This is a genomic window from Streptomyces sp. CB02980 (genome assembly GCF_014451325.2).
Classification (GTDB): domain Bacteria; phylum Actinomycetota; class Actinomycetes; order Streptomycetales; family Streptomycetaceae; genus Streptomyces.
This window is the reverse complement of sequence record NZ_JACSCH020000014.1, coordinates 59,072-170,839: the sequence shown is the minus strand read 5'-3', so window position 1 is coordinate 170,839 and position 111,768 is coordinate 59,072. Positions and strand designations below refer to the sequence as shown.

The window sequence follows — 111,768 nt, the reverse complement described above, 5'->3', positions numbered from 1 at the left end:
CGGCGAGCATCCGCCGGCAGACCGCCGCGAGCTCGGCGGTCCCGGCCTTCAGGTCGACGACCACCTCGGTACGGGCCGGGGCTGTGGTGCCCCCGTCGAGGAGCCGCCCGGCACGCAGCAGCGCCTGGTCCTTGCCCCCGGTGGGACCGAGGCTTATCCAGCGGCGCACATGCTCGCCCCGGATGACCACACCGCCGCCCCGCTCCCGGTAGACGGTGTGCTCCCGCCACAGGACTCCGGCCAACTCGTCGGCCGTCTCCCTGAGTTGCGTGTACATCTGACTCCCCTGTTCCCGTTCCCCCAGTTCGAACAGCGGCAGACTCTAGCCCCCGGGACCGACATTCCCCACGACGCCCCCACCCCACCGCCCGTTACGCGCCGAAGTCGTACACGGTGACCGGTATCCCCCGCTCCACCAGCCGCCGGACCACGAGGGGCTCGACCTGCTCCCAGGAGCCTCCGGCGAGCCCGCAGCCGATCCGCGGCATGTGCACGGAGGCCCCCAGGGCGGTCGCCTTGCCGGCGAGCAGCCCCAGGGCGGCGTCGATCGCCCCGTACCGCACGGGCACGCCGGTGCTGCGCCCGGTGCGCATCCCTCGCTGGCCCACCAGGTTGGCCACCCAGACGTACGGCTCGACCTGGACGAACTGCGCGGCGCCGAGGCCGAAGTCGTTGCGCGCGCGCTCGCGGTGCCACCGGCGGTAGGCCGCCTCCGGCTCGCCCCAGCGGCGCGAGATCGCCAGGACGAAGCCCTTGCCCCAGCCCCCGAGATCGTTGCAGACGTGCGCGATGATCTTGACGCCCTTGCCGTGCGGCGCGGTCGCGTCCCCCCGGACGTACGTGATCCCGTTCATGACGATCACGCTACGGCGCCGCACTGACAACGCCCCTAGGCGGGAACCGGGCCTCCCGGGCGGAAGCGTTCCACGCCGACGATGTGGCGGACCTTGAGCGGGCGGACGACGACCGCCACGCGCTGTTCGCCCGGCATCGTCCACTCGAAGCGGTCCACGCCCAGGTACTTGCGGGCCAGGTGGTCCATGCGGGCGTGGGCCTCCTCGCCCTCGATGAAGCGGGACACCTCGCCGCTGATCTGCACGCGGTCGAAGGGATCGGCCGAGTCCGCGTGGGAGAGGTAGACGCGGGGGTCGCGGCGCAGGTTCTCCTCCTTCACCCGGCCCACCGAGGTGTTGAACATCAGCTCCCCCTCCCCCTCCAGGTCCACCCACATGGGGCTGACCTGGGGAGCTCCGTCGGGGAACACCGTGCCGACATACCAGATGAGGGGCGCTCGCAGTCGGGCGCGGACGGCTTCGTCGAAGGTCGCGGTCATCTCGCGAGGCTACAACCGGGCCCGTGGGACGGGCCGGGAAACCTGCGATGGTCTTTTACAGCTCTGGTGAGACAGCAATACTGTCCCGGTCGGCCTCAGCGGCCGGATTCGGCTGTGGATCGGAAGCGAGGCACCTCGGATGGGCGTCGGGAGCGACGAGGAGGGCGGGCCCAGCTACACCGTCGACGAGCTGGCCGCACGGGCCGGCGTCACGGTGCGGACCGTGCGGTTCTACGGGACCCGCGGGCTCCTTCCGCCGCCCGTCATCGGGGCGCGCCGGGTCGGGCACTACGGACAGGGCCATCTGTCGCGGCTCGGGCTCATCGAGGAGCTCCAGCGGCAGGGGATGACGCTGGCCGCGATCGAGCGGTACCTGGAGCAGCTGCCGCCCGACCTCAGCGCGCAGGACCTGGCGATCCACCGGGCCCTGGTGGCCTCCTGGGCGCCGGAGTCCGCCGAGTCCATCACCCGGCGGGAGCTGGAGCGGCGGGCCGGACGGGAGCTGACCGAGCGGGACGTGGACCGGCTGGCCGCGATGGGCGTGCTCGACCGGACCGCCGCCGACGACACCTTCCGGCTCGACGGGGCCCTGCTGCGGCTCGGTGTCGAGCTGCTCGACGTGCCCATCGAGCACGAGACGATCCTCGCCTCCCGCACCGTTCTCCTGGAGCACGCGCGCGCCGCCGCGCAGGAGCTCTCCCGGCTCTTCCGGGACGAGGTGTGGAGCCCGTACCGGGAGAACGGGGAGGACCCGGACCACCTGAGCGCGATGATGTCGCTCTCGGCGCACATGCAGCCGATGGTGGTCCAGGCCCTTCTCACGGCCTTCCAGCGTTCGCTGAGCGAGGAGCTGAGGACGGCGTTCAGGCGTCGTTGACGGGGCCGGCCCGACGCCGGCCCCCGGTGGCCGTCACGCGTCGGTGAAGACCTCGCCGCGCTCGGCCTTCTCCACCAGGAGGGCGGGCGGGGTGAACCGCTCGCCGTACGTCTCCGTCAGCTCGCGCGCGCGGGCGACGAAGCCGGGCAGACCGCCCTCGTAGCCGTTGATGTACTGGAGGATGCCGCCCGTCCAGGCCGGGAAGCCGATGCCCATGATGGAGCCGATGTTGGCGTCGGCGACCGAGGTGAGGACGCCCTCCTCCAGGAGCCGGACGGTGTCCAGCGCCTCGGAGAACAGCATCCGCTCCTGCATGTCGCGGAACGGGATCTCGTACCCGGGCTTGGCGAAGTGCTCGCGCAGGCCGGGCCAGAGCTTCCCCCGCCTGCCGTCCTCGGCGTACTCGTAGAAGCCCGCACCGCCGCTGCGTCCGGGCCGCCCGAACTCGTCGACCATGCGGTCGATCACGGCCTCGCCCGGGTGGCTGGTCCAGGTGCCGCCGGCCTCCTCGATCGCCCGCTTCGTCTCGTTGCGGATCTTCCTCGGGAGGGTCAGGGTCAGCTCGTCCATCAGGGAGAGGACCTTGGCCGGGTAGCCGGCCTGCGCGGCGGCCTGCTCGACGGAGGCGGGCTCGATGCCCTCGCCGACCATGGCGACGCCCTCGTTGATGAAGTGGCCGATCACCCGGGAGGTGAAGAAGCCGCGCGAGTCGTTGACGACGATCGGCGTCTTGTTGATCTGCCGGACCAGGTCGAAGGCGCGGGCGATCGTCTCGTCGCCGGTCCGCTCGCCCTTGATGATCTCGACGAGCGGCATCTTGTCGACGGGCGAGAAGAAGTGCAGCCCGATGAAGTCGCTCTGCCGCTCCACGCCCTCGGCGAGGACGGAGATCGGCAGGGTCGAGGTGTTGGAGCAGAGCAGCGCGTCGGGCTCGACGACGGCCTGGATCTCCTGGAACACCTTGTGCTTGAGCGCCGTGTCCTCGAAGACCGCCTCGATGACCGCGTCGCAGCCCGCCAGGTCCCGGACCTCGGCGGTCGGGGTGATCCGGGCGAGGAGGGCGTCGGCCTTCTGCTGGGTCGTGCGGCCGCGCTTGACCGCCTTGGCGCAGAGCGCCTCGGAGTAGGCCTTGCCCTTCGCCGCGGACTCGGCGGAGACGTCCTTGAGGACGACCTCGATGCCGGCGCGGGCGCAGGAGTACGCGATGCCGGCGCCCATCATGCCCGCGCCGAGGACGGCGACCTTGCGGACCGGACGGGGCTCGACGCCCTTGGGGCGGCTGGCGCCGGAGTTGACGGCCTGGAGGTCGAAGAAGAACGCCTGGATCATGTTCTTCGCCGTCTGCCCGATGACGAGCTCGGTGAAGTAGCGGCTCTCGATGGTGGCCGCGGTCTCGAAGTCGACCTGGGAGCCCTCGACGGCGGCGGCCATGATGGCGCGCGGCGCCGGGTAGGGCGCGCCGGCCAGTTGCTTGCGCAGGTTCGCCGGGAAGGCGGGGAGGTTGGCGGCGAACTTCGGGTTCGACGGGGTGCCGCCGGGGATCCGGTAGCCGGGGACGTCCCAGGGCTGCCGGGACTCGGGGTGGGCGTCGATGAAGGCGATGGCCTTGGCCATCATGTCCTCGGGGGTGGCGGCCACCTCGTGGACGAGGCCGCTCTCGAGGGCGCGCTTCGGGGCGTACTGGGTGCCCTGGAGCAGCACCTTGAGCAGGGCGTCGGTGATGCCCATGAGACGCACGGTACGGGTGACGCCACCGCCGCCCGGCAGCAGGCCGAGGGTGACCTCGGGCAGGCCGATCTTGGAGCCGGGGGCGTCGAGGGCGACGCGGTGGTGGGAGGCGAGGGCGATCTCGTAGCCGCCGCCGAGCGCGGCGCCGTTGATCGCGGCGACGACGGGCTTGCCGAGGGTCTCGATGCGGCGCAGCGCGTTCTTCATCCCGAGGGCGCCGTCGAAGATGTCCTGGGCGTGCTCGGGGCCCGCCTTGACCATGTCCTTGAGGTCGCCGCCCGCGAAGAAGGTCTTCTTCGCGGAGGTGTAGATGATGCCGCGGATGGAGTCCTTCTCGGCCTCGATGCGGTCGGCGATCGCGACGATCGAGGCCCGGAAGGCCTGGTTCATGGTGTTGGCGGACTGGTTCGGGTCGTCGAGGACGAGGGTGACGATCCCGGTCGCGTCCTGCTCCCAGCGGATGGTGGTGCTCTCGCTCATGTCTCTGCTTCTCCGTGGATCCGTGAAGAGGGGTTCGGACGGGACGGTCAGACGCGCTCGACGACGGTGGCGATGCCCATGCCGCCGCCGACGCAGAGGGTCGCCAGGCCGTAGCGCTTGTCCTGCCGCTCCAGCTCGTCGACGAGGGTGCCGAGGATCATCGCGCCGGTGGCGCCGAGCGGGTGGCCCAGCGCGATGGCGCCGCCGTTGACGTTGACCTTGTCCAGGCTGATGCCCATGTCCTTGACGAAGCGCAGGACGACGGCGGCGAAGGCCTCGTTGATCTCGACCAGGTCGATGTCGTCGATGGTGAGGCCGGCCTTGGCGAGGGCCTTGCGGGCGGCCGGCGCGGGGCCGGTCAGCATGATGGTCGGCTCGGAGCCGGAGACGGCGGCCGAGACGATCCGCGCGCGCGGCGCCAGGCCGTTGCGCTCGCCGGCCTCCTTCGAGCCGATGGCGACGAGGGAGGCGCCGTCGACGATGCCGGAGGAGTTGCCGGCGTGGTGGACGTGGTCGATCTCCTCGATCCAGTGGTACTTCTGCAGGGCGACGGCGTCGAAGCCGCCGAGCTCGCCGATGTCGGCGAAGGAGGGCTTGAGCCGGGCGAGGGAGTCGGCGGTGGTGCCGGGGCGCAGGAACTCGTCGTGGTCGAGGACGGTCAGTCCCGCGCGGTCCTTGACGGGGACGATCGACCGGTCGAAGCGGCCGTCCTTGACGGCGGCCGCGGCGCGCTCCTGGGAGAGGGCGGCGTACTCGTCGACGTCCCGGCGGGTGAAGCCCTCGATGGTGGCGATGAGGTCGGCGCCGATGCCCTGCGGGACGAAGTTGGTCTCCAGGTTGGTCATCGGGTCGGCGAACCAGGCGCCGCCGTCGGAGGCCATCGGCACCCGGGACATGGACTCGACGCCGCCGGCGAGGACGAGGTCCTCCCAGCCGGAGCGGATCTTCATCGCGGCCATGTTGACCGCTTCGAGGCCGGAGGCACAGAAGCGGTTCTCCTGGACGCCGGCGACGGTGTCGGGGAGTCCGGCGGCGATGGCGGCGATCCGGGCGATGTCGGAGCCCTGGTCGCCGACGGGGCCGACGACGCCGAGGACGATGTCGTCGATGGAGGCCGGGTCGAGGCCGGGGTTCCGGGTCTGGATCTCCCGGATGAGGCCGACGACGAGGTCGATCGGCTTGGTGCCGTGCAGGGAGCCGTTGGCCTTGCCGCGTCCGCGCGGGGTGCGGATCGCGTCGTACACGTACGCTTCGGTGCTCACGGGAAGCCTTTCGCGATGAGGGCGATGAGGGTGGGTGGAACGGGGAAGGGAACGGGGAAGGGGGCGTCAGCCGAGGAGGGAACGGCCGATGATCTCCTTCATGATCTCGGTCGTGCCGCCGTAGATGGTCTGGATCCGGCCGTCGGTGTAGGCGCGCGCGACCGGGAATTCGCTCATGTAGCCGTACCCGCCGTGCAGTTGCAGACAGCGGTCGGCGACCCGCTTCTGGAGTTCGGTCGCCCACCACTTGGCCATGGAGGCGTGGACGGCGTCGAGCCCGGCCCCGTCCGGATCGCTGTGCTCCTCGATGCAGCGGTCGACGAACGTGCGGGTGACGGCGCACTCGGTGGCCATCTCGGCGATCTCGAAGCGGATGTGCTGGAGCCGGGAGAGCGGGCGTCCGAAGGCCTCGCGCTCCTTGACGTACGTGGTGGTGATCTCCAGGAGGTGTTCGGCGGCGGCGATGCCGGCGACGGCGATCGCCATCCGCTCCTGGGCGAGGTTGGTCATCAGGTGGACGAAGGCGCCGTTGAGCTCGCCGAGCAGGTTCTCCTTGGGGACGCGCACGTCGTTGAAGAACAGTTCGGCGGTGTCCTGGGACTTCTGGCCGATCTTGTCGAGGTTCCGGCCGCGCTCGAAGCCCTCCGCGCCGCGCTCGACGACGAGGAGGGAGAGGCCGTGGGCGCCGCCCTCGGGGGTGGTCCGGGCGACGACGACCACGAGGTCGGCGAGGATGCCGTTGGAGATGAAGGTCTTGGAGCCGTTGAGGATCCAGTGGTCGCCGTGGTCCTCGGCGGTCGTACGGATGCCCTGGAGGTCGGAGCCCGCGCCGGGTTCCGTCATGGCGATGGCGGTGATGGTCTCGCCGGAGCAGAAGCCGGGCAGCCAGCGCCGCTTCTGCTCCTCGGTGCCGAGCGAGGTGAGGTACGGGCCGATGATGTCGTTGTGCAGGCCGATGGCGAGCCCGGGGGTGCCGGCCCGGGTGAACTCCTCGGCGAGGACGGACGCGTAGCGGAAGTCGGGGTTGCCTCCGCCCCCGTACTCCTCGTCGACGGCGATGCCGAGGAGGCCCTGCCGTCCGGCGGCGAGCCAGACCTCGCGGGAGACGATGCCGTCCTTCTCCCACTGCTCGTAGTGGGGCAGCACCTCCTTCTCCAGGAAGGTGCGGACGGTGGCCCGGAAGGCCTCGTGGTCGGCGGTGTAGAGCTGGCGCTTCATACGGCGGTCTCCTGGGTCTGTGTCGGTCGGTTCACGCGTCGGACTCCTGGGTCCTGGCCGGGCGGTTCACGCCTCGGACTCCTGGGTCCTGGCCGGGCTCTCCAGGGCGGGTACGGCCCAGTCGCGGGCGACCTCGGCGGTGTCGGCGCCGGGCAGGGCGGGTCCCCTGCGGAGGGTGCCGGGGGTGGCGGAGAAGCGGGGCGCGGGGGCGGGCTGGGCGATGCCGCCCTGCTCGGTGAAGGTGCCGCGGGCGGCGAGGTGGGGGTGGGCCGGGGCCTCGCGCATCGAGAGGACGGGGGCGACGCAGGCGTCGCTGCCCTCGAAGACGGCGGTCCACTCCTCGCGGGTACGGCTCAGGAAACGGTCGGCGACGGCCTTGCGCAGTTCGGGCCAGCGGCCGAAGTCGCGGCGGGCGGGGGCGACCTCCTCGATGCCGAGGAGGCGGACGAACTCCGCGTAGAACTGCTCCTCCAGGGCGCCGACCGCCATGTGGCCGCCGTCGGAGGTCTCGTAGACACCGTAGAAGGGGCAGCCGCCGTCCAGGAGGTTGACGCCCCGCCTGTCCTGCCAGCCGCCGGCGGCGAGCATGCCGTGGATCATGGTGGTGAGGTGGGCGGTGCCGTCGACGATCGCCGCGTCGACGACCTGGCCCTCGCCGTGCGCGCGGGCGTGCTGGAGGGCGGCGAGGACGCCGACGACGAGGTAGAGGGAGCCGCCCGCGTAGTCGCCGACGAGGTTGGCGGGGATGGTGGGCGGTCCTTCGGGGTCGGGGCCGATCATGCCGAGGGCGCCGGTGATCGCGATGTAGCCGATGTCGTGTCCGGCGGTCGCGGCGAGCGGTCCCTCCTGGCCCCAGCCGGTCATCCGGCCGTAGACGAGGCGCGGGTTGCGGGCGAGGCAGGCGTCGGGGCCGACGCCGAGGCGTTCGGCGACCCCGGGCCGGTAGCCCTCGATGAGGATGTCGGCGCGTTCGACGAGGTCGAGGACGGTGGCGGGGCCGTCCGCTGCCTTGAGGTCGACGACGGCCGAGCGCTTGTTGCGGTTGGTGAGGTCGCGGGCCGGGTCGATGCCCAGGCCGGGAGGGCCGGGGCGGTCGACGCGGACGACGTCGGCGCCGAGGTCGGCGAGGAGCATCGCGGCGAAGGGGCCGGGGCCGATGCCGGCGAGTTCGACCACGCGTACCCCGGTGAGCGGGCCGTTCCCGGCGGTGTGCGTCGTACTCATCGAGCCCCCAGGCATGTGTGACACCAATGATGTAACACCGGAGATGCTAGGAACGTGTTCCACTCGGCACAAGCCCCCCGGCCGAGCAAGCGCTTGGAAAATACCGGAGGCGGGAGGTGGGCGTACTCGCGGTTACCCGGGACAGGTACTCGGGAGTAGGGCGGCGGCGGGGTGCGGTGCGGGACCCGCTATCCTCCGCCGACGACGAGAACCGCGCACGGCGGCGCGGCACGGCCGAAATGAGGGGCTGTATGGACACAGGGGCGGACGCGGGACGGGAAGCCGGGGCGGGGCACGAGCTCGGAGCGGAGCCGGCGGCCGGAGCCGAAGCGGCGACCGGAGCCGAAGCGGCCAGGGCCTACGACGTGGTCCTCTTCGGGGCGACCGGATTCGTCGGCGAACTCACCGCCGAGTATCTGGCCGCGCACGCGCCCGTGGAGTGCCGCTGGGCGCTCGCGGGGCGCAACCGGTCCGGACTCACGGCGCTGCGCGAGCGGCTCGCCGCCCGGTGGCCGCACTGCGCCGAGCTTCCGCTGGTGGTCGCGGACGCCGCCGACCCCGGCTCGCTGCGTGAACTCGCCGAGTCCGCCCGGGTGGTGGCCACGACGGTCGGCCCCTACGTCTGGTACGGGGACGGGCTCGTCGGCGCGTGCGCCGAGGCGGGAACGGACTATGTGGACCTGACCGGCGAGGCCGAGTTCGTCGACCTGACGTACGTACGGCACGACGCGCGCGCCCGGGAGACCGGCGCCCGCATCGTGCACGCCTGCGGCTTCGACTCCGTCCCGCACGACCTGGGCGTGTACTTCACCGTCCAGCAGCTCCCGGAGGACGTACCGCTCCGGGTGGACGGCTTCGTCAGGGCCGGGGCGCAGTTCTCCGGCGGCACCTTCGCGTCCGCGCTGACCGCGTTCGGCCGGGGCCGGGAGATTCTGCGGGCGGCGCACGAACGGCGGCTGCACGAACCGCGGTTGGTCGGGCGCCGGGCCCGCGCACCGCTGGGCGGGCCGCGGTTCAGCCGGGAGACCGGGACCTGGGCGCTGCCGCTGCCGACGCTCGACCCGCAGGTCGTGGCCCGATCGGCGGCGGCCATCGGCCGGTACGGGCCGGACTTCCGCTACCGGCACTACGCCTCCGTGAAGACGCTCCCGATGGCCCTCGGGGGCACCGCGGCCATCGGCGCGGGCGTGGCGGCGGCCCAACTGCCGCCGGTCCGCGCCTGGCTGATGGAGCGTTACCAGGCGGGACAGGGCCCGTCCGCCGAGCGACGGGCCCGCAGCTGGTTCTCGGTGCGCTTCGTCGGCGAGGGCGGCGGACGCCGGGTGTTCACCGAGGTCTCGGGCGGTGACCCGGGATACGACGAGACGGCGAAGATGCTCGCCGAGTCGGCACTCAGCCTCGCCTTCGACCCGCTGCCGAAGACGTCGGGCCAGGTGACGACGGCGGTGGCGATGGGCGACGCGCTCATCGCCCGGCTGCGGGCGGCGGGCATCCGCTTCCGGGTGGCGCACCGGGGCTGAGCGGCGAGGGCCGACTACGGGAGGGGTCAGGGCCGTACGAGGCGGAAGGGGTGGCCTGCGGGGTCGGCGTAGACCCGCCAGGCCGCGTCGCCACCGCCGTCGTCGAGCGGCTCGGCCCCGAGCGCGAGCACGGCCTCGTGTGCGGCGTCGAGGTCGTCGACCCGCACGTCCAGATGGAACTGCTGCTCGGGCGCACCCCAGACGGGCGGCCGATGGTCGGCCACGCCCTGGAAGGCGAGGACGGGACCGCCGTCACCACGCAACACGGCGGACCCCTCACCGACGGCCCACCTCGGCTCGGGGCTGTCCACCTCGCCGCCGATCAACTGCCGGTAGAACTCGGCGAGTTCCCAGGCATCGGGGCAGTCGAGAACGAGGCACCGCAGGCGCCCGATCACACCGAGGCCCCGTCGGCGAGTACGTACGGCATGGCGCGGACCCGGGCGGGGACGACCGGAACGGCCCCGCCGAGGATCTGGTTCGGGCCGCGCCCAGCGGAACGCGACGAAACGGAAAGGGGTGTTGTCATGGCCCCCACTCTGCCGGTCCCCCACGCGACCCGGTATCCGTACAGGTACTCAGCTTGCCGTTCGACGTACCCGGGGAGGGTGCAGTCGGCCCCGGGCCTGCGCGGTCGCGCGTCCGGGGAGGCCGACGGGATAATCGGGTGGTATGGGCCTTACGTTCTTCGACGACAGGCGTCTTGCGTGTGACCTCTTTGCCGCGGCAAGCCGGCCCACCGGCCCCGAACAGCTCGGAGCAGGGATCTCCCGCGTGCTCGCCCCCATCGTGGCCCACGACGGGCTGAGCCTGGTGGGAACCGACCCGGCAACCGGTCCTGGGCTGGGCAGTTTCAGTTTCTGGCACGAGTACGACCCCGCTCTGGTCAGGGAGCTCGTCCTGCACCGGCATCTGGGGGGTGACCCGCAGCAGCCGGCGATCCCGACTCTCCTGCGGAGCCCGGCCGTCGTCGTCGGCGCGGGCACGGACACGTCACCCGTGCCTGACCCGCGCATGCGAGACATTCTCACCGCCCACGGGGCGAGTTCCGAGCTGCGTCTGCTGCTCCAGGACAGGCGCGGCGTGTGGGGGGCTCTCGGACTGCTGCGCTGCGAAGGTGCCGCGCCGTTCGGCCAGGACGACGCCCAGCGGGCGGCCCGGCTGGTACCGGCGCTGCTGGCCGCCCTGCGCCGGTACGCGACGGCCGGTCCTCTCTGCCCAGAGGTGCCCCCGCTGTCGGCGGGAGTGATCACCGTCGGTTCCGACCACCGGATCAAGGCTGTCAGCCCCCAGGCCCGGCTCTGGCTGGACCAGTGGTCGACGCACGCCATCCCCCCATGGGTCCCGGAAGCCTTCCTGGTCTCGCTCTCCCTCGTCGCCCGGGCGGAAGCCCGCCGTCAGGACGGGTCGATTCCCCTGGTGTGCGCTCCCCCGGCCGCCTGCGGCCGCTGGACCACCTGTCAGGGCCAGGTGCTCGACGCGGACGCCACGGGCGATGTCGCCCTCGTCATCCAGGGGGCCACGTGGGACTCGGTCCTGCCGTCGTTGTGCGAGTGGTACCGCATCACCCCCAGAGAACGCGACGTCGTCACGCAGCTCCGCACGGGGGCGTCCGTCAAGCAGATCGCCCGCCGCCTCGACCTGTCCGCGTACACGGTCAACGACCATCTCAAGGCGGTCTTCCGCAAGACCGGAGCAGACGGGCGCGACGAACTCAGCGCCGCGCTGACCCGCTGACCTGCGGACCTGCGGACCTGCGGACCCGCTGACCCGCGGACCCGCGGACCCGCGGACCTGCGGACCCGCTGACCCGCGGACCCGCGGACCCGCGGACCTGCGGACCTGCGGACCTGCTGATCCGTCCGCATCCTCATCCGCGGTTGTCCATCCCCATTTTCAGGGGGCCTCAGCGGCACGGATCCAGCCCACCATCAGAAAGGAGACCGGAACGTACACGGTCCGGTCACCTCCTCACTGAAGGGATAGGGCCATGACCCACAGCAATCAGACGATCCCGTCCACGGGTGGAAGCGACAGCAGGGCACTCCTGAATCCGGAGATGGCCGCCCAGCCCTTCGACCTGTGGGGCCACGGTGTCTTCGAAGCGGTTCTGGACGTCCCCGGCTTCAGGGGACCGGGCGCCATGGTGCTCGGCGCCGTCACGGAGTTCAGCCCCGTCACCGACAAGCCCATCATGGGAAGCGCGGTCATCACCCTGCACAGCGTGGTGCCCCTGGACGGGCCGCACGTACAGGTCCGCGTGGAAGTGCGCTGGCCTGAGGACCTCTCCATCAGGGTCCAGCTCATGTGGTTCCTCTGAACCCGCTCACCGACCCGGCACGACCGGAGGGGGCGCGGGCAACCGCGCCCCCTGCCTCAGTCGTCGCCGAGGGCCTCCCTCAGGGCACTGCGGCACAGGGAGTCCGCGTGACGAGTCGTTTCGGGGATGCGGTAGCGGGGGGTGAGGTGGAGGGTGTGGGCGCAGGCGTGGGGCAGGGAGACCCGGTGTCCGACGGAGACGAAGACCGGTTTCACCCGGGCCCGGGTGCGCAGGGCACGACCGACCTCCTCGCCGGCGGCCAGGAGCGGGGCGGAGTCACCGCGTTCCGGGCCGGGTTGCTCGTACGTGAAGGTGAACGGGTTCTTCGCGACGCCGATCGACGGCCGGCCCGTGAGCACCCCGAGGTGGCTGGCGAGGCCGAAGCGGCGGGGGTGGGCGAGGCCGTAGCCGTCGCAGACGAGCAGGCCGGGGTCGGCGGTCAGGCGGTCGAGCGCGGCGAGGACCGTCGGGATCTCCCGGAAGGCGAGCAGCCCGGGGACGTACGGGAACGAGACCCGGCCGACCGCCGTGGCCTCCTCCACCACCTCCAGGGTCCGCGCGTCCAGGACGACGGCCGCGGCGGCGACGAGGTCGCGCTCGTCGTCGTAGGCCACGTCGAGCCCCGTGACATGCCCTTCGCCGACCGCCGGCCCCTCCTCGTCGCGGACGAGGCGTCCGCGCAGCTCCTGCTGGACGGCCCGGGCGGCGGGCTCGTCGGCGGGCCAGCCCGCCGGAATCTCGATGATCGTCATGATGCGGGCCACCCTATGGTCGCCCGCCGACCGGCTCCCAGCCCCGTGCCACGGAAGGCACGGGGCCGCGGAGGGTGCGGGGCGGCGCGCAGAGCGCCGAACGGCGTGAGCCGGACGGCGTCCGGGGGTCGGGACGGCCCGGCGAGGTCCGGGCCTCGCCCGGTAGCCTGGCGATCATGTTCGTTCTGGAATTGACCTACACCGCGCCGGTCGAGCGCGTGGACGCGCTGCTCGACGCGCACATCGCGTGGCTCGACGCGCAGTACGCCGCCGGCGTCATCGTCGCCTCGGGGCGCAAGAACCCGCGCGACGGCGGCGTGATCCTGGCCGCCGGGGTCGACCGCGCGGAGATCGAGAAGATCGTGGCGGCCGACCCGTTCAGCGTCGAGGGCGTCTGCGCGTACCGGATCACGGAGTTCTACGCGACCAGGACCGCCGAGGGGCTCGCCGCGTTCCGGGAGCAGCTTCCCTCCTGACGGCCCTCCTGAAGGCCCCTCGTGAAGGCCTCCTTCTGACGGCCCCTACCCGGCGGTCTTCCCGTCAGTGGCGGCCCAGTCGGGCGATCCTGCCCTTCTCGCCCGCCGCCCAGCAGGAGCCGTCCGGCGTGCAGTCCACCGTGTCGTACGAGCCGGTGTCGACCGTGCGCCAGGTGCGGCCCCCGTCGGTGGTGAGGTCCGTGCCGGTCGGGCCGACGGCGAGCGCCGCGTTCCTGCTGTGCGGGAGCCAGGCGACGCCGGAGCGGTACGCGGGCGGCGGCGTCGCCGAGGCGCGCCAGCCGCGGCCCCCGTTCCCGGTGACCGCGCCGGCCTGCGGGGACGGCTGGTCCTTGCGGTAGTCGCCGCCGACGGCGATGCCGTGCGCTCGGTCGCGGAAGGCGAGGCCGAAGACGCCACGGGCCGGGTCGCCCGCCGGGATCGGCGTGACGGAGGCGGTCCAGGTCAGCCCCCGGTCGGCGGAGTGGAGCACGCGCGCGGTGGCGCCGCCGCCCGTCGCCAGCCACACGTCCCGCGGCCCGGCCGACACCAGGCACTGGCCGCTCGCGGCGAAGCCCGCCTCACCGGGGAGCGCGTCCGGCATCCCGGCGTTCGGCAGCACCTGCCAGGAACGGCCGCCGTCGCGGGTGGCGAGGATGCGGTACTTGCCGTCGACCGGGTCGCTCATGGCGAGTCCGTGCCGGCGGTCGAAGAAGGTCATGCAGTCGTAGAAGGCCCGCGGATCGGTGTTGCGGAAGGACTCGGTCCAGGTGGCGCCGCCGTCCTCGGTGCGCAGCACCCGCGAGGCCTCGCCCTCCCCGATGGCGAGGACGACGGCCCGGCGGGCGTCGAACGCCTCCACGTCACGGAACTCCAGCTCGGCCGCGCCCGGCGGCGAGACGTTTCGCCAGCTCCGGCCGCCGTCGGTGGTCCGCAGCACCGTGCCCTTGGAGCCCGCGGCCCAGGCGGTCCTGCGGTCGACGGGCGCGAGCCCGCGGAATCGGGCGTCGGTACCGGTCGGCGTCAGCTCCCAGCTCGCCGCGTTCCTGTCGGTCGCTGCCGTGGGGGTCTCCCCGGCTCGCGCGGGCGCGGCCAGGGTCAGCGCGAGCGCCGCCCCGATCAGTCCCACCGACATCATTCGTCTCGTGTTCCCCATGGACGTCATGGCGCCGGAAGCTAGTGCCCCCGGCCCCTCCGCGTCCAGGGTGCGTCCCCCGCCGGGCGTTCCTAGGCTGGGTGCCATGACCGACCGTACGAGCGAGCGAGCGCCCGACGAGAAGCCGAAGCTCAAGGAGTACGAGGGCGAGGGCATCACCGTCACGTTCGAGCCGCGCCGGTGTCTGCACGCGGCCGAGTGCGTGCACGGGCTGCCCGAGGTCTTCGATCTCTCCCGGCGTCCGTGGGTGCTGCCCGACGCCGCCGAGGCCGGTCTGGTGGCGGAGGTCGTCCGTCGTTGCCCCTCCGGGGCGCTGCAGTACCACCCGGCGGACGGCTCCGTCGAGCACCCCGACTCCCCCACCTCCGTCCGCCGGACGCCGTCCGGTCAGCTCGTGATGCGCGGGGACCTGCTCGTGAGCGGCGCGTACGGCGACCGGCACGAGACACGGGTGATGCTCTGTGGCTGCGGAGCCTCCGGAAACCAGCCGTACTGCGACCACTCCGGTCCCTGCGCCGAGCCGGACGACGACGTACCCGCGGCGCGCTGACCCGTTCCGACCTGCGGCGATCCGTTCGGCGCGGCGCCTTGACCGGCCCTTGACGCCTCCGTGACGCAGCTCACGCACATCCGGAGTGCACGTTCCGGCCGCTCCGCTCGTCTTGTCAGGTGTCAGGTGCCCTGGTGTCGGGGAGACGCACAGGATCCGAAGTCCGCGTGAAAGGAGCCGGTCGTGTCCGCCGTCATCGAGCAGGCCGTCCAGGCCCGTCTGGTCGCATCCGCTCCGCGGATGGAGACCGTCCCCGCCACCCTGCGGTACGACCGCGAGGACCCGTACGCCGTGAGCATGGCGTTCCCTCCTCCGGCGACCCTGGAGGGCGTCGAGGTCTCCTGGGCCTTCGCGCGCGAGCTGCTCGTCCAGGGCGTCGAACGCCCGGCCGGCGTCGGGGACGTACGCCTCCGTCCGTACGGGTACGACCGCACGGTGGTCGAGTTCCACGCGCCGGAAGGCGTGGCCATGGTCCATGTCCGGACGTCGGAACTGCGCCTCTTCCTGGAGCGCTCGCAGCACCTGGTGCCGGCCGGGCGCGAGCACCAGTACCTGGACTGGGACCAGGATCTGGCGGAGCTGCTGCGCGAGCATCCGTAGGCGATCGCCCCGGGTCACCGGGCATGACGCCCCGGCACCCGTTTCCGGTCACCCGGCACGACACCCCGGCACCCGTTCCCCGGTCATGCTCGGCTCGGCCCCCTAATTCGTTTGCTCCCCTCCCGCTCCCCGGCCTACCGTTCATCACGTCCACGTCGTCGTCTGATCGGAGAAGGACGTTGCTCGTCTGAGGTTGCGAGACACCGTGCCGCGCGTGCCCCCTGTGCCGCGTGTGCCGTTCTCGACCTCGGCGTACGAGCCGTTCTGACGACAGACAGCCCGCGCCCCGGTGTCTCCACGCGTCGCATCACGTCACGTCTGCGCTCACGCATCCGGGAGGCCTCCATGGCGCATCACCCCACCTTCATCACCTGCACCTCGCTCTCCTTCTCCTGGCCCGACGGCACCGAGGTCGTGGACGACTTCCGGCTCACGGTCGGCCCCGGCCGCACCGGGCTCGTCGGGCTCAACGGCTCCGGCAAGTCCACGCTCCTGAAGCTGATCGCCGGCGAGCTGACCCCGGCCTCCGGCACGGTCCGGGTCACCGGCGAGCTCGGCTACCTCCCCCAGAACCTGGTTCTGGACACCTCCCGGCGCGTGGACGAGATCCTCGGCATCGACGCGAAGCGGGCGGCCCTGCACGCCATCGAGGCGGGCGACGCGGCCGAGGAGCACTTCACCGCCCTCGCCGACGACTGGGACGTCGAGGAGCGGGCCCGCGCCACCCTCGACCAGCTCGGGCTCGGCGCCGTCGGTCTCGACCGGACCGTCGGCGAGGTCTCGGGCGGCGAGTCCGTCCTGCTGCGCCTCGCCGCGCTGCTGCTCGCCCGGCCCGATGTGCTGCTCCTCGACGAGCCGACCAACAATCTGGATCTGCACGCCCGCGCTCGGCTGTACGAGGCGGTGGAGAACTGGTCCGGAGTCCTGGTCGTGGTCAGCCACGACCGTGAACTCCTGGAGCGCGTCGACCAGATCGCCGATCTGCGGGACGGCGCCGTCGCCTGGTACGGCGGCGCCTATTCCGACTACGAGGCCGCACTCGCCGCCGAACAGGACGCGGCGGAGCGGATGGTCCGCGTCGCCGAGGCGGACGTTCAGCGACAGAAGCGGGAACTCGCCGATTCCCAGATGAAGTTGGCCCGCCGGAAGCGGTACGGGCAGAAGAGCTTCGAGAACAAGGTCGTTCCGAAGATCGTGGCGAACAACCGCAGGAGCGAGGCCCAGGTCTCGGCCGGCAAGCACAAGGCGCTGCACACCGAGCGCCTCTCGGAGGCCCGGGAACGGCTCGACGCCGCCGTGGAGGCGGTGCGGGACGACGACGAGATCCGCGTCGAACTGCCGCGCACCTCGGTGCCGCCGGGCCGCGAGGTGCTGTTCCTGCGGAGTCTGGAGCTGCGGTACGGGGCTCGGGTGGCCGGCGAGTTCGAGCTGCGCGGTCCGGAGCGGATCGCGCTGGTCGGCAGGAACGGCGCCGGGAAGACGACGCTGCTGCGGACGATCGCCGGGGAGCTCGAGCCGGTTTCGGGCGAGACGGAGGCACGGGTGCCGCTCCGTTTCCTTCCGCAGCGACTCGATGTCCTCGACGACGGGTTGAGCGTGGTGGAGAACGTGGCCCGGTTCGCGCCCACGGCGACGGGGAACGCGATCAGGGCGCGGCTGGCACGGTTTCTGTTCCGGGGAGCGCGGGCGGATCAGCCCGTCGGCACCCTGTCGGGCGGGGAGCGGTTCCGGGCGACCCTCGCGGCGCTGCTCCTCGCGGAGCCGGCTCCCCAGCTGCTGATGCTGGACGAGCCGACGAACAACCTGGACATGGCATCGGTACGGAAGCTGACGGCGGCCCTCGACGCGTACGAAGGGGCGCTGATCGTGGCGAGCCACGACGTGACGTTCCTGGAATCGCTGGGGATCACCCGCTGGCTGCTGCTGGACGGTGAGCTGCGGCCGACGACGGCGGAGGAGGTACGGGGAGCGGCGTCGAGCCCCCGGTAGGACGGGCTCACTCCGGTCTAGCAGTGGAGTAACGCCCAGGACTTGGTGCCGCCGCCCGGAGTGAGGACGGGGGCGAGCCCCCAGTCGCCACCGTGCGCGTCGACCGCCGCGGCCAGCAGCCACATGCTGCGGCTGCGGCGGTCGCGGCATTCCTCGGCCGCGCCTGGTGAGTGGTGGGCGGGATGCTGGTCGTACAGCACGATCCGTAGCGCCTCGTACTGCCAGCGGACGCGCAGGATCATCTCCCGGTCGGGGGTGAACCGGTAGGCCGCGGCAACGAGTTCGGAGGCGGCGAGGGCAGCGGTCTCGCAGAGGTCGTCGAGGCCGTGCCGGTCGAGGAGCGACTCGATCGACCGGCGTGCGAGTCCGGCGCAATAGGCGCCTCCGGGGAGGAGCATGGAGTAGCTGAGGTTCTCCGTGGCGGGGGGTATGGGCCCGGCCGCGACGGCGGACGGGAGGCAACGCAGGGCGCCCTTCATCGGGTTGCTCACTTCTCCTGTGCATGGGGGTGCATGGGGGGTCCCTCCACACGGTCGGTAGCCCCGTGTGAGACTGGCGCTACCGACCGTAGCGCAAGACCGGAGCACAGTGCTACTACTTGCAGGTACTCGTGTCATTCCGGCCATAACGGCGTCACGCAACGAAGGGGAGAGCGAGCGTGCCACCCAGGAGCAGCCCGACCGCACGACAGCAGCGACTCGGGAGCGAACTGCGCAAACTGCGCGAACAGTCGGGGATGTCGGCCCAGCAGGCCGCCGCCCTCCTGGGCGTCGACCGCACCCGCATCCCGAACGTCGAGTCGGGCCGCTTCGGGATCAGCCCCGAGCGCGTCCGCACCCTCGCCTTCAACTACGGCTGCCCGGACACCGGGCTCGTCGACCTCCTCGCCGCCATGGCCCACGCGCGGGACCGCGGCTGGTGGGAGGAGCACCGCGGACTGCTGCCGCCCGCCCTCATCGACATCGCGGAACTTGAACACCACGCCTGGGAGTTGCACACCGCCGTCACCACCCACGTCCCGGGCATCCTGCAGACCGAGGAGCACGCGCGAGCCGTCTTCGACACCGCCGTCCCGCCGCTGCCGGGACCCGACCTGGAGGCCCGGCTCGCCCTGCGGCTCCGCCGCCAGGAGGTCCTCGACCGGGACCGGCCCGTCCAGTACGAGGCGGTGATCCACGAGGCGGCGCTGCGCATGCAGTTCGGCGGACCGAAGGTCGCCAGGCAGCAGCTGGAGCACATCCTGGCGCACTCCGAGCGGGACAACGTCGCCGTGCGCGTCATCCCCTTCAGCGCGGGGGGTTTCCCCGGGGCGGGCCAGTCGTTCACCTATGTGGCCGCGCCCGTGGCACAGCTCGACACCGTGCAGCTCGACTCGTCCCACGGCTCCCTCCTCCTCGACGCCGACATGCAACTGCGTCGATACCGGGGCTTGCTGGACCGACTGCGCGCGCTCACCCTGTCCACGGAAGACTCACGCGCGTTCGTCCGCACCGTCGCCCGGGAACTGTGAAGGACCCCCACACCATGAACCTCACCACCGCCTCCACCGCCACTTCCCCCGCACCGGCCGGCGCCGCCGTCGCCCCCCGGTCCGCCCACCCCGCCGTCGAGATCGACTGGGAGGAGGCCTTCTGCAGCGAGGGCGCCAACTGCTTCCGGTTCGGCCTCGACGACGCGGGCCGGGCGTACATCGGCTCGACGCTCACCCCCGGCGCGTACGTCGGCGACTCGGTGGAGGCGCTGCGGGCGCTGATCCGCGCAGTGAAGGCCGGCGCGGCGGACCATCTGCTCTGACCGGCGGCGGCCGGTCGCCGCCCGCGCCCCCGGAAAGCCATCCGCTTCGGGCCGCGAACCGCTGCCCGCGCCCCGGAAAGCCATCCGCTTCGGGCCGCGAACCGCTGCCCGCGCCCCGGAAAGCCATCCGCTTCGGGCCGCCGGCCGACTGCGCCGAGCCGCCGGGCATCTGCTCTGCGTAGTTTTTCGAAGGACCGACGCAGGGCACCGAGGACGTGACCTGCGCCTCCGGCGCCCCACCGGAGCAGCGCACATAACGGAACGTAACCGGACATCGCCGGGACGGGCTTGGCCGACGCCTTACGGAGCCTTAACCTACGGTTTCGTAACCTACGGATTCGTAGGTATGCCCGTATCTCCTCTCTCCGTCCCCAGGAGTCCCCGTGACGCTCACCTCTCCCCACCTCGGCAGCTCGACAGGGTGGACCGACGCGCGGCTGCTCTACGCGCTGGAAGAGGTCGTGGAGAAGGAGCTCAACCGGCACCTGAAGGTCACCAAGGACTGGATGCCGCACGAGTACGTGCCGTGGTCCGACGCCCGTAACTTCCCCGGCTTCTTCGAGGACGGGGAGGCCTGGGACCCGGCGCAGTCCAAGGTGACCGACATCGGCAAGATCGCCCTCGTCGTCAACCTGCTCACCGAGGACAACCTCCCGAGCTACCACCACGAGATCGCCAGCCTCTTCGGCCGCGACGGCGCCTGGGGCACCTGGGTGCACCGCTGGACCGCCGAGGAGGGCCGGCACGGCATCGTGATGCGCGACTACCTGCTCGCCTCGCGCGCCGTCGACCCGGACAAGCTGGAGCAGTTCCGGATGGCGCACATGAGCGAGGGCTTCGAGTCCGACAACCGCCACTCGATGCTGCACTCCGTGGCGTACGTCGCCTTCCAGGAGCTCGCCACCCGCATCTCGCACCGGAACACCGGCCACCAGTCCGGCGACCCGGTCTGCGACCGGATGCTGTCCCGGATCGCCACCGACGAGAACCTGCACATGGTCTTCTACCGCAACCTGCTCGGCGCGGCCTTCGAGATCGCCCCCGACATGACCATGCAGGCCGTGCGGGACGTCGTGGTCAACTTCCGGATGCCCGGACACGGCATGCCCGGCTTCGAGCGGGCGGCGGCGCAGATGGCGATCGGCGAGATCTACAACATGCGCATCCACCACGACGACGTGCTCCAGCCCGTCCTCCGCTTCCTGAAGGTCCTCCAGATCGAGGGCCTCGGGCCGGAGGGGCTGCAGGCGCAGGAGGAGCTGGGGCTGTACATGAACGGCCTGGACTCCGAGGCCAGCAAGTTCGACGAGAAGCTCGCCGCCCGCAAGGCCCGCATGGCCGCCCGCGCGGCCGGCTGAGCGACGGACCGGGCGACCGACCGGGCGGCCCGCTGAGCGGCCCCTCCGGTCGCGAGCGACGACACGAGACGGGCGCGGCAGGCTGATCAGCCTGCCGCGCCCGTCTCGCTGCGCCTGTCTCGTGTGCCGTCTCGTCGTGCCGTCTCGTCGTGCCTGTCTCCTTGCACCGTCTCGCTGCGCCCGTCTCGCTGCGCGCCCCGGACACCCCTCGTACCCCCGCGCCGAGGCGTCCGCGACCCCGCTCAGCCCTCTCGGCGCTTGAGACGGAACCGCTCCTTCTCGGAGAGACCGCCCCACACCCCGAACCGCTCGTCGTTGCGCAGCGCGTACTCCAGGCACGCCACCCGGCCCTCGCAGGCGCCGCACAGCTGCTTGGCCTCGCGGGTGGACGAGCCGGGCGCCGGGAAGAAGAACTCCGGCCCGGCCTGAGCACACAGAGCGGTCTCCTGCCAGTTCATGTCGGGCTCCGGTGCGGTCAGTACGGTGGTGTAGGTCTGCATGCCGTACACGCTGCCGGAGGGCCGTAAACGAGCCATCAACGTTCGATCAATGCGACGTTCGCGGCTGTTTTCAACGCGGCGCGCCGAAACTCTTTGCCGCATCGCCGGGCATCGGCGAGGATCGCCGCATGACGACCAGAAAGGCCCATGCCGCGTAGGCGCCCCGCTCCGCTCTCCCTCGCTCGCGATCCACCGGGTGACTCCCGCCCCTGTGCCCGTCACCCGTACCCGCGCCACCGAGGAGAGCCCACCCGTGCAGACCTCCGCACTCGTGCCCTACGCCCGCCTGCCCCGCACGTACCACGACCGTCATGTCCTCACCAGCACCGTCGACGCCTTCGGTGCCGCCCACTGGCTGCTCGCCGAGCGCGCTCCTGAGCCCGATGGTGACAGGCACCCCTTCGACGCGCTGGTCGTCTCCGTGCGGGACGACGGCGGCGTCGAGGCCACGGAACTGAGCGCCCTGCGAGCCCGGTTCCCGTACCTGGACAGGCTGCCGGACGGCGGTTTCGTCGTCGCCTCGGCCCGCGCCCGTCGCGGCGACGCCCACGGCAGCCAGGTGCAGGTCTTCGACGCGCTGGGCCGCGAGACCCGGTCCTTCACCGTCGGGGACGCGATCGAGCACCTGCTCGCCGACCCGAGCGGTGCTCTCTGGGTCGGACACTTCGACGAGAATCCGGCGGGCATCCGCCGCTGGAGCGCGACGGGTGACCTCCAGTGGGACTCCGGCGACGTGCCGGGGGCCGGCTGGATCATGGACTGCTACGCCCTGAACGTGTCCGACTCCGTCGTCTGGGCCTGCCCGTACACCGACTTCCCGCTCCTGGAGATCCGCCCCGACCGGCCCGTGCGCGTGCGCGCCAACACCGTGCGGGGCGCCTCGGCGGTCGCCGTCCACGAAGGGCGGGTCGCCTTCTTCGGCGGCTACGGCGACGAGCGGGACCGGGTCGCGTACGGCGAGCTCACCGACGCCACCGTCGAGCCGGCCGGTGCCGCCGTCCTCACCCGGCCCGACGGTACGCCCCTCGGGCGCCGCCGGGTCGTGGCACGTGCGGCCAGGATCTACGTCCAGGACGAACCGTTCACGGAGTGGGCCGTGTGGGACCTCAGCGACTGACGCCCAGGGCGGGAAGAACGGTTTCGGCGACCCGGTAGGCCTCCTCCAGGAGCGGGTTTCCGGACAGGATGAAGGTGTCCACGCCCAGGTCCTGGTACTCCTTGAGCCGGTCCACGACCTGGGCCGCGGAGCCGACGACCGCCGTGCCCGGACCGGGCCGGAACAGGCTCATGCCGGGCCAGAGGTTCGGATGGGTCTCCAGTTCGCGCGCCCTGGCCGGCACCCTGCCGCCGTGCTGGCGGAACTGGCGCTGCCAGCCCACACCGTCCTCGCCCGCCCGCTCGCCGAGCTGCCGCGCGTACGTCGCCTCACTGGTGACGTCCAGGAGCCGGTCGGCCGCCGCCCAGGCCTCGTCCTCGGTGTCGCGGACGATGAGGTGGAGGCGCAGGCCGATGCGGAGGGTACGCCCGTGGGCGGCGGCCCGGGCCCGTACGTGGTCGAGCTTCTCCTTCAGCAGGTGCGGCGGCTCGCCCCAGGTGAGGTAGACGTCGACGTGCTCGGCGGCCATCTCGATCCCGGGCGCCGAGGATCCACCGAACCAGAGCGGGACGTGCGGCTCCTGGACGGGCCGCAGATCGCGGAAGGAGGCGCCGGCGTTCCTGAGGTCGTAGAAGCGGCCCTTGTGGTCGAAGACCTCGCCGGCCGTCAGGCGCTTGACGATCGACCAGTACTCGGCGCTCAGTTCGTACCGCTCGTCGTGCTCGACGTGGAGCCCGTACTCGCGCAGCGACGCGGTGGAACCGTTGACCACGTTGAAGCGCAGCCGCCCGCCGAACAGGTTGTCGAAGCTCAGCGCCATCTTGGCGAGCAGGGTCGGTGCGATCAGCCCCGGGTGGACGGCGAGCAGCGGCTTGAACCGGGTGCTCGTGGAGGCCGCGAGCGCCGAACCCAGCGGCCACACGTCGTAGAGGTCGGTGGCCAGCAACGCGCCGGTGTATCCGAGGCGTTCGACGGTTCCGGCGAGCTGCGTGAGGTAGCCGAGGTCGACGGGGCGGCGGCCCGCCGGCTCCCAGGGGTACGCGCCCTCGCGCGGGATGATGTACCAGAGGACTTCGGGTGCCGGTGAGGTCATCGGGAGCCGGCCTTCCGGGGCAGGGCGTCGGCGACGCTGATCGCGCGGTCGATGAACCCGGTGCGGTGGAAGATGTCGGCCGCCTGCTGCTGCTCGGCGACGAACTCCGCTCCGACCTCCTCGATCGTCCAGGGCAGGGCGCGCAGCGCGGTCTCCCAGTCGTCGACCGTGCCGCCCTGGTCCGCGGCGGCGATCTCGGCGGCCTCGCGCGGGTGCGCGGCGGCCCAGTCGTCGGCCCGCCGGAGCGCCCGGGTGAGCGCCTCCACCACCTCGGGGCGCTGCTCGGCGAGGTCGCGGCGGGTGAAGAAGACGGACCGGTCGGTGATGACCTCGCCGGTACGGATCAGGGTGCGCAGCCCGCCGGTGCGGCGGGCGGCCGCGAGCTCGGCACCCTGGGCCACCCAGGCGGTGATCGCGCCGGTACGGAGCTTCTCCTCGCTGCCCGGGTCGGCGCGTACGGCGGTGATGTCGGTGGCGTACGAGAGGCCCGCGTCGTCCAGGGCCTTGGCGACGAGGTGGGTCTGCCAGGAGCCGACGGCCAGGTGGACGGTGCCGCCCTTCAGATCGGCGACGGTACGGACCGGGCTGTCCTCGGGGACGAGGAGGGCGCCGTGGTCGGGGCGGGGCGCCGAGACGGCGGTGTAGACGATGTCGTGTCCGGCGGCCTGCGCGGTGACCGGCGGGGTGGAGCCGGTGCCGCCGAAGTCGATGGTGCCGTCGGCGAGATGGGCACCGGTGCGGACCCCGTCGGTGTACGGGTGCCAGGTCACGGTCTCGCCGAGCGCGGCGAGTTCCTCCTCCGCGTAGCCGAGCCGGGAGAGGTGGTAGAGGGAGGGGTTGCTGCGGTGGACACCGATGACGACGCTCATGCGGAGGCTCCTTCGGGAGGTGCGGGGGCGGGCTCGGGGGTGGAGGTGGGGGCCTCCCCGGGCGCGTGGACGCCCAGGTCGGCGAGGAGGCGGCGGCGCAGGGCCACGAAGGCCGGGTCGCCGGGGTCGCGGGGGCGGGGGACGGTGACGGGCTCGTCGGTGACCAGCCGGCCGTTTCGCAGGACGGCGACCCGGTCGGCGAGGCGCACGGCCTCGTCGACGTCGTGCGTCACGAGGAGCACGGCCGGGCGGTGGATCCGGCGCAGCTCGCCGACCAGGTCCTGCATCCGGAGCCGGGTCAGCGCGTCGAGGGCGGCGAACGGCTCGTCGAGGAGGAGGAGTTCGGGCTCCCGGACCAGGGCACGGGCGAGCGCGACGCGTTGGGCCTCGCCGCCTGAGAGGGTGGCGGGCCAGGCGTCCGCGTGACGTTCGAGACCGACCTCGGCGAGCGCCCGCAGTCCGGTGGTCCGGGTCGCGGCGCCGCGCGGGAGGCCGACGGTCACATTGGCGAGGACCTTCTTGGAGGGGATGAGCCGGGGTTCCTGGAAGACGATCGTGCGGGCCTCGGGGACGAGCGCCTCTCCCCCGTCGGCTCCGTCGAGGGCGCCGAGGATCCGGAGCAGGGTGGTCTTGCCGCTGCCGCTCGCACCGAGGAGGGCGAGGAACTCGCCTCGCTTCAGGTCGAGTTCGAGACCGTCGAGGACGGGTCGGGTACCGAAGACCCTGCGCAGGCCTCGTACCCGTACCGCCGTGGCGGCAGTCGATGTGGACGGCGTCATCGGGCTCCTCCCCCGGGGCCGGCCGTGCGCCAGGGCATGAGGACCCGCTCCAGGCCGCGGACGAGAACGTCGGCGGTGAGGCCGAGCAGACCGTAGACGAGGATGCAGACGGCGAGGATGTCGGTGCGGGCGTAACTCTGGGCCTGGGACATCAGATAGCCGATGCCTTCGGTGGCGTTGATCTCCTCGGCGGCGATGAGCGCGATGACGCTGAGCGTCATGGAGAGCCGCAGGCCGGCGAGGAGCGAGGGCAGGGCTCCGGGGAGGACGACCTGACGGACGATCGCGAGCCGGCCGAGCCCGAAGCTGCGCATGGCCTCGACGAGTTTGCGGTCGGTGTTGCGAACGCCCCCGCTGGTGGAGACGTACATCGGGAAGGTGGTGGCGACCGCGATGAGCAGGATCTTCGCGGTCTCGTTGATCCCGAACCAGACCATGAAGAGGGGGACGAGGGAGAGGAACGGGATCGTGCGGAGGGTCTGGAGCGAGGAGTCGAGCAGTTCGTCGCCGAGTCGGGTGAAGCCGGTGGTGATGCCGAGGGTGAGCCCGGCGGCGAGACCGATGACGAGGCCGATCCCCGAGCGGGTGAGGGAGGTGGCGAGCGCGTCGGGCAGCTGCCCGTTGCCCCACAACTCACCTACTGCGTCGATGACTTGGGAGGGGGATGCGAGCACGTCGGGGGTGAGGACGCCGGTGGCGGAGGAGGTCCACCAGAGGGCGAGGAGGGCGATCGGGCCGAGGGCGCGGACGATGAGGGAGTACGTACGGGAGCGGGGGCGGCGGACGTGGGGCCGGGGGGTGACGAGTCCGACGGTGCCGCCGCCGTCCGCGGGCGTCTCCTTGGTGGGCGCGGTCGCGGACCTGGGGGTGGGGGTGGTGGTCGCGGTGGTCGGGGCCGTCATGACAGCTTCTCGATGTCGAGGAGGTGGGCGGCGATGTCGACCCTGTTCGGGGTGACCTTCTGGTCGGCGTAGAACCGGGCGACCGTCTCGAAGCGCTTGATGTCCTCGGGCCGGATCGGGTCGACGGTGCCGCCCTTGCCGGTGAAGGAGATCTGGACCTCCTTGGCCTTGCCGTTGACGGCGGTGGGGCCGGCGTCGGTGAAGACGTTCAGATAGGCGGCCGGGTCCTTCTTCTCCTTCGCACTGTTGTCGTGGAGGTAGGCGTAGAGCGCCTTGACGACCTCGGGATGGTCCTTGGCGAAACCCGAACGAACGGCGTTGAGGCTGTAGTTGTCGGATCCGATGGCGGTGCCGTCGGCGACGAAGCGGGCCTTGTCCGAGCCGATCTCGGCGACGGCGTAGGTGGACCAGACGGCCCAGGCGTCGACCTGGCCGGCGTTGAAGACGGCGGCGGTCTGGTCCGGGCGCAGATAGACCCGCTCGACCTTGTCGGCGGGGACGCCGGCCTTGGCGAGGGCCTTGAGGAGCAGGTACTCGCCCGTGCCGCCCTTGTTGACGGCGACCTTGCGGCCGACGAGGTCCTCGACGGAGTCGATGTCCGAGCCCTCACGGACGAGGATGCCCTCGCCGACGGGGTCGGGTGCCGTGGCGGTGAAGAACGCGAAGCCGGGGCTCTGGGAGAGAGAGGTGATGCCGGAGGTGATCGAACCGGTCGCGATGTCGAGCTGGTCGGCGTTCATCGCCTGGGCGGCGGGGGCGAAGGGACCGGCGCTGCCGGTCCACGCCACCTTGGCGCCGACCGCGGCGAGAGCCTTGTCGAGGCTCCCGTCCTTCTTGCCGCGGGCGAGGACGCCGGCGTTCCCGGGGTCCGGGATGCGGATGGTGACCGTGCCCTTCGCCCCCTTCGGCCCGTCTCCGGCACCCTGACCGACGGCCGAGTCCGCCGCGGGGCTGCCGCCGCAGGCGGTGAGAACGGAGAGGGCGGCGAGGACCGCCAGAGCGACGCGAGTGGTGCGAGTGGCGGGCGGGGTGATGGGGGCGAGTGGGCGCATGGCGGTCGTCCTTCGGGATGCGGAGGGTGGGCGTGGGGCGTGGTGACGGGGCGGCCGGTTACGGAATCGGCTGCGGCGACGTCCGCACCGGGGCGACGGCCGCCTGCCGGCGGGCCTGTCGCAGCGGCTCCGGGTCGGCCCAGGCGCGTACGTCCACGGCCTCGGGCAGGAACCCGTGGACCCGCAGGGCCTCCTCCTGCCGGGCGAGCAGGTCGAGTCGGGTGTCGGACAGGTCCGCGTGGAGGGTGCGGTGGGTGCCGGGCCGGTAGGCCCCGGCCACCCCCTCGGCCCCCGCACCGGTCTCGGCGCCGAGGATCCGGGCGACCTCGTCCGGCTCGTCGGCGGCCCAGTCGGCGGCGCGGAGCAGGACGGCGAGGAAGCGGGCGACGAGCTCGGGGTGCTCGTCCAGGAGGTCCTGGTGCACGGTGAGGGGACGGGGGGTGCCGTTGTTGACGCGGTGCGCGGGGTCGGGGAGCTCGTCGAGCTCCAGGGCCACCTCGGCCCCGGCGCGGCGGGCCGCCTCGACGGCGAGGGCGCCCTTCACGTAGACGGCGTCCACCTCGCCCCGGCGCAGGGCGTCCAGCTCCGCGGCCCACTGGCCCCAATGCCCGTCGGCGGGTACGTCGACGAGACGAGCGTCGCCGAGCCCGTACCCGGCGGAGGCGAGTGCGCCCTCGAAACCGCGCAGGGCCATCGCCCGCCAGAAGTCGATGGGGACCGAGTGCCGGGGCAGGGCGAGCCGCAGCCCGCGCAGGGCGGCGGCTCCCCGCACCGGGGAACCGGGAGCGACGAGCACCACCTGACGCTCCTCGATCCAGGTGAGCCCGACGAGCCGGGTCCGCTCCCCGCGCGAACGGGCCCACAGCGCGGGCACGTTGCCGCCCTCACGGAAGAGGCCGGGCAGCGCGTGGGTGAAGTGGGTGGCGCGGTCGACGCCGGGCTCGGCGTCCTGGAGGGAGCGGACGGCGATGCCGTCGGGCGCGAACTCCCGCTCCAACCAGCCGCGATCGGCGGCGACACCGGTGGCGGTGGGCACGGGGCAGCGGGTGAACCAGAGCGTGTCGGGCACGCGGGCAGACGTCATGGAGGGACTTCCCGGGGTGAGGTGGGACGGCGGAGGGCGGGGGCGGCGACCGGGCGCGAGGGAACGTCGAGCGACGGCGGGGGCGGCCGGGGCAGGGATGAAGGGGGTACGGGGGTACGAGGGATGGGGGAAGGGGGAAGGCCGGTCGGGCCGATGGGCACGCGACGGGGAGGTGGGCCGGGCGGCGCTCCAGGCGGATGTGACTCCCGGTGAGGAAGAGAGCGCTGGCGAGGAATCGAGACCTGGCGAGCGAGGCTCACGTGGGATCGAACCCTGCCGTGGGACCGGACCCTGCCGTGGGACGGGTTCTCGCCCGGGGCGGGACACCCGCATGGGACCGAATCTCGCACCGAGCACGATGTCGGCGCGCCCGTCGTGTCCTCGTGGCACACCCGGCGCGAAGGCTCCCGGGGAAGGGTTCAGCCGACGACGTCAGCCCCGCGCCGCCTCAGCGACAGCCGGCCCCCGCGACGCGCGCCAGGTCGATGTGGCGGCGCCGGGTGAGGACGAGCGGCGCGGGAGAGGCCGTGCGCACACATCGCGCGGTGCGCCGTGCGGTACGTCGATCGGTACGTCGTGCGTTCATGACTGGCCCTGCTCCCTCCGGCTCGGTGCCGCTGTGGTGGCTTGGCCGGAACCCTGCCACGGAAGCTCTGTCGCCGACAACTCGCCTCCCACCATGTGGGATTGCATATGAACGGCGTGTTTCCGACCTCGCCGGGGCCCTGATTCGGCTCCCGCCATGTGGGAGCGTGGGAGCCCGATCACCCACGGGGAGCGAACCCTATGACGACCGAGGCCGGCATCGCCCGACCCCCGGCGGGCGCCCAGGCGGTCCGCCGCGCACTGGATGTACTGCACTGTTTCCACGACAACGGGCCCGACCTGAGCGCCTCCGACCTCGCGCGACGGCTCGGACTCTCCACGTCCACGGCGCACCGACTCGCCCGGACCCTGCTCGGCGCGGGATTCCTGGAGCAGGACGCCCGGACCGCCCGCTACCGGCTCGGCCCGGCGATGACGGAGCTGGGACGGCTCTCGTACCACCAGCGGGGGCTGCATCTGGCCGCGCCCGAGCTGTCCGATCTCGCCGAACGGACCGGCGCCACGGCTGACTTGGCCCTGCGCAGCGGCCCGCACGTGGTGATCGTCGCGGGCGGCTCGGTGACGCCGAAGGTGGGGCTGCGCCGACCGCTGCACTCGACGGCGCTCGGCAAGGTGCTCCTCGCGTGGCCCCGGGCGGGTGAGGCGGGCCCGCGCTCCCTGCCGCCGCTGTACGCGTTCACCGAGCGGACCATCGTCGAACCTCCCGCGCTGGCCGCCGAGTTGGCTCGCGTACGGGAGGCCGGGTACGCCCTCAACGACGGGGAGTCGGCCCACGGGGTGCGGACCGTGGCCGTGCCGGTCCTGGAGCGGACGGGGCACGCGCGCTTCGCGCTCGCGGTGCGGGCGACACCGGAGCTGATCACCGACGCCCGGCTCGACTGGTACCTCGCGCAGGCCCGGGCCTGCGCCCGCGCCCTGGAGGTGCTGCTGCTCGCCCCGGCGGAGCGAAGGGACCCCGGCGAGCGGACCGGCTAGTCCGGACGGACGGCGGACCACCGGCGGTAGGCCCCAGACCACCGGCTACGGACGGCGGACCACCGACGGCGGGCGGCGGGCGGCGGGCCGGGCAGCGGGCGGCAAAGTTTCCGCACGGTCGTGCGTTCAGTAGGATGAGGGCATGAGCGACACCGGGACCAAGACGGACGGGCGCGTCGAGCGCGGGAACCAGACCCGGCGGCTCGTCCTCGGCCGGACCATGGACATCGCCTCGGTCGAAGGGCTCGACGGCCTCTCCCTGGGCCGGATCGCCACCGAGCTCCAGCTGAGCAAGAGCGGCGTCTTCGCCCTCTTCGGCTCGAAGGAGGAGCTCCAGCTCTCCACGATCAGGGCCGCGGCCGCCGTCTTCGCCGAGAACGTCGTCACGCCCCTGAAGGACGTGCCGCCGGGCGCTCGGCGGGTGCGCGAGCTGTGCCGGAACTGGCTCGCGTACTCCTCGGACCGGGTCTTCGCCGGCGGCTGCTTCTTCTACGCGGTCTCGGCCGAGTTCGACGCCCGCACGGGCCCGGTCCACGACGCCGTCGCCCAGACCCGCCGCGACTGGAACGCTTACGTGGAGACGTCGTTGACGGAGGCTCAGGCCGTCGGCGACTTCGCCGCGGACCTGGATGTGGAGCAGCTCGCCTTCGAGGTGATCGCCCTCATGGAGGCGGCCAACGCCCAGTCCGTCCTGCTCGGCGACCCGCAGACGTACGACCGCGCCGAGCGGGGGATCACCGCCCGGCTGCGCGCCTCGGCCACGGACAGGGGCCGGGACGGCCTCGACGCCGAGTAGCCGGCCGAGACGCAGAGGGAAGGGGCGCGGTCGCACCGCCCCGCAACCCCTCTCAGCCCGCGGCCACCCGCTCCCCCTCCGAGGGTTCGCCCGCCGGAGCCGTCACGAACTCCACCGCCTCGTCGACGACCCCCGGGTCCCGCAGGATGCGCCGGTGCCCGAGCCCCTGGGTGACGACGAGCCGGGCCCGGTCGCCGTGGGCGCGCGCGAGCCGCCGGGAGTGGACGAGCGGCACCATGTCGTCGCCGTCGTCGTGGAACAGCAGGACGGGCGCGCCGAGTTCACCGGAGTCGCGATCCGCTCCGAAGCGGTCCCAGATGCCGGGTTCACCCGGCACGAGCCGGCGCTCCACGTGATCCCGCATGCACCGGAGGACCCGGTCGTCCACGCCCAGGCCGGCCTGGAACCCCTTGATCAGCAGGTCGAAGGAGCCGACACCGCCGATGCCGACGAATCGGGCCGTGCGGACGCCGTCCCGGAGGGCGAAGAGGGAGGCGAGGACGCCGAAGGAGTGGGCGACGACGGCGTCGAAGTCGCCGTGTCGCGCGTGCAACTGCCGGATGACCTCCCGGTATTCGACGATGTTGCTGTCTCGCCCCGGGGATTCGCCGTGGCCGGGCGCATCGAAGGCGACGGGGCTGTAGCCGCGTTCCAGCAGAGCTTCGGCGAAGGCGGTGAGCCGCGAGGCGCGCGAGGACCAGCCGTGCACGAGCAGGACGGGCCGGCGGCCGTCGCCCCAGGCGTACGTGACGACCTCCTTGCCGCGGACCTGGAGGCGCCCGGTGCGGGCGGCGGCGAAGAGCGTCTGTTCCTCGGGTTTCGGCCGCGCCCGGCCGAGCGGGCGGACGAAGAGGTGGAAGGCCCAGCGGCCGGCCGCTCCGGGGGCGACGCGGGCGGTGACGTTCAGGGCGGTGCGGATGAGCGGAGCCATCGGGTACATGCCGGGATCTCCTCGGTCGTCCTGCGGGTTCTCCAGCCGGCTGATGATCCTGCCGATGGGAAAATGCTAGCACGATCGTTCGTGTTGTTTTAGAGTGGAAAAGGAGGGCGGGCCGGTACCCACCCGGGGGCACCGGCCCGCCCTCCCCACCACCTCAGCCCGCCGGGCCCTCGGACTCCTTCGACTCCCCCGCCTCCTTCTTCGCCTCCTTCTTCGCCTTCTTCCTCGGCCCCTTCTCCGCCTCCGCCTCCGGCTCCTTCTTCGCCCGGCTCGGCTGCACGCGCTTCGGTTCGCCCGGCATCTTCGGGTACTCCGGCGGGTACGGCAGATCACCGAGGCCGTGCTCCGCCTCGTCCCGCCGGGCCAGTTCGAGCAGGGACTCCAGGCTGAACCGTTCGTCGTCCATGCCGGCGTGGACATCGCCCACTTCGGCGTACCGGACCGGCATCGTCCTGATGTCGAAGTCCTGCGGCACGGCGTCGTCGACCTCCTCCCACCGCAGCGGCGCCGACACAGGCGCGTGCGGTCGCGGGCGTACGGAGTAGGCGGAGGCGATCGTGCGGTCCCGGGCGGTCTGGTTGTAGTCGACGAAGATCCGCTCGCCGCGCTCCTCCTTCCACCACTTGATGGTGACCTCCTCCGGCATACGGCGCTCCAGCTCCCGCCCACAGGCGATGGCCGCCCGCCTGACCTGCGTGAACGTCCAGTTCGGCAGGATCGGGACGAAGACGTGGATGCCGCGTCCGCCGGAGGTCTTCGGCCAGCCGCGCAGTCCGTGCTCGTCGAGGACGGCGCGCAGTTCGTGGGCGGCGCGGACGGCGTCCGCGTAGTCCGTGCCGGGCTGCGGGTCGAGGTCGATGCGGAGTTCGTCGGGGTGGTCGGTGTCGTCCCGGCGTACCGGCCAGGGGTGGAAGGTGACGGCGCCGAGGTTGGCGGCCCAGAGCACGGCCGCCGGTTCGGTGGGGCACATCTCGTCGGCCGAGCGACCGCTGGGGAAGGTGATGTGGGCGGTCGGAATCCAGTCGGGGAGGTACTTCGGGGCGCGCTTCTGGAAGAACGACTCTCCGGTCACCCCGTCGGGGTAGCGCTCCAGGGTGGTGGGGCGGTTGCGCAGGGCGCGGGTGATGCCCTCGCCGACGGCCAGGTAGTAGCTGACCATGTCGAGCTTGGTGTAGCCGGGTTCGGGGAAGTACACCTTGTCCGGATTGGACACGCGTACGGTCCGGTCGCCGACTTCCAGTTCCACCGCTGCCGCCTTGCCTGCCATGCCGGTCAGCCTAGGGCTCGCCGACAAGTCGCGCATACCGGACAATCGCCCTCATGGATCTTCCGGTGATGCCGCCCGTGAAACCGATGCTCGCCAAGTCGGTGAAGCGGATCCCGCCCGGGATGCAGTACGAGGCGAAGTGGGACGGCTTCCGCGCGATCGTGCACCGCGACGGGCCGGAACTCGTCATCGGCAGCCGCACCGGCAAGCCGCTCACCCGCTACTTCCCCGAGCTGGTCGAGGCCCTCGCGGCCCGGCTGCCGGAGCGCTGCGTGGTCGACGGCGAGATCGTCATCGAGCACGGCGGCCACCTCGACTTCGACCGGCTCAGCGAGCGGATCCACCCGGCCGACTCCCGGGTCCGCATGCTGGCCGAGACGACCCCGGCGCTGTTCGTCGCCTTCGACCTGCTCGCACTCGGGGACGAGTCGCTGCTCGACACTCCGCTGAGCGAGCGCCGCGAGGCCCTGGAGGGGATGCTCGCCGGCGTGGACGCGCCGGTGCATCTGGCGCCGGCCACGCGGGACGCCGAACTCGCCGCCCAGTGGTTCGAGCAGTACGAGGGCGCGGGCCTCGACGGGGTGATCGCCAAGCCGCTCGACCTGCCGTACCGGCCGGACGCCCGCCTCATGTACAAGATCAAGCACGAACGGACGGCGGATGTCGTGGTGGCCGGCTACCGCTTCCACAAGAGCGGGCCGGTGGTCGGCTCGCTGTTGCTCGGTCTGTACGACGACAAGGGCGCCCTCCAGCACGTCGGCGTGTGCGCGGCGTTCACCGCGCAGCGGCGGGCCGAGCTGATCGATGAGCTCGAACCGCTTCGGATGGATCCGCCGGACGGACACCCCTGGGCCGCCTGGGCGGAGGAGGCGGCACACGCGGGGGCTCGGCTGCCGGGCGCGCCGAGCCGCTGGTCGGGGAAGAAGGACCTGTCATGGGTGGCGCTGCGGCCCGAGCGGGTCTGCGAGGTCGGCTACGACCACATGGAGGGCGACCGCTTCCGGCACACGGCGCAGTTCAAGCGGTGGCGCCCGGACCGGACGCCGGAGTCCTGCGGGTACGGACAGCTGGACGAGCCCGTCTCGTACGACCTGTCCGAGATCCTGACATAGCGTCCGGACACTGTCCGGAGGACGCCGATCCGCCGAGTGAGATGCTTCACATTCGGCGGGCGTCCCGTCGCCCCCAACATCCCCCCGTCGCGCATGCGTTCGTCGTACGTACGGACGATACGCAGAGACGGTGAACAATCCCGCGCCGGCCACCCGGCCCCGTACCTGCGAGAACGTCCCCGGCCGCGCCCGGCGGCCGTACCCGCTCGCCCGCCCGGGCCCCCGCGCGCCCCTCCGGAGCGCCGTCGCGTCGTTGCCCCACCGCGACATCGCCGTGCCGGAACCCGTACGGCGATCCGGTACGTATGGAGAGCAGACCCTTCCGCACGCTTCCCGGACCCACTAGGACTGACCCGTGATCACCTCACCCTCGCGCCTCGTACCCGTCCCGATCCCCGACCGCGTGGCCGCGCTGATCGGCTCCTGCCTGCCGCTGCACGTCCTCCAGGCCGAGATCGACGCGGACTGCGCGGCGCGCGAGGTGTACCGCTTCCGGGGACCGCTCTGCGCGGAGGACCGGGCGGACCGGGAGCACGCCCTCGCCGCGCTCGCCCGGGCCAACAAGATCCTCGCCAAGCACCACCCGAAGCTGCCGGTCACGCCCTGACGGGTCCGGCCGGACCGCTCCCCGCCGGTCCGCCCGTTCGGCCGTCCCCCGCATGCACCCGGTCGGGGCCGATGTGACGCTGCGAGAGTGACCACGACCAGCGACGCAGCGCCCGCGCCCTCGGCCGCCACCGAGCCACCCGTGCTCGACCGCCGCCGCCGCAACATCGTCTTCGGCACGATCATGCTGGGTGTCCTCCTCGCCGCGCTCGACCAGACGATCGTCGGCACCGCCCTGCCCACGATCGTCTCGGACCTCGGCGGCGCCGCCCACATGTCGTGGGTGGTCACCGCGTACCTTCTCGCCGAGACGGTCGCGACCGTCCTCGTCGGCAAGTTCGGCGATCTCTTCGGCCGCAAGGTGATCTTCCAGATCTCGGCGATCGTCTTCATCACGGGCTCGTTCCTCTGCGGACTCGCCACCAACATGACGCTGCTGATCGTCTGGCGCGGCCTCCAGGGCATCGGCGCGGGCGGCCTGATGGTCACCTCGATGGCGCTCATCGCCGATGTGATCCCGCTGCGCGAACGCGGCAAGTACCAGGGCGCGATCGGGGCCGTGTTCGGGGTCTCCACCGTCATCGGCCCGCTGCTCGGCGGTCTGTTCACCGACCACCTCACCTGGCGCTGGGCCTTCTACGTCAACGTGCCCATCGCGATCCTGGTCGTCATCGCCGCCGCCCGCACGATCCCCTCCGTACGCTCGGCGAGCAAGCCGATCATCGACTACGCCGGCATCGCGCTGGTCGCCGTCGGAGCCAGCGCCCTGATCCTGGCGACCAGTTGGGGCGGCAACGAGTACGCCTGGACGTCCCCCGTCATCATCGGGCTCTTCGTCGGCGGTGTCATCGCGCTCGGGCTGTTCTGCTGGGTGGAGACCCGCGCGGCGGAACCCATGCTGCCCATGCGGCTGTTCGGCAATCCCGTCTTCACCGTCTGCTCCGTGCTCAGCTTCGTCGTCGGCTTCGCCATGCTCGGCGCGATGACGTTCCTGCCGACATACCTCCAGTACGTCGACGGGGACTCGGCGACCGTCTCCGGCATCCGCACCCTCCCCATGGTGGTCGGCCTGCTCATCGCCTCCATCTTCAGCGGCAACGTGGTCAGCAAGACGGGCCACTACCGGATCTTCCCGATCGTCGGCTGTCTGGTGATGGGCATCGGGCTCTATCTCCTGTCGCTGATGGAACCGGGGACCAGCACCTGGCTCGCGTCGCTGTACATGTTCGTGCTCGGCGTCGGCATCGGCCTGTGCATGCAGGTCCTCACCATCGCCGTGCAGAACACCGTGGACTACGCCGACCTCGGCACCGCCACCTCAGGCGTCACCTTCTTCCGCACGCTCGGCAGCTCCTTCGGCACCGCCGTCTTCGGCACGATCTACGTCAACTCCCTCACCCCCAACCTCCGGGCCGGGGTCGCGGAGGCCGCGGCCGTCGCCGGGAGCCAGGGCCTCGACCCGTCGGGGGTCGCGCAGGCGGCACAGAGCCCGGACGGCGTGCACGGCCTGCCGGAACAGGTGGCGGAACCCATCGTCAACGCCTACGCCGACACCCTCCACACCGTCTTCCTCTGGACGGTGCCGGTCGCCGCCGTCGGCTTCGTCGTCGCGCTCTTCCTCAAGCAGGTGACGCTCCGCGACTCGGCGCGCGCCGCCGCACCCGACATGGGCGAGGGCTTCTCCGCGCCGACCTCGTCGGGCGACTCCGCGCAGCACCTGGAACTCGCCGTGGGGCGGATCATGCGCCGGATCGACCTCGCCACCGCACGGCGGATCCTCGACGCCTCCGACACACGGCTCGACACGGCAGGGGCATGGGCGGTGATGCAGGTCGAGCTCTACACGCGGACGGTCGGCCACGCGAGCCTGGGACTGATCTCGGCGGGGCGGCGGGTCCCGCCCGAGGTGCTGCTGCCGGTCTTCGACCGGATGGTCGACGAGGGATTCCTGACCCGCGACGGCCATCTGCTCTCCCACACGCCGGCCGGCAAGCGCGAGGCGGACGTCATCACGCACGCGTGGGGCGACTGGCTGTCCGACCGCGTCGAGCAGGAGAGCGGTCGGCCCAGCGGACCCGAACTGCGGGTGGCGACGGACGCCATCGCCAAGAAGGTCGTCGCCGAGGACCTCGCGAACGGCCTCCCCGACCGGTCGCTCGACAGCGACGGGGATCGCGCCCTGAGCCGGACCACCGCCGTCTGACCCGGGACCGGACGGGGCCGGGGCCGGGATCGGGCCGGGTCAGGGCCGGGACCGGCCCCCCGCCGCCTGCCGGCTCCCCGCTCCGCTCGGGAATCGTTACTCGTTACTCGCTACTCGCTACTCGCCGACGTCGCCGTCCACGTACACCCAGGCGCCCTCGTGGCGGGCGAAGCGGCTCCGCTCGTGCAGGGCGCCGGGCTCGCCGCCGTGGACGTAGCGCGCGGTGAAGGTGACGGTGCCGTGCTGGTGGAAGGCGGTGCCGTCGGTGGCCGACTCGATCTCCAGGCCGGTCCAGCGCATCCCCGGGTCGAAGTCGACCTCGGCGGGCCGGGTCTCCGGCGCCCAGCTGCGCAGCAGATAGGCCTCGTCGCGGACGACGAAGGCGCTGTAGCGGGAGCGCATGAGCAGTTCGGCGGTGGGCGCGCTGCCGCCCGTCCCCGTGTGGAACCGGCCGCAGCACACGCCGTACGAGGCGTCGAGCCCGCACGGGCACGGTGACTCCGGGGTCACGGCGGGCGCGGCCGGGCGGGCCGGGGACGTACGGGGGCGGGTCTTGCGTCGGGACATGCCGCCATTGTCCCCCACCGGGTGCGCGGTGCCGGAGCGCCCGCCCGGGAGGAGGCGGCGGGACGGACACCCGGGGAGGGAGCGGCGGGACGGGCACGAGAGCGAGCGGCGCGGCGGGCGCCCGGCATGTGGACGGCCGGGTGGACGCCGGGGCGGGATCCCGCTGCTCAGGGGGTGCGTCCGAGTAGCGTACGAGCATGAAACTGACGATTCTCGGAGGCGGCGGGTTCCGGGTGCCGCTGGTGTACGGCGCTCTCCTCGGCGACCACGCCGAGGGGCGGGTCACCCATGTCACCCTGTACGACCTCGACGAGGGGCGGCTCTCGGCCATCGCCAGGGTCCTGGCGGAGCAGGGCGAGGGGGTGCCGGACGCGCCCGGTGTCACGGCGACGACGGATCTGGACGAGGCGCTGCGCGGGGCCGACTTCGTGTTCTCCGCGATCCGGGTCGGCGGTCTCGAGGGCAGGGCCGCGGACGAACGGATCGCGCTCGCCGAGGGGGTGCTCGGCCAGGAGACGGTGGGCGCCGGCGGCATCGCCTACGGGCTGCGGACCGTGCCCGTCGCGGTGCACATCGCGCGCAGGATCGCCGAACTCGCCCCGGACGCCTGGGTCATCAACTTCACCAACCCGGCGGGCCTCGTCACGGAGGCGATGTCCCGGATCCTCGGCGACCGGGTCGTCGGCATCTGCGACTCCCCCGTCGGTCTTGGCCGCCGGGTCGCCCGCATCCTGGGCGCCGATCCGGACAAGGCCTGGATCGACTACGTGGGCCTCAACCACCTGGGCTGGCTGCGGGGGCTGCGGATCGACGGCCGGGACGAACTGCCGCGGCTGCTCGCCGACGAGGAGGCGCTCGGCTCCTTTGAGGAGGGCAGGCTCTTCGGCCCGGAGTGGCTGCGCTCCCTGGGCGCGATCCCCAACGAGTACCTGCACTACTACTACTTCAACCGGGAGGCCGTGCGGGCCTACCGGTCGGCCGAGCGGACGCGCGGCGCGTATCTGCGTGACCAACAGGGCGCCTTCTACCAGGAGATGGGGAAGACCGACACCCCGGCCCTCGCCGCCTGGCACCGTACGCTCGCCGACCGGGAGGCCACCTACATGGCGGCCAACCGGGAGGCGGCCGGGATCGGGGAGCGCGACGAGGAGGACCTGGAGTCGGGCGGCTACGAGAAGGTGGCGCTGGCTCTCATGCGGGCCATCGCACGGGGCGAGCGGGCCACGCTGATCCTCAACGTCCGCAACGGCACGACCCTCGCCGCGCTCGACGCGGACGCGGTGATCGAGGTCCCGTGCTTCGTGGACGCGAACGGCGCCCACCCGGTGGCGGTGTCCCCGCTGCCGTACCACGCGGTCGGCCTGGTGACGGCCGTGAAGGCGGTGGAGCGGGAGGTCCTCGCGGCGGCGGAGAGCGGTTCTCGGGCGGCCGCCGTCAAGGCCTTCGCCCTTCATCCGCTGGTCGACTCGGTGACGGTGGCCCGCCGCCTGGTGGAGGGCTACACGGCGGAGCACGCGGGGCTGGCGTACCTACGGCACTGAGGCGGCGGCCGGCACCGGTGAAACCGTCGGGAAGGCATACGGCCGACGAACAACTTTACGCGAGCGGGGGCGCGGCCTAGGCTCGCGCCCCATGACCTCACAGCGCACGGGAGTTCGACGAGAGGTGGCCCGCGTCGTCGCGGTCTGCCTGCTGGCCGCCGGTCTGGTGGGAACCATACCGGCGGCGGCCGAGACGCCGACGCCCGGTGACGGTCCGGCCGTCGTCCCCGTACAGACCACCGGGCCCGCGGACCGGCGCTTCAACCTGGTGTTCATGGGCGACGGCTACACCGCGGCGGAGATGCCGGCGTTCCGCGCGGACCTCGACCGGCATCTGAACACCTTGTGGAGCATCGAGCCCTTCGCCTCCTACCGCTCGTACATCAACGTCTGGGCGGTGGAGGCACCTTCGGCCGAGTCGGGTGTGGACTGCGACCCGGGCCTGGACGCCCCGGCCCGCGACACGGCGCTCGACATGGGGTTCTGGGGCGGCTGCAATCCGAACAGCGTGCAGCGGCTGCTGACCGTCGACAGCCGGAAGGCCGCCGCGCTCGCCGATCTCGTCCCGGGCACGAGCCGCGCCAACCGGCAGATCGTCGCCCTCGCCCACAGCTCCACCTACGGCGGCGCGGGCGGCAGTTACGCCACCGCGTCCGGCGGCAACGCGCTCTCGTCCCTCATCACCCCGCACGAGATAGGCCATTCGCTCGGCGGCCTCCAGGACGAGTACGACTACTACGGGCGCGGAGTGCCGGGCGAGACGTACTCCGGCCCGGAGCCCTCCTCCATCCACCACACACTCCTGACCGAACGTCAGATGCTGGGGCAGCGGGCCAAATGGTGGCGCTGGCTCGGCGAGGAGAGCGAGTCGGGTGGCGTCATCGGCCGCCACGAGGGCGGCATGTACAGCACGAAGGGCGTCTGGCGCCCGAGCCGTCACTCCCTGATGAAGACCCTCGGCTACGCCTTCGACCAGGTGGAGCGCGAGGTGATGGTCCGGGCGATCTCCGCCAAGGTGAACCTGATCCAGGACCACACGCCGAACACCGCCCCCGTCGGGGCCGACCGGACGGTGTGGGTCGACACCCTGCACCCGGTGGGCGGCGCGCTCGCCGTGACCTGGCGCCTGGACGGGCGGACGCTGCCCACCCGCGGCGCGCGCACCGTCGACCTGCGCACCCTGCGTCTCTCCCCCGGGACGCACACCCTCACGGCGACCGTCACCGACCCGACGCCCTTCGTCCGCGACCCGGCGGTCCGTGCCTCGGCGGCGCTCACCCGGACCGTCGAATGGACGGTGGACCCGGCCCTCACCACCGTGCGCGACGGGATCGCGGCCGCGTTCACCGGCCACACTCCCCTCGGAGCGCCCGTCGGCGCCCGGTCGGTCGTCCACGCCGACACCACCCACGCGGTGGACCGGACCCCGGCCGTGCGCTGGCGTCTTGACGGCCGCCCCGTCGCGACCGGCCCGAACGACCGGGACCTGGACCTTCGTTCGCTCCGGATGACCACGGGCACCCACACGCTGACGGCCCGCATCGCGGGTACGGAGGAGGAGTTGAGCTGGACCGTGGACGCCCGCCCGGCGAAGGCCTCGTACGAACTCTCGGAACCGCTGCGCACGGTGGGGCGGCACGGCCGGCCCGTCGAGTACGTGTACGACGGGCCGTTCACGATGCGGCTGACCGCACGGGACGACCAGGAGGGCGCGGTGGTGAGCCAGTTCCGGGTCGACGGCGACGGCTGGTACACGTACTACGGCTGGCCGACGGACGCGGCCGCGCCGTTCCGCTTCTCGCCGGGCGGCACGGTGATCGACGACCTCGTGTACGGGAAGCTGGGCCGGAGCCGTGCGGTGCCGTGGGACGACGCGACCCCCGACTACGGCACCCACAGGATCGAGTACCGCACGATCGACGCGGCCGGCAACATCGGCGGGACCGGCGAATTCCTGGTGACGCTGGTGGAGCCGTAGCGCACGCCGGAAGAGACCCGCAGAGAAGAGACCCGCAACGGGAGGAGGCCCCGCCGGCATGCCGGCGGGGCCTCCTCCCGTACGGACGGGGTCAGGGCTTGCGGGCCACCGCGGCCCACCCCGGGATGGGCTCGTCGCCCGGCACCGGGACCGGCTCGCCCAGCTCCGGGTGCCATTCGGCGGTGAGCGAGACCCCGGGCTCGACGAACTCGAGGCCGTCGAAGAACGCGGCGAGCTCGTCCCGCGACCGCGGCCGCAGGGTCAGCCCGCGCGCCTTGTACATCGCGACCGCCTCCGCCGCGCCCACGGGGTTGAAGTCCCCGGTGACATGGGAGAGGACCAGGTAGCTGCCCGGCGCGAGCTGGTCCACGAGCTTGCGGACCAGGTCGTACGCGTTGTCCTCGTCCCCCACGAAGTGCAGCAGGGCGAGCATCGACAGCGCGATGGGCTGATCGAAGTCAAGGACCTTTCCGGCCCTTTCGAGGATGATCTCGGGTTCGCGGGCGTCCGCCTGGATGTACTCGGTGGCCCCTTCCGGGGTCGAGCGCAGCAGGGCGGCCGCGTGCGCGAGCACGATCGGGTCGTTGTCGCAGTAGACGATCCGGGACTCCGGCGCGGCCTCCTGCGCGATCTGGTGCAGGTTGGGCTCGGTCGGGATGCCCGTACCGATGTCCAGGTACTGGCGGACGCCGTGGGCGCTGAGCCAGCGGATGGCGCGGTGCATGAAGGCCCGGTTGACGCGGGCCATGTCCCGGCCGCGGGCGTCGACGGTGAGCAGCTGGCGTGCCATCGCCTCGTCGACCGGGTAGTTGTCCTTGCCGCCCAGGAACCAGTCGTACATACGCGCCGGATGCGGCGTGCTCGTGTCGATCCGTATCTCACTCCGCGGGGATGCGGGGTCCTGGGTCATCGGCGCTCCTGGTCGGGATGAACGAGTGGCACTACAACAAGAGTTACGTGACGGTGGGGGTGGGACGGAAGGGGTCAGGTGAGCAGAAAGTCAGCCTGACCGGATTTGGCCCCCTGGATGAAAGCCGCGATCTCTCCGTGGGTGTAGATGAGCGCCGGTCCTTCAGGGTCTGCGGACTGTCGCACGGCGACTCTGCCGTCGGCCAGCTTCATGGCCTCCACGCAGTTGCCCCCGTTCCCGCCGCTCCACGGCTTGTGCCAACCCTCGGCACCGAGCTCAGCGGCGGGCATGCCGTTGTATATGCGATCCATTCACAGCTCCTTGCGGAGATCCCGGAGAATCTCCTTCGTGCGTTGTGCAGTCGCGGCCTGAGCCGCCATGCGGTCCATGACCTCCAGGTGGGATGCCACCTCGGGGCGCGCGTCGAGATAGACGGCGCCGGTCAGGTACTCGCTGTAGACCATGTCCGGCAGTTCGGGCATGGCGAAGCGGAAGAGGACGAACGGTCCGTAGGTGCCGGGGTGGTGGCCGGACGCGAACTCCGCGATCTGCAGGGTGACGTTCGGCAGCTCCGACGCTTCGAGCAGCCGGTCGAGCTGGTCGCGCATCACTTCGGGCCCGGCGCCGACCGGTCGGCGGAACACCGTCTCGTCCATGATCACCCAGAACTTCGGGGCGTCCTCCCTGGTCAGCAGGGACTGCCGCTCCATCCGTAGGGCTACATGCCGCTCGGCGTCCTCGTCCTTGCCGGCATCGCTGCCGCCACCGACCGCCCCGCTGCGCAGAATGGCGCGGGCGTAGTCCTCGGTCTGGAGCAGACCGGGGACGAACTGGGGCTCGTAGGCCCGGATGAGGCTGGCCGCCCCCTCCAGGCTGACGTACATGGAGAACCAGCCGGGCAGCACGTCGTGGAACCGCTGCCACCAGCCGGGGAGGTTGGCCTCCTCCGCGAGGGCGATGAACCCCTCGGCCTCGGAGTCCGTGATCCCGTACTCCCTCAGGAGGAGCTGCACGTACGGAATCTTCAGTGCGACTTCGGCGGTCTCCATCCGCCGGACGGTGGCCGGGGCCACCCGGAGGATCTTCGCGGCCTCTTCCCTCTTCAGGCCGGCCCGCTCCCGCAGATCCTGCAGGCGCCTGCCGAGAACGACCTGTCCCACCGTGGGGGCGGACCGCGGCTCGCTCACTCTCAGACCTCCCCGACGCACTGTTTCGACGAGTGTGCCACGAAGCCGGGCCAGAGAGAACACAGCACTCTGGAATTTTCAGAGTGCCACTTGCCAAGTGTCCGACTCAGGAGGACAGTGTTCCGGTGTGAACCAGTACACGCTGCCGCCGTGCGCCACCGCGCCACGGCGACAGCGCCGTACGGCACTCCTGCCCCTTGTTGTGAGGAACCGGTCGTGGCTTCTGGTAACGCGCAGCCTTCAGGTCTCATGAGTCCCCGAGTCATGGCCCAGCGCCCGCAGCCCCAGACCGATACCGATGGCGTCCGCCGCTTCGCCTACGAGCTCCCCGCCCTCACGTCGTCGGTCGCACGCGCCCGCCGGCTCGCGGAGGAACGCCTCATCCTCTGGGGCTGCGGCCCCGACATCCGCGACACGGTGGCCCTGGTCGTCTCCGAACTCGTCACCAACGCCGTGGTGCACACCGCCAGCGACCGGTTCATATGCGAGCTGCGCGAGGGCGAGGACACGCTACGGATAGCCGTGCGCGACGAGGGCGGCCCGGCGGACCCTCGGATACGCGACTGCGGCGAGGACGAACGCGGCCGCGGACTCCTCATCGTCGACGCGCTGTGCACCGCCTGGGGCGCCGACCGCACCGGACACGGAACGGCCCAGGTCGTCTGGGCGGAACTGGCCCACGGCATGGGGGAAACGTGCTGAGGTCGATGGCCACCCGCATGATCCCGCTGCTCCCCGGGACCCGCAGGTCCCCCTCCGGCGAACGCGTACCGGAACCCCGCCGCTCCGCCGAACTCCGCCCCGGCACCCCGGGCGCCACCGGCTCCGCCCACCCCCGCGAACTGGGCGCCATCCGCCTCGCCGTCCCCGTCGGGCTGCACACCGGACTCGGCTGCGACGCCGTCGGCGTCCCCGCCCGCTTCGGCTTCAAGATCCTCTCCCGCCTCCCCGCCAAGGGCTGCGTCTACGCCGATTCCGACTGGTGGTGGTGGCTGGTCCCGGCCGGCTCCGACCAGGACGTCACCTGGCCCCTGCCCGCCTGCTACGCGCGTGGCGCCGAGATCCCGGACCGCCGGCCTCGCCTCATCCACCACCCCGACGGCACCTCCCCCTACACGCCGCCGATCCCCCTCTACCTGCTCGTCTGCCAGCTGACGGGCATCGCGCCGTCCTGGACGGGACCGCCGGTGAGCAGCGCACGCTGACCCGCAGGGCCGTACCCGGCCACACCCGGGCGCACACGTTCGGTGACGGCACGAGGTCGGACGATCCCCGCCCCGCGTGGCCCCTGAACACATAGGGTCGGGAACATGTTCACCCCGCAGGGTCCCAGCCTCCGCGAGCTGACCGTCCAGGCCCTCTCCTCCGTCGAGCACGGCTACGACCTGCTCGCGAACAAGTTCGACGCGACGCCCTTCCGCACCTCCGAACGCCTCCTGACCGCCGTCACCCACACCCTGGAGACCCTCGGCCCCTTCGACTCGGGCCTCGACGTCTGCTGCGGCACCGGCGCCGGCCTTGGCGTCCTCCGCTCGGTGTGCGCGGGCCCGATCACCGGCGTCGACTTCAGTACGGGCATGCTGACCCGGGCCCGCGAGGCCCACCCCACGGCCGGCCTGGTCCGCGCCGACGCCCAGGCCCTGCCCTTCGCACCGGTCTTCGACCTGGCGGTCAGCTTCGGCGCCTTCGGCCACTTCCTGCCGGACGAGCAGCGCACCCTGTTCGCCCAGGTCCACGCCTCCCTGCGCCCCGGCGGCACGTTCGCCTTCCCCATCGGAGCCCCGCCCCCGGTCGGCTCCCGCCTCTACTGGATCCTGTGGGGCTTCGACGCCACGATGCGCGTCCGGAACGCGGTCTGGCGCCCACCGTTCGTCATGTACTACCGCACCTTCCGGCTCGGCGACGTCCGCGCCCGCCTGGAGGAAGCGGGCTTCGAGGTCGCCTTCATGTCCGTCGACGCCCTGGGCACCCGCGAGGACGGAAGCCCACGCTGCCGCCTGGTGGTGGCGCGCAAGAAGGAGGAACCGCTGCCCGGCTTCGCCTCTCCGGGAACCGCCGCGCGGCTCAGGCCTTCTTGACCACGCTGGACTTGAGCTGCATGGCGCCGAAGCCGTCGATCCTGCAGTCGATGTCGTGTCCGTCGACGCCGTCGACCAGGCGGATGTTGCGCACCTTGGTGCCCGCCTTGATCCCGGAGGGGTTGCCCTTGACCTTGAGGGCCTTGACGACGGTCACCGTGTCGCCGTCGTTCAGCACATTGCCGACGGCGTCCTTGATCACGCGCTCCCCGCCCGCCTCCGCACCTGTGGCGGCGCCGGCACCGTCGGCGGCGGGCACCCACTCGTGACCGCACTCGGGGCACACCACCAGATTGTTCATCTCGTAGGTGTACTCGCTGGAGCACTGGGGGCAGGGAGGAATGTTCTCGATCACTCCCCCAGGATAGGCGGCCCATCCTCATGCCACCCCGGGCCGCCGGGGCACCGCACACAACGCGAAATGCCGGTCGATACGAGATCGACCGGCATTTTCACTGGTGTCCGAGGGGGGACTTGAACCCCCACGCCCGATAAAGGGCACTAGCACCTCAAGCTAGCGCGTCTGCCATTCCGCCACCCGGACAAGGTGTCTGCCGCTGCGGGGTTTCCCTCGCGGCGACAGATGTAACTCTACCAGGGGTTCCAGGTGGCTTTCACCAGCGTTTTCCGTGGTCAGTGGGGTGAAGCCGCCTCATGATCCTTGATCAAGTACGGATTCCCGCGCCCCTGCGCACGGGGTGCCGCCCCTCGCTCACACAGAGTGCGGCGGGACGGGCGTTCGGCGGCCTCGAACCCCCTGGTCGGCGGAGATGCGAGGCCGTCGGACGGGTCAGTGGCCCTTCTCCCGCAGCGAGTGGAGGTGGGCGCTGGACCTGCGGGCGAAGGTCAGCGAGTCGACGGGGTTGTCGTGCTCGGCCTGCCAGTGATGGGCGCTCCGGCCGTGGCGGGTGCGGTTGACCGCCGAGATGAAGCGCCGGTAGTCGATGTCGCCGTCACCGACGTCCGTCATCCGGTAGCCGTAGGGGACGGCGGAGTCGTCCCGGTCGCCGTCCTTCACATGGAAGAGCGGATAGCGGTCGGGCTGGTCGAGGACGTAGTCGAGCGGGTCGAACGGGGCGGGGGTGCCGTCCGGACGGACCGAGTAGCGGTACTGGCCGACGTACGCCCAGAAGATGTCCATCTCCAGGTGCACCAGGTCGGGGTCGGTCTCGGCGAGGAGGACGTCGTAGAGGCGTACGTCGGGGCGGTCACTGGCGAAGGAGAACTCCTCCGAGTGGTTGTGCTGGTAGAACTTCATGCCGCGCTTCCTCGCCGCGGCGCCGAACCGGTTGAACTCCTCGGCGCACCGCTTCCAGCCGTCGACGGTGGAGCCGTAGCGCCAGGGCCCGGAGGCGGTGCCGATGTGGGGCAGGCCCAGGGCGGCCGCGTCGTCGAGGACGCGGTCGAGGTTCTGGGCGAAGGTGTACGCGGCGGGGTCGCTCGCGTAGTAGCCGACATGGCTGCCGATCGGGCGCAGACCGTGGTCGCGGGTGAGGCGCTTGAGCTGGGCGAGGCTGATGGGGCCGGCGGAGCCCTGGCTGTATCCGGCGTACTCGACCTCGTCGTAGCCGTACTTCCGCAGTTCGGCGAAGACGGCGGCGAAGCCGAGGGTGGCGACCTTGTCGCGCAGCGAGTAGAGCTGGATGCCGAGGCGGCCGGGCGGCAGGACGGGGCGGCCGTGCCCGTGTCCGTGACCGTGGCCCGGCGATGCGGTGGTCTCGGCCGCCGCGGCGGCGGGGGCCGCGGCCCCGAGCAGCGCGGCGGCGGTCGCGCCGGCGGCGACGCCCAGCATGTTCCGCCGGCTGAGCCTGTGGACGAGCTCGGGGTCGTTGGCGGCTTCGGTACGGCGAGTGCGACTCATCTGTGGATAACTCCTTGGTTGTCGGAAAGGCCTGCTTCACTGGATTCAGCTGGAGGGAGCGGAGGGGGTTCCGGAGCGATCCGGAGGCTTCGGAGTGACCGGAGGGATTCGGAGCGATCGGAGGGATTGGGAGCGATCGGAGGGATTCGGTCGGCTGCGCGGGTTCAGGTCGAGGTCTCCGTGACCCCGGCGAGCCTGAGCAGCAGGTTCTTCACATCGGTGGCCGCGACACGGCCGTCAAGGGCGCGGGGGGTGGAGCACAGGATGAGCGGACCTTCGTCGTCGCTCGCGGGGAGGCGGCCATGGCTGCCGCGAAGAGGTGAGGGGTCGAGAGGGACGACCGCGAGCCGGTACCGCATACCGAGCTTCTTGCGGGCGATCTCCCTGGCGGCCTTGATCCGCACGTAGGGGTCGAGCGGGTCCATGAGGAGTTCGGCGGGGTCGTAACCGGGCTTGCGGTGGATCTCGACGAGCTGCGCGAAGTCGGGGGCGCGGGCGTCGTCGAGCCAGTAGTAGTACGTGAACCAGGCGTCGAGCTCGGCGAGGGCGACCAGTTCCCCCGAGCGCGGATGGTCCAGGCCGTGTTCCTTCTTGCCGTCGTCGTCGAGGAGCCGTTCCAGACCGGGGAGGCCGGCGAGGGCTTCCCGGACGGCCGGCAGGTCGGTGGGCCGCTTGACGTAGACGTGGGCGATCTGGTGGTCGGCGACGGCGAACGCCCGGGAGGTCATGGGGTCCAGGTACTCCATGCCGTCCTGGGTGTGGACCTCCAGGAGGCCGGCGCGTCGCAGGGCGCGGTTGATGTCGACGGGACGCTCGACCCGGGTGATGCCGTACTCGGAGAGGACCACGACCGTACGGCCCTCGGCCCGCGCCTCCGCGAGGAGCGGCGCGAGGACGGTGTCGAGCGCGGCCGCGGCCCGGAAGGAGCGCGGGTCGTCGGGGCCGAAGCGCTGGAGGTCGTAGTCCAGGTGCGGGACGTAGCAGAGGGCGAGGTCGGGACGGCGGGTGCGAAGGATGTGACGGGTGGCGTCGACGATCCAGCGGCTGGAGACGAGGTCGGCGCCGGGGCCCCAGAAGTGGAAGAGGGGGAAGGTGCCGAACTTCTCGGTGAGTTCGTCGTGCAGGGCCGGGGGCCGGGTGTAGCAGTCGGGTTCCTTGCGTCCGTCGGCGTAGTAGACGGGGCGGGGGGTGACGGTGATGTCGGTGTCGGCACCCATCGCGTACCACCAGCAGATGTTGGCGACGGTGTAGTCGGGGTGGGTGCGGCGGGCGGCGTCCCAAAGGCGGTCGCCGGAGACGAGACCGTTGTGCTGGCGCCACAGCAGGACGTCACCGAGGTCGCGGAAGTACCAGCCGTTGCCGACGATGCCGTGCTCGGCGGGGAGGGTGCCGGTGAGGAAGGTGGTCTGGGCGGCGCAGGTGACGGCGGGCAGCACGGTGGACAGCGGGGCTTGGGAGCCGCTGCGGGCGAGGGCGGCCAGGTGAGGCATGTGCGGCAGGAGTCGTGGGGTGAGACCGACGACGTCGAGAACCAGGAGGGGGGTGGGTGCGGGTGTGGCAGCGGATGCGTGGGGGGCTGCGGGCGCGGGGTCGCTCATGGCAGTTCCTTGAGGCCGAGGTCGGTCAGCAGGTCGCGGGCCAGGGTCAGTTCGGCGGCGATGCCGTCGGCGAGCCGGGCCCTGGTGCGGGGGCGGCTCTCGGGCGGAAGGGCCTGCCAGGTGTACGTCTCGACCTCCAGGTGGTGGGTGCGCGGGTGCGGGCCTCCGACGAGGAGGGCGAGGGCGTCCTGGAGGACGGGGAGCGTGGAGCTCAGCGGAGGGGCGGGGGGAGCGTGCAGGGGGACGTGGAAGTGGGCGCGCCAGGGGGTCGCGTCGGGAAGACCGTGGGCGGTCGTGACGTGGTGGTCGGAGGTGGCGAGCGCCTCGGGGAGGTCGTCGGTGCCTCGGAGGCCGGCGGCGGTTCTGGTGCGGGTCTGGTGGAGGAAGCGGGGCTCGGCGAACGCGGCGAGCGCCGCCCTGACCTCGGGGAGGTGCGGGTGTTCCGCGTGGAGCGCGGCGGAGAGCTGCGCCTTGGGCACGGCGATGCCGGCGGCGGCGAGCGAGTCCAGGGCGGTGCGCGGGTCCTCGAAGGAGGTCGCGAGATGACAGGTGTCGACGCAGACGCCGATGCGGGGGTTCGGTACGGCGCTCGACGCGGAGCTCGGGTCCGGTGCGGAGCTCGGCTCGGGGCTCGTGCCTGGCGCGGGGCTCGGGTTCGGTGCGGCGGTGAGCGCGGCGACGGCGTCGGCGACGGTCTCGACGATGCAGCCGGGCTCCGGTTCGAGCCCGATGCGGATGCTCCGCCCGGTGAGTTCCTCCAGGGCGTCGAGCCGTCCGGCGAGCGTCGCCAGGGCCGTGCGGGCGGTGGTGGCGGCCTCGGCGTCGAAGGGGGTGCGCCAGGCGAGGGGCAGGGTGGAGACGGACCCTTCGGTGACGTCCTCGGGGAGCAGCGCGGCGAGGAGCCGGGCGAGGTCGGTGGTGTGGGCGAGACGATCGGGGTGGGTCCAGTCGGGCTGGTAGACGCGGTACTTGACCTCGTCGGCGCCGAACCCCTCGTACGGGAAGCCGTTCAGGGTGACCACTTCGAGGCCGCGGCGGTCGAGTTCGGCGCGCAGGGCGCGGAGCGAGGCCGGGTCGGTGGTCAGCGAGCGGGCGGCGTCCCGGGCGAGCCAGAGGCCGATGCCGAGGCGGTCACGGCCGAGGCGGCGGCGGACCGGCTCGCAGTGGTCGCGGAGCTGGGCGAGGACGCCGTCGAGGGTCTCGGCCGGGTGCACGTTGGTGCAGTAGGCGAGGTGGACGGTGGAGCCGTCGGGGTGCCGGAAGCGCATGGGGACGCCTCATTCCCCGCCACGGAGAACGGAGTTGCCCTCGTGCAGGTCCGGCGGGGTGGGGAGGTCCAGGTGGAGACGTCCGCTGAGCCCGTAGAAGGCGACGGGGTTGCGCCAGAGGACCTGGTCGACGTCGTCGTCGGTGAAACCGGCGCCGAGCATCGCCCGGGCGACGGCGCGGGTCTTGAGGGGGTCGCTACGGCCCCAGTCGGCGGCCGAGTTCACCAGAACGCGGTCGGTTCCGTACTCCTTGAGGATCGCGACCGTCCGGTCCTCGTCCATCTTGGTGTCGGGATAGACGGAGAAGCCGAGCCAGGCGCCACTGTCGGCGGCCTCCTTGACGGTCGTCTCGTTGAGGTGGTCGAGGAGGACGCGGTCCAGGGGGAGCGCGGACTCGCGCACGACGTCGACGGTACGGCGCAGGCCGGTGAGCTTGTCGCGGTGCGGGGTGTGGACGAGCGCCGGCAGGCCGTGGTCGGCGGCGAGCTGGAGCTGGGCGGCGAGCGCGGTGTCCTCGGCGGGTGTCAGGGAGTCGTAGCCGATCTCGCCGACGGCGACGACACCGTCCTTGGCGAGATACCGGGGCAGGTCGTCGAGGACGGGGACGCAGCGGGGGTCGTTGGCCTCCTTCGGGTTGAGGGCGAGGGCGCAGTGGTGGGCGATGCCGTACTGGGCGGCACGGAAGGGCTCCCAGCCCAGGAGGGAGTCGAAGTAGTCGAGGAAGGAAGCGGGCGAGGTGCGCGGCTGGCCGAGCCAGAAGGACGGTTCGACGAGGGCGCGGACACCGGCGTCGTACATCGCCCGGTAGTCGTCCGTGGTGCGCGAGGTCATGTGGATGTGCGGGTCGAAGATGCGCATCAGGACTCCTCGGTGGGGGCGGTGAGGGCGAGGACGCGGGTCAGATCGGCGGGGACGTCGCGGCCGGCGGCGGTGCGTTCGGCGGCGTGGTCGACGAGCATCCGGGCGAGTTCGCCGTCACCGGCGGCGCGTTCGGCGAGTCCGGCGACGGCGGTGACGGGGACGTCGGTGAAGAGACATTTGAGGAGGGCGTGCCGCCAGGCGTGGGGGGTGAGGTGGGTGGTGGCGTAGGGGCCGACGGCGGCGGCGATCAGGGTGGTGTCGTGGGTGCGGAGGGCGTCCTCGACGAGAGGAACGGCCTCGGGGCCGGTGACGAGGGCGGGGAGGGCCAGGAGGACCGCGCGGCGCTCGGCTGCGGCGCCGTGCCGGTAGAGACGGGTGAGGGTGTCGGGGTCGGCGCCGGCGGCCCGGAGGAGAAGGGTGCGGGCCTCGTCCGCGTGCTCGCGCCCGCAGTGCCGGCCCGCGGCGACGAAGCGCTCCTCCCACCCGGGAGCTCGGGCCTCGGCCTCGGCGAGGGCGGAGTCCAGCCAGGTACGGGCGGCGGCGGTGACAGTCAGCATGTCGGGGCCTCCCGGCGCAGGAAGGAGAGGGAGGTGCGGGCGAGTTCGGGGCCGGCGTGGGAGTGGCGGGGCAGCTCGACGACGGTCAGCCCGGGGTAGCCGGTGGCGGTGAGTTCGGCGAGGGCGGTGAGGACCGGCGGGAAGTCGATCTCACCGTCGCCGAACGGCAGGTGCTCGTGCACACCGCGGCGCATGTCCTCGATCTGGATGTGGTGCACCCAGGGCGCGGCCGCGCGCAGGCAGTCGGCGGGAGGGAGGGGTTCGAGGCACTGGCAGTGGCCGATGTCGAGGGTGAGGCCGAGGACGGCGGGCGGGGGGTCGCCGAGGAGTCCGCGCAGGTGGTGGAAGTCGTCCAGGGTGGCGAGGAGGTGGCCGGGTTCGGGTTCGACGGCCAGGGGGACACGGGCGGCTTCCGCGGCCTCCAGGACAGGGGTGAGCGAGGAGGCGAGCCGCTTCCATGCCACGTCCGGCGGGGTGTCGACCGCTGGGACGCCGCTGAAGCAGTGCACGGCGTGCGCGCCGAGGTCGGAGGCGACCCGAACGGCCCGCAGCAGGAGCCGGACCCGGGCGGCACGGTCCTCGGGGTCCGGGTCGAGCAGGGACGGTCCGTGCTTGCGGCGCGGGTCGAGGACGTAACGGGCACCGGTCTCGACGGTCACACCGAGCCCCAGCTGGCCGAGACGCCGGGCGACCTGGGCGGTGCGGGCGGCCAGGTCGGGGGCGAGGGGGTCGAGGTGCATGTGGTCGAGGGTCAGCCCGACCCCGTCGTAGCCGAGATCGGCGAGGAGCCCGAGGGCGTCGTCGAGCCGCAGATCGGTGAGGCCGTTGGTGCCGTAGCCGAGCCGAGGGCGGCCCGAGGAGCGCGGAGAGGAGTGCGGAGCCGAGTGGGAGGAGGCGGGAGCGGTGACCTGAGTGGCGGATCCGGCACGGGAAGGAGCCGGCCGGCGGGAGGCGGGACGGGCGGTACTCATGTGGGGCTCACCTTCCGGGCGAGGGCGCGCGCGGCCGGGACCAGGCCGAGCAGTGCGAGCGCGGTCCCCGGCGCCCCGGCGCGGGCGGCCAGCGCGGCCTGCAGCGGGATGGTGGCCCGGATCCCCCCGCCGACGGCCCGCTCGGTGAGCGCCGCGGACGGGTTGAGCGCGGCGTGGAGGAGGAGGGTGGCCGGGGTACGGGCGTAGGCCAGGGCGAGGAGGGGGGCGAGACCACGGGAGGGGAGGGGCCGGCGGGAGGGAGACGGCCAGGAGGACGGGAGGGGCCGGCGGGAGGGGAGGGTGGGGTGGGGGGCGGGGGCGGGGGGCACGGAGGGGGAGGAGACGGTGGTGTCGGGCCGCGCGCCGAGCACCTCGCCCGATGCCGCCCCGGCCACCGCCAGGGTGACGGCGAGTGCGGCGAGCGGGGTGCGGGTGGAGCCGCCCTGGGTCTCGTGGCGGGAGACGGCGGTGACGGCGTAGGTGTGCGCCCCGAGCAGGGCGGCGGACGGCAGGGCGTGGACGGCGCGGCGGCGGTGGGGTCCGCCCTTCTCGCCCGTCGAGGCCGTCGCGCCCAGGAGGAGGTCGAGGGCTCGGGCCGTGGCCATGGTGGCGGGGCCCGCCGGGGTGTGTTTCAGGCCGAGGTCGTAGGCCCAGACCGTGGCGGCGAGGGCGGTGGCGACCGCGAGGGGCGGGCGCCCCGCGCGGGAGGCCAGTGCAAGTCCGGCCGCCGTCAGGGCCGCCGAGGCCGCGAGGGCGGCGCTCGGGGCGATACGGCCGGAGGGCAGCGGGCGGTGGGGGCGTTCGGCGGCGTCCTCGGCCCGGTCGGCCCAGTCGTTGAGGGCCATTCCCGCCTCGTACAGGCAGAGGGAGGCGCCGATCGCGCAGAGCGTGCCCCGGCCGGGGCGGGCCCCGGCCGCCGCCGCGCCCGCGAGGGCGTCCCCGGGCACCGAGAACAGTGCCGATACGCGGAGGAGTTCCGCCCAGGCCTGTGCCCGACCGGTATGCCGCCGGGTCATCGGACCGTCCCCGTCCCCGCGTCCCCCGTACTCGCGTCCTCCGTACCCGTGCCCTCGGTACCCGTATCGCCCGCACCCGTAGCACCCGTACCCGCGTCCCCCGTGTCCGGGCGGTCGCCCAGCGTGCGGCCGAAGGTCAGCAGGCGGTCGTACTGCTCCGCCAGTGAGGCCGGTGGGGTGCCTTCCGGGTCCTTGAAGTAGAAGGCGAGGTCCTCCAAGGGACCCGTGAGGCCCTTCTCGTGGGCGCGGGCCGTGAGGCGTGCCAGGTCGAGGACGAGGGGGGCCGCGAGGGCCGAGTCGCAGCCCTGCCAGAGGGTCTGGAGGATCATGCGGGTGCCGAGGAAACCGTCGAAGGCGATGTGGTCCCAGGCGGTCTTCCACTCCCCCATCGCGGGGACGTCGTCGATGTGGACCTGGCCTTCGACGCCGGGGCCGAGGGTGTCGGTGAGGACGCGTTCCTTCCCGGCGTTCTTGGCGGCCGCGGCGGCCGGGTCGGCGAGGGCGGCACCGTCGCCGCCGCCCAGGAGGTTGCTGCCGGACCAGGCGCGTACGGTCAGGGCCCGCTGACGGAACATCGGGGCGAGTACGGCGCGGAGCAGGGTCTGGCCGGTCTTGCCGTCGCGGCCCGCGTGCGGCAGTCGGCTCGCGGCGAGCGGGGCGGCGAGGGCGGGGTGGCGCAGGCCCGTGGACGGGGTGAAGTTGACGTACGGGCATCCGGCGCGCAGTGCGGCGGCGGCGTACAGGGTGCTGGGTGGGAGCCCGACGCCCCCCGACGCCGGCTCCGTGGATGCCACATTGACGACCACGACGCGGTCCAGGCCAATGCGTCGGCGGAAGTCCGTCAGGTCGTGGGTGAAGGCGGTGATGAGTTGTTCGTGGGTGCGGGTGTCGCCGGGGGCGGGGCCGCCCGGGCGGATCTCGCGGTCGGCGGCTTCGAGCTCGCGGGTGACGGTCCGGGTGAGGCCGTACGGGAGGACTCCGGCGGTGGTGAGTTGTTCGGCGCGTTTGGGGAGCGGGCAGTCGGTGGTGTCGTGGCCGCCGAAGACGAGGGAGGCGAGTGGGGGCAGTCCGGCGTCGGCGAGTTCGGGGGTTTCGGTGGCCATGCCGGTGGGTGGGTGGAGTCCGGCGACGAGAGCGGCGCAGCCGACCATGGTGGTGGTGGCGACGGAGCCTCTCGCGCCTATGAGCCAGATTCCGGTGCGGGGTGCGTGGGTCATGGCGTCGGCCTCCCTGCTCGTCCAGCGGAAAGAGGGGTTGGGGGGTGGTGACGGTGGGCGGGGGGTACGGCGCCGCCCCGCCCACCGTCGTCCGGGGGCTCCCGTCAGCTGGGCGCGGGAGCCGGTCGGGGGAGCTCCGTCAGGAGGGGAGTTCCTTGAGGCGGATGTCGCGGAAGGCGGCCTGGTCTGCGGCTCCGTGGTTCTGGATGCCGATGTGGCCGCTGGTGAGGCTGCGGGCGGGGTCGGTGTTGGTGAAGTCGTTGATCTTGATGCCGTTGAGGAAGACCTGGAGGCGTTCGCCCTGGACGCGGATCTCGTACGTGTTCCACTGGCCGGGCGGGCGGAGGGCCAGGTCGCGGGCCTTGAGGTTGGCGGACTTGAAGCCGTAGACGGCTCCGGTGGTGCGGTCGGCGGCGTCGGTGGCGTCGATCTGGATCTCGTAGCCGTTGTTCACGGCGGACCAGGGGTCGTCACTGGCGGGGAAGCCGACGAAGATGCCGGAGTTGGAGTCGCCGGTGAGTTTCCAGTCGAGGGTGAGGGAGTAGGACCGGAGTTCCTTGGCCTGGTTCCAGAGCATGCCCATGCCGCCGGTGGAGTGGAGTTCGCGGTCGGTGATGTCGAAGCCGCCGGGTCCGGCCTGCTTCCAGCCTTCGTGGGTCTCGCCGTTGAAGAGGTCGCGGTAGCCGGTCTGGGGCCGGCAGTCGGCCTTGACCTGGCCGGTGGCGTAGCGGAGGCCGCCCAGCAGGTGTTGGCGGAAGGCGGGTTCGGTGTACGACTCCTTGGTGTGGCCGCCTCCGGTGTAGAAGGAGCGGCCGCCGCCGTAGGTCTGGCACCAGGCGATGGGGTGGTCGCCCTTCATGGTGCCGCCCTGGTAGGTGGTCTCGTCGAGGGTGGCGAGGACGCGTGCCTGGTCGCGGGGGTTGGTGCGGTAGTTGTACCACTCGTCGGTGCGCTGCCAGGGTCCGTCGATGTGGGCGGTGGCGGGGTGGGTGTGGTCTTCGGCGCGGACGGTGGCGGGCTGGATCTGGGGGTGGGACTGGAAGTAGGCGCCGACGAGTCCGCCGTAGAAGCTCCAGTCGTATTCGGTGTCGGCCGCGGCGTGGATGCCCATGTAGCCGCCGCCGGTGGAGACGTAGTTCTCGAAGGCCTTCTGCTGGTCGGCGTCGAGGACGTCGCCGGTGGTGGAGAGGAAGACGACGGCGTCGTAGCGGGCGAGGTTGTTGGTGGTGAACTGGCGGGGTTCCTCGGTGCTGTCGATGACGATGTCGCTGTCGGCGCCGAGTTCCTTGAGGGCGGTGATGCCGGTGCCGATGGAGTCGTGGCGGAAGCCGGCGGTCTTGGAGAAGACCAGGACCCGCTTGGCGTTGCGGTTCGCGGGGGCGCTGGAGAACGTGAAGTCGTCGAGGTCGTAGAGGGCGCCGGTGCCGCCCTTGAAGACGAGGAAGAGTTCGGTGGTCTTGCGGGGCAGGTTCCGCAGGGGTACGTCGATGTCCTGGAAGGTCTCCCAGCTCCCGGTGACGGGGACGGGTGCGGAGCCGTGGAGGGGGCCGGTGGGTGAGCCGGTGCGGACTTCGAGGAAGCCGCCGTTGCCGCCGGAGGAGATGCGGGCGGTGAGCTTGGTGGCTCCGGTGACGTTGTAGGGCTTGAAGGAGATCCAGTCGCCGTCGTTGATGTCGCCGACGGTGCGGCCGCCGTTGGCCTGGGTCTTGTCGAAGAGGTTGACGCCGTTCTGGGCGTCGAAGTGCTCGGCCTGGCGGTGGCGGGGCTGGAGTTTGGCCTGGTCGTGGGTGGTGAGGGCGGCTTGGCCGCCGCCTCCGCCGTCGGTGTACTCGGCGTCGAAGACGGCGAAGATGTTGGCGTCGTCGTCGTGGCCGCCGTCGGCGGAGGTCTTGATGGTGCCGGTGCAGCCGTTGGCGGTGGTGACGGGGTGGCCGTGGCTGTCGTGGCCGAGGACGTAGGTGACCTTTATCTTGGCGCAGTCGATGGTGCCGTCTTCGGGGTCGGTGACCTTGACCTTGAAGGGGATGTCGTCGCCGAAGGAGAAGAGGGCTCCTTCTGCGGGGAGTTCGAGGGTGACCTTGGGGGCGGTGTTGCCGACGACGACGTGGACGGAGGCGGAGCCGGTGCGGCCGCTCGCGTCCTTTGCCGTCACGGTCGCCGTGTAGGTGCCGTTCTTGCGATACGTGTAGGTGGGGTTGGCGGCTGTGGACGTGCCGCCGTCGCCGAAGTCCCAGGTGTAGGTGAGGGTGTCGCCGTCGCCGTCGGTGGTGCCGGCGGAGGAGAAGGCGACCTTCAGCGGGGCGGTGCCGGAGGTCTTGTTCGCGCCGGCCTCGGCGACCGGGGAGCGTCCGCCGGTGGCGTTCTCGATGCGGTAGAGGCCGGAGTTGTGGTCGCCGCCGAACCAGGCGGTGCCGTAGTCGAGGACGTAGAGGGCTCCGTCGGGCCCGAAGGCCATGTCCATGATCTGGGTGCCGGTCCAGGGGACGTCGTTGATGGAGGCGACGGTGCCGTTGGCGTCCTGGTCGATGCGCTTGATCCAGCGGCGGCCGAACTCGCCGGCGAAGAAGTCGCCGTCGTACGCCTCGGGGAACTTCACCGGGGACGTGTTGGCGGGGTCGTAGCGGTAGACGGGGCCGCCCATGGGTGATTCGGAGCCGGTGCCGAACTCGGGTACGGAGCCGCCGTTGTAGGGGATCCAGGCGGGTTGGGCGGGCGGGAGGTCGACGAGTCCGGTGTTGTACGGGGAGTCGTTCTTGAGGGCGGCGCAGTCGTAGCCGGCGCCGGAGGTCTTGGTCGCGAAGTCGTAGTCGACGTAGGGGTCGTTGTTGCCGGTGCAGAAGGGCCAGCCGAAGTTGCCGGGCTTGGTGATCCGGGCGAACTCGACCTGTCCGGCGGGGCCTCGCTTGGGGTCGGCGGCGCCGGCGTCGGGACCGTAGTCGCCGACGTAGAGGACGCCGGTGGCCTTGTCGACGCTGAAGCGGAAGGGGTTGCGGAAGCCCATGGCGTAGATCTCGGGCCGGGTCTTGGCGGTGCCGGGGGCGAAGAGGTTGCCTTCGGGGACGGTGTAGGTGCCGTCGTCGGCGACCTTGATGCGGAGGATCTTGCCGCGGAGGTCGTTGGTGTTGCCGGAGGTGCGGCGGGCGTCGAACGCGGGGTTGCGGCCGGGGCGTTCGTCGATGGGGGTGAAGCCGTCGGAGGCGAAGGGGTTGGAGTCGTCGCCGGTCGAGAGGTAGAGGTTGCCCTGGGCGTCGAAGTCGATGTCGCCGCCGACGTGGCAGCAGATCCCGCGGGTGGCGGGGATGTCGATGACCTTCTTCTCGCTGGCGTTGTCGAGGGTGCCGTCGGCTCTCAGGGTGAAGCGGGAGAGGCGGTTGACGCCGTCGTACTTCGCGAAGTCGGCGGCGGTGCCGTTCTCGGGGGCGTCGCCTGCGGGGGTGTCGAGGGGTGGGGCGTAGTAGAGGTAGATGGCCTTGGTGCGGGCGAAGTCCGGGTCGAGGCCGATGCCCTGGAGGCCTTCCTCGTCGTGGGAGTAGACGGGGACGGTGCCGATGACGGTGGTGTTGCCGGCGGCGTCGGTGCGGCGGAGTTCGCCGTTGCGGGAGGTGTGGAGGACGCTGCGGTCCGGGAGTACGGCGAGGGACATGGGTTCGCCGACCTCCTCGCCGCCCTTGGCGAGGGTGATCTGCTGGAATTCCTCGGCGGCCGAGTCGGCGGGGGTGGCGGGGGTGGGGGCTTCGGGTTCGGCGGCGAGGCCCTGGGGGGCGCCGAGGGCGAGCAGTCCGATGGTGAGCAGGGCGAGCGACTTCCTGGGGCGGAGTCGTTTTCTGTGCACGGGTGTCCTCCGGAGTAGGGCCGGGTGTGCGGGTTGTCCGGGGACCGGCGTGCGCCGTCACGCTGGTCACATCACGCTGTTACGCCATGTACACATCAGGGACCGTAGTCGGGTTCGTCCACCACGGAAAGCCCTTGTGCAGCAGTGCGGTCGAACTTCTCCCCGTGAGAGGACAAAGGCTCTCGCGGGCAGCGCGGACCGGCCGGGCGGCACCTCGCCGCCAGGCGCGGACCTGCGCTTTCACCTCAGTCGGCGGTCCCGAAGGCCGCGTCGAAGGAGGCCGAAGGGGGGTCGAAGTCGTACCGCTTGAGGAAGGACAGCGCCTCGGGGGCGCCGGTCAGCCGGTCCATGCCGGCGTCCTCCCACTCCACGGAGACGGGCCCGGCGTAGCCGATGGAGCGGAGCATCCGGAAGACGTCCTCCCAGGGCACGTCGCCGTGTCCCGCGGAGACGAAGTCCCAGCCGCGCCGGGGGTCGCCCCAGGGCAGATGGGAGCCGAGCCGGCCGCTCCGGCCGTCGAGCCGCTTGCGGGCCTCCTTGCAGTCCACGTGGTAGATCCGGTCGCGGAAGTCCCACAGGAAGCCGACGGGGTCGAGGTCCTGCCACACGAAGTGGCTGGGGTCGAAGTTGAGGCCGAAGGCGGGACGCCGGTCGACGGCGTCCAGGGCCCGCTGGGTGGTCCAGTAGTCGTAGGCGATCTCGCTGGGGTGGACCTCGTGGGCGAAGCGGACGCCCTCGGCGTCGAAGACGTCGAGGATCGGGTTCCACCGTTCCGCGAAGTCCTCGAAGCCGCGCTCGACCATGCGCTCGGGGACCGGCGGGAACATCGCCACCAGATGCCAGATGGAGGAGCCGGTGAAGCCGATGACGGTGTCGACGCCGAGCGCGGCCGCGGCCCGCGCGGTGTCCGCGAGCTCGCGGGCGGCCCGCTGCCGCACTCCTTCGGCGTCGCCGTCGCCCCAGATCCGGGCGGGCACGATCGCCTGGTGGCGCTCGTCGATGGGATGGTCGCACACGGCCTGTCCCACCAGGTGGTTGGAGATCGCCCAGCACTTCAGGCCGTACGCGTCGAGCAGTTCGCGCCTGCCCTTGACGTACGCCGGGTCGGCGAGAGCCTTGTCGACCTCGAAGTGGTCGCCCCAGCAGGCGAGTTCCAGGCCGTCGTAGCCGAAGTCGCGGGCGAGCCGGCAGACCTCCTCCAGGGGCAGGTCGGCCCACTGGCCGGTGAAGAGCGTGAAGGGTCGTGGCACGGTCGGGCGCCTCCTAGCTCGGTACGGATGTGTCGGCGTGCGGGTCGGCGTGCGGGTCGGCGGATCCTTCGGCCGACGTGTGGACCGGGATGCCGACCGGGGTGTAGACCGCGTTGCTCCGGGCGCTCTCCTCCACCGCGGCCAGGACCCGCTGGACCTGGAGGCCGTCGGCGAAGGAGGGCGCCGGGGCGATGCCGCTCGCGACGGCGTGAACCAGGTCGCGGGCCTGGTGGGCGAAGGTGTGCTCGTAGCCGAGCGCGTGCCCGGGTGGCCACCAGCCCTCCAGGTACGGGTGGTCGGGTTCGGTCACGAGGATGCGGCGGAAGCCCGCCGAGACCGCCGGTTCGGTGTGGTCGTGGAAGGACAGTTCGTTGAGCCGCTCCAGGTCGAAGGCGAGCGAGCCGCGCTCCCCGTTGATCTCGAGCCGCAGCGCGTTCTTGCGGCCCGCGGCCATCCGGGTGGCCTCGAAGGAGGCGAGCGCGCCGGAGGCGAGCCGCCCGGTGAACAGGGCCGCGTCGTCGACGGTGACCTGCCCGTACGCCTCCGATCCCGCTCCCCCGGCGAGACCGCCCGCGGCGACGCCCGCGAGCAGCGGACGCTTCCGTACGAAGGTCTCGGTGAGCGCCGAGACGCCGACGAGCGGCTCCCCCGCCAGGTACTGGGCGAGGTCGACGGCGTGCGCCCCCAGGTCTCCGAGCGCGCCGGAACCGGCGTGTTCGCGTTCCAGGCGCCAGGTGAGCGGGAAGGCGGGGTCGACCAGCCAGTCCTGGAGGTAGGTGACACGGACGTGCCGCAGGGTGCCGAGCCGGCCGTCCGCGATGAGCTGCCGGGCGTACGAAAGGGCGGGCACCCGGCGGTAGTTGAAGCCGACCATGGCGATCTGCCCCCGGGCGGTGGCCGCTTCGGCGGCCGCGGCCATGGTCTCGGCCTCGGCGACCGAGTTGGCGAGCGGCTTCTCGCACAGCACGTGCTTGCCGGCCTCCAGGGCGGCGACGGCGATCTCCGCATGGCTGTCGCCCGGGGTGCAGACGTCGACGAGCTGGACGTCGTCGCGGGCGATCAGGGCGCGCCAGTCGGTTTCGGCGGCGGCCCAGCCGTGCCGTCGGGCGGCGGCCCGGACGGCGGTGGCGTCACGGCCCGCGACGGCGGCGAGGACGGGTCGCAGCGGCAGGTCGAAGACGCGGCCCGCGGTGCGCCAGCCCTGCGAGTGGGCGGCTCCCATGAACGCGTAGCCGACCATGCCGATGCCGAGCGTCGGCGGTGCGGCCCCGCTCTCCGTCTGTTCCATACGGTTCCTCCGTTTCGTGGTGCGGCGAGTTGCTGCTCCCCGGGGGCGGTCGGGCCGCCGGGGACCGGTCCGGACGGACGGCCCCGGTGCGGGCCGCCCGGGTGCGGACCGCCCGGGTCCGGGCCGGTCAGCTGAAGCCGGTGGGCAGGTACTCGTCGACGTTCTCCTTGGTGACGACGGCCGAGTAGAGGGTGATCGAGGCGGGGATCTCCAGCTCGGACATGCCGCCGACGCCCTTCTTCTGGCCGAGGGCGCGGGCGAGGTCGATCGCGGAGGCGGCCATGGTCGGCGGGTAGAGGACGGTGGCCTTGAGGACTCCGGTGTCGGCCTTGATGGCGTCCATGGCGGACTTGGCGCCGGCGCCGCCGACCATGAGGAAGTCCTTGCGGCCGGCCTGGGCGACGGCCCGCAGCGCGCCGACCCCCTGGTCGTCGTCGTGGTTCCACAGGGCGTCGAACTTCGACTGGGCCTGGAGGAGTTGGGCCATCTTCGCCTGCCCCGACTCGACGGTGAAGTCGGCGGCCTGGCGGGCGACCTTGCGGATGTTGGGGTAGTTCTTGAGGGCGTCGTCGAAGCCCTGGGTGCGCTGCTTGGTGAGTTCGAGGCTGTCCATGCCGGCGAGTTCGACGACGGTGGCGTTCGGCTTGTCCTTGAGCTGTTCGCCGATGAAGTTGCCGGCGTTGAGGCCCATGCCGTAGTTGTCGCCGCCGATCCAGCAGCGGTAGGCCTGCGGGGAGGCGAAGATCCGGTCGAGGTTGATGACGGGGATGCCGGCCTTCATGGCCTGGAGGCCGATCTGGGTGAGGGCCTTGCCGTCGGCGGGGAGGATGACGAGGACGTCGACCTTCTTGTTGATGAGGGTCTGGACCTGGCCGATCTGGGTGGCGGTGTCGTTGGAGCCCTCGGTGATCTCCAGGGTGACGTCGGAGTACTTCTTCGCGCGCCGCTCGGCGTTGTCGTTGATGGCGTTGAGCCAGCCGTGGTCGGCCTGCGGGCCGGCGAAGCCGATGGTGACGGGGGTGCCGGGCTTGTCGTCGGCGGCCGGCGCGGCGCTCCCGACGGGCGACTGGTTCTTCGGCTCGTTGCTCGTACAGGCCGTGAGCAGGGCGCCGGCGGAGACGGCCGCGCCGCCGAGGAGAAGGTGTCTGCGGCTGGTTTCGGGCATGGCGGTGGATCCCTTCCGAGCGGGTGGTGGTGAAGGGGGTGGTGGTGAGGGGGCGGGTTCGGCGGGTGTCGGGTCAGGTTCCGTCGCGGACCGTGCGGCGCTGGAGCAGGACGGCGGCGACGATGATCGCGCCCTTGGCGATCTGCTGGACGTCGCTCTGCAGGTTGTTGAGCGCGAAGATGTTGGTGATGGTCGTGAAGACGAGGACGCCGAGGACGGAGCCGACGATGGTGCCCCGGCCGCCGCTGAGGAGGGTGCCGCCGATGATGGCGGCGGCGATGGCGTCGAGCTCGTACAGATTGCCGTTGGTGTTCTGGCCGGAGCCGGCGAGCACGACGAGCAGGAAGGCGGCGATGCCGCAGCACAGTCCGGAGAGCAGGTAGAGGAAGAGCCGCTGGCGGCGGACGTCGATGCCGGCGAGGCGGGCGGCCTCCGGGTTGCCGCCGACGGCGATGGTGCGGCGGCCGAAGGTGGTCCGGTTGAGGAGCAGCCAGCCGGCGCCGGTGACGGCCGCGAAGACGAGGACGAGCGGCGGGATGCCGAGGACGTAGGCGTCGGGGAGGCCGAGGTCGAGGACGGACGGGACGGTGACGATCTGCGTCTTGCCGTCGGTGATCTGGAGGGCGAGGCCGCGGGCCGAGGCCAGCATGGCGAGGGTCGCGATGAACGGGACCATGCCGCCGTACGCGACGAGGACGCCGTTCACGAGACCGCAGCCGAGTCCGACCGCGACGGCCGTGAAGAGGATGCCGGCGAAGCCGAACTCCTGGGTGGCGAGGGTCGTGGCCCATACGGAGGCGAGGGCGACGATCGCGCCGACGGAGAGGTCGATGCCGCCGCTGGTGATGACGAAGGTCATGCCGACGGTGACGACGCCGATCACGGAGGCCTGCGTCAGGACGAGTTGGAGGTTGGAGGTGGCGAGGAACTCGGCGGGCCGGGTGACTCCGCCGACGACGATGAGTGCGGCGAGCACGCCGAGCAGCGACAGGTTGCGGACGTCGGCCCTGAGGCCGAGTGTGCGCCAACGGCCCTCCCGGGGCGGCGCCTTGGCCGGGGTGGTGAGCGTCATACCGCAGGGCTCCCTTCCATCACGAGGTCGAGTACGCGGTGTTCGTCGAGGTCACGGGCGGGCGCCTGGTGGACGACCCGTCCCTCGCGGAGGACCAGGACGCGGTCGGCGAGGCCGAGGACCTCGGGGACCTCGCTGGAGACGAGGAGGACGGCGAGGCCGTCGTCGGCGAGCCCCCGGATGACCGCGTACAGCTCGGCGCGGGCGCCGACGTCGACGCCCCGGGTGGGTTCGTCGAGGAGGAGGACGCGGCAGCCCCGGAGGAGCCAGCGGGCGAGGACGGCCTTCTGCTGGTTGCCGCCGGAGAGGGTGCGGACCGGGGCGTCCGGGAGATCGGGGCGCAGCGACAGGGTGCGGGTGGCGGTCCTGGCGGTCTCGCGTTCGGTGGCGCGGTCGATCCAGCCGGCCCGGGAGAAGCGGGCGAGGGAGGAGACGGAGACGTTGCGGGTGACGGATTCGAGGAGGAGCAGTCCCTGCGCCTTGCGTTCCTCGGGGGCGAGGCCGAGTCCGGCGGCGACGGCGGCGGGGACGCTGCCGGGGCGCAGGGGCCGTCCGTCGACGGTCACCCGGCCCGCGGTGGGCTTCCGCGCTCCGTAGACGGTCTCCAGGATCTCGGAGCGGCCGGAGCCGACGAGCCCGGCGAGGCCGACGATCTCGCCGGGGCGGAGTTCGAGGTCGAGGGCCTCGAACTCCCCTTTCCTGGCAAGTCCTTGGACTCGGAGGACGGGTTCGCCCGTGGGTGGGCGGGCGGGGCGTTCGGGGAAGACGTAGGGGACGTCCCGGCCGGTCATGAGGGCGACGACCTCACGGGTCGGGGTGGTCGCGGCGGGCAGTCCGCGGGCGACGGCCCGGCCGTCCTTGAGGACGGTGACGCGGTCGCCGATGCGGCGGATCTCCTCCAGGCGGTGGGAGATGTAGACGACGGCGACGCCGTCGGCGGTGAGGTCCGCGACGATCCGGAAGAGGTTGGCGACCTCGTCGGGGTCGAGGGCGGCGGACGGTTCGTCCATGACGATGAGACGGACGTCGTGGGAGAGGGCGCGGGCCATGGAGACGATCTGCCGCTGGGCGGCGGAGAGTTCGCCGACGCGGCGGGCCGGGTCGATCTCGGGGTGGCCGAGGCGTTTCAGGAGGGCGGCGGTGGTCTCCCGCGCGTCGCGGGTGCGGACGAATCCGGCGGTGGTGGGTTCGTGGCCGAGGTGGACGTTCTCGGCGACGGAGAGGCCTTCGACGAGGTCGAGTTCCTGGTAGATGGTGGCGATGCCGAGGCGGACGGCGGCGCTCGGGGAGCGGAGCCGTACGGGTGCGCCGTTCCAGGTGATCCGGCCCTCGTCGGGCTGGTGGGCGCCGGCGAGGACCTTGATGAGGGTGGACTTGCCGGCACCGTTCTGGCCCAGGAGGCAGTGGACCTCGCCGGGCGCGACCTCCAGGTCCACGCCGTCGAGGGCGCGGACGCCGGGGAAGGACTTGGTGATTCCGGACATGGTGAGGAGGGACGGGGGGTGTTCGGGCATGGCGGAGATCCCCTCGGCGAGTGCGGGTGGCCGTCCGGCGGGGTGCGGGTGGGCTGGGGCGCGTGGGGGTGCGGGGCGTTGCGGCGGGTGCGGGTGCGGGTGCGGGTGCGCCGGGGCGCGTGGGCGTGCGGGGGGTGCGGGTGCGCCGGGGCTCGTGCGGGTGCGGGGCGGGCGGCGGGTGCGGGGCGGGCGGCGGGTGCGGGCCGGTGGGGGTTGGTGCCCACCCGTTCCGCCCTTGCAGAACGTATGCCCACGAACCCCGTTACGCCGGGGAGAAGAGGTGGTCGCTGATGAGGCGGGCCGCGCCTGTGACGCCGGCCGTCTGACCCAGTTCGCCCAGGACGATGGGCAGGTTGCCGGTGGCCAGGGGCAGGGACTGCCGGTAGACCTGGGTGCGGACGCTGGCGAGGAGGTTGTGACCGAGGCCGGTGACACCGCCTCCGATCACCACCAGACCGGGGTTGAAGAAGCTGACGAGTCCGGCGATGACCTGCCCGACCCGGTTTCCGCCCTCACGGATGAGGGCGAGTGAGGTGGCGTCTCCGGCGGCGGCGGCCGCCGCGACGTCGACGGCGGTGAGCCGGCCGGCCGCCGCGAGCCGGTCGGCCAGCTCCTCCGACCTGCCGCCGCGCGCCGCGTCCTCGGCGTCGCGGGCCAGGGCGGCGCCGCTGAAGTGGGCCTCCAGGCAGCCGTTGTTGCCGCAGGCGCAGGGGCGGCCGTCGGGTTCGACCTGGATGTGTCCGATGTCGCCCGCGCTGCCCGTCGTACCGCGGTAGACCTCTCCGCCGACGACGATGCCGCAGCCGATACCGGTGCCGATCTTGACGCAGAGGAAGTCGCCGACCGAGCGGGCGACGCCGGCGTGCTGCTCCCCCATGGCCATGAGGTTCACGTCGTTGTCGACCATGACGGGGCAGCCGAGCTCCTGGCTGAGTGCCTCCCGTACGGGGAAGCCGTCCCAGCCGGGCATGATCGGCGGTGCGACGGGGACTCCCTCGGGGAAGCGGACGGGGCCGGGGACGCCGATGCCGGCGCCGTCGAAGCCCTCCGCGAGCCCGGTGGAACGGAGCTTCGCCGCCATCGACAGGGCCTGTTCGAAGACGGCGACGGGGCCCTCGCGGACGTCCATGGGGTGGTTGAGGTGCCCGAGCACCTCCAACTCGGCGTTGGTGACGGCGACATCGATGGAGGTGGCGCCGATGTCGATGCCGAGGAAGCGGAGTTCGGGCGCGAGCCGGATGTTGTGCGAGCGACGGCCGCCCCGGGAGGCGGCGAAACCGTCGGCGACGACGAGACCGGTCTCCAGGAGCCGGTCGACCTCGACGGCGAGCTTGGAGCGGGAGAGATCGATCTGATCTCCCAGCTGTGCACGGGAGTTGGGTCCTCCGTCACGCAACAGCCTGAGGAGTCGCGCCTGATGCCGGTTGGCAGGTCGTGCCGTCATGCGTCTCACGCGCCCCTCCCTCTCGTACGTACCCGCTCGTCTTCGTGCTTTCGAGGGGAACGTAGCAGCGGCGTACCGGAGTGGGAAGAAGTTGCGCATGAATCCGCCCCGACTTTTTCCCGGTTGGGGACAAAGGCGGGGTCGGGGGCGGGAGAAGGGTCAGCGGACCTCGACCAGGCGGGCCGAGACCACCACGTTGCCCGCGTAGCCGTTCTCCTCGGTGAACGTGCCGCCGCAGGTGATCAGGCGCAGCTCGGGCACGCCGGCGTCGCCGTAGACCCGCTCGGCGGGGAAGCCCTCCTTGGGGACGACCTCGACTCCGTACGTGGCGAAGACGGCGGTCCGGCCGTCGCGGCGGGCGATCTCCACGCGGTGTCCCTTGCGGAGGGCGCCGAGGTCGTAGAAGACGGCCCGGCCGCCGGGGACGTCGACATGCCCGACGACGACGGCGGTGCCTCGCTCGCCTGGAGTGACCGCGCCGGTGAACCAGCCCGCGAGCCTGTTCTCCTCGGGCGGCGGGGCCTCGATCCAGCCGTCGGCGTCGAGCCCGACCTTGGTGATCGGCGCGTCTATCCGGACGGCCGGGACGCGGACCCGGAGCGGGGTCGAAGGGGGCAGCGGATCGGGTACGGAGGTGGGGACGAGCGCGGCTTCGGCGCGGGCGCCGTCGGCTGCGGCGGCGGAGAGCGGCTGAGGGGGGCCGTCGGCCCGGATCTCGTCCGTACCGCCGCGCACGAGGTGGACGCCGACGAGGAGGACGACGGCGACGAGCCCCCACGCGCCGTGCCGCCCCACACCGTCGGCCCGCGCCGCGCCACCCGACCGTCCCGTCACGCCCGGCCGTCCCGTCACGCCCGGCCGTCCCGTCGCGAGGTCCGTCCGACGTGTCGCGGTGCCCGACCGTCCCGGCACGCCCGACCGTCCCGGCGCGTCCGACCGTCCCGGCGCGTCCGACCGTCTCTTCGTGTCCGTCCCGTCACGTCCGACCGCCCCACGCCCGCCCTCCTCCTCGCGCCGTGAGCGCGCCGACCGCACACCGTCCGCGTCGACTTCGCGCCGACTTCACGCGTCGTCCCGCCCGCCGCTCGCGTCCTTGATCGCGTGCCCGCCGGCGCCCGCGCACGGGCGGCCGCCGGTTGTGGCGCCCCTCCGTCCCGGATCTCGTCACACCGGGGCGGAGGGGCCGTTTCAGGCCCTGGTCCCGGCCGTCAGGCGCGGCCGTCGGTGGCACGGCGGCGGGTCAGGACGACGGCGGCGCCGAGCGCCCCGACGATGAGCAGCACACCCGTGACCACCTCGGCGACGCCGAGGCCGTCGGTGTCCGCGCCGGAGGTGGCGGCGGTGCCGTAGCCGGCCTTCACGCCCTTGTGCGCTGCGGGCGGCGGGCTCTCGTCGTGCCCGGTGGTGTTCCCGCCGGTGGTGCCCTGGGCGATGCTGAGGGTGGTGGTGCCGCGCTCGCCCTTGCAGTCGAAGGTGATCTCGTACTGGGCGCCGGTCTTGGCGTCGACGTCCACGGTGGCGTTGCCCGATCGGCCCTCGTTGAGGGTCACGGTGTCGAACACCCCGGAGGTGACGGTCACCGACGGCACTTCGCAGCCGTCGGACTTCAGCGTCACGGTGCCGCCGGGGGCGACGGTCGCGGGGCTGACGGAGAAGCCGAACGACGTGGTGTTGTTGTCGTCCTCGCCCGCCAGGGCGACCGGCGCGACCGTGAGCACCACGGCGGCGGCGCTCAGCAGGGCGGCGGAAGCGGCACGTATCGCGCGCATGACGGTCCTCCAGATCACGGGAGGGATCCGTCACGGAGCGATTCCGTGCCCGGAATACGACGACCCTCACCGCGATCGAAGCTAGGTCCGTCACCGGCGCGCCGCCACCGGGCTCCGCCGAACGGGGCACGGCGGACGGACCTGAGCGCCGTCCTGCGGTACCCGGGGTGCGGACCGGAACGTACCGTGCTGCGGCACCCGGACGCGGACCCGGACCCGGACGTGCCGTGCTACGGCACTACGGCACTACGGCACTACGGCACTACGGCACTACGGCACCCGGACGACCTGGCCCGCGTACGACAGGTTGCCGCCGAAGCCGAAGAGGAGGACCGGGGCGCCGGAGGCGAGTTCGCCGCGTTCGACGAGCTTGGCGAGGGCCAGCGGGATGGAGGCGGCCGAGGTGTTGCCGGAGTCGACGACATCGCGGGCGACGATCGCGTTGACGGCGCCGATCTTCGCGGCGAGCGGTTCGATGATCCGCAGGTTGGCCTGGTGCAGGACGACGCCCGCGAGCTCCTCGGGGCCGATGCCGGACCGCTCGCAGGCCTGCCGGGCGAGGGCGGGCAGCTGCTGGGTGGCCCAGCGGTAGACGCTCTGGCCCTCCTGCGCGAAGCGGGGCGGGGTGCCCTCGATCCGGACGGCGTGGCCCATCTCCGGGACCGAGCCCCACAGGACCGGGCCGATGCCGCGCACGGCCCCCGGCGCCTCGTCGTCCACGGCCTCGACGATCGCGGCGCCCGCGCCGTCGCCGACGAGGACGCAGGTGGTGCGGTCGGTCCAGTCGGCCACGTCGCTCATCTTGTCGGCGCCGATCACCAGCGCGCGTCGGGACCCACCGGCCCGTACGGCGTGGTCGGCGGTGGCCAGGGCGTGGGTGAACCCGGCGCAGACCACGTTGAGGTCCATGGTGGCCGGCGAGGTCATGCCGAGGCGGGCGGCGACGCGGGCGGCCGTGTTGGGCGAGCGGTCGATGGCCGTGGAGGTCGCGACGAGGACGAGGTCGATGTCGTCGGGGGTGAGTCCGGCGGTGGCCAGGGCCTTGCCCGCCGCGTGCGCGGCGAGCTCGTCGACGGGTTCGTCGGGCCCCCCGATGTGCCGGGTGCGGATACCGACCCGGCTGGTGATCCACGCGTCGTCGGTGTCGACCAACTCCGCGAGGTCATGGTTGGTGAGCACCTTGGCGGGCTGGTAGTGCCCGAGCGCGGCAATGCGAGTGCCCGTCATCCCGGGACCCCCTCGGTGGTTCGATCGTCCGGCAGGATTCCCCAGTCTTGCCAGCGACTCATGGGTAACAGGTAACGTAAACCACCAAGATTCACCCGTACCCCTTGGCCGACCGTGACAAGGACCCGGGCGCCCCACGGGCCCCACGGCATCGCGCGGGGCCGTGGGCGGGGTCAGTTCTTCGGCGGGTCGATCATCTGCAGGGCGAGAGTGGCCGGGGGCGGGGCGATGCCGGGGCCGCCCGCGGCCGTCCAGGCGAGGATGTCGTCGAGGGAGTCCTGGTCGAGGGTGAAGGCGACCCAGGCGGCCCGGCCGCCGCGCCGCCGGCCCTCGGTGGAGGGCTGGACGACGACGATGTTGGCCTGGGCGCAGGGGCCGAGGCAGTCGCTCGTACGGACGGCGAGCCGGCCGCCGGAGGCCGCGGCGGCCTCGCGGAGGCGGGCGAGCTGTCCGGCGTGGTCGGTGCCGGGGTTCTTGCGGGCGTCGCCGCAGCAGCAGCCGCGGCAGACGACGAGGGAGCAGGGGCGGGCCCCGTAACGTATCGGGACCGGGGTCACGCGCGGCCGTCCGGGGCGGTCGCGGAGGCGCGGCCGTCCGGGGTTGTCGCGGAGGCGGGGGCTTCCAGGGTGATCTCGGCGACGGGGGCGACCGTGCCGAGGCGCGGGAAGTCGAGGTCGACGGAGGCGCGGTGTTCGTCGGCGGTGAGCGCGCTCATGGCGTCCTCGGCGAACACCAGGTCGTAACCGAGGTCGCCGGCCGCGCGGGCGGTGGACTCGACACCGAGGTTGGTGGCGATGCCGCCGAGGACCAGGGTGGTGGCGCCGAACCCGGTGAGGAGTTCGTGGAGTCCGGTGTCCTGGAAGCCGCCGATGGTGCGCTTGACGACGACGGGCTCGCCGTCCCGGACGAGGTCGGCGACGAGTTCGCTGCCGGGCGGCTGGGCTTCGACGTTCGGCCGTTCGACCCGGATGTGGACGACGGGCGCGTCGGCGGCCCGGAAGGTGTCGGCGAGCCGGGCGGCGGCCGCGAGGACGTCGGTGCCGGGGCGGGGCGCGAGGGGCAGCGCGACGATGCGTTCCATGAGGTCGACGAGGACGAGCGCGGTGCGGCCGGAATCGAGTGCGGGCATGGGAGAACCGTAGCGGTCGCGATGATCACCCTGGGGTGGTCGTGGGTGTGATCCGGCCTACGGAGGGAGCCACGGAGGGAGCCACCGCGGTCCCCTCCGTCTCGGGATCCCCCTCCGCGTCACGGGCGCGGCGCTTGGCGATCACCGCGCACACCATCAGCTGCATCTGGTGGAAGAGCATCAGCGGGAGGACGGCAAGCGCGGCCTGGGGGCCGAAGAGGACGCTCGCCATCGGCAGTCCCGCCGCCAGGCTCTTCTTCGAACCGGCGAACTGGATCGCGATGCGGTCCGCCCGGCCGAAGCCGAGGCGCCCGGCCCCGTACCAGGTCAGGGCCAGCATCGCCGTGAGCAGGACGGCCTCGACGGCGAGCAGCAGGCCGAGCCGGGCCGGGGTCACCAGGTGCCAGATGCCGGCGACCATGCCCTGGCTGAAGGCGGTGTAGACGACGAGGAGTATCGAGCCCCGGTCGACGTGTCCGAGCACCTTCTTGTGGCGGACCAGGAAGCCGCCGACCCAGCGGCGCAGGAATTGTCCGGCGAGGAACGGTACGAGGAGCTGGAGCACGATCTTCATGAGCGCGTCGGCGGAGAGGCCGCCCGCGCTGTTGCCGAGGAGCAGTGCCGCGAGCAGCGGGGTGAGGACGATGCCGGCGAGGGAGGAGAAGGAGCCCGCGCAGATCGCGGCGGGGACGTTGCCGCGGGCGATCGATGTGAAGGCGATGGAGGACTGGATGGTGGACGGCACGAGGCAGAGGAAGAGGAGGCCGCTGTAGAGCTGGGGGGTGAGCACGCTGGGGACGAGGCCGCGGGCGGCGAGTCCGAGGAGCGGGAAGAGCAGGAAGGTGCTGCCGAGGACGGTGAGGTGGAGCCGCCAGTGCTTGAGGCCGTCGAGGGCCTCGCGGGTGGAGAGCCGGGCCCCGTAGAGGAAGAAGAGGAGGGCCACGGCTCCGGTGGTCGCGCCTTCCGCGACGTGGGCGGCGCCGCCGGACGCGGGGAGGAGCGCGGCGAGGCCGACCGTGCCGAGCAGCGCCAGGATGTACCCGTCGACGGGCAGCCAGGACGGCAGCCGGAGCGTGCGGCGCGGTGTGCCGGGGCGGCTGCGGCGCGGGGTGGGGGCGGGCGTACGGGCGGTCATGGGCTCCACTGCTCTGTGCTTGGCGAGGGGGTGTCTCGCGCCTTTCCATCCTGGCCCAGGGCTCGGTGATCGGGAATCCCGTACAGGGCACTTACTGTCATCGCGTTTCGCGATGATCACGGCCCACAGGCGTTACGGTCGTCCTGTGTACGAGCCCACCCATCTCCGCACCTTCCTCGCCGTGGCCCAGACGCTGAGCTTCACCCGGGCCGCGGACCGTCTCGGGCTGCGGCAGTCGACCGTCAGCCAGCATGTGCGGCGCCTGGAGGAGGCGACGGGCCGGCCGCTGTTCACCCGGGACACCCATCGGGTGGCGCTGACCGAGGACGGGGAGGCGATGCTCGGTTTCGCGCGGACGATCCTCCAGGCGCACGAGCGGGCGGCGGCGTACTTCGGCGGGACGCGGCTGCGCGGGCGGCTGCGTTTCGGGGCGTCGGAGGACTTCGTGACGACCCGGCTGCCGGAGATCCTGGAGTCGTTCCGGCGGGACCACCCGGAGGTCGACCTGGAGCTGACGGTCGAGCTGTCCGGCACGCTCCAGGCGCGGCTCGCCGCGGGCCGGCTGGATCTGATCCTGGCCAAGCGGCGCGGTGGGGAGAGCGAGGGGCGGCTCGTGTGGGAGGACGCCCTGATCTGGATCGGGGCGCCGGGGCTTCGGCTGGATCCCGACCGTCCGGTCCCGCTCATCCTGTACCCGCCGCCGGGGATCACCCGGGCGCGGGCCCTTGAGGTGCTGGAGGCGCAGGGCCGGGCGTGGCGGATCGCCTGTACGAGTTCCAGCCTGAGCGCGAACGTGGCGGCGGCCCGTGCGGGGCTGGGCGTGATGGCGCACACGCGGGGTCTGGTGCCGACGGGTCTGGTGCCGGTGGCGGGGCTTCCGGAGCTCGGCGACGTCGGCTTCGTGCTGCGTGCGGGGCGCCGGGGCGGGGCGGTGCAGGAGGCTGCGGACGCGCTGGCGGAGGCGATCCTGGCGGGCGGCGACCGGCTGCACCGGCCGGGCTGACCGGGTCCTGAGCGGCCCTGTGCCCGCCCGGTCCGGCCTCGCGGGCACGGGAGCGGGCCCTGCGCGCGTCGGCGCTGCCGCGGGGCGACCGGGCGCGTGCGGGCCCCGCCCGGCCGGCCTCGCGCGTGCAGGTGCGGTGCCTCGGCGGGTGGCGGTCCGTGAGCGGCCCGTACAGATTCCGTGGAGATTCCCGCCCGGTGGACGTACCGAGCGGTCGGTAACGCCCCCGCAGCACCCGAGACTTGACTCTGCCACCCAGCCTGACCTGTGCGAACACGGAATGTCCCGGCTTGGTGAAGGCCCTCCCGCCGGGCAGTCGGGTGGGGTACCGTCACCCGCGCTGTACGGAGCGCTACAACGAGCTTTTCCAGCCATCGAGCCGTCGAGGAGCAGGTCAGTGCGCGAGTTCACCGTGCCGCCCGTCGAGGCGGCGCCTCAGGTCGGCGGTCTGGCGGACGCCGTGTTCGAGCGTGCCCTGACGGAGCCGGACCGGATCACGTTCGGCCGGAAGGGTCCGGACGGCGAGTGGCGGGACGTGACGGCCGCGCGGTTCCGGGACGAGGTCCTCGGCCTGGCGAAGGGGCTGATCGCGGAGGGTGTGCGGTTCGGCGACCGGGTCGCCGTCATGGCCCGCACCCGCTACGAGTGGACGCTCTTCGACTTCGCGCTGTGGACGCTCGGCGCGCAGCCCGTGCCGATCTATCCGACGTCCTCCGCCGAGCAGGTCTTCTGGATGCTGCACGACTCCGAGGTCACGGCCTGCGTGGTGGAGCACGAGGACCACGCGATGACGATCGGCTCGGTGATCGACCGGTTGCCCCGGCTCCAGCGCCTGTGGCAGCTGGACGCGGGCGCGGTGGCCGAGCTGACGGCCGCCGGGGCGGACATCGACGAGGACGTCGTGCACCGGCACCGGCGGGCGGTGACCCCGGAGACGGTGGCGACGGTCATCTACACGTCGGGGACGACCGGCCGCCCCAAGGGCTGTGTGATCACCCATTCCAACTTCATGTTCGAGACGGACATGCTGGTGGGCCGCTGGGAGTCGGTGTTCCGTTCCCGGCCGGGCGAGGAGGCGTCGACGCTGCTGTTCCTGCCGCTCGCGCACGTCTTCGGGCGGATGGTGGAGGTGGCGGCGGTCCGGACCGGGGTGAAGCTGGGGCACCAGCCGGTGATGGCGGCGGCGGAGCTGATCCCGGACCTCGCCGCCTTCCGGCCGAGTTTCGTCCTGGCCGTTCCGTACGTCTTCGAGAAGGTCTTCAACGCGGCTCGGCGCAAGGCGGAGCGGGAGGGGAAGACGGGCCCGTTCGACAAGGCCGTGGAGGTGGCGGTCGCGTACGCGGAGGCACTGGAGCACAAGGCCTTCGGTACCGGCCCGGGGCCCTCGGCGGCGCTGCGTGTGCAGCACCAGTTCTTCGAGAGGACGGTGTACGCGAAGGTCCGCGCGGCCCTCGGCGGACGGCTCCGGCACGCGATGTCGGGCGGTTCCGCGATGAACCGCCGGCAGGGGCTGTTCTTCGCGGGTGCGGGGGTCACGGTCTTCGAGGGGTACGGCCTGACGGAGTCCTCGGCGGCCGCGACCGCGAACCCGCCGGAGCGGACGCGGTACGGCACGGTGGGGCAGCCGGTCCCGGGGACGACGGTGCACATCGCGGAGGACGGCGAGGTGTGGCTGCACGGCGGCCAGGTCTTCTCCGGCTATCTCAACGCCCCCGAGGCGACCGCCGCCGTCCTCAACGACGGCTGGCTGGCCACCGGGGACCTCGGCTCCCTCGACGAGGAGGGCTATCTGACGATCACCGGGCGCAAGAAGGAGATCCTGGTGACCTCGGGCGGCAAGAGCGTCGCGCCGACGGGCCTCGAGGAGCGGGTGCGGGCGCATCCGCTGATCGCCCAGTGCATCGTCGTCGGCAACGACCGGCCGTACATCGCCGCGCTCGTGACCATCGACCAGGAGGCGGTGGAGCACTGGCTCGCGATGCAGGGGCGGGCGCCGCTCGCGCCGGCGGAGCTCGTACGCGATCCGTCCCTGGAGACGGAGATCCGGCGGGGGGTGGTGGCGGCGAACACGCTGGTCTCGCAGGCCGAGTCCATCCGCACCTTCAGGATCCTGGCGCATCCGTTCAGCGAGGAGCACGGGCTGCTGACCCCGTCCCTGAAGCTGAAGCGGAAGGCGATCGAGCGGGCGTACGCGGCGGAGGTCGCGGCGCTGTACGGCTGAGCCGTGCCCGGGAAGGCGACGCCGGGGAAGGCGACGCGACGCCCGGGAAGGCAACGCGACGCCCGGGAAGGCAACGCGAGGCCGGGGAAAGCAACGGGACACCGTGAGCGGAATGCGAGACTCCCCCGGATCGTTGAAGGGGGAGCAGTAAGGCAAGCCCCGCGACAACGTAAGGATCCCCTCCACGTGAGCACGGACAGCAAGGTTCCCTCGGTCACCCTGAACAACGGCGTGCGGATGCCGCAGCTGGGCTTCGGTGTCTGGCAGGTGCCGGACGACGAGGCCGCGGCGGCCGTGGCGACGGCCCTGGAGGCCGGCTATCGCTCGATCGACACCGCCGCGATCTACGGCAACGAGGAGGGCACGGGCCGTGCCGTCGCCGCGTCCGGGATCGCCCGCGAGGACCTGTTCGTCACCACCAAGCTCTGGAACAGCGAGCAGGGCTTCGACTCGACGCTGAAGGCCTTCGACGCCTCGCTCGACAAGCTGGGCCTCGACTACGTCGACCTGTACCTGATCCACTGGCCGGCCCCCCCGAAGGACGCGTACGTCGACACCTACCGCGCGTTCGAGAAGATCTACGCGGACGGGCGCGCCAAGGCGATCGGCGTCTCGAACTTCCTCCCCGAGCACCTGGAGCGGCTGATCGGCGAGACGTCGGTCGTGCCCGCCGTCAACCAGATCGAGCTCCACCCGCAGCTCTCCCAGCAGGCCTCGCGCGAGGCGCACGCCCGGCACGGCATCGCGACCGAGGCGTGGTCGCCGCTCGGCTCGGGCAAGGGGCTCCTGGACGTGCCGGCGATCGTGGCGATCGGCCGCAAGCACGGACGGACCCCGGCCCAGGTCGTGCTGCGCTGGCACCTCCAGCTGGGGAACGTGGTGATCCCGAAGTCGGTCACCCCGTCCCGTATCCGGGAGAACATCGACGTCTTCGGCTTCGAGCTGGACGCCGAGGACCTGGCGGCGATCGCCGCCCTCGACGAGAACCGCCGACTGGGCCCGAACCCGGCGGAGTTCGGCGCCTGACGGGTCGCGTGACGCCCCTGACGGGTGTCGCGTGACACCGGTCGCCCGCCGGCGGTCGCGTGATGACGACGGCGCCGAGGTCCACCCGGACCTCGGCGCCGTTGTCGTACCCCCGGCATAGAGTCGACGGCGGACCGTGAAGCAGTGGGGCGAGCGGCGAGCGAGGGAGTCGATTCGGTGAGTGGTGGTTCTCCGGTGCCCGTGGAGGAGGGCCTCTACCGGGTGCGGAACGTGGCCAGCGGGCTGCTCCTCGAGGTGTACGAGGGGTCGAGCCGCAGCGGTGCCAATGTGCAGCAGGGCACCGAGAACGGCACGCCGGGACAGCACTGGCACATCACCTCCGTGCCGAACGGCGGCGGGCTCTACCACCTGGTCAACGCGGCCAGCGGCAAGCGGCTCGACGTCGCCAACGCCTCCACGGAGAACGGCGCCAACATCCAGCAGTGGAAGGCGAACAACTTCGGCGCGCAGGAGTGGATCATCGAGCAGGACCTCCAGTCGCCGGGGACGGTCGCCCTGGTGAGCTTCATCAGCGGGCTGTTCCTGGAGGTCGCCGACGGCTCGAAGGAGGACGGCGGCGACGTACGGCAGTGGGAGGACACCGACTCCCCGTTCCAGTGGTGGCGGTTGGAACCGGTGTCCTGACCCGCCGGAGTACGGCCTGCGGGCGCGGCGGTCCTCAGCCCTTGCGAGCGGTGTGGACCGTGCGGGCCGCGAGGTAGAACAGGTCCGTGCGGTGGTGGAGCGACATGTCGTCGGCAGGGTCGAGGAGCCGGTCGAGCATCGCGCGGTCGTCCGCGTCGAGCCGCTCGCCGAAACCGTCCCGGACCCGGCCGAAGTGGGTGAGGGCCAGCTCTCGTACGACCGGGGACACCGGCGCGGGAACGTCGGTGAGGAAGGTTCGGGTGCCGGCGGGGGTGAGGCCCGCGTCGGCGAGCAGGGCCCGCCAGTCGTCCGGCTCGTCCTTGTGCCCGGGGGTCTCGGCGCGCATCTCGGCGAACCGGTCCGCGTTGGCGGCGTCGAGGCGCGCCTCCAGGCCCGGCCGGCCGAAGCCGATGTGCCAGGGCAGGTGCCGACCGGGCAGCCCGCCCTCGACGAGGACCATCAGGCCGCCGGGGTTGAGCAGGCCCGCGAACTCGACGAGCGCGGCCCGCTGGTCGCCGATGTGGTGCAGGGAGTTGCCCGCCCAGATCACGTCGGCCTTCCCCAGCTCGGCGATGCCTGCCGGGAGTTCGGCGTGGAGGGTGGAGACCCGGGCGCCGAGGCCGCGTTCCCCGGCGCGTTCACGGGCGCGGGCGAGCAGTTCGGGGCTGCCGTCGACGGCGACCGCCCCGGCCGCCGGGAAGGCCTCGGCGAGGACGCCGGTGATGACACCGGGACCGCTGCCGATGTCGAGGACCCGGCGGACGCCCTGCACGGGGGTGAGCGTGCCGAGCCAGGCGGCGGCGTCCGCGTAGGCGGCGCTCTCGATCTCCGCCTGCCGCTCCAGGAGCGGGGCGATCGCGTTCCAGTCGAGAGGGGCGCCGTCGTGGTGGGAACCGTGGCTGTGCTTGTGCCCCGAGGTCTGCGGGTCTCCGGGAGTGTGCTGGTGGCCGTGCCCGTCGCCGTGCGAGTGGCCGTGGTGCGTTGCGGTGTGCTGGCTCATGGGTCCAGCGTGCGTCGAGTCGGCCGCGAGCGCGAGAAGTGTTGCCGTTCCGGCAAGAAAATCGATCCTATGTTGCTCGTATCGTCATACTCGGCGGCTCACGGTCCGGCTCGTCATGCCCGCGGCTCGGCATGCCACGGGCCGGGTCATGGCCGTAGCTCGGCATGCCCCGGGCCACGCCATGCCGCGCGCCGCGCCACGCCATCGCGCCGCGCCGCGTCATGCCCCGGCGCGGTGCTCCTGCGGGCTGACGCCCCTCACCCGCTTGAACGCGGCGCTCAGGGCGAAGGCGCCGCTGTAGCCGACCTGCCGGGCGACGGACTCGACGGTGGCGTCGCTCTCTCGCAGCAGATCGGCGGCGAGGGCGAGCCGCCAGTCGGTGAGGTACGCCATCGGGGGCTCGCCGACGAGTTCGGTGAAGCGGCGGGCGAGCGCGGCCCGCGACACGCCCGCCTTCGCGGCGAGCGAGGCGACGGTCCAGGGATGGGCGGGGTCGTCCTGGAGCAGCCGCAGGGCGCGGCCGACGACCGGGTCGCCCATGGCCCGGTACCAGGCGGGGGCCTCGGCGCCCGGCCGGGAGAACCAGGCGCGGACGCCGGAGATGAGCAGCAGGTCGAGGACCCGGTCGAGGACGACGGTCTGGCCGGGTTCGTCGCGGGCGATCTCCTCGCCGAGGAAGGGCATGAGGGGGCAGTTCCACGCGTCGGCGGGCAGGTGGAGCAGCGCCGGCAGGGCGTCGAGCAACCGGCGGCCGACCTCGCCGTCCATCCGGTACGTGCCGACGAGGACCGTGGTGCCGCCGTCGGGCGTGTTGCCCCAGGTGCGGACGCCGAGCCGCATGCGGTCGGCGAGCGGCTCCCCGCTGAGGGTGGTGCAGACGCCGTCCGGCCCGATCACGGCGCTGGGCGGGGCGTCGGGGGCGTGGGCGACGGTGTACGGCTCGGGGCCCCGGACGATGGCGATGTCCCCGGGCCGCAGCACCACGGGCTCGCCGGTGTCGGGAACGACCCAGGCCTCGCCCTCGGTCACGCACATCACGCAGATCGGGGCGGCGTCCTCGATGCGCACCGACCACGGCGGCTCCATGACCATGCGGAGCAGGAAGGCGCCCCTGGCGCGGGGTCCGTCGAGGAGTCCGGCGAGTGCGTCCATGGGTCAACAGGGTAGGCGGGACGGTGAGACGGAGACATAGGGGTGTGAGACGGCGGAGCATGGGCGGCGGGCGCCGTGGGCGGGAGTCTTGACCCATGACGAAGCAGACGGACAACACGCGGAACGAGCAGGGCACGAACGAGCGGAGCGCGAACGAGCGGAGCGCGAACGGGCAGAGCGCGAACGGTGAGAGCGCGAACGGTGAGAGCGCGAACGGTGAGAGCGCGAACGGTGAGAGCGCGACCGTCCTGGTGACGAGCGCCACCGGCAAGACCGGGCGCCGCGTGGCCGAGCGGCTCACGGCGCGCGGGGTGACCGTGCGCGCCGGGTCCCGCTCCGGCTCGACGCCCTTCGACTGGGAGGCCCCCGAGACCTGGGGCCCGGCGCTGCGCGGCGCGGACGCCGCGTACGTGGCCTACTACCCGGATCTCGCGGCGCCCGGCGGGGTCCAGGCGATGGAGACCTTCGGCCGGCTGGCCGCGGAGCACGGCGTGCGGCGGCTGACGGTGCTGTCCGGGCGCGGGGAGCCGGAGGCGGTCGTGGCGGAGGAGGCCCTGCGCGCGGCGGCCGTCGGAGTGGAACTGACCGTCGTACGGGCCGCGTTCTTCGCGCAGAACTTCTCCGAGGGGCTGCTCGCGGAGGGGGTCGCGGAGGGCGTGGTCGTCTTCCCGGCGGGTGACACGGCGGAGCCGTTCATCGACGTGGACGACCTCGCGGACGTGGTGGTCGAGACCCTGACGACGGAGGGTCACGCGGGGCGGGTGCACGAGCTGACGGGGCCCCGTCCGATCGGCTTCGCGGAGGTGGCGGCGGAGATCTCGCGCGCCTCGGGGCGTCCGGTGGTCTACCAGCCCGTGTCCCGGTCCGAGTACGCCGGGATGCTCACCGGGTTCGGGCTTCCGGCCCCGGAGGCCGGATGGCTCGCGGCCCTGTTCGCGACGCTCCTCGACGGCCACAACGCCTCGGTGACGGACGGTGTGAAGCGGGTGCTGGGCCGCGAGCCGCGCTCCTTCGGCGCGTTCGCGGACGCGACCTGGGCCGGCGAGGAGGCCTGAGCCCCCGGTCCGCGGGTGCCGCCTCAGTCCTGCCGGACGAAGCAGGCGAGCCGGTACCGGGGATCGGCACGGGGACGGTCCTGGTCCGGGAGTGCGTCGAGGGCGGTGGCGAGCGTCTCGACGACCGCCGCGTCACCGGGGAACCAGGAGGCGAAGTACCCGGCGCGCAGCTTCCGTACGGTGTCGCGCGGGCTGCCGCCCTGGCCGTGTCCCGTGAAGTGGGTGCCGGGGGCGGGTACGAGGCCGTGGGCGGCGGCGTACCGGGTGATGAGGTCGGCCCGGTCGGAGGCCGCCCCGGCCGAGCGGTACGGTCGGAGGATCGTGTCGATGTCGCTGCCGACGTCGTGGGCGGCGTCCTTGTCGACGGTGGCGACCAGGACGCCGCCGGGGCGCAGGACGCGGGCGGCCTCGGCGACGATCTCCGCGGCGAAGGGGACGAGGTGCAGCAGCCAGACGGCGCTGACCGCGTCCAGGGAGGCCTCGGAGAGCGGCAGTCGCCGGGCGTCGGCGCGGACGACCCGGCCGGGTGCGCGTCCGTCGGCGACCCGCAGCATGGCGTGGGCGGCGTCGGCCCCGTAGACGCGCAGTCCCGGCCGGGCGAGCCGTTCGGTGACGAGGCCGGTGCCGCAGGCCAGGTCGAGCAGGCTCCGGGCGCCGGGCGGCACGAGGCTCAGGACGGCCTCGGCCGCGGCGCCGGCCCGGGGCACCCCGCCCCGGGTCCGGTCGTAGTGCGCCGCTTCGGTCTCGTAGTCGAGCAGGGTCTCCGCCATGCCGACGATCGTACGAGGGGAGTGACCGTACGAAGGGCGGGAGGCGGGTGACCGTACGAAGGGGCGAGTGGCGGGTGACCGTACGTCAGGCGGCGCCGTGGCCCGGGGCGATCCCCTCCACCCGCTCGGCGAGCCCGAAGTCCTTCTCGGTGACGGCGCCACCGGCGGAGTGGGTGTTCACGGACAGGGCGACGGTGTTGTAGCCGAGGGTCAGATCCGAGTGGTGGTCGAGCTCCTGCTGGATCCTGGCCACATGGACGACGAACGCGGTCGCCGCGAAGTGGTCGCCGAGCCGGTACTCGCGGGTGAGCCGGTCTTCCTCGACGGACCAGCCGGGGAGCTCCCGCAGTCGGTCCTCGATCTCCTTCTGCGACAGCGGCTGTGTGGGCACGGCGGTGCTCCCTCCGGTCGGGTGGTGCGGGTGACGGACAGGGGTCCCGGGGGGAAACTACCCGGGTCCCCCTCTGGGATACCGTCTGGCCATGACAACGGTCGTGAACGACACGGGAGTGGGACCGCTGCTGCGCGGCTGGCGTGAGCAGCGGCGGCTGAGCCAGCTGGAGCTTGCGCTGCGCGCGGACTCCTCGGCTCGGCACATCTCGTTCGTCGAGACGGGTCGCTCCCGGCCGAGCGAGGAGATGGTCCTGAGGCTGGCCGAGCACCTGGAGGTGCCGGTCCGCGAGCGGAACGCGCTGCTGCTGGCCGCCGGGTACGCGCCCCGGTACGCGGAGTCGCCGCTCGACGCCCCGCGCCTGGAGACGCTGCGGGCGGGCATCGAGCAGCTGTTGCAGGGGTACGAGCCGTATCCGGCGCTCGTGGTGGACGGCTCGTACACGGTGGTGGCGGCGAACCGGGGCATCGGGTTGCTGCTGGACGGGCTGCCGGAGCATCTGCTGACGCCGCCGCTGAACGCGATGCGGATCACCCTGCACCCGGAGGGGCTCGCGCCCCGGATCAGGAACCTGCCGGAGTGGCGCGGGCATCTGCTGCACCAGATGGAGCGTCAGATCGGTCTGGCCCGTTCGGAGTCGTTGCGGGCGCTGTACGCGGAGGTGACGGCGTATCCGCCGCCGCCGGGCGCGGACGACGGGGACGGGGCCGGCGCCCCGGGTCCTGAGGAGGTGTACCCGTACTTCGCGCTGCCGTTGCGGATCGAGCACGACGGGCGGGTGCTGTCGTTCGTGTCGTCGATCTCGACGTTCAACACCCCGCTGGACGTGACGGTCGCCGAGCTGGCCATCGAGACGTTCCTCCCGGCCGACCCGGCGACGGTCGCGTACCTCCAGTCCCTGCCGCCGTTCAGCGGCTAGCGGCGACGGCCCGGAGCGCCGCCCACTGCGCGAGGGCGAAGCCGCCGACGGTGGCCGCCTGCAGGGGCGTCCACACCAGGCCGGCGGTGGTCGGCTCCAGCCAGGCGACGAGGGCGACGATGCTGAGGACGGCCCAGACCGCGTTGATGTCGACGACGAGCTTCACGCCGAGCGCCGGGGGCTGCGGGCGGCTCGCGAGCCAGGCGACGCCGGCGGCGTACACGGCGAGCAGGACACCCAGTTCGAGCAGGAGGCCGGCGTCGATGCCGAGGAACTCCCCGAGCGGGCCGGAGGCGACGGCGTAGGCGATCCCGTTCGCCCCGGTGACGACGGCGTCGAGGGCGAGGAACCGGCGCACCGCGGACTGCGGACGGGTGGTGCGGGCAAGACCGGCGAGCAGGGCCTGGGACATGGCGGATCACCCTCCATGGGGGACGTTCGCGCTGATGGTGGACCCGGAGCCCGAGCGGAGTGCGCCGCCCGGGTTCCGGTGTCCCCGAGCATGCCGGGCGGCTCGGCGGGGGTCGATTACGTGGGAGGTAATGCGCCCCCTCCCCCGGTCGTTGGCAGTTCGGAACGTCTGCGTCGGGGCGCGGCAACCCCCAGTCCGGTGAAGGTTGTTGGCCGGCGAGGGTCGCCGGCCCTGCACGACGGGTGATGCGTGCGGGCGGGGGTGCGCGGGTGTCGTTCTGCCGGTTGCGGAACGGTGTGTCACCGGGCCCCGGGCGTGAGTATTGTTCGCGCCGGGGTGGCCGGGAGTGGTCTCCCCGGAGGGGGAGAGACACATGGCGTGGAACAGGGAACGGGCCCGCATGGTGGCCACCGGGGACGATCACGCGGTGACGCCCGCGGAGCTTTTCTTCGATCTGGTGTTCGTGTACGCGATCACGCAGGTCACCGCCCTGATGGCGGCCGCGCCCTCGCCGGTGCGGATGGTCGGCGCGATGGTCGTGCTCGCGCTGCTGTGGTGGTGCTGGTGCTGCTTCGCCTGGTTGGGGAACGTCGTACGGGCCGACTCCGGCGCTCTGTTCGGGGTCCTCGTCACGGTCATGGCCGTCGTCCTGATCGTGTCGCTCGCCGTCCCGGATGTGTTCGCGGACCAGCCGGGCGGGCTGTCCGTGCCGCTGGTGTTCGTGCTCTGTTACGGCGCGGTGCGGGTCCTGCACCTGGCCTCGTACTGGATCTCCAGCCCCGGCGACCCCGTCCTGCGCGCCACCCTGCGCCGTACGGCCCTGACGTCCGTCGTCCCGCCGCTGGTGCTGCTCCTGATCGGCAGCTCGTACAGCGGCCGGGTGCAACTCCTGCTGTGGCTGGGGGCGGTGGCCGTCGACTACCTCGGCATCTTCGTCACCGGCGCGACCGGCTGGCGGGTCAACTCCCCCGGGCACTTCTCCGAGCGGCACGGCCTGATCGTGATCATCGCGCTCGGCGAGTCCATCGTCGCGATGGGCGTCGGCGTCTCCGGCTTCCCTCTCACCTTCGCCGTGCTCGGCGCCTCGGCGGCCGGGCTGCTGCTCTCGGCCGGGCTGTGGCGGCTGTACTTCCGGCAGCTCGGCGAGGCGGCCGAGCACCGGCTCGCCGGTCTCGACGGCGACGACCGCACCCGGTTCGCGCGGGACGTGTACACGTTCCTGCACCTGCCGCTGGTCGCGGGCGTCGTGCTCACCGCGCTCGGCATGAAGAAGGTCCTCCAACAGGTAGCCGACACCGGGCACTACGGCCTCGCGGAGCCCCTCCACGGGGTCGTCGCCTGGTCGTTGACCGGGGGCGTCGGCGTGTATCTGCTGGGCGCGGCCGCGATCGTGCTGCGCACCACGGGCCGGCGGCCGACGGCCCTCGCCCTGGGCGGCGTGTGCTGCCTCGCTGCGGGCCCGCTCGTGGCCCTCGTCCCGGCCCTGGTGGCGCTCGTGTCCCTCGCCACGGTGGCGGCGGCCCTGGTGTGGCTGCACGGCCGGCGCCGGGCGGCGCAGCCGTTCGAGGCCGTCGAGGCGGCCTGAGAGAGGGAGGGGCGGCGGATGCGGTACGTGGGGTCCGGGCGGTCCCCGTACGGGCGCCGCGCGAAGGCGAGGAGCCGGTCGGCGGCGCGGCGCGGGAGGGGCGGGCGAGGAGGGGTGCCGGCGGTGGCCTCGGATCCCCGCACCGCCCCCCGCTCCTCGCCGGACGCGGGTCCGGCGGACCGATCGGGGCTGGTGTTCCGGTCGGTCGAGGTCATCGGAACACCCTCGTACGCCCGGACGCCGGTACGCACATCGGATTGCGCCGTGGCCCGCGTCGGGGCGTGACGGAGGGTCAGCGGAGGCGTTCGTCCCGGTACGCGGGCGGCTCGGGTGCCGGGTCCGTGGCGGGCTCGGCCGCCGGGGCGGCGGGCTCGGGCGCCCGGCGTTCGGGGCGCTGGGCCCGGGAGGCCTCGGCGCGCAGCAGGGCCTGGAGAACGGCGAACGGGTCGACGGGCATGGCGAAGCTCCTCGTGGTGCGGGGGTGATGTCGGGGGCTGCGGAGGGGCGTGGGCCTCTCAGCAGCGCATCACCACGCACCGGAGCGCGTCGCCGCGCGGGCCGGGGACGGGGGCGTCGGCCGGGGTGCGGCGTCGGTCCCGGGCGCCGTACGGGAGGCGGCGCCGGACCGGGCGGATGCCCGTCCGGTGCCGGCGGGAGCGGCCGGGCAGTCCGGCCTCGGTGCCGGCCGGGTCGTGGGTCTCGCCGCTCGGGTCGGACGCCGGGGAGGCGGCGGCGGGCCGGAGTTCGGCCCCGCCGGTGAGCGTGCCGGCGGCCCCGGTGCCGATCAGCGCGGCGAGGACGAGGAGCAGCACGGCCCAGAGGCGCCGGTCGGGGGCCGGGCAACGGCCTCGACAGGCCGCACGTACGCACCCCGCACGCGCGCACCCCGGCCTCGCGCACCCCGGCCTCGCGCGCGCCGGTTCGCCCGCCGGGGTGGCGGGCGGCGCGGTGGTCGGCTCGGGCGCGGGGCTCACGGAGATCCGTACTGCCCCGCCGGGGTCCCGACACGCGTGTCCGGCCCGAGATCCGCCCGAGCGGCCTACGGGTGGGGACCGTGATTCACCGGTTCACCGCACGGGCGGCGAGCACCCCGGTCACGACCGGGTCGTCCCCTCTCCCACGGCCGCGCGCCGGCTGCGGGCCGGCGTGCTCGCGTACGCGAGCACGCCCCCGCAGAGGAACAGCAGGCCCTGGTGGTCGGCCGCGTAGCCGGAGCCCGCGACGTCCGCATCAGCGGTTCTCGTCCTGCGCGATCGGCTCGTCAACCGGCTCGTCAACCGGAAGGGTTGATTCCGATCCGTCCGTGGACGGCGAGATCTCCAGCGGGACCTGCGGACCCGAGCACTCCCGCAGCCAGCGCCGCAGCACCCGGTGCACCTGCTCCGCGCCGACCAGCTCCTCCCCCGCGCCGACCGGTGGCGACAGCTCCGGCGGCGAGAGGAGGAAGGGATACGACTGCTCGCCGCCGAGGCCGCCGTGCGAGCCGATCTGCTCCTCGAAGGCGTGCACGGTGCCCGTCGCCGGGTCGTACATCGAGTTGACCATGATGTCCGCGACGTGCGGGAAACCGTCCGTACGCCGCACCGCCCGCGCCGCGCCCCGGCCGAAGACGGCGAGCGGTCCCCCGTCGTCGAGGTTCGCGACCGGCACCTCCACCCCGTCGCGGGCGAGCACCACCGAGCCGTGCTCGGCGCTCGCCACCAGGACGAAGCCGACGCCCGGATGGTGGGCGAGGGTGCGGAGCAGGGCCGGGTGGCGCCGGTCGATCTCCTCCCGGGTCATCCGGCGCGGCACGTCGGGGAACGAGATGAGACCGAGGTTTCCGGAGGCGAGGACGAGCGGCTCGGAGAGCCGGGCGGGCAGCTCCTTCGCGGTCTCGCCGGTCTCGTCCACCGGCCGGTGCAGCGCGAGACGCAGCGCGTCCCTGGCCGCGTCCCGCGCCTCCGAACCTCCCCCGGACTCCGTCCGGGGGTGCCCCCTGCGCACCCGGCGCGGCAGCGGAAGCCCGCACCCGGCCCTGACCAGGTCCTTGAGCGTCAGCCCGTACGCGCCCTCGAAGGTCTCGCCGGGACTCTGCCCGTGGTCCGAGAGCAGCACGATCCGGTAGGGGCGGGGGGCGTGCTCGGCGACGGTGGCGATCAGCGCGATCGAGCGGTCGAGGCGGCGCAGGACCTGGTCGGTGTCCCGGCCGTGCGGGCCGGAGTGGTGGGCCACCTCGTCGTAGGCGACGAGGTCGGCGTAGACGGCGGTCCGCCCGGCGAGCATGTCCCCCATCACGGCCGAGACGACGACGTCCCGTTCCACGACCGTCGCGAAGGCGCGCACGAAGGGGTACGTGCCGCCGCGCGAGACCCGCGGGGTCTCGCGGCGCAGCAGCGCGCGGGTCGACTGGAACACCTCGCGGCCGCACTCGGCGACCAGCGATCCGGCGGTACGGACGGCGTTGGCCGGGTCGGAGAAGTACGCGAAGTAGCCGGCGCGCGAGCGGTTGCGCGGGCCGCGCCTGGCGGCCATCGACAGGACGAGCGCGAGCTGGTCGGCGCCGCCGCTGAACAGGTTGCCGCGCGAGGCCCCGTCGACGGTGAGCAGGCCGCCGTCCCCGGTGCGGCGCACGGCCCGGCGCTGGAGCTCCACGGCACTGGCCGGGCGGTTCGACACCATGAGCCGGCCGGTGTCCTTCTCGTACCAGCGGAAGGCGGGCACGTCCTCGTTGGAGCCGTGCAGGATGCCGAGCTGGCTCGCGCCGGTCTGGCTCGACCAGTCGGTGCGCCACGGGGTGAGCCGGTGGCCCGCGTCGATCCAGGACGCCACGGTCGGCATGAGCCCGTCGGCCACGGCGCCGCGCAGGACGTGGTGGCCGACGCCGTCGAGCTGGAGGAAGACCGTCCCGGGCACCTGCTCGGGCGCGCCGTCCGACGCGCGGGGCCGGGTGCGGCCGGTGAGCCGGTAGAGCCGGCGCCGGTAGGCATCGTCGTCGCGGACGGCGAGGGCGGTGGAGGTGGCGGAGGCGACGGCGGACATGACGGCGGCGACCACGACGGCGGTCTCGGGGTTGGCGGCGCCGCGCCCGTCGGGGATCAGCCAGAGCGCGACGAGCAGCATCGAACCGTTGAGGAAGAACACGAGCAGACCGAGCACGAGCGCGGGGACGAGCAGCAGGCCCCGCACGATCACCGGCCACACGAGCGCGCCGAGCAGACCGAACGCGCCGGCCGCGGCGGCGGCGGTGAGCGCCGTCCTCGTGAAGGTGTCGCCGTCGGCGGACTGCAGCTCGAAGTCGGGGAGCAGCCCGGCGAGGATCAGCATCGTGAGCGTCGACACCGCCCACACCACGATCACCCGCCCCAGCGCCCTGCCCGCGGACCGCCAGCGCTCGGCGCCACCCCATCGCCCGTCACCCACGCCCGCTACACCTTTCACCCGTTTCCTGCCTCAAGCGTGGCACAACGCCCACGGTCGGCGGGGAAAACGGGTGACGGCGATCGGCCCGGGTGTGTCAGGTCGTCGGTGCCGACGTACGTCGGGTCGCGCGTGAAGACGTACGTGAAGTCGACGTGCGGTCGTACGTGAGGTCGTACGTCGGGTCGCTCTGCGCGCGGAGGCGGCGTCAGCAGCCGTCGTACCCGGCCGTCGGCATCGAGAGCCGCCGGTGGACCCCCGCCTTGGCCGCCGCGTCGTACTCCGGCTCGCACGCCGGCCCGTCGGAGCAGGCGGTCTCCACCCGCACCCCGCGCCGCGCGCACTCCGCGCGGAAGCCGGGCACGGAGGTCAACGCGCGCGCGAGGACCCGCTCGTTGGCGGCGACGAACAGGTCGACCGCCCCCGCCTCCACGTCCATCCACAGGGCCTCGTGGTCGGGCCGGATCCCGTAGAACAGCAGCCGGCGGGCGACCACGTACCCCTTGTCGTCGGCCCAGCGCGCACACACCGCGTGCTGGCGGCGCGTGTCCACGAGGAAGGGCTCGCTGTCCAGCTCTTCGAGCGGGGTGAGGCTGGCGATCGCCGCCACCCGAACGTCGTCCATGGGCCGACCCTACTGCGGGACGGCACGGCCGAACATCCTCCGGCGCCCGCTCCGGACATTTACCCTCGATACGGAGTGAGGGTACGAGCCCGGACATCGTGAACGGCGGTGGACGACGGCCGGAACCCGAGACGACGGAAGGCGGCATGCCGGTGGAGGTCACCTGGTGGGGTCACGCGACCTGCACGGTCGAGGACTCCGGGGTCCGCTTCCTCACCGATCCGCTGTTCGCGCGGCGGCTCGCGCACCTGCGGCGGCGGCGCGGCGCCCTGCCGCCGCCCGAGGCCGCGGTCGCCGAGGCCGTCCTCGTCTCGCACCTGCACTCCGACCATCTGCACCTGCCGTCGCTGGCCCGGCTCGCGCCCGGGACGCTCCTCGTCGTGCCGCGCGGCGCCCCCGCCGCCGTACCGGGGCTGCGCAGGCTCGACGGGAACGGGCTGCGGCTCACCGAGGTGGAACCGGGCGACACGGTGACGGTCGAGGGCGTGACGGTACGGGCCGTGCCGGCGCTCCACGACGGACGGCGGCTGCCGGTGGGGCCGCACCGCGCCCCCGCGCTCGGGTACGTCGTCGAGGGCGAGGCGCGGACGTACTTCGCCGGGGACACCGGCCTCTTCGACGGAATGGCGGAGGCGGTGGGCCCGGTGGACGTGGCGCTGCTGCCGGTCGGCGGCTGGGGCCCGTATCTGGGACACGGCCACCTCGACGCGGGCCGGGCGGCCGAGGCGCTCGCCGCGCTGTCGCCCGCGGCGGCGGTCCCGGTGCACTACGGCACGTACTGGCCGATCGGGCTCGACGGGATCAGGCCGCACGAGTTCCACGCGCCGGGCGACGAGTTCGTACGGCACGCGGCGCGGCTGGCGCCGAAGGTGGCGGTCCATCTGCTCGGGCACGGCGAGCGGGTACGTCCGGAGGTGGCCCGGTGAGTCGGAGGACGAGGGGCGGACGGGCGGCGCGGCCGGGGGACGGCCGGTGATCCACGGGCTCACCGGGGTCGTGACGGCGGTGCGGGAGCTGCCGCCGGAGTCGACGCAGCAGGCCGTCGGCTATCCCTCCCTGTTCCTCCTCGTGGCGCTCGGCGCCCTGGTGCCGGTCGTGCCGACGGGCGCGATCGTCAGTTCGGCGGCGGTGGTCGCCTTCCACCAGACGTCGCCCCTCGCGCTGCTCTTTGTCTTCCTGGTGGCGGCGTTCGCGGCGCTCCTCGGCGACACCGCCCTGTACTGGCTGGGGCAGCGCGGGGTGCGCTCGCGCAACGGCTCGCGGTGGCTCGCCGCACTGCGGAGCCGGGTGACACCGGATCGGCTCGCGCACGCGCAGGAGCGGCTCGACACGCATCAGGTGTCGGTGCTCGTCCTGTCCCGGCTCGTGCCGGCGGGGCGGATCCCGGTGATGCTGGCGTGTCTGCTGTCGGAGATGCCGCTGCGGCGGTTCGTGCGCGGTGACCTGGCGGCCTGTCTGGCATGGGCGGCGACGTACCAGCTGATCGGGATCCTGGGCGGTTCGCTGTTCCCGGAGCCCTGGCAGGGTGTCGTCGCCGCGGTGGGCCTCACGGTGCTCGTCGGCGCGGTCCCGGGGCTGTGGCGGCGGTTCCGGGGGCCGCGGGCGAAGGTGGACGGGGCGTCGGGGCACGCCGCGTCAGGGCACGAGCACCCGTGAGCCGCCGACCGGCAGGTCCCACAGGTCCTCGCGGCGCAGCCCGGCCTGCTCCCACGCGGTCCTGACCCGGGTGAGGGGTTCGAGGACGGGCTCCGACGACAGCACGAAGGTCGCCCAGTGCATGGGGGCCATCCGCCGCGCCCCCAGGTCCTGGTGGGCGCGGACGGCCTCCTCCGGGTCGGTGTGAACGTCGCTGAGCCACCAGCGGGGGTCGTAGGCGCCGATCGGCAGCAGGGCCAGGTCGATGCCGGGGTACCGGCGGCCGATCTCGGCGAACCAGTGGCCGTACCCGGTGTCCCCCGCGAAGTGAAGGCGCCGCCCGGACCGGTCGGTCAGCACCCAACCGCCCCACAGGGAGCGGCAGGTGTCCAGGAGGGTGCGCTTGGACCAGTGGTGGGCGGGGACGAAGTCGAAGCGAACGCCGTCGAGTTCGGCCGCCTCCCACCAGTCGAGCTCGGTGACCCGGCTGAACCGGCGGCGGGCGAACCAGCGGCCGAGGCCGGCCGGGACGAAGACCGGGGTGTGCCGGGGAAGCCGCTTCAGGGTCGGGGCGTCGAGGTGGTCGAAGTGGTTGTGACTGATGACGACGGCGTCGATGCGCGGCAGGTCCTCCCAGCGGACGCCGACGGGGGTGAGCCGGGCGGGGGTGCCGAAGATCCGGCGGGACCAGACCGGGTCGGTGAGGACGGTGAGCCCGCCCACCCGCAGCACCCAACTCGCGTGCCCGGCCCAGGTGATGGCGAGGGTGTCGGGTCCGGCGGGCGGCAGCGGACCCGGCTCGAAGGGCAGCAGCGGGATGTCGCGGAGGCCTTCGGGGCGGGGGCGTACGGCTCCTTCGCGGGCGAGGCGGGCCAGGGCCCGCACGCCGGGGAGCGGGGCGGTGAGCCGGTCGGCGAAGCTGCGGGGCCAGTCGAGGCGGAGCCGCCCGACGGGGTGGAGGACGGGAGCGGGCGCCGGCGCGGGGGGACGGGCGGGAGCCGTGGCGGGATCGGGCTGGTACGGGGCGGCCTGGGCGGCCCGCGTGGGGTGTGCCGTCCGTTCCGTCATCTGCGGGCTCCGTTCTGCGCGGATGGTTCGGCTCGTGCGGAGGGTCGGACTGGTCCGGGGGGTGCGGAGGGCCGGGGGCGGCCGGCGCGTACGGCGTGCACGGCGTGCTCGGCTCGTACGGCGCCTACGGCGTGCCCGGCGCGTACAGCGTGCACGACTCGTACGGCGCGTACGACTGCGGTTCCCTCGGCTTGCGCGGGTTTCTTCGGCGGGCGGCCGACCGGGGGTGCTGTCACCGGAGTTCCTCCAGGATTCCTCCGAACTCCGCCAGCTTCGCCGCCACATGGGGAAGCGTCTCCGGGTCCCGCGCTCCGAGCGTCTCCGCCCGTTCGTCCTCCGTACCGCCCAGGAACATGCCGGTGCCGAACCTGACGCGCAGGGCGCCGAGTTCGTCGCCGAAGCGGTGACCGCCGGACGCGGGGGCACCGAGGCGCGCGCCGAGGTGGCTCTCCAGCTCCAGGGAGTCGGTGACGCCCCGGGCGGCGAGACCGGCCCGTAGCGGCCCGAGGTCGGCGTACAGGTGGCGGCCCGCCTGCGGCGGCCGGGCGAGGGCCCCGGCCGCGAGGACCGCTCGGTGCGCGGCCGCGGCCAGGCGACCGTGGACGGCGGCGGCGCGCCGGGCCCGTACGGTGACGTCTTCGGGTTCGTCAAGGGCGTGCGCGGCGGCGGGGGCGACGGGCCCGGGGACGACGGCCCCGAGGGCGGTGAGCACGTCGAGGACGCGGGCGCGGCGGTCGGTCCAGCGGTCGGCGCGGGACGGATCGGTGGGCGGGAAGCGGGCGACGGCGCAGGGCCAGGCGGCCGGGGTGAGGGCGCCGCCGAGGTCGGAGAGGACGGTCACGTCGTCCGGGCACATCTCGGCGGGGCTGAGGAGCACGGTGTCCTCGGGATGGTGGCGGGTGTCGCGCCAGGTCTCGTCGCTGATGACGTGCAGTCCCTCGGCGACGGCGGCCTCGCACGCCTCGCGGACGAGTTCGGGCGGGGCGACGGTGGCGGTGGGGTCGTCGGCGACGGAGAGCAGGAGGACGCGCGGGGTGCCGCCCTCGGCGCGGATCCGCCGGACGGTCTCCAGGAGGGCGTACGGGTCGGGGACGCCGCCGGCCTCGGCGGGGGTCGGCACGTGGTAGGCCGGGCGGCCGAGGAGGCGGGCCTGCGGGGTCCACCAGGCGGGGCAGGGCCGGGGCAGCAGGAGGTCGCCGCCGTGGGCGGCGATCAAAGCGAGCAGCAGCGCGGGGGCGCCGGGGCCGGCCACGACGTCCTCGGGGTGGGTGCGCAGGCCGCGGCGCCACCAGTAGCCGGCGGCGGCCTCGCGCAGGACGGGGCCGCCACCCGGCGGCTCGGGGGTGGTCCGTCCGGCGGCGGCGGCGAGGAGCCCGGCGAGTCCGGGCAGGACGGGCAGGCCGGTGTCGGGGGCGGGAGGGCCGTAGCGCACCGGGCCACGGCCGTCCGGAGCCGTCTGCCGCATGTCCCGTACCTCCTGAGCGCACGGGGGCGCCGGCACGGCACCCCCGTGCCCTTTATACGAAGGTTCGGCCGGTTCCGCCGCTCCAGGCGTCGGTTCAGGCGACGGTCACCGGGTGTCGCACGATCGCGTTGAAGAGATAGCCCTGGGTGTTGTGGACGGCCCGCTCGGGCTGGGTGTTGCCGGCGGTGTCGGTGGTCCGCGAGAGCAGGGTGACCGGTCCGGTGGCGCGCGGGAGCCACGGCGTGCTCCAGCGGACCCAGCCGTCCCGTCGCGGGGTGTCGTGGAGGTGGGCCCGCCGCCAGTGCGCGCCGCCGTCGGTGGACACCTCGACCGTCCGTACGGGCGCGTGCGCGGACCAGGCCCTGCCGGTCAGGCGGTGGACACGGCCGGCCTCCAGGGTGGCGCCGAAGGGCAGCTGGTAGCCGGACTTGAGCGTCTGCCGGCTGATCGGGGCGCTGCCGCCGGCCGGGTGGGCGTCGCCGAAGAGGCGGTACCAGTCCGTGGACCAGGGCGAGCTGAGCGGACGGGTGGAGACCTCGATGTCGCCGAGCCACTTGATGGAGGCGATGCCGACCCAGGAGGGCACCACGAGCCGCACCGGATGACCGTGGTCGTACGGGAGGGGCTCGCCGTTCATCTCGTACGCGAGGATCACGTCGTCGAAGGCCTTGGCGACCGGCAGCGGGCGGCGGACCCGGCCGTAGTCGATCCCGCCGGAGACGTACGGGTCGTCGAGGCCGCGCGGCTGGAGGTCGACGGCGTCGCGGGCGATCCCGGCCCGTCGCAGCACGTCGGCGAGGCGCACCCCGCGCCAGCGGGCGGCTCCGACGGCGCCGAGGGTCCAGGCGGTGCCGGTGACCGGCTCGCCCTGCTGGCTCGCGTAGAGGCTGCGGCCGTTTCCGGCGCACTCGATCAGGGCCGTTCGGGTGACGGAGGGCAGGTCCCGGAGCTGCCCGTAGGTGAAGTGGACCGGGCTGCGGCCGTGCAGGCCGTCGCCCCAGAGGGTCAGGCGCCAGTCGGCGGCGTCGAGGACGGGGGTGGTGGTGTGGTTGCGGACGAAGAAACGGTCGACGGGGGTGAGGTGTCCGGTGTCCCCGAAGCTGTCGAAACGCGCCTCGGCATTGGTGCCCCGTACGGTGAAGTACTCGGCCGGGAGGGCCTTGACGATCCCGGGCGCGGCGAGGGGGACGGCGGCTCCGGCCGTGGCGCGTGCGGGGGCGGGCGCGGATGCGGCGGAGGCCGTGGTGGCGGTGGCGAGCCCGCCGAGGGCGGAGACCGCCGGGGCCGCCGCGAGAACCTTCAGCACGGAACGGCGGGCGGGCGCGGGCGAGTTCGGCACGGGACTCCTCGGCAGGTGGGAGAGGCGCGCCACCGGGCGGCGGCGCGGCCGATCCTAGGGGCGGAAGGGCGGTCGGGACGGCCCGTTCATGGTGCTGTCACAGGGGGTTCGTCAGGTCGGCGTCCGCGGCGGCCGGTCCGGCGGACCGCATGTGCGGAGGCGGATGCGGCGGGGGGCCTGAACTGTGAAGGCGGGTCCGGGGGGCGGCCCGAAATTGCGAGGCGGCCGGTCCTCCGGCCGGAGGACAATGCGGCATGCCGATACGAGAAGCCCTTCCCGAGGACGCGGCGGGCATCGCCGCCGTGCACGTGCTGTCCTGGCGGGCCGCCTACCGCGACCTGCTGCCCGGCCCCTACCTGGACGCCCTGGACGTCGAGGAGCGCACCGCCACCTGGCGGGCCCGCCTCACCGCCCCGGAGCGGCCCACGGTCCTGGTCGAGACGGGCCCCGACGAACGGGTGCGGGCGTTCTCCTGTTTCCGCGCCTGGCCGGACGAGGAGTTCGACCGGCGGACCACGGCCGAGCTGGCCGCTCTCTACGCCCTGCCGGAGGTATGGGGCACGGGAGTCGGGCGGGCCCTCCTCGCGGCCTCCACGGAGGCCCTCGTGGGGACCGGGTTCCGCACGGCGGCGCTGTGGGTGTTCGCGGGGAACACGCGGGGGCGCCGCTTCTACGAGGCGGCGGGCTGGCGCCCGGACGGCGAGGTCGTGCGGGAGGAGACGGGAGGCCGCATGCTCAAGGAACTCCGGTACCGGGGAGACCTGTTCGCCTGACGCGCCACTCCGCCGCGTGTCCACATCTCAAGACATGAATCTCATCATGCGACATCCGTGCGTACGGTGGTGAGCACGCACCCACACCGAGGGAGTCGCTCCGATGACGCATGCCTCCACCTCTTCCGCGCACCCCGCCGGCCACGAGACGGCCCATGAGACGGCCGTCTACACCCACGGCCACCACGAGTCGGTCCTGCGCTCGCACACCTGGCGGACGGCCGCCAACTCCGCGGCCTATCTGCTGCCCGCGCTCTCCTCGGGTCTGGACGTCCTGGACGTGGGCTGCGGACCCGGCACCATCACCGCCGACCTGGCCGCCCTGGTCGCCCCCGGCCGGGTCACCGCAGTCGACTCGGCCGAGGAGGTCCTGGCGAAGGCCCGTACCGTGGCGGCCGAACGCGGCCTGGAGAACGTCGAGTTCGCCGTCGCCGACGTGCACGCCCTGGACTTCCCCGACGACTCCTTCGACGTGGTCCACGCCCACCAGGTACTCCAGCACGTCGGCGACCCGGTGCAGGCGCTGCGCGAGATGCGGCGGGTGTGCCGCCCCGGCGGTGTCGTCGCGGCCCGCGACAGCGACTACGGGGCCTTCGTCTGGTACCCCGAACGGCCCGTCCTGGACGGCTGGCTCGACCTGTACCGCCGGGTCGCCCGGGCCAACGGCGGCGAACCGGACGCGGGACGGCGCCTGTTCTCCTGGGCGCGGCAGGCCGGCTTCACCGACATCACGACGACCGCCGCCACCTGGTGCTTCGCGACGCCCGAGGAGCGCGCCTGGTGGAGCGGCCTGTGGGCGGACCGGACGACCGGCTCCGGCTACGCCGACCTGGCCGTGTCCGGCGGCCACGCGACCAGGACCGAGCTGGCGGAGATCGCCGACGCCTGGCGGGAGTGGGGTACGCGGGAGGACGCCTGGTTCATGGTCCCGCACGGCGAGATCCTGTGCCGGGTGTCCTGACGGACATGCGGGCGGGCTACGGCACGTCCGTGGCGAACCGGCCGCCGGGGGGGTCCCGCCGAACGCGGCACGGTCACCGCTCAGCCCGGCGTGGTCACGCTCAGCCCGGCGTGGTCACGCTCGATCCGGCATGGTCACCACTGAGCCCGGCATGGTCACCACGGAACCCGAGTCGGTCGGCGAGCGCCCGGTAGCGGGCGCGCCGGGCCTCGCCGACGGGGACCTCGTACGTGTCCAGGAGGTGGAGGAGGAGGCGGAAGCCCAGGTCCGGGTCGACCGCCGTGACCACGGCCTCCAGGACCCGCGCCACCCCTCGTACCTGCTCCGCTTCGGCGTGCACCGCCTCGCGCACCTCCCGCAGCACCGCCTCCGTGAGATCGGTCCTGGCGGGTGAGAGGAAGGGCGCGTAGGCGGGGTCGACCTCCGCGAGATGGGCGTGGCACACCTGGGAGACCTGCTCCAGCCAGGCCCGCCCGTCGGCGTCGAACTCGTCCTCGTCCAGGACGTGCGGGCGTCCGGCCGCGGTCCGCCAGAGCAGGCCGACCGCCTCCCCCGGCAGGGCGGAGTCGAGGAGCCGCCAGGCGTCGTCGAGGAGCACCGCGGCGTACGCCCCCGGGGGGTGTCCCGGCCCGTCGTCGGCGACCCGCTGGATGTGTTCGCGCGGGGCGCCCCCGTAGGTCCGTTCGGTCCCGCGGAGTGCGGCCGCGAGCGCCGGGAGCCCGAACCGGCCGGGTGCGAAGTCGCGGCGGCCCGGGTCGAGGGGGCGCCAGCGCACGGTCAGTCCCTCGTGGACGGCGGCCGGCGGGTAGGCCAGCGCGTCCCCGAGGGCGAGCAGCCGGTCGTACGCGTCCGCGTCGACCGGCACGGAGTACGCCTTGAGCGCCCTGAGGAACAGCCGGAACCCGAGGTCGGCGTCCGCCTCCCGCACGACCCGGAGGAGGGCCGGGACGATTCCGGGTACGGCGACCCGGAGCTCGAGACCCGCGGCGGCCGACTCGATCTCGGCGGCCACGGTCGTCCGCAGCTCCTCCTCCGGCACGACCGGCCGCGTCGCGTCCAGGGACCGCACCTCGTACGGGTCGCGCTCCGGGGCGCGCGGCGGACACAGCTCCGCGACCCCGTCCAGCCAGCTCCGGGTGTCCGTGCCCTCCTCGGCGGGGTCGAAGCAGCGGCGTACGGCCGCCAGCCACACCGTGCGGAGCACGTCGTCCGGCAGCGGGGACTCCAGGAGCAGCCGTGCGTCCGCGCCGAGCCGGTGGTCGTCGTCCTCCGCCTCGGACTCGGCGATGTCGAGGACCACCGCTTCGTCGAGGCGAAGGGTCGCGCGGGCGCAGAGGGTGCCGGCGAGTGCGCTGAGCCCGAAGTCGGCGGCGTAGTCGTAGACGTAGACCTCGCGCGTGCGCGCCATTCCCGTGCCTCCTGCCTCCCGGGCGGTACGGGCACCCGCCGGCGCGCGGGGTGCCCCTTCCCATGATCGGCGCAACGCGCGTCCGGCGCCCTTCCGCGAGCGGCGGCGGCCGGAAGGGGGAAGCCCCCGGCCGCGTGTGCGGCCGGGGGCTTCCCCTTGTTCAGTCGTTCCAGGCGCCGGTCCGGCTCAGATCGTCTTCGCCGCCTTCGGGCCGTAGGGGATTTCCATGACCGGGTTCTGGGGCTGGATCCTCGGGTCGAGCGGGTCGACGAGGTCCTTGCCCACGATCAGCCTCTGCAGGTTGAACGTCTGCTCCTTCCATTTCATCCCGGCGGCCCCGAACAGGACCCCCAGGGTGGGAATGGTCTTGGAGCCGGTCGTCATGGCGTCCTGCCTGAGGTACAGGTCCTGGCCCTTCTGCTCGATCGAGAACGTGATCGTGGAGCCCCGGTCGTCGAAGTACCCCTCCTCGATCACCTCGAAGGTGAAGCTGGTGTCCGCGGTCGTCACCAGGACCACGCCGGGTCCTCCCATGAGGGTCGGGCTGAAGCCGGGGAACGGCTCGGGGTGCAGGGTGCAGACGTCCCCGCCCTGGAATTCGTCGCAGCCGCTGATCGGGAACGGGAAGACCTCCCCGGGGTTCTCCTTGAAGGCCTTCATGACGGACTCCGGCGTCCCCAGTATCGTCGCGGATCCCAGGTAGTTCCTGTACGAGTAGGTGTACGAGTAGCGGTAGTTGTCGACCGGCTTGGGGTTGCTCACCCGCCCCTTCGGCGTCCTGTTGTAGGTGCCCTTCTTCCGCGCCTGCTGTGTCATCGCGTTCGCAGCGGCTCGGCAGGAGTCGTGGGCGCAGTTGTCGGAGTAGTCGCCGACCACGCCGTCGGTGTCGCCCTCGACGCCGGCGCAGATGCCGTCGCGGCCGCCGCCCGGCGAGCCGTGCAGGCACATGCGGCCATCCGGGTCGCTGTTGTTCACCGGGTCGTTGTTGGCGTACGCGTAGCCGTTCCACTGCTGGGGGTCCATCGGTGACAGCAGCGGGTCGGTGCTGATGAAGCGGCCCGTGGACGGCTGGTACATGCGGACGCCGAGGCTGGTGAGCCCGGTGGTGCCGTCCTCCTGACCTCCGACGAACCCCTTGTTGCCGGCCCAGGTCGTGGGCGCGGTGCCCCGGACGTTGCCGAAGGCGTCGGTACGGCTGCGGGTGGCCGCCAGGGTCGACAGGTCGACGGTGAGGTTGTTCGTGCCGTGGTGGTCGGCGATCTGGGCGACGAACGCCCCGGCGGCGGTGCCCGCGCCGGTGCGCACGATGGTCATGCCGCCGGGGATCGGGTAGTAGCGGATGCCGGTGCGGGCCTGGGTGGCCGTGTTCACCGTCAGTTCGTCGTTACCGAGCCTGAGCGTGGCCGTTCCGGGGTTGCGGCGGATCAGCAGCTTGCCGTCGGCGTCGTACAGGTACGTCGTGGTGGTGTTCGGAATGGTCCACTTCTGCCCGGCGGGCACGGTGGTGGCGCAGTCGCCCAGCACGAGATTCAGACTGTCGGTGGCCACGTCGCCCGGGACAGCGAGGCAGCGGCCGGAGACGGGGTTGTGAAGCGTGCCGTCGGCCCGCGCTGTCCAGGTCTGGTCGGCGCCGCCGTCGCAGTCCTGGAAGGTGACCGGTGATCCGGCCGCGGTGCCCATGGCCTGGACACAGCGGTTGCCGCTGGAGAGCGTGCTGTTCGCGGTGGAGTACTTCTGGCCCGCGCCCGTGTTGCACGCGTAGATCTGCAGCGGGCTGCCGACGCCGGTCGAACCGCCCTCGGCGTCGAGGCACTTGCCGCCGATGCCCTTGATCTGGGCGGCCGTGGTCAGAGAGGCGAGCTTGCCCTCGCTGTTCCACGTCAGGCTGCTCGTACCGGCCTTGCCGGCCCGGTAGGAGGTGGTGGCGCCGTTCTCGTCGTACTGGAACGCGTCGTTGTTGGTGGTCGTGCCCGTCTTCGTCGTGGCGAGCAGCAGGGCGTGGGCTCCGCCGGTGCCGCCGCCCGTGGCGGGAGCGGAGGTCGGTGCGTTCTGCTGCCCGGGGGCGCCGAACGTCTGGGTGGTCGTGGCGTCCTTGGTGGTGTCGCCCGCCGGATCGTGGCGGACCACCTTGGTGCGGTTGCCCGTCAGGTCGTAGGCGTAGTCCTGCCAGTAGGGGGCCGGTCCGCCGACGGTGGTCTTCGCCGGGGCGACGGCACCGGCGGTGGGCGTGGTGTTCGCGCAGGCGCCCTGGTCGGCCGTCTGGTGGGTGAGGGGGTCGGGCCGGCTGATGCCGCCCGTGTCGGACCACGCCGTCGTCAGCCGTCCGAGGTGGTCGTACGTGAAGCACTGCCGGTCGGTCTGCGCGGGGGTGTTGTCCGGGATGCTGGTGAGCGAGGTGATCCGGCCGGCCTGGTCGTACGTGTAGCCGGTCTGCTGCACCGCGCCGGAGAGCGAGGTCTGCTTGTCGACGAACTGGTCGCTCAGCCGCCCGGTGGCCTGGTCGTAGACCGAGGTGGTGACGACCTGGGAGGCCCACGGGTTGACGGTGGAGCGGATCACACGCCCGTGGGCGTCGTACTCGGTCTGCGTGTCGTAGGTGGTGGCGCCGGCGAACTTGTAGAGCTGGCCGTAGTCGTTGTACGAGTACGCGATGTCGTCCAGAGGCAGTCCGGCGAGCGCCGGCAGGACCGTGCCCTTCGGGTTGCCGGTGAGCCGGTCGTAGGTGGTGGTGACGTTGTACGTGAACGTGCCGGAGGCCAGCCCGGCGTCGGTGCCGGGCATCGTGATCGTCGTACCCGTGACCCGGGCGCCGTCGTCGTAGCCGGTCACGGCGCTGGTGTACGCCTTGCCGGCGGAGCCGCCGACGTAGCGCGTGGAGGTGGCGGGCTTGCCCCTGCCGCCGGGGGCCGTGTCGAAGGTCCAGCCGGCCAGCTGCTTGGCGGCGCTCACGGCGCCGTCGTACAGGCCGGTCTTCCGCCCGAGCAGGTCGTAGGTGTACACCAGCGTCTTGTTCTTGGCGTTGGTGAGGGTGGACAGCCGCGAGGCGGCGTCGTACGTCCGCGTGGTCGTGCCGGTGTCCGGGTCGCTCGCGCTGGTCTGGCGGCCCCGCTGGTCGTAGGTGTACGACCAGACGTTGCCCGCCGCGTCCTTGCGGGTCAGGGGCTCACCGTCGAGAGTCGAGGTGAAGCGGGTGACGGACGCGTCCGTGGCTCGGCCGGTGGGTGTGGGAGTGGAGTACTGCCACAGCTCGGTGGTGTGGCCCAGGGCGTTCGTGATCGTCGACGTCGGCGCGTTGCCCTTGGGCGGCAGGACATCGGTGCGGTCGGCGCCCGGGTAGCTGGTCGTCGTGCGGTTCTGCTCGGTGCCCAGCGACCACGCCGCCACGACGGCGGTCCGGTCGAGACCGTCGTAGCTGGTCCGCTTCTGCGACGGGACGGTGCTGTCGGCGGCGGCGACGAGGACGTCCTTGGGGCCCGAGGCGTCGTTGTACCAGGCCGCGTTGGACGTCTTCTCCCGGCCGTGCGAGTCGAGCCGGGTGTCCGTCACCAGGCGGCCGGTGTAGGCCGGGTTCGCCGGGGTGGACTGCGTCTGGCGGGGGCGGCCGAAGCCGTCCATCAGCTGGATCGACGTGGTGCGCACCGGGGTGGCGCCGTCCACGGTCAGCTTGCCGGTCGTGACGGTGGAGGGGACGCCCGTGGCGTTGGAGACGCGGTAGCCGAACACCACGTCGGCGTTGGGGTGGGACTCGGGGGCACGCCCCGGCTGCCACACCGCGGTCAGCCGGCCCAGCGCGTCGTAGGCGCTGGTCGTCGTCTTCTGGTTGACGTCGGTCGTCTTCAGGGTGAGACCGCGGCGGGGGTCGAAGGTGGTGACGGTGTCCCAGGTGCCCGTGGCCTGTCCGGGAACCGGCGCGGAGGCCGTCACGGTGACGGGCAGCTCGCCGGCCGCGGCAGGGGTGTGGACCGAGGTGGTGGTCGTGCCGTTCGGGTGCTGCGCGTCCTTGCTGTTGGGGTCGGTCAGCGAGGTGACGCGGCCGTAGCCGTCGTACCCGGTGGTGGAGGCGGTGACGAAGACCGGGCTGCCGTCGGTGGCGTACCGGTCCAGGATCTCGCTCTTGGTCGCGTCGCCGGTGGCGCCCGCCTGGCCGTGGGCGAGGCCGTCGTAGAAGGTACGGGCACGGGAGACGGTGTTCGTGGCGGTGGGGTCCGCGGTGCAGGCGTCGGGGCCCGAGACCTTCAGAGCCTCGGAGACCAGGCCGGTGCGCTGGGCGTCCGGTCCGCTCGCGTAGCTGGTGCGCGTGCACTCGTCGGGGACCCCGTCCGCCTGCTCCAGCGAGGTGACCGTCCGGTTGTTCCGCGCGGGGTCGGTGACCTGGGTGGCGGTGCTCGTGCGCCAGGTGCCGTCCGCCAGCTTCACCCGGGTGGTGGTGGTGTTCCTGGTGCCCGTGTAGCGCGCGACGAGGGCGGGCAGGCCCGTGCGGGTGTGGGTGGCGGTGGCGACCGGGTCGTCGGAGGCGTGCACGGTCTGGGTGGCGACGGTGCCGCCGGCCTGGTGATGGGCCTCGGTCTGCAGGACCTGGCCGCTGAGCCAGTCCACGTCGGTGACATCGCGGCCCAGGGCGTCCGTGAGGTGCACGGAGCGGGCGGTGCCGTTCTTGCGGACGTCGCCGTCCATGCCCTGGCGGTAGGTGGTGACGCTCTGCGACCTGGGTCCGTCGGTGCCCGATCCCACGGTGGTCGTCACGTTGGCGAAGCCGCGGAAATCGCCCCAGGTGCGGGACTTGGCCTCGGTCAGTTCGCTGTCGTCACGGTGCCAGGCGGCGGAACCGTAGGCGTAGTCGGTGATCTTCTGCGGGGTGTCCGTGGCGGTGTCGGTCTCGGTCAGCGACTTGACCGTGTAGTGGTGGAACCAGTCCAGCACCGGATCGGAGTCGACGACCGAACCGGGCGGGGACCAACGCACCGGATAGCAGGCCCTGTTGTTGTCGTCCTCGGCCGTCGGCATCACGTTGTTGATCCGCGAGCAGTCGGGGAGGTTGTAGTCGACGTTCAGGACGCCGCCGGTCTCGTTGTGGATCTGCTGGATCCGCGGCCGGTTCATGATCGGCGGTGCCGGTACGAGGTTCGTCCCGTCCACCCGGTTGGGGAGCATGACGGGCGTGAACGACACGGCAGGAAGGTCGGCGTGGGGCGTCGCGGTCCTGCCGGTGCGCCGGACGGAGTCCAGCCACAGGGCGCGCTGGCTGCCCGCGTCCTTCGGGTCGGGGAAGGATTGGACCAGGTCGTAGGTGTCGACGTCCTGCCAGGCGTTACCGACGCGCACCTGGGTGGCGATTCGCGTCAGGCGCTTGGTGGTGAAGTACGTGGCGGCGTAGTAGACACAGGTTCCGGTGCTCTTGCACTCGTTGTCCACCGGCACGTCGGGCCAGTTCGCCTTGTTGGCGACGGTCCGGTTGGCGGGCTCGCATGCCGTGCCGGCCGCGGTGCAGCGCTCGGTGACGGTGAAGTTGACCTTGGCGGCGGGCTGCAGCGCGCCCTTGGCGGCGACCTGCTCGGAGAGCTTCTGCCCGTAGGCGATGCTCGCCAGGGTGGTGGCCCGGGTGTACTCGGTCATGGTGCCGTTGCCGTTGTTCTGACCGGCGCCGCGCTTGTACCAGTTGGTCTCCGGAGCCCACTTGTACGTGGTGAGGTTCCCGTGGGCGTCGACGACGTGGTCGAGCGAGAGACGCTGCCACATCTGACACCAGGAGCCGGTGCCCTTGGCGCTGTCGTAGCACGGCTGGCCGCTCTTGGGCGAGTACACCGGCACGGAGGACACGGAGTTGGTGGCCGGGTCGGTCTTGTCGCCGCCGGGCAGGTGGTTGACGCCGAAGTAGTACGTGGTGCCCGCGGAGTCGGTGACCTTCGCGTACGAGCCGTCCCGGACGCCGTTGGCGGCACCGGAGCCGAACTCGATCCTCGTACCGTCGTCGTTCTTCAGGCGCCACACGCCGGTGGCGGCGTCGGTGGTGGCCGTCGCCGAACCCGCCTTGTCGTCGCGCACGAGGGAGCCCGAGTGCGAGCCGAGGGACAGGGAGGCGTTGAACCCCGCCCAGCAGGCGTCGCCCGAGTCGGGGATGCCCGCCTTGTCACAGGGCTTGTAGACGCGCTCGATGTAGCCGGGGTTGAAGTCCCAGCCGTCGCCGATCCAGGAGGCCTGGGCGTTCGTGACGGAGGTCTTGCCGTCCACCGAGGAGGAGTCGTAGCTCAGCCCGACCTCGGGGGCGGTGCCGCCCAGGGCCGGCGGAACCTGGATGGCGTGCTGGTACGTCAGCGCACCCGAACTGCCGCCCGAGGCCCAGCTCTGCGAGGAGTCGAGCGCGGTGGCCTCGTACGTGCCGCCGGGGCCCGAGGAGTCGGTCTCCGCGGCCAGCAGCATCGGGGCGGCGGGGGCGGCGAGCAGCCTGCTGCTCGCCGCCGCCTTCGCCGGGGAGGGCGCGGGGGCCGCAGCCTTCGGTAGTGCCACGTCGGCGACGAGCCGCTTCGTCGCCTCGTCGTAGCGCGTGGTGAGCGGCGTACGCACCTGGCAGGACGGCACGTTCGGCGTCGTCAGCGCGCAGCCGGGCAGCGTCACCAGGCGGCCGCGGGAGGCGAACTCGCCTCCGGTGGCGGCCTGCAGGCCGGCGAGATCCAGGCCGACCTTGACGCGGGTGGCGCCGGAGGTCTGGGCGGCGAGGCTGAACAGGGCGCCGTTGACCCCGAGCTCACGCGCGGAGCGGTCGTCCCTGCGGACCACGGTGACCTCGCCGCTCAGGCTCGACGCGGCCCCGGCGCCCTTCGGGGACACCCACACCGGCAGGCTTCCGGCCCGGACCGGAGCCGTGCCGGTGGCGCCCGTCAGGTCGGCGCTGCCGCTGACCGGTACGGAGAACGGTGTCCTGGACCGCTCCGCGGAACGCGCGGGCACCGGGTAACGGGGCTTGACCGCCGCGGCCTTGCGGACCTCGGAGGCCTTGACCGGCGCGGTGCCCGGCAGTGGCCGGTGCGGCGGCTTCCAGACCTTCGAGAAGTCCGCCTCGGCCTGGGCCTGCCCCGCCTGCCCCGCCTGCGCCACGGGGGCACCGAGGAGCGAGGCGGCGAGCGCCAGGATGACCGGACCGGCCACCCGCGTGCGGAACGTGCGCGTTCTTCGGCGCACGCCATGAACTGACATGAGGATTCCTTCGTCTGTGGTCAGCAGAGAGCCGAGGCTCCCGGCCACGTGGGCCGGGACCTTGGTCATATGGGTCTGAAGTGGGGTCAGTCGGAGCCGGAGAGAGGCAAGCGGAGGCCCCAAATCCACTTAACTGCCGGTCTAAACGGGGGAAGCTAGCAGTAAATGATCGTTGCGTCACTATCAACGATCGTTTATGGATGCGTGGGAAGGGTCACCCCGCGGCCAATTGGGCACGACCCCGCACAGGAGGGGCGGAATTGAATCCTCCGGCTGTTGATCAGCTGTGTGCCCGCCTGTCACAGTGCCCGGGCCCTGCCTGTCTGGTCAGGGACTCGACACGTTCTAGGGGGAGTGGGCACTCGCATGTCCAAAGCACCAAGATCCGGCTTGCGGAAGCCGGTGTCCGCCGGTCTGGCGGCGGGGGTCTCGGCCGTCCTGCTGCTGGCGGCGCCGTATGTCGCGGCGGCCGCGCCGACGCCTCCGCTCGACGCCCCGGCCGCGCCGGGAGCCTCGGCGGCGCCCGGCGCGCCCGGCACGCCCGGCACCGCGACCCGGCCTGTCGCACCGTCAGGAACGCCCGCACGCACAGCGGTCGAGAAGGCGTGGGAGCTGGCGGCGAAGACCGGCAAGGACGTGCCGGTCCCGGAGCTGACGACGGAGTACGCGACCACGGTCGCCACCCCGAAGGGCAAGCTGCGCTCCGAGAGCCACCTGCTGCCGCAGCGCACCAAGGGCACCAAGGGCCGCTGGCTGGCCCTGGACGACACGCTGGCCGTGCGCGCGGACGGCACCGTGGCGCCGAAGGCGTCGAGTTCGGGCCTGGTCATCTCGGGCGGCGGCACGGGTCCGCTGGCGACGATGACGACCGAGGACGGCAAGAAGCTGTCGGTCTCCTCGCCGTTCGCGGGCGCGCTCCCCAAGCCCGTGCTGCGCGGCAACGACGCGCTGTTCGAGAACGTGGCCCCCGACACCGACCTCCAGGTGAGCGCCACCAAGTACGGCGGCTACACCACCGTGGTCGTGCTGCACTCGCCCGCGGCGGCGGCCGACCCGGCCGTGCGCGACCTGGTGTTCCCCACGGTCACCGACGGCCTGACGCTGGCCGAGGGCAAGGACGGCAGCCTGACCGCCGCCGCGGGCAAGGAGACCGTCTTCCGCGCCCCGGCCCCCCTGATGTGGTCGGCCGGCGAGGCGCGCGAGCCCGGTGCGCGCGGCTCGCGTTACGCCGACCTCGACGCCCGTGACACGGCGAACTCCCCCGGGTCGGAGACGGCGCCCAGCAGCGCCGACGGCCCCGGAGCCGGTGCTTCCGTGGCCCGGATCCCGGTGACCCGCGCGAAGGTGACCGGAGCGCGGGAGGCCGGCGCGAAGGCGACCGGCTCGGCGAAGAGGGCCACCGGCGACATAGCCCTGGCTCCCAGCGCCGAGCTGCTCGACGGTGCCGACACCAGGTACCCGATCTACGTCGACCCCTCGTGGTCGGTGGACAGCCGGGGCAAGCAGCACCACGCGTGGGTCCAGCAGGCCTACGACTCCGGCAACTTCGACCGCACCGGTTCCCGCGACGAGGACCGGCCGGGAGTGGGCTACCAGGGCTGGGAGACCAGCAAGGGCATCGAGCGCGCACTGTACGAGTTCGACCTCAACGGCTATGCCGGCGCCACGATCAACTACGCCAACCTCCGCCTGGAGCAGTACCTCTCGGCGGACTGGTCGTGCACGAACACGTACCCGGTGCACCTGTACCGCGCAGGCGCGTTCGGCTCGTCGGTCAAGTGGAGCAACCACCAGATCCGCGAGTGGATCCAGAACCAGTCCATCGGCGGCAACGGCAACAACGGCGACTGCTACGGCAACATCCCCGTGGACTTCAACGTCACCAACGCCATGCGTGACGGCATCCGCGACACCGGCACTCCGCTCGCCTTCGCCCTGACCGGCCAGGAGGGCACCGGCGACAAGATCGCCTTCAAGCGGTTCGCGTACACCGCGGTGCTCAGCGCCGAGTACGACTTCCCGCCGCGCGTCCCGGAGAACCAGCGCACGGTTCCCGCCCCGCGCCGCGTCGTCGCGGGCGACACCCAGGCCTGTGGTGACGTCCCCGCCGACCAGTTCGGCTGGATCACCACCCCGACCGTCACGATCGCCTCGAAGGTCAGCAGCCCCAACCAGGGCCAGCTCACCCAGTTCGTGGGTGTGTGGGACCACGACACCGGCGCCGCTGCCCACACCGGCTGGTCCGGTTTCGTCGGCACCGGCACCGACGCCACGTACACCACCCCGCTCGACGCCCTGAAGGACGGCCGCAACTACGGCTGGGCGGTCCAGGGCGACGACGGCCTGCTGCGCGGCCCCGCCACCACCTCCTGCCACTTCGCGGTCGACCTGACCCCGCCGGTCCTGGAGTTCGGCCCGTTCACCGACCCGGCCACCCAGTACCCGCCGGCCGGCAACGGCCAGATCACCAGCCTGCGTCTCGGCGACACGGGCTCCCTGCCCATCGTCGTCTCCGACCCGAGCCCGGGTGCGGGCCTGCGCAGCTCCGGACCGGCCTGTGTCCAGTGGGGCTTCGACCCGCAGCTGGTCGGCGCACAGCAGCGGTGCGCGAGCGGCGGCAGCCCGCTCGGCGTGCACCCCCTCGACATCAAGCCCACCACGTGGGGAACCAACATCGTCTACGCACGGGTCCTCGACGAGGCGGGCAACGCCTCCCAGACCCGGTCGTACGCCTTCTACGTGCCGTGGAAGGACGGTGCGGTCGCCTTCGGTGACACCACCGGCGACGCCCGCTCCGACATCCTGCTGCCCGACGCCGCGGGCAACCTCGTCACGCACGGCCGGGCCACCGACGGCAGCAGCCGCAGCATGATCCCCAGCGGAACCGCGGCCACCGCGCTCCAGGCTCCCGAGGTGGCCTCCGGCCGGACGTGGAAGGACTACCGCACGGTTCACCGCGGTTCGCTCGACCCCGGCCGCAACGTGGACGACCTGTTCGTGCACCAGGAGCCGGCCACCCCGGGCGCACTGGGCGGAGCGCAGCTCTTCGCCTACGACAACACCCTCTCCGCCCCGGGCCGCTTCACGCTCGGCACGAAGACCGCGGTCGCCAAGCCGGAGTGCTCCACCACCCACGCCACCTCCTGCACCGGCTACCGCAACGAGGCGACCTGGGCGTACTCCAGCCAGATCACCCCGACCGGCCCGGCCCGCACCACGCGGACGCCGAGCCGCAAGGTCACCGACGCCACCGGACTGCTGTCCGTGGAGTCCGGCAACCTGTGGTTCTACCCGGTCAAGTCCAACCAGACCCTCGCCGCGCCGGCCCTGGTCGACGCGAGCGGCACGTGGGACGACAAGGACCTCATGGTCCCCGGCAACGCGCTGAACATCGGTGCCACGACGGACACCGCCCCGGCGCTGTGGGTGCGCAACCGCACCAACGGCGACATCTTCCAGTACAAGCTGACCACCGGCACCCGCGCGGTCGACGGCTACGTCGTGGTCACCGGTGTCGCGGCGCAGCCCGCCACCCGCATCGGGTACGGGATCAAGGGCGCGGACTACCCCCGGGTGGGTTCCGAGGGCGATGTGACCGGCGACGACATCCCGGACTTCTGGGCGGTCGGCACCGACGGCGTCCTGCAGGCCTGGGCCGGCACCGCCGCCGGCGGCGCGGTCGACGGCTTCGGCGGCCACCACGTCCGCGGCGACGCCCAGGCCCCGACCGTCCAGTGGCGCCTGGAGGGTGACGCCAAGGCCATTCCGGCCAAGAACGGCAGCGGCGTCTCCAACGACGCCACCTCCGCCGCGGTCACCTACGCCACCGAGACGGTCGACGGCCGCGCCCGCAAGGTCGCGGTCTTCGACCCCGCGGCGAAGTCGGTCGTCACCGGCCCCGCCAAGGCCGTCGACACCCGCCAGTCGTTCACCCTCTCCACCTGGGTGAAGATGAACGCGCAGGACGGAATGATCGTCAGCCAGGACGGCGCGCACGCCAGCGCGTTCATGCTGTACGCCGACACCGGCCACTGGCGCTTCGCCATCGCGCACGGTGACGACGACGGCTGGCCGTACGACTACAACGCCGTCGTCACCCCGGCCAACACCTTCAAGCAGGGCGTCTGGACCCAGCTGACGGCCACGTACAACGCCGCGTCCGGCGCCATGACCCTGTACGTGAACGGGACGCTGGCCTCAAGCGGATACCACCGGGCGAGCACCAGCCCCGCACCCAGCGGCGCCCTGGTCCTGGGCCGGTACAAGCACGTCAGCAAGCCCAGCAACTACCTCAACGGCTCCATCGCCGGGCTGTCGGTCTTCCAGAACTACGTGCCGCCGGCCACCACCACGGACCTGCCGATCCGGTACGCGGCGTCGCCCGACTTCTGCATGGACACGCCGCAGGGCGCCAACGGCAACGGCAACCAGCCGCAGCTGTGGGACTGCAACGGCTCCGACCCGCAGAAGTTCAGCGTCAACGCCAACGGCACCCTGACCCAGAAGGGCCAGTGCGTCGCGGTCCGGGGCAACCAGACCGCTCAGGGCACCGACCTGATCTTCTGGCAGTGCCTGGGCGAGGGCGGCCAGCAGTGGCTGCCCCGCGCCGACGGCAGCATCTACAACCCGCAGTCGAACAACTGCCTGGACCTGCCGCAGGCACGGCGGGACTGGGGTACGAAGCTGGCGATCTGGAGCTGCAACGGCACTCCGGCCCAGCGCTGGAGCATCCCGACGCTCCAGACCCCGGACCTGCCGGTCGCTCCGTAATACCCGCCCCACCCGATGACATCCGCCCCGCCCCGGCAGACGCCGGGGGCGGGGCGGGTGTCATCCGTCGCAGGGAGACAAGGCGGCACCACCGACCGACGCGGTGGTGCCGCCGTTCCCGTCCCCGGGGACCGAGCCGAGCGCCCGGGAGATGCCGACCAGGAGGTCCCGGTACTCGCCCTCCGCCGCACGCAGCGCCCGAACCGCCGGCACGCCCCGCTCCTTGTCCGCGGGCATCCCGCGGCCACGGGCGTCCGCCGCGGCCCTGACCATGGCAGCCAGCCCGAAGGCGACGCTCTCGGCCTCCGTCCTGCCGACCCGGCGGGCCTCCGCGTAGCCGCGGGCACGCACCTCGTCCGAGCAGTACGCCCCGAGTTCCAGCATCCGGTCGTGGATGTCGGTCATCCGGTCCGTCAGGCGCCGGCCGGGGCCGGCGCTCCAGGGAGTGGAGAGCCTCATCCGGGCCTGCGGACCGCCGGCGACGCACAACGTCCGCCGCAGCGGACCCAGGGCGCGCAGTGTCCGCAGCGGTTCGAGGACCCGGACGGTGAGCCAGGGCCCGACGATGGGGATGAGGAATCCGGCGGCGACGAGCAGGGTGCCGAGGGCGGCCAGGGACACGGCCGCCTGGTTGAGCGGTTCCCAGTCCCGGCCGCTCCAGGCGGCCACGACCGCGACCAGCTTGGCCGCACCGTAGGTCACGTTGGTCAGGAAGCCCACGGCCAGGACGGTGAGCCCGGTGCGCAGCAGCCCGCGGGCCGATGTCCTCCGCTCGGGGAACTCGCTGCGGATGTCGCGCGCCCACCTCAGGCACGCCGCGGCCGCCGCGCCGGCCGCCGCGGTGACGGCGACCAGGCAGAGCAGCACCATCTCGCGGATGAAGGGGGTGCTGGCGTAGTACGTCTCGAAGTCGCGCTGCCGTTCGACCGGCGCCTCGCCCCACACGAAACAGCCGATGAGGAGGAGGGCCACCACACCGTGCCCCCAGATCCACCGTCTGACCCGGCGGCGGGTACGGGGAAGGACCTCCACGTCCCCGCGCCAGTTCTCCATGAGGACCCGGCAGGCGCACGCGTAGGCGGAGAGGAGGCAGTAGACCAGCACCGCGGAGAAATTGCAGACGCCGGTCGTCCTGTTGACGAACCTGATGGTCGGGGGCGCGGAGAAGAAGAACGCCGAGGCCTGCAGGAAGATCACGGCGTTGACGCTGCGGACCACGGGACTGTGCCTGCGCCGCACCAACGAGGGAAGCTTGACGACCAGCACGATACCGAGCGCGGCGGCCGGGATGTAGAGATTCACGCCGTCTCACCCGTCATCCTCTGAACGACGCCCAGATACGGCCGGCCACTCCGCCGGAGGGCGTGCCACGCCTGCGGTCCAGGCGGGTCCTGACCCGGTCGGCCAGCATCCGGCCGAACTTCTCCGCGCGCCGCTCCTCTTCGAGGTCCGGCTCCGTACGGGCGGCGACGCGGCCGACCGCGTCGGCGAGTTCCCAGCGGTCCCCGAGCATGCGGGCCGCGGCCCGTGCACCGGCCGCGCCGCCATGACCGCAGTGCCCCTCCTTGAGGTGCCACAGCTCGTGCCCCAGAATGACGACCTGATGCAGCGGGGACGTGTTGGCCTCGACGACGATCAGGTCGTAGTCGCCCATGTCCAGCCAGAGACCCGTCACCGAGCCCGGTGGGAACTCCTCGAACATCAACCGCAGTTCCCGCCCGCTGAACCGGGCCGCGCACACGCAGATCGCCTTCAGCAACTCGGCCGTCTGCTCGGGAACCGGCTGCGGCAGCCCCGTGACCAGCACGTCGCGATACCGCTTCATCTCGCGCGAGACCCCCACCCCGTGCCACCCCGTCACTCGTGCCGGACGGACCGGCCCCCCTGCATCGCTTCTGCGCGCTACCGCTGGTGAGCCGTGGGGTCCACGCCGCGATCAATCGACGTCATTGTGCACCAACCCGGCTTCGAGGGCCGCGCGGGCCTCCCGGGCGCGCTCCTCGCGGGATCGCCGCGCGACGGACTCGATCAGGGCGATCAGGGGCTGAGCGGTGTCGTCCGGTACGTCGGCCAGGGCCCGGGCGGCGTACGCGACCACGCCGAGGGAGGGATCCACCTCGCTCGCCGGTCCCGCGATGCGCAGGCGCCGCAGGTCCTGGTCCTGGCGTTCCACGGTCCGCTCCAGGAGATCCTTGTGGATCTGCTGGAGGACGCGGTCCAGCGCCTCGGCCGGCTCGGCGACCAGGAACTCGATCTTCTCCCCGAAGAACCCCGCGATCCCGGCGGCGTGGTTGAGGTTCGGAGCACGGCCCGTCTTGATCATCTTGTCCAGCCACTGCGCACTCGTGCCCGCGCCGGCCGCGATCTCCGCCAGGGAGTACGCCCGCCTGCTGCCGTCCGCCGACGCGCGCAGCCGCGTCGCGCGCAGGAACAGGATGCGCTCGACCACGCGCCGGTGGCGCGCCTCGACCACGTCCACCTCGCTCCCGGCCTGAACAGGCCGTTCACCGCGCAGCAGTTCCCGCGCCTCCTCCACCGGCACCCCGGAGGCGTACGAGAGCCCGCCCTCGCCCTCGACCCGCAACACGTCGGCGCGATTCAGGCCCATGCGCTCCAACAGCGAGTCGATCCGGCGCACCGTGCCCATCAGGTCCTGAGCAGGCCCCTCACTCATAAGAACTCCCGTGGTCATCGGACGAGGTCCCGCAAGGCTAGCAACCACCTCTGATCCGTCGGCGGTTGCCACCCGGACCGCGGCGATCGGCACGATCGGCCTACGCACCACCGGCGGTCGCCACCGTCGTGCCGCCCACGAACGGCAGCAGCCGGTGCGCCTCCTGCTCCAGGGCCGTCCGGTCGGTGGCGCGGAGCGGGCGGAACGGGGCGAGTCGTAGTGTTCCGGCGTCGAGTGACCACGTTCCGTGCACCCGGCCGTCCACCAGGAAGGTGGGCCGGACCTGCGCCGAGCCGGGCATCACGCGGGGACGGTCCTCGTCGTCGATGATCCGGCTCCGGTCGGCGTGGCCGAGCAGGACGTTGTCGAACGCGGGCAGCAGGCGCACCGGAGCCGGGGTCTCGGGGTCGGGCAGCTCCGCGTGGGCCAGGTCGAAGAGTTCACCGCCTCCGGGCCCGGAGTGGCGGCGCAGCTCGGCGCCCATCTCCGCGACGACCTCGCCCAGGCGGGTCAGCCCGCACCAGGCCTGGACGTCCTTCACACCGGCCGGGCCGAAGGCGGCGAGGTAGCGGCGGATCAGCTCCTTCGCCGCGTCGCCGTCACCGGTGGCCGCGGCCGCGACCGGCCGTCCCAGCCACGCTTCGGCGGGGGTGACGGAGATGGCCGACCGGTTGCCCCACGAGCCCCAGGCGCCCGTGGCGGGATCGTGGACGAGCGGAGTCCGCAGCTCGACCTCCCCGGCCAGGATCCGTCCGTCGACACCGGGGTGGCGTGCGGCGAGTTGCCGGGCCAGTTCCCTGCGGGGCAGCGTCCGGCCGCCGAGCAGGGCGAGCCCCTCGGTGACGAGGGACGCCGCGTCCAGGCCCGTGCCGTGCCCGGTGGCGCGGTTCCGGGTGAAGTACGACGAGCCGGCGGTGCGGTCGAGCACGGGCTGCACCAGCGGCCGCAGGCGGCGGAAGTCGTCGGCCGCGGTGAGGTGCTGGGTGCTGCGGAGCAGGGCGGACCGGACGACCTTCCGGTCCTCGACGAGCGCGGTGAGATCCGCCTGGGTGAAGTCGTGGATCCTGCTCCACAGGCCGACGTAGGGCCAGTTGGGCTCCTGCGCCTGGAGGGCGACCAGGCGTCCGATCACGTCGAGCGGCGTCCGGTCGGTGCGCACGAGCAGGAACTGCCGGTCGAGGAGCGCCCGGTTCAGGGCCCGGAGGGACAGGGCGGTCACGGCCGACGCACCCGGACGTCGCCCTGCGTCTGCGGGCGGACGGGGCCTTCGCCCAGCCATCCGGGGAAGTGCCCCTGCCCGGTCTCGGTCTGGGGCTGGGGCTGGGGCTGGGG

100 protein-coding genes and 1 tRNA gene (1 of these 101 running past the window's edge) are annotated in these 111,768 nt (G+C 72.7%); 34 read left to right on the top strand and 67 right to left on the bottom strand.

The window, feature by feature from the left end:
• The 3 genes from E0F75_RS27290 to E0F75_RS27280 all read right to left on the bottom strand — a co-directional run.
• Positions 1-277 carry the 5' portion of a hypothetical protein gene (locus E0F75_RS27290; protein ID WP_229313604.1) on the bottom strand. Its footprint begins 236 nt before the window's first position, so only the first 277 of its 513 coding nucleotides appear in the window; its start codon is at positions 275-277; its stop codon lies off the left edge, out of view.
• A gap of 94 nt (positions 278-371) precedes the next feature.
• The gene (locus tag E0F75_RS27285; RefSeq protein ID WP_229313603.1) at positions 372-854 is read right to left on the bottom strand and encodes a macro domain-containing protein; all 483 of its coding nucleotides are present in this window, start codon (positions 852-854) and stop codon (positions 372-374) included.
• Positions 855-889: 35 nt separating this feature from the next.
• Complete coding sequence (locus tag E0F75_RS27280) at positions 890-1,333, bottom strand: TIGR03618 family F420-dependent PPOX class oxidoreductase (RefSeq protein WP_229313602.1); 444 nt, start codon at positions 1,331-1,333, stop codon at positions 890-892.
• A 139-nt stretch (positions 1,334-1,472) separates the two neighbouring features.
• On the opposite strand from E0F75_RS27280, the gene E0F75_RS27275 reads away from it, so the two are divergent.
• Positions 1,473-2,210, top strand: coding sequence for a MerR family transcriptional regulator (locus E0F75_RS27275; RefSeq protein WP_229313601.1), 738 nt, complete (start codon positions 1,473-1,475; stop codon positions 2,208-2,210).
• A 33-nt stretch (positions 2,211-2,243) separates the two neighbouring features.
• Here the strand turns inward: E0F75_RS27275 and E0F75_RS27270 are convergent, their stop codons facing one another.
• The 4 genes from E0F75_RS27270 to E0F75_RS27255 form a co-directional block, all read right to left on the bottom strand.
• On the bottom strand, positions 2,244-4,418 hold the full coding sequence (locus E0F75_RS27270; protein WP_229313600.1) for a 3-hydroxyacyl-CoA dehydrogenase NAD-binding domain-containing protein: 2,175 nt from the start codon (positions 4,416-4,418) through the stop codon (positions 2,244-2,246).
• A gap of 47 nt (positions 4,419-4,465) precedes the next feature.
• Positions 4,466-5,680, bottom strand: a complete 1,215-nt coding sequence (locus tag E0F75_RS27265; RefSeq protein WP_229313599.1) for an acetyl-CoA C-acetyltransferase — start codon at positions 5,678-5,680, stop codon at positions 4,466-4,468.
• 66 nt (positions 5,681-5,746) lie between these two features.
• Positions 5,747-6,898, bottom strand: a complete 1,152-nt coding sequence (locus E0F75_RS27260; protein ID WP_229313598.1) for an acyl-CoA dehydrogenase family protein — start codon at positions 6,896-6,898, stop codon at positions 5,747-5,749.
• A gap of 66 nt (positions 6,899-6,964) precedes the next feature.
• Positions 6,965-8,122 (bottom strand): CaiB/BaiF CoA-transferase family protein, encoded by a 1,158-nt coding sequence (locus tag E0F75_RS27255; RefSeq protein ID WP_229313597.1) that lies wholly within the window; start codon positions 8,120-8,122, stop codon positions 6,965-6,967.
• A 251-nt stretch (positions 8,123-8,373) separates the two neighbouring features.
• On the opposite strand from E0F75_RS27255, the gene E0F75_RS27250 reads away from it, so the two are divergent.
• Positions 8,374-9,642 carry a trans-acting enoyl reductase family protein gene (locus E0F75_RS27250; protein ID WP_229313596.1) on the top strand — a complete coding sequence of 423 codons (1,269 nt, stop codon included), beginning with the start codon at positions 8,374-8,376 and terminating at the stop codon, positions 9,640-9,642.
• 26 nt (positions 9,643-9,668) lie between these two features.
• On the opposite strand, the gene E0F75_RS27245 is transcribed toward E0F75_RS27250, so the two are convergent.
• Positions 9,669-10,040 (bottom strand): VOC family protein, encoded by a 372-nt coding sequence (locus E0F75_RS27245; RefSeq protein ID WP_229313594.1) that lies wholly within the window; start codon positions 10,038-10,040, stop codon positions 9,669-9,671.
• Positions 10,037-10,171: a hypothetical protein gene (locus E0F75_RS40135; protein ID WP_267499610.1), complete on the bottom strand. Its 135-nt coding sequence runs from the start codon at positions 10,169-10,171 to the stop codon at positions 10,037-10,039. Before E0F75_RS40135 ends, E0F75_RS27245 begins: the two co-directional genes overlap by 4 nt.
• A gap of 245 nt (positions 10,172-10,416) precedes the next feature.
• On the opposite strand from E0F75_RS40135, the gene E0F75_RS27240 reads away from it, so the two are divergent.
• Together E0F75_RS27240 and E0F75_RS27235 are read left to right on the top strand one after the other, a co-directional pair.
• A complete protein-coding gene (locus E0F75_RS27240; RefSeq protein ID WP_229313592.1) occupies positions 10,417-11,379 on the top strand; it encodes a helix-turn-helix transcriptional regulator in 963 nt (320 codons plus the stop codon).
• Positions 11,380-11,632: 253 nt separating this feature from the next.
• Positions 11,633-11,962, top strand: coding sequence for a hypothetical protein (locus E0F75_RS27235; RefSeq protein ID WP_229313591.1), 330 nt, complete (start codon positions 11,633-11,635; stop codon positions 11,960-11,962).
• A gap of 56 nt (positions 11,963-12,018) precedes the next feature.
• On the opposite strand, the gene E0F75_RS27230 is transcribed toward E0F75_RS27235, so the two are convergent.
• Positions 12,019-12,714: an endonuclease V gene (locus E0F75_RS27230; protein ID WP_229313589.1), complete on the bottom strand. Its 696-nt coding sequence runs from the start codon at positions 12,712-12,714 to the stop codon at positions 12,019-12,021.
• 176 nt (positions 12,715-12,890) lie between these two features.
• Between E0F75_RS27230 and E0F75_RS27225 the strand changes: the two genes are divergently transcribed.
• Complete coding sequence (locus tag E0F75_RS27225; protein ID WP_229313586.1) at positions 12,891-13,190, top strand: YciI family protein; 300 nt, start codon at positions 12,891-12,893, stop codon at positions 13,188-13,190.
• A gap of 64 nt (positions 13,191-13,254) precedes the next feature.
• On the opposite strand, the gene E0F75_RS27220 is transcribed toward E0F75_RS27225, so the two are convergent.
• Entirely contained in the window at positions 13,255-14,352 is a 1,098-nt protein-coding gene (locus tag E0F75_RS27220; protein ID WP_229313584.1) for an oxidoreductase, read from the bottom strand.
• A gap of 76 nt (positions 14,353-14,428) precedes the next feature.
• Here E0F75_RS27220 and E0F75_RS27215 point away from each other — a divergent pair, with 76 nt between their 5' ends.
• The 3 genes from E0F75_RS27215 to E0F75_RS27205 all read left to right on the top strand — a co-directional run bounded on the left by E0F75_RS27215 (position 14,429) and on the right by E0F75_RS27205 (position 17,482).
• A complete protein-coding gene (locus tag E0F75_RS27215) occupies positions 14,429-14,893 on the top strand; it encodes a (4Fe-4S)-binding protein (protein WP_229313582.1) in 465 nt (154 codons plus the stop codon).
• A 183-nt stretch (positions 14,894-15,076) separates the two neighbouring features.
• The gene (locus E0F75_RS27210; RefSeq protein ID WP_229313581.1) at positions 15,077-15,493 is read left to right on the top strand and encodes an SsgA family sporulation/cell division regulator; all 417 of its coding nucleotides are present in this window, start codon (positions 15,077-15,079) and stop codon (positions 15,491-15,493) included.
• A gap of 345 nt (positions 15,494-15,838) precedes the next feature.
• Positions 15,839-17,482 (top strand): ABC-F family ATP-binding cassette domain-containing protein, encoded by a 1,644-nt coding sequence (locus E0F75_RS27205; protein WP_229313579.1) that lies wholly within the window; start codon positions 15,839-15,841, stop codon positions 17,480-17,482.
• 17 nt (positions 17,483-17,499) lie between these two features.
• Here the strand turns inward: E0F75_RS27205 and E0F75_RS40130 are convergent, their stop codons facing one another.
• Positions 17,500-17,973: an ATP-binding protein gene (locus tag E0F75_RS40130; protein WP_308189611.1), complete on the bottom strand. Its 474-nt coding sequence runs from the start codon at positions 17,971-17,973 to the stop codon at positions 17,500-17,502.
• A gap of 167 nt (positions 17,974-18,140) precedes the next feature.
• Between E0F75_RS40130 and E0F75_RS27190 the strand changes: the two genes are divergently transcribed.
• The 3 genes from E0F75_RS27190 (at position 18,141) to E0F75_RS27180 (ending at position 20,634) form a co-directional block, all read left to right on the top strand.
• Positions 18,141-18,992, top strand: a complete 852-nt coding sequence (locus E0F75_RS27190; protein WP_229313575.1) for a helix-turn-helix transcriptional regulator — start codon at positions 18,141-18,143, stop codon at positions 18,990-18,992.
• A gap of 14 nt (positions 18,993-19,006) precedes the next feature.
• Entirely contained in the window at positions 19,007-19,276 is a 270-nt protein-coding gene (locus E0F75_RS27185; RefSeq protein ID WP_229313556.1) for a hypothetical protein, read from the top strand.
• 383 nt (positions 19,277-19,659) lie between these two features.
• Positions 19,660-20,634, top strand: a complete 975-nt coding sequence (locus E0F75_RS27180; RefSeq protein WP_229313555.1) for an acyl-ACP desaturase — start codon at positions 19,660-19,662, stop codon at positions 20,632-20,634.
• 242 nt (positions 20,635-20,876) lie between these two features.
• On the opposite strand, the gene E0F75_RS27175 is transcribed toward E0F75_RS27180, so the two are convergent.
• Entirely contained in the window at positions 20,877-21,134 is a 258-nt protein-coding gene (locus E0F75_RS27175) for a WhiB family transcriptional regulator (RefSeq protein ID WP_229313554.1), read from the bottom strand.
• Between the two features lie 253 nt (positions 21,135-21,387).
• Between E0F75_RS27175 and E0F75_RS27170 the strand changes: the two genes are divergently transcribed.
• Positions 21,388-22,251, top strand: a complete 864-nt coding sequence (locus E0F75_RS27170; RefSeq protein ID WP_229313553.1) for a hypothetical protein — start codon at positions 21,388-21,390, stop codon at positions 22,249-22,251.
• Here E0F75_RS27170 and E0F75_RS27165 read toward each other — a convergent pair.
• From E0F75_RS27165 to E0F75_RS27135, 7 genes are all read right to left on the bottom strand, one after another.
• Positions 22,241-23,323 carry an LLM class flavin-dependent oxidoreductase gene (locus E0F75_RS27165; RefSeq protein ID WP_229313552.1) on the bottom strand — a complete coding sequence of 361 codons (1,083 nt, stop codon included), beginning with the start codon at positions 23,321-23,323 and terminating at the stop codon, positions 22,241-22,243. The two genes, E0F75_RS27170 and E0F75_RS27165, sit on opposite strands and share 11 nt — an antisense overlap.
• Positions 23,320-24,192 carry an ABC transporter substrate-binding protein gene (locus tag E0F75_RS27160; protein WP_229313551.1) on the bottom strand — a complete coding sequence of 291 codons (873 nt, stop codon included), beginning with the start codon at positions 24,190-24,192 and terminating at the stop codon, positions 23,320-23,322. Before E0F75_RS27160 ends, E0F75_RS27165 begins: the two co-directional genes overlap by 4 nt.
• On the bottom strand, positions 24,189-24,971 hold the full coding sequence (locus tag E0F75_RS27155) for an ABC transporter ATP-binding protein (RefSeq protein ID WP_229313550.1): 783 nt from the start codon (positions 24,969-24,971) through the stop codon (positions 24,189-24,191). Before E0F75_RS27155 ends, E0F75_RS27160 begins: the two co-directional genes overlap by 4 nt.
• Positions 24,968-25,873, bottom strand: a complete 906-nt coding sequence (locus tag E0F75_RS27150) for an ABC transporter permease (RefSeq protein WP_229313549.1) — start codon at positions 25,871-25,873, stop codon at positions 24,968-24,970. Before E0F75_RS27150 ends, E0F75_RS27155 begins: the two co-directional genes overlap by 4 nt.
• Positions 25,870-26,925 (bottom strand): ABC transporter substrate-binding protein, encoded by a 1,056-nt coding sequence (locus E0F75_RS27145; protein ID WP_229313548.1) that lies wholly within the window; start codon positions 26,923-26,925, stop codon positions 25,870-25,872. Before E0F75_RS27145 ends, E0F75_RS27150 begins: the two co-directional genes overlap by 4 nt.
• 58 nt (positions 26,926-26,983) lie before the next feature.
• Positions 26,984-28,009: an ABC transporter substrate-binding protein gene (locus E0F75_RS27140; protein ID WP_229313547.1), complete on the bottom strand. Its 1,026-nt coding sequence runs from the start codon at positions 28,007-28,009 to the stop codon at positions 26,984-26,986.
• A 448-nt stretch (positions 28,010-28,457) separates the two neighbouring features.
• On the bottom strand, positions 28,458-28,595 hold the full coding sequence (locus tag E0F75_RS27135) for a putative leader peptide (protein ID WP_229313545.1): 138 nt from the start codon (positions 28,593-28,595) through the stop codon (positions 28,458-28,460).
• A 200-nt stretch (positions 28,596-28,795) separates the two neighbouring features.
• On the opposite strand from E0F75_RS27135, the gene E0F75_RS27130 reads away from it, so the two are divergent.
• Together E0F75_RS27130 and E0F75_RS27125 are read left to right on the top strand one after the other, a co-directional pair.
• Complete coding sequence (locus tag E0F75_RS27130) at positions 28,796-29,590, top strand: IclR family transcriptional regulator (protein ID WP_229313543.1); 795 nt, start codon at positions 28,796-28,798, stop codon at positions 29,588-29,590.
• 142 nt (positions 29,591-29,732) lie between these two features.
• The gene (locus E0F75_RS27125; protein WP_229313541.1) at positions 29,733-30,386 is read left to right on the top strand and encodes a TetR/AcrR family transcriptional regulator; all 654 of its coding nucleotides are present in this window, start codon (positions 29,733-29,735) and stop codon (positions 30,384-30,386) included.
• Between the two features lie 52 nt (positions 30,387-30,438).
• Here the strand turns inward: E0F75_RS27125 and E0F75_RS27120 are convergent, their stop codons facing one another.
• Complete coding sequence (locus E0F75_RS27120) at positions 30,439-31,326, bottom strand: alpha/beta hydrolase (RefSeq protein WP_229313539.1); 888 nt, start codon at positions 31,324-31,326, stop codon at positions 30,439-30,441.
• A gap of 154 nt (positions 31,327-31,480) precedes the next feature.
• Positions 31,481-32,593, bottom strand: a complete 1,113-nt coding sequence (gene ligD, locus E0F75_RS27115; protein WP_229313537.1) for a non-homologous end-joining DNA ligase — start codon at positions 32,591-32,593, stop codon at positions 31,481-31,483.
• A gap of 53 nt (positions 32,594-32,646) precedes the next feature.
• Here ligD and E0F75_RS27110 point away from each other — a divergent pair, with 53 nt between their 5' ends.
• From E0F75_RS27110 to E0F75_RS27100, 3 genes are all read left to right on the top strand, one after another.
• Positions 32,647-33,705 carry an ATP-dependent DNA ligase gene (locus E0F75_RS27110; RefSeq protein ID WP_229313535.1) on the top strand — a complete coding sequence of 353 codons (1,059 nt, stop codon included), beginning with the start codon at positions 32,647-32,649 and terminating at the stop codon, positions 33,703-33,705.
• Positions 33,706-34,060: 355 nt separating this feature from the next.
• Positions 34,061-34,312 (top strand): hypothetical protein, encoded by a 252-nt coding sequence (locus tag E0F75_RS27105; RefSeq protein ID WP_015037573.1) that lies wholly within the window; start codon positions 34,061-34,063, stop codon positions 34,310-34,312.
• Between the two features lie 87 nt (positions 34,313-34,399).
• The gene (locus E0F75_RS27100; protein WP_229313533.1) at positions 34,400-36,514 is read left to right on the top strand and encodes an MDR family MFS transporter; all 2,115 of its coding nucleotides are present in this window, start codon (positions 34,400-34,402) and stop codon (positions 36,512-36,514) included.
• Positions 36,515-36,631: 117 nt separating this feature from the next.
• Here the strand turns inward: E0F75_RS27100 and E0F75_RS27095 are convergent, their stop codons facing one another.
• The gene (locus E0F75_RS27095) at positions 36,632-37,081 is read right to left on the bottom strand and encodes a YchJ family protein (protein WP_229313531.1); all 450 of its coding nucleotides are present in this window, start codon (positions 37,079-37,081) and stop codon (positions 36,632-36,634) included.
• Positions 37,082-37,278: 197 nt separating this feature from the next.
• Here E0F75_RS27095 and E0F75_RS27090 point away from each other — a divergent pair, with 197 nt between their 5' ends.
• Complete coding sequence (locus E0F75_RS27090) at positions 37,279-38,622, top strand: 6-phospho-beta-glucosidase (protein ID WP_229313530.1); 1,344 nt, start codon at positions 37,279-37,281, stop codon at positions 38,620-38,622.
• 91 nt (positions 38,623-38,713) lie between these two features.
• On the top strand, positions 38,714-40,600 hold the full coding sequence (locus E0F75_RS27085; RefSeq protein ID WP_229313528.1) for a M64 family metallopeptidase: 1,887 nt from the start codon (positions 38,714-38,716) through the stop codon (positions 40,598-40,600).
• Between the two features lie 91 nt (positions 40,601-40,691).
• Here the strand turns inward: E0F75_RS27085 and E0F75_RS27080 are convergent, their stop codons facing one another.
• The 3 genes from E0F75_RS27080 to E0F75_RS27070 form a co-directional block, all read right to left on the bottom strand.
• Entirely contained in the window at positions 40,692-41,510 is an 819-nt protein-coding gene (locus tag E0F75_RS27080) for an SAM-dependent methyltransferase (RefSeq protein ID WP_055601332.1), read from the bottom strand.
• Between the two features lie 74 nt (positions 41,511-41,584).
• Positions 41,585-41,821: a DUF397 domain-containing protein gene (locus E0F75_RS27075; protein ID WP_015037566.1), complete on the bottom strand. Its 237-nt coding sequence runs from the start codon at positions 41,819-41,821 to the stop codon at positions 41,585-41,587.
• A complete protein-coding gene (locus E0F75_RS27070; RefSeq protein WP_229313526.1) occupies positions 41,822-42,697 on the bottom strand; it encodes a helix-turn-helix transcriptional regulator in 876 nt (291 codons plus the stop codon).
• A gap of 249 nt (positions 42,698-42,946) precedes the next feature.
• Here E0F75_RS27070 and E0F75_RS27065 point away from each other — a divergent pair, with 249 nt between their 5' ends.
• The 3 genes from E0F75_RS27065 (at position 42,947) to E0F75_RS27055 (ending at position 44,775) form a co-directional block, all read left to right on the top strand.
• Positions 42,947-43,399, top strand: a complete 453-nt coding sequence (locus E0F75_RS27065) for an ATP-binding protein (RefSeq protein ID WP_229313524.1) — start codon at positions 42,947-42,949, stop codon at positions 43,397-43,399.
• A gap of 5 nt (positions 43,400-43,404) precedes the next feature.
• Positions 43,405-43,902: a hypothetical protein gene (locus E0F75_RS27060; protein ID WP_229313522.1), complete on the top strand. Its 498-nt coding sequence runs from the start codon at positions 43,405-43,407 to the stop codon at positions 43,900-43,902.
• 105 nt (positions 43,903-44,007) lie between these two features.
• Positions 44,008-44,775: a class I SAM-dependent methyltransferase gene (locus E0F75_RS27055; protein ID WP_229313521.1), complete on the top strand. Its 768-nt coding sequence runs from the start codon at positions 44,008-44,010 to the stop codon at positions 44,773-44,775.
• Here E0F75_RS27055 and E0F75_RS27050 read toward each other — a convergent pair.
• From E0F75_RS27050 to E0F75_RS26940, 23 genes are all read right to left on the bottom strand, one after another.
• Positions 44,762-45,130, bottom strand: a complete 369-nt coding sequence (locus E0F75_RS27050) for a zinc ribbon domain-containing protein YjdM (RefSeq protein ID WP_308189610.1) — start codon at positions 45,128-45,130, stop codon at positions 44,762-44,764. The genes E0F75_RS27055 and E0F75_RS27050 overlap by 14 nt on opposite strands.
• Positions 45,131-45,231: 101 nt before the next feature.
• A tRNA-Leu gene (locus E0F75_RS27045) sits at positions 45,232-45,319 on the bottom strand.
• A 246-nt stretch (positions 45,320-45,565) separates the two neighbouring features.
• Complete coding sequence (locus E0F75_RS27040; protein WP_229313519.1) at positions 45,566-46,636, bottom strand: sugar phosphate isomerase/epimerase; 1,071 nt, start codon at positions 46,634-46,636, stop codon at positions 45,566-45,568.
• Positions 46,637-46,800: 164 nt separating this feature from the next.
• On the bottom strand, positions 46,801-48,234 hold the full coding sequence (locus E0F75_RS27035) for a nucleotide pyrophosphatase/phosphodiesterase family protein (RefSeq protein ID WP_229313517.1): 1,434 nt from the start codon (positions 48,232-48,234) through the stop codon (positions 46,801-46,803).
• Entirely contained in the window at positions 48,231-49,502 is a 1,272-nt protein-coding gene (eboE, locus tag E0F75_RS27030) for a metabolite traffic protein EboE (RefSeq protein ID WP_229313515.1), read from the bottom strand. Before eboE ends, E0F75_RS27035 begins: the two co-directional genes overlap by 4 nt.
• Before the next feature lie 9 nt (positions 49,503-49,511).
• Positions 49,512-50,360: a TatD family hydrolase gene (locus E0F75_RS27025; RefSeq protein WP_229313513.1), complete on the bottom strand. Its 849-nt coding sequence runs from the start codon at positions 50,358-50,360 to the stop codon at positions 49,512-49,514.
• A complete protein-coding gene (locus tag E0F75_RS27020) occupies positions 50,360-50,920 on the bottom strand; it encodes an EboA domain-containing protein (protein ID WP_229313511.1) in 561 nt (186 codons plus the stop codon). The genes E0F75_RS27025 and E0F75_RS27020 overlap by 1 nt, the downstream gene beginning before the upstream one ends.
• The gene (locus tag E0F75_RS27015; protein WP_229313509.1) at positions 50,914-51,891 is read right to left on the bottom strand and encodes a sugar phosphate isomerase/epimerase; all 978 of its coding nucleotides are present in this window, start codon (positions 51,889-51,891) and stop codon (positions 50,914-50,916) included. Before E0F75_RS27015 ends, E0F75_RS27020 begins: the two co-directional genes overlap by 7 nt.
• Positions 51,888-52,907 (bottom strand): SCO3242 family prenyltransferase, encoded by a 1,020-nt coding sequence (locus E0F75_RS27010; protein ID WP_229313507.1) that lies wholly within the window; start codon positions 52,905-52,907, stop codon positions 51,888-51,890. The genes E0F75_RS27015 and E0F75_RS27010 overlap by 4 nt, the downstream gene beginning before the upstream one ends.
• A complete protein-coding gene (locus E0F75_RS27005; RefSeq protein WP_229313505.1) occupies positions 52,904-54,124 on the bottom strand; it encodes an inositol-3-phosphate synthase in 1,221 nt (406 codons plus the stop codon). The genes E0F75_RS27010 and E0F75_RS27005 overlap by 4 nt, the downstream gene beginning before the upstream one ends.
• A 139-nt stretch (positions 54,125-54,263) precedes the next feature.
• On the bottom strand, positions 54,264-57,956 hold the full coding sequence (locus tag E0F75_RS27000; RefSeq protein ID WP_229313503.1) for a ThuA domain-containing protein: 3,693 nt from the start codon (positions 57,954-57,956) through the stop codon (positions 54,264-54,266).
• A gap of 245 nt (positions 57,957-58,201) precedes the next feature.
• Positions 58,202-59,206 carry a sugar phosphate isomerase/epimerase gene (locus tag E0F75_RS26995; protein WP_229313502.1) on the bottom strand — a complete coding sequence of 335 codons (1,005 nt, stop codon included), beginning with the start codon at positions 59,204-59,206 and terminating at the stop codon, positions 58,202-58,204.
• A gap of 13 nt (positions 59,207-59,219) precedes the next feature.
• The gene (locus tag E0F75_RS26990; RefSeq protein ID WP_229313499.1) at positions 59,220-60,494 is read right to left on the bottom strand and encodes a Gfo/Idh/MocA family protein; all 1,275 of its coding nucleotides are present in this window, start codon (positions 60,492-60,494) and stop codon (positions 59,220-59,222) included.
• A 127-nt stretch (positions 60,495-60,621) separates the two neighbouring features.
• Positions 60,622-61,659: a substrate-binding domain-containing protein gene (locus tag E0F75_RS26985; protein WP_073904221.1), complete on the bottom strand. Its 1,038-nt coding sequence runs from the start codon at positions 61,657-61,659 to the stop codon at positions 60,622-60,624.
• Between the two features lie 73 nt (positions 61,660-61,732).
• Positions 61,733-62,731, bottom strand: a complete 999-nt coding sequence (locus tag E0F75_RS26980) for an ABC transporter permease (RefSeq protein WP_229313497.1) — start codon at positions 62,729-62,731, stop codon at positions 61,733-61,735.
• Complete coding sequence (locus E0F75_RS26975) at positions 62,728-64,245, bottom strand: sugar ABC transporter ATP-binding protein (protein ID WP_229313495.1); 1,518 nt, start codon at positions 64,243-64,245, stop codon at positions 62,728-62,730. The genes E0F75_RS26980 and E0F75_RS26975 overlap by 4 nt, the downstream gene beginning before the upstream one ends.
• A 262-nt stretch (positions 64,246-64,507) precedes the next feature.
• Entirely contained in the window at positions 64,508-65,689 is a 1,182-nt protein-coding gene (locus E0F75_RS26970; RefSeq protein ID WP_229313684.1) for an ROK family transcriptional regulator, read from the bottom strand.
• A gap of 159 nt (positions 65,690-65,848) precedes the next feature.
• Positions 65,849-66,523, bottom strand: coding sequence for a class F sortase (locus E0F75_RS26965; protein ID WP_229313493.1), 675 nt, complete (start codon positions 66,521-66,523; stop codon positions 65,849-65,851).
• A 374-nt stretch (positions 66,524-66,897) separates the two neighbouring features.
• Positions 66,898-67,458, bottom strand: coding sequence for a hypothetical protein (locus E0F75_RS26960; protein ID WP_229313491.1), 561 nt, complete (start codon positions 67,456-67,458; stop codon positions 66,898-66,900).
• A gap of 270 nt (positions 67,459-67,728) precedes the next feature.
• Positions 67,729-68,685 carry a beta-ketoacyl-ACP synthase III gene (locus tag E0F75_RS26955; RefSeq protein WP_229313489.1) on the bottom strand — a complete coding sequence of 319 codons (957 nt, stop codon included), beginning with the start codon at positions 68,683-68,685 and terminating at the stop codon, positions 67,729-67,731.
• 173 nt (positions 68,686-68,858) lie between these two features.
• On the bottom strand, positions 68,859-69,242 hold the full coding sequence (locus E0F75_RS26950) for a hypothetical protein (RefSeq protein WP_030320224.1): 384 nt from the start codon (positions 69,240-69,242) through the stop codon (positions 68,859-68,861).
• Positions 69,239-69,814 (bottom strand): isochorismatase family protein, encoded by a 576-nt coding sequence (locus E0F75_RS26945; protein ID WP_229313487.1) that lies wholly within the window; start codon positions 69,812-69,814, stop codon positions 69,239-69,241. The genes E0F75_RS26950 and E0F75_RS26945 overlap by 4 nt, the downstream gene beginning before the upstream one ends.
• A 25-nt stretch (positions 69,815-69,839) precedes the next feature.
• Entirely contained in the window at positions 69,840-70,949 is a 1,110-nt protein-coding gene (locus E0F75_RS26940; RefSeq protein WP_229313485.1) for a bile acid:sodium symporter family protein, read from the bottom strand.
• A 145-nt stretch (positions 70,950-71,094) separates the two neighbouring features.
• Between E0F75_RS26940 and E0F75_RS26935 the strand changes: the two genes are divergently transcribed.
• The 4 genes from E0F75_RS26935 to E0F75_RS26920 all read left to right on the top strand — a co-directional run bounded on the left by E0F75_RS26935 (position 71,095) and on the right by E0F75_RS26920 (position 75,844).
• Positions 71,095-71,952 (top strand): LysR family transcriptional regulator, encoded by an 858-nt coding sequence (locus E0F75_RS26935; protein ID WP_229313483.1) that lies wholly within the window; start codon positions 71,095-71,097, stop codon positions 71,950-71,952.
• A 397-nt stretch (positions 71,953-72,349) separates the two neighbouring features.
• Positions 72,350-74,173 carry a long-chain fatty acid--CoA ligase gene (locus E0F75_RS26930; RefSeq protein ID WP_229313481.1) on the top strand — a complete coding sequence of 608 codons (1,824 nt, stop codon included), beginning with the start codon at positions 72,350-72,352 and terminating at the stop codon, positions 74,171-74,173.
• Between the two features lie 237 nt (positions 74,174-74,410).
• Positions 74,411-75,199, top strand: a complete 789-nt coding sequence (locus E0F75_RS26925) for an aldo/keto reductase (protein ID WP_229313683.1) — start codon at positions 74,411-74,413, stop codon at positions 75,197-75,199.
• Positions 75,200-75,376: 177 nt separating this feature from the next.
• Entirely contained in the window at positions 75,377-75,844 is a 468-nt protein-coding gene (locus tag E0F75_RS26920; protein ID WP_229313479.1) for an RICIN domain-containing protein, read from the top strand.
• 34 nt (positions 75,845-75,878) lie between these two features.
• Here the strand turns inward: E0F75_RS26920 and E0F75_RS26915 are convergent, their stop codons facing one another.
• Both E0F75_RS26915 and E0F75_RS26910 read right to left on the bottom strand, forming a co-directional pair.
• Positions 75,879-76,844, bottom strand: coding sequence for a trans-aconitate 2-methyltransferase (locus E0F75_RS26915; RefSeq protein WP_229313477.1), 966 nt, complete (start codon positions 76,842-76,844; stop codon positions 75,879-75,881).
• Positions 76,845-77,063: 219 nt separating this feature from the next.
• Positions 77,064-77,996 carry an AraC family transcriptional regulator gene (locus tag E0F75_RS26910; protein ID WP_229313475.1) on the bottom strand — a complete coding sequence of 311 codons (933 nt, stop codon included), beginning with the start codon at positions 77,994-77,996 and terminating at the stop codon, positions 77,064-77,066.
• A 95-nt stretch (positions 77,997-78,091) separates the two neighbouring features.
• On the opposite strand from E0F75_RS26910, the gene E0F75_RS26905 reads away from it, so the two are divergent.
• Positions 78,092-79,051 carry an NmrA family transcriptional regulator gene (locus E0F75_RS26905; protein WP_229313473.1) on the top strand — a complete coding sequence of 320 codons (960 nt, stop codon included), beginning with the start codon at positions 78,092-78,094 and terminating at the stop codon, positions 79,049-79,051.
• A gap of 23 nt (positions 79,052-79,074) precedes the next feature.
• On the opposite strand, the gene E0F75_RS26900 is transcribed toward E0F75_RS26905, so the two are convergent.
• Both E0F75_RS26900 and E0F75_RS26895 read right to left on the bottom strand, forming a co-directional pair.
• Entirely contained in the window at positions 79,075-79,821 is a 747-nt protein-coding gene (locus E0F75_RS26900; protein ID WP_229313471.1) for a class I SAM-dependent methyltransferase, read from the bottom strand.
• Positions 79,822-79,906: 85 nt separating this feature from the next.
• Positions 79,907-80,212 (bottom strand): 4a-hydroxytetrahydrobiopterin dehydratase, encoded by a 306-nt coding sequence (locus tag E0F75_RS26895; protein WP_229313469.1) that lies wholly within the window; start codon positions 80,210-80,212, stop codon positions 79,907-79,909.
• A 91-nt stretch (positions 80,213-80,303) separates the two neighbouring features.
• On the opposite strand from E0F75_RS26895, the gene E0F75_RS26890 reads away from it, so the two are divergent.
• Entirely contained in the window at positions 80,304-81,131 is an 828-nt protein-coding gene (locus tag E0F75_RS26890; RefSeq protein ID WP_229313467.1) for a helix-turn-helix domain-containing protein, read from the top strand.
• On the opposite strand, the gene E0F75_RS26885 is transcribed toward E0F75_RS26890, so the two are convergent.
• Positions 81,121-81,543, bottom strand: a complete 423-nt coding sequence (locus E0F75_RS26885; RefSeq protein ID WP_229313465.1) for a hypothetical protein — start codon at positions 81,541-81,543, stop codon at positions 81,121-81,123. The two genes, E0F75_RS26890 and E0F75_RS26885, sit on opposite strands and share 11 nt — an antisense overlap.
• Positions 81,544-81,916: 373 nt before the next feature.
• Between E0F75_RS26885 and E0F75_RS26880 the strand changes: the two genes are divergently transcribed.
• Positions 81,917-83,128, top strand: coding sequence for a low temperature requirement protein A (locus tag E0F75_RS26880; protein ID WP_229313463.1), 1,212 nt, complete (start codon positions 81,917-81,919; stop codon positions 83,126-83,128).
• A gap of 292 nt (positions 83,129-83,420) precedes the next feature.
• Here the strand turns inward: E0F75_RS26880 and E0F75_RS26875 are convergent, their stop codons facing one another.
• The 4 genes from E0F75_RS26875 to E0F75_RS26860 all read right to left on the bottom strand — a co-directional run bounded on the left by E0F75_RS26875 (position 83,421) and on the right by E0F75_RS26860 (position 87,152).
• Positions 83,421-83,585: a hypothetical protein gene (locus E0F75_RS26875; protein ID WP_229313697.1), complete on the bottom strand. Its 165-nt coding sequence runs from the start codon at positions 83,583-83,585 to the stop codon at positions 83,421-83,423.
• Between the two features lie 58 nt (positions 83,586-83,643).
• The gene (locus tag E0F75_RS26870; RefSeq protein WP_229313461.1) at positions 83,644-83,940 is read right to left on the bottom strand and encodes a hypothetical protein; all 297 of its coding nucleotides are present in this window, start codon (positions 83,938-83,940) and stop codon (positions 83,644-83,646) included.
• Positions 83,941-84,358: 418 nt separating this feature from the next.
• Entirely contained in the window at positions 84,359-86,530 is a 2,172-nt protein-coding gene (locus E0F75_RS26865) for a phage holin family protein (RefSeq protein ID WP_229313459.1), read from the bottom strand.
• Between the two features lie 205 nt (positions 86,531-86,735).
• The gene (locus E0F75_RS26860; RefSeq protein ID WP_229313457.1) at positions 86,736-87,152 is read right to left on the bottom strand and encodes a hypothetical protein; all 417 of its coding nucleotides are present in this window, start codon (positions 87,150-87,152) and stop codon (positions 86,736-86,738) included.
• 146 nt (positions 87,153-87,298) lie between these two features.
• Between E0F75_RS26860 and E0F75_RS26855 the strand changes: the two genes are divergently transcribed.
• Positions 87,299-88,078 (top strand): MBL fold metallo-hydrolase, encoded by a 780-nt coding sequence (locus E0F75_RS26855; protein WP_229313456.1) that lies wholly within the window; start codon positions 87,299-87,301, stop codon positions 88,076-88,078.
• A gap of 46 nt (positions 88,079-88,124) precedes the next feature.
• Positions 88,125-88,808, top strand: a complete 684-nt coding sequence (locus E0F75_RS26850; protein ID WP_229313454.1) for a DedA family protein — start codon at positions 88,125-88,127, stop codon at positions 88,806-88,808.
• On the opposite strand, the gene E0F75_RS26845 is transcribed toward E0F75_RS26850, so the two are convergent.
• From E0F75_RS26845 to E0F75_RS26835, 3 genes are all read right to left on the bottom strand, one after another.
• A complete protein-coding gene (locus tag E0F75_RS26845) occupies positions 88,788-89,855 on the bottom strand; it encodes an MBL fold metallo-hydrolase (RefSeq protein ID WP_229313452.1) in 1,068 nt (355 codons plus the stop codon). The genes E0F75_RS26850 and E0F75_RS26845 overlap by 21 nt on opposite strands.
• A 232-nt stretch (positions 89,856-90,087) precedes the next feature.
• Positions 90,088-91,320 carry an aminotransferase class I/II-fold pyridoxal phosphate-dependent enzyme gene (locus tag E0F75_RS26840; protein ID WP_229313450.1) on the bottom strand — a complete coding sequence of 411 codons (1,233 nt, stop codon included), beginning with the start codon at positions 91,318-91,320 and terminating at the stop codon, positions 90,088-90,090.
• Between the two features lie 94 nt (positions 91,321-91,414).
• Positions 91,415-92,659, bottom strand: coding sequence for a sulfite oxidase (locus tag E0F75_RS26835; protein ID WP_229313448.1), 1,245 nt, complete (start codon positions 92,657-92,659; stop codon positions 91,415-91,417).
• Between the two features lie 254 nt (positions 92,660-92,913).
• Between E0F75_RS26835 and E0F75_RS26830 the strand changes: the two genes are divergently transcribed.
• A complete protein-coding gene (locus E0F75_RS26830; protein ID WP_229313446.1) occupies positions 92,914-93,432 on the top strand; it encodes a GNAT family N-acetyltransferase in 519 nt (172 codons plus the stop codon).
• A gap of 103 nt (positions 93,433-93,535) precedes the next feature.
• Entirely contained in the window at positions 93,536-94,393 is an 858-nt protein-coding gene (locus tag E0F75_RS26825) for a methyltransferase domain-containing protein (protein WP_229313443.1), read from the top strand.
• A 100-nt stretch (positions 94,394-94,493) separates the two neighbouring features.
• On the opposite strand, the gene E0F75_RS26820 is transcribed toward E0F75_RS26825, so the two are convergent.
• Both E0F75_RS26820 and E0F75_RS26815 read right to left on the bottom strand, forming a co-directional pair.
• The gene (locus E0F75_RS26820; protein WP_229313441.1) at positions 94,494-95,801 is read right to left on the bottom strand and encodes a hypothetical protein; all 1,308 of its coding nucleotides are present in this window, start codon (positions 95,799-95,801) and stop codon (positions 94,494-94,496) included.
• A 186-nt stretch (positions 95,802-95,987) separates the two neighbouring features.
• Positions 95,988-102,992, bottom strand: a complete 7,005-nt coding sequence (locus tag E0F75_RS26815) for a ricin-type beta-trefoil lectin domain protein (protein WP_229313439.1) — start codon at positions 102,990-102,992, stop codon at positions 95,988-95,990.
• A 366-nt stretch (positions 102,993-103,358) separates the two neighbouring features.
• On the opposite strand from E0F75_RS26815, the gene E0F75_RS26810 reads away from it, so the two are divergent.
• Positions 103,359-107,762, top strand: a complete 4,404-nt coding sequence (locus tag E0F75_RS26810; protein WP_229313437.1) for a ricin-type beta-trefoil lectin domain protein — start codon at positions 103,359-103,361, stop codon at positions 107,760-107,762.
• Between the two features lie 60 nt (positions 107,763-107,822).
• Here the strand turns inward: E0F75_RS26810 and E0F75_RS26805 are convergent, their stop codons facing one another.
• From E0F75_RS26805 to E0F75_RS26790, 4 genes are all read right to left on the bottom strand, one after another.
• Positions 107,823-109,064 (bottom strand): MAB_1171c family putative transporter, encoded by a 1,242-nt coding sequence (locus tag E0F75_RS26805; RefSeq protein WP_229313435.1) that lies wholly within the window; start codon positions 109,062-109,064, stop codon positions 107,823-107,825.
• 13 nt (positions 109,065-109,077) lie between these two features.
• Positions 109,078-109,587: a toxin-antitoxin system, toxin component gene (locus E0F75_RS26800; protein WP_229313433.1), complete on the bottom strand. Its 510-nt coding sequence runs from the start codon at positions 109,585-109,587 to the stop codon at positions 109,078-109,080.
• Between the two features lie 111 nt (positions 109,588-109,698).
• Positions 109,699-110,436, bottom strand: a complete 738-nt coding sequence (locus E0F75_RS26795) for a hypothetical protein (protein WP_229313431.1) — start codon at positions 110,434-110,436, stop codon at positions 109,699-109,701.
• A 100-nt stretch (positions 110,437-110,536) separates the two neighbouring features.
• The gene (locus E0F75_RS26790) at positions 110,537-111,655 is read right to left on the bottom strand and encodes a winged helix DNA-binding domain-containing protein (RefSeq protein ID WP_229313429.1); all 1,119 of its coding nucleotides are present in this window, start codon (positions 111,653-111,655) and stop codon (positions 110,537-110,539) included.
• Between the last annotated feature and the right edge of the window lie 113 nt (positions 111,656-111,768).

What these genes read in the sequence shown, in the direction of transcription:
- E0F75_RS27285 (WP_229313603.1), bottom strand. Translation starts at nt 854, where the DNA reads ATGAACGGGATCACGTACGTCCGGGGGGACGCGACCGCGCCGCACGGC.
- E0F75_RS27280 (WP_229313602.1), bottom strand. Translation starts at nt 1,333, where the DNA reads ATGACCGCGACCTTCGACGAAGCCGTCCGCGCCCGACTGCGAGCGCCC.
- E0F75_RS27275 (WP_229313601.1), top strand. Translation starts at nt 1,473, where the DNA reads ATGGGCGTCGGGAGCGACGAGGAGGGCGGGCCCAGCTACACCGTCGAC.
- E0F75_RS27270 (WP_229313600.1), bottom strand. Translation starts at nt 4,418, where the DNA reads ATGAGCGAGAGCACCACCATCCGCTGGGAGCAGGACGCGACCGGGATC.
- E0F75_RS27260 (WP_229313598.1), bottom strand. Translation starts at nt 6,898, where the DNA reads ATGAAGCGCCAGCTCTACACCGCCGACCACGAGGCCTTCCGGGCCACC.
- E0F75_RS27255 (WP_229313597.1), bottom strand. Translation starts at nt 8,122, where the DNA reads ATGAGTACGACGCACACCGCCGGGAACGGCCCGCTCACCGGGGTACGC.
- E0F75_RS27250 (WP_229313596.1), top strand. Translation starts at nt 8,374, where the DNA reads ATGGACACAGGGGCGGACGCGGGACGGGAAGCCGGGGCGGGGCACGAG.
- E0F75_RS40135 (WP_267499610.1), bottom strand. Translation starts at nt 10,171, where the DNA reads ATGACAACACCCCTTTCCGTTTCGTCGCGTTCCGCTGGGCGCGGCCCG.
- E0F75_RS27235 (WP_229313591.1), top strand. Translation starts at nt 11,633, where the DNA reads ATGACCCACAGCAATCAGACGATCCCGTCCACGGGTGGAAGCGACAGC.
- E0F75_RS27230 (WP_229313589.1), bottom strand. Translation starts at nt 12,714, where the DNA reads ATGACGATCATCGAGATTCCGGCGGGCTGGCCCGCCGACGAGCCCGCC.
- E0F75_RS27225 (WP_229313586.1), top strand. Translation starts at nt 12,891, where the DNA reads ATGTTCGTTCTGGAATTGACCTACACCGCGCCGGTCGAGCGCGTGGAC.
- E0F75_RS27220 (WP_229313584.1), bottom strand. Translation starts at nt 14,352, where the DNA reads ATGACGTCCATGGGGAACACGAGACGAATGATGTCGGTGGGACTGATC.
- E0F75_RS27215 (WP_229313582.1), top strand. Translation starts at nt 14,429, where the DNA reads ATGACCGACCGTACGAGCGAGCGAGCGCCCGACGAGAAGCCGAAGCTC.
- E0F75_RS27205 (WP_229313579.1), top strand. Translation starts at nt 15,839, where the DNA reads ATGGCGCATCACCCCACCTTCATCACCTGCACCTCGCTCTCCTTCTCC.
- E0F75_RS27185 (WP_229313556.1), top strand. Translation starts at nt 19,007, where the DNA reads ATGAACCTCACCACCGCCTCCACCGCCACTTCCCCCGCACCGGCCGGC.
- E0F75_RS27175 (WP_229313554.1), bottom strand. Translation starts at nt 21,134, where the DNA reads ATGCAGACCTACACCACCGTACTGACCGCACCGGAGCCCGACATGAAC.
- E0F75_RS27165 (WP_229313552.1), bottom strand. Translation starts at nt 23,323, where the DNA reads ATGACCTCACCGGCACCCGAAGTCCTCTGGTACATCATCCCGCGCGAG.
- E0F75_RS27160 (WP_229313551.1), bottom strand. Translation starts at nt 24,192, where the DNA reads ATGAGCGTCGTCATCGGTGTCCACCGCAGCAACCCCTCCCTCTACCAC.
- E0F75_RS27155 (WP_229313550.1), bottom strand. Translation starts at nt 24,971, where the DNA reads ATGACGCCGTCCACATCGACTGCCGCCACGGCGGTACGGGTACGAGGC.
- E0F75_RS27150 (WP_229313549.1), bottom strand. Translation starts at nt 25,873, where the DNA reads ATGACGGCCCCGACCACCGCGACCACCACCCCCACCCCCAGGTCCGCG.
- E0F75_RS27145 (WP_229313548.1), bottom strand. Translation starts at nt 26,925, where the DNA reads ATGCGCCCACTCGCCCCCATCACCCCGCCCGCCACTCGCACCACTCGC.
- E0F75_RS27140 (WP_229313547.1), bottom strand. Translation starts at nt 28,009, where the DNA reads ATGACGTCTGCCCGCGTGCCCGACACGCTCTGGTTCACCCGCTGCCCC.
- E0F75_RS27135 (WP_229313545.1), bottom strand. Translation starts at nt 28,595, where the DNA reads ATGAACGCACGACGTACCGATCGACGTACCGCACGGCGCACCGCGCGA.
- E0F75_RS27130 (WP_229313543.1), top strand. Translation starts at nt 28,796, where the DNA reads ATGACGACCGAGGCCGGCATCGCCCGACCCCCGGCGGGCGCCCAGGCG.
- E0F75_RS27125 (WP_229313541.1), top strand. Translation starts at nt 29,733, where the DNA reads ATGAGCGACACCGGGACCAAGACGGACGGGCGCGTCGAGCGCGGGAAC.
- E0F75_RS27120 (WP_229313539.1), bottom strand. Translation starts at nt 31,326, where the DNA reads ATGTACCCGATGGCTCCGCTCATCCGCACCGCCCTGAACGTCACCGCC.
- ligD (WP_229313537.1), bottom strand. Translation starts at nt 32,593, where the DNA reads ATGGCAGGCAAGGCGGCAGCGGTGGAACTGGAAGTCGGCGACCGGACC.
- E0F75_RS27110 (WP_229313535.1), top strand. Translation starts at nt 32,647, where the DNA reads ATGGATCTTCCGGTGATGCCGCCCGTGAAACCGATGCTCGCCAAGTCG.
- E0F75_RS27095 (WP_229313531.1), bottom strand. Translation starts at nt 37,081, where the DNA reads ATGTCCCGACGCAAGACCCGCCCCCGTACGTCCCCGGCCCGCCCGGCC.
- E0F75_RS27090 (WP_229313530.1), top strand. Translation starts at nt 37,279, where the DNA reads ATGAAACTGACGATTCTCGGAGGCGGCGGGTTCCGGGTGCCGCTGGTG.
- E0F75_RS27085 (WP_229313528.1), top strand. Translation starts at nt 38,714, where the DNA reads ATGACCTCACAGCGCACGGGAGTTCGACGAGAGGTGGCCCGCGTCGTC.
- E0F75_RS27080 (WP_055601332.1), bottom strand. Translation starts at nt 41,510, where the DNA reads ATGACCCAGGACCCCGCATCCCCGCGGAGTGAGATACGGATCGACACG.
- E0F75_RS27075 (WP_015037566.1), bottom strand. Translation starts at nt 41,821, where the DNA reads ATGGATCGCATATACAACGGCATGCCCGCCGCTGAGCTCGGTGCCGAG.
- E0F75_RS27065 (WP_229313524.1), top strand. Translation starts at nt 42,947, where the DNA reads ATGAGTCCCCGAGTCATGGCCCAGCGCCCGCAGCCCCAGACCGATACC.
- E0F75_RS27060 (WP_229313522.1), top strand. Translation starts at nt 43,405, where the DNA reads ATGGCCACCCGCATGATCCCGCTGCTCCCCGGGACCCGCAGGTCCCCC.
- E0F75_RS27055 (WP_229313521.1), top strand. Translation starts at nt 44,008, where the DNA reads ATGTTCACCCCGCAGGGTCCCAGCCTCCGCGAGCTGACCGTCCAGGCC.
- E0F75_RS27040 (WP_229313519.1), bottom strand. Translation starts at nt 46,636, where the DNA reads ATGAGTCGCACTCGCCGTACCGAAGCCGCCAACGACCCCGAGCTCGTC.
- E0F75_RS27035 (WP_229313517.1), bottom strand. Translation starts at nt 48,234, where the DNA reads ATGAGCGACCCCGCGCCCGCAGCCCCCCACGCATCCGCTGCCACACCC.
- eboE (WP_229313515.1), bottom strand. Translation starts at nt 49,502, where the DNA reads ATGCGCTTCCGGCACCCCGACGGCTCCACCGTCCACCTCGCCTACTGC.
- E0F75_RS27025 (WP_229313513.1), bottom strand. Translation starts at nt 50,360, where the DNA reads ATGCGCATCTTCGACCCGCACATCCACATGACCTCGCGCACCACGGAC.
- E0F75_RS27020 (WP_229313511.1), bottom strand. Translation starts at nt 50,920, where the DNA reads ATGCTGACTGTCACCGCCGCCGCCCGTACCTGGCTGGACTCCGCCCTC.
- E0F75_RS27015 (WP_229313509.1), bottom strand. Translation starts at nt 51,891, where the DNA reads ATGAGTACCGCCCGTCCCGCCTCCCGCCGGCCGGCTCCTTCCCGTGCC.
- E0F75_RS27010 (WP_229313507.1), bottom strand. Translation starts at nt 52,907, where the DNA reads ATGACCCGGCGGCATACCGGTCGGGCACAGGCCTGGGCGGAACTCCTC.
- E0F75_RS27005 (WP_229313505.1), bottom strand. Translation starts at nt 54,124, where the DNA reads ATGACCCACGCACCCCGCACCGGAATCTGGCTCATAGGCGCGAGAGGC.
- E0F75_RS26990 (WP_229313499.1), bottom strand. Translation starts at nt 60,494, where the DNA reads ATGGAACAGACGGAGAGCGGGGCCGCACCGCCGACGCTCGGCATCGGC.
- E0F75_RS26985 (WP_073904221.1), bottom strand. Translation starts at nt 61,659, where the DNA reads ATGCCCGAAACCAGCCGCAGACACCTTCTCCTCGGCGGCGCGGCCGTC.
- E0F75_RS26980 (WP_229313497.1), bottom strand. Translation starts at nt 62,731, where the DNA reads ATGACGCTCACCACCCCGGCCAAGGCGCCGCCCCGGGAGGGCCGTTGG.
- E0F75_RS26975 (WP_229313495.1), bottom strand. Translation starts at nt 64,245, where the DNA reads ATGCCCGAACACCCCCCGTCCCTCCTCACCATGTCCGGAATCACCAAG.
- E0F75_RS26970 (WP_229313684.1), bottom strand. Translation starts at nt 65,689, where the DNA reads ATGACGGCACGACCTGCCAACCGGCATCAGGCGCGACTCCTCAGGCTG.
- E0F75_RS26960 (WP_229313491.1), bottom strand. Translation starts at nt 67,458, where the DNA reads ATGCGCGCGATACGTGCCGCTTCCGCCGCCCTGCTGAGCGCCGCCGCC.
- E0F75_RS26955 (WP_229313489.1), bottom strand. Translation starts at nt 68,685, where the DNA reads ATGACGGGCACTCGCATTGCCGCGCTCGGGCACTACCAGCCCGCCAAG.
- E0F75_RS26945 (WP_229313487.1), bottom strand. Translation starts at nt 69,814, where the DNA reads ATGCCCGCACTCGATTCCGGCCGCACCGCGCTCGTCCTCGTCGACCTC.
- E0F75_RS26940 (WP_229313485.1), bottom strand. Translation starts at nt 70,949, where the DNA reads ATGACCGCCCGTACGCCCGCCCCCACCCCGCGCCGCAGCCGCCCCGGC.
- E0F75_RS26925 (WP_229313683.1), top strand. Translation starts at nt 74,411, where the DNA reads ATGCCGCAGCTGGGCTTCGGTGTCTGGCAGGTGCCGGACGACGAGGCC.
- E0F75_RS26915 (WP_229313477.1), bottom strand. Translation starts at nt 76,844, where the DNA reads ATGAGCCAGCACACCGCAACGCACCACGGCCACTCGCACGGCGACGGG.
- E0F75_RS26910 (WP_229313475.1), bottom strand. Translation starts at nt 77,996, where the DNA reads ATGGACGCACTCGCCGGACTCCTCGACGGACCCCGCGCCAGGGGCGCC.
- E0F75_RS26905 (WP_229313473.1), top strand. Translation starts at nt 78,092, where the DNA reads ATGACGAAGCAGACGGACAACACGCGGAACGAGCAGGGCACGAACGAG.
- E0F75_RS26900 (WP_229313471.1), bottom strand. Translation starts at nt 79,821, where the DNA reads ATGGCGGAGACCCTGCTCGACTACGAGACCGAAGCGGCGCACTACGAC.
- E0F75_RS26890 (WP_229313467.1), top strand. Translation starts at nt 80,304, where the DNA reads ATGACAACGGTCGTGAACGACACGGGAGTGGGACCGCTGCTGCGCGGC.
- E0F75_RS26885 (WP_229313465.1), bottom strand. Translation starts at nt 81,543, where the DNA reads ATGTCCCAGGCCCTGCTCGCCGGTCTTGCCCGCACCACCCGTCCGCAG.
- E0F75_RS26880 (WP_229313463.1), top strand. Translation starts at nt 81,917, where the DNA reads ATGGCGTGGAACAGGGAACGGGCCCGCATGGTGGCCACCGGGGACGAT.
- E0F75_RS26875 (WP_229313697.1), bottom strand. Translation starts at nt 83,585, where the DNA reads ATGCCCGTCGACCCGTTCGCCGTTCTCCAGGCCCTGCTGCGCGCCGAG.
- E0F75_RS26860 (WP_229313457.1), bottom strand. Translation starts at nt 87,152, where the DNA reads ATGGACGACGTTCGGGTGGCGGCGATCGCCAGCCTCACCCCGCTCGAA.
- E0F75_RS26855 (WP_229313456.1), top strand. Translation starts at nt 87,299, where the DNA reads ATGCCGGTGGAGGTCACCTGGTGGGGTCACGCGACCTGCACGGTCGAG.
- E0F75_RS26845 (WP_229313452.1), bottom strand. Translation starts at nt 89,855, where the DNA reads ATGACGGAACGGACGGCACACCCCACGCGGGCCGCCCAGGCCGCCCCG.
- E0F75_RS26840 (WP_229313450.1), bottom strand. Translation starts at nt 91,320, where the DNA reads ATGCGGCAGACGGCTCCGGACGGCCGTGGCCCGGTGCGCTACGGCCCT.
- E0F75_RS26830 (WP_229313446.1), top strand. Translation starts at nt 92,914, where the DNA reads ATGCCGATACGAGAAGCCCTTCCCGAGGACGCGGCGGGCATCGCCGCC.
- E0F75_RS26825 (WP_229313443.1), top strand. Translation starts at nt 93,536, where the DNA reads ATGACGCATGCCTCCACCTCTTCCGCGCACCCCGCCGGCCACGAGACG.
- E0F75_RS26820 (WP_229313441.1), bottom strand. Translation starts at nt 95,801, where the DNA reads ATGGCGCGCACGCGCGAGGTCTACGTCTACGACTACGCCGCCGACTTC.
- E0F75_RS26815 (WP_229313439.1), bottom strand. Translation starts at nt 102,992, where the DNA reads ATGTCAGTTCATGGCGTGCGCCGAAGAACGCGCACGTTCCGCACGCGG.
- E0F75_RS26810 (WP_229313437.1), top strand. Translation starts at nt 103,359, where the DNA reads ATGTCCAAAGCACCAAGATCCGGCTTGCGGAAGCCGGTGTCCGCCGGT.
- E0F75_RS26800 (WP_229313433.1), bottom strand. Translation starts at nt 109,587, where the DNA reads ATGAAGCGGTATCGCGACGTGCTGGTCACGGGGCTGCCGCAGCCGGTT.
- E0F75_RS26795 (WP_229313431.1), bottom strand. Translation starts at nt 110,436, where the DNA reads ATGAGTGAGGGGCCTGCTCAGGACCTGATGGGCACGGTGCGCCGGATC.